Origin of the sequence: Pseudoalteromonas ostreae (assembly GCF_018069805.1) — a bacterium.
GTDB classification, from domain to species: Bacteria; Pseudomonadota; Gammaproteobacteria; order Enterobacterales; family Alteromonadaceae; genus Pseudoalteromonas; species Pseudoalteromonas ostreae.
Genome location: NZ_JAGPYN010000013.1, coordinates 1 through 115,343, shown reverse-complemented (window position 1 = coordinate 115,343; position 115,343 = coordinate 1). Strand labels below are relative to the sequence as shown.

Below are 115,343 nucleotides of genomic sequence, written 5' to 3'. Positions count from 1 at the left end.
ACCCACATAAATTACGCCATTCATTTGCATCACATATTTTAGAATCATCGGGTGACTTGCGAGCAGTACAAGAGTTATTGGGTCACAGCAGTTTATCGGCCACTCAAGTGTATACCCATTTAGATTTTCAACATTTAGCTAAAGTGTATGACAACACGCACCCTCGCGCTAAAAAACGCTCAAATACCGACTAGCAAGGAGCTTATATGATCCGCTTTAATCGCGCCATTTCACCTTTTTCCGTACTGAGTTTTGACTTAGACGACACCTTATACAATAACCATCCGATTATTGCAGCAGCCGTTCAAGCACAGATAAATTATCTCAATGCACTGCCAAACTGGCAAGCGCAAGGGAAAAACTATTGGCAACAATGCCGTGAGCAGGCGCTACTTGATAATCCCGAGTTAGTCGACAATGTTACCCAGTGGCGTAAAAGTACCTTGCGCGTGGCTCTAGCCAAATTGGGATATCAAAACGCAGAGCTCGAACACCATGCTAATAATGCTTATCAAGCATTTGCTGATGCCCGCAGCCAAATTGTGGTGGATGATAAAGTGCTCGATTTACTTTCACAACTTAGTAAACGCTATCGATTAATTGCTATTACCAATGGTAATGTAGAAATTGAACGTTTTAACTTAAATGGTGTATTTGAACTGGTTTTACAAGCAGGCATTCACGGTAAAGCTAAACCTCATACCACGATGTTTGAACAGGCCGCCGCCGCGCTTGGCGTACCAACCCAGCATATTTTGCACATCGGCGATAGTTTAGACACCGATGTACAAGGTGCGCATAATGCGGGTTGTCAGTCACTTTGGTTAAATAACCAAGCAGCTAAATATGCCTACAAAGGCTTAGCCGATATTGAAATAACTGATATTCAAGCACTTAAACACTTTTTAAGCCAGTCATAATATTCTAGGAGCGAGCAATGAAAGGGACTGCTGTTACTAAATTGATCACGCTGCTGCTACTGCTATCAGTGGCACTTAATGGCTATTTATTGTGGCCACAACAGCAAGCAACAGCCCCGCAAGCAGCCGTTAAATTGTCGCCATCAGTTATCGTTGAAAACAATCAGCAATCCCCCTATCAGCAAGCTCTACAGCAATTTAATCAGCAACAGTTTACGGCTGCCTTAGCCAGCTACCAAGCATTAACTACAAGCCAGCCATTACAAGCTGAACAACTTTACTTTTTATGGTTAGATAAACTCGATAACTGGTTAAAAAATAATGAGCTCATAGTTGCAGAGACTTTTTTGCAATTATTTTTAAATAGCTATCCATACGATATAAATATGTTGCAGCTTGATGCCGAACGTTTAGTGAAAAACCAACAGCTGCACCAAGCTATTGTTGCATTACTCTCATTGCAATCACTTACCAATGAAAGCCAGCAAGCAGCTATTAATATGCGTTTAATGCAATTGACAATCGCACAAATAAAAACACTTACAGAACAGCACGCGTGGCAAAAAACCATTAATCAAACCTTGGTGTGGCTTGATTATGATAACGAAAATTCTAATTATTTATTCGCACTCGCTAATGCGTATTACCATCTCGGTGACCTGCTAAGCGCGCAAGCAACATTAGAGCGCTTTCCTGTGGAGCATTCATTACAAGCACAGCTTGCTGAATTACAAACACGCATAGCACAAGCGCAAAGTGGTATTGATCTAGTACCATTACATCCATACGGCGCCCACTATTTATTAGATATGCAAATCAACGATGCGCTCAACACCCAACTAATGATAGATACAGGGGCAAGCTATACCGTATTACCAAATAACGTATTTCAAGCATTACAGCCAATACCCGACTATATTGATAGCTTAAACATAAATACCGCCAACGGCCAAGTAATCGCAAAACGCTACCAACTTGATTCAATTTTAATTGGCCAGCAATACATTGAAAACTTTGAAGTGTTAGTAATTGATAACCATAGTGGTTATGGATTACTCGGCATGAATTTTTTACAGTTGTTTAAATTTAATATTAATCAACAAACTAATCAGCTAGAGTTAGCTAAATAAGGATGACGATGACACTCAACGATTTTTTAAGCCGTCTGGCTAATGAGCCACACACCATTGCATTTGCCGATACGATGGCAGTGATTGAAGCAAACTATACTTTTACAGCCTGCGCATTCAATAACCACGGCTTAAAAAGTGCCGCTGGTGAAAATAATGGCTCATGTAAAATTTTTGCTTTTGCTAAACTTAACCAGCTAAGTAAACAAAACACCCTAGATTGCTTTGGCGCGTTTTATCGTGATGATGTACTTGGTCATCCTAATGAACACGATCACATGAACATTCGTACGTTTATGTTAGCACCGGAAGTAACCCCCTTCTTGGGCATTACTTTTGATGGCGAACCATTAACAACTAACTAAGTGATTTTTCCATAAAGTAGCGGGTGCCAGAGCGAGGATAATTATCGAGTTGATATTTAACTTCATAACCACGATGTTCATAAAATGGTTTAGCTTGAAAATCTAAAGTATCAAGCTGAACTTGCAGCGCACCTAACTGCTTACCCTTTAATTCGATCGCGCTAAGTAACTTACTGGCTAGGCCTTGACCGCGTGCTTTTTCATCACACCAAAGCCAATTTATTTGTAACCAGTTACCAAATAATTGAGCAGCTACAGCCGCCACCACTTGCTGATTTTTATCAACAAATTTGCACCCTAATGGCAGTCTTTGTGCATCAAAGTGAGCTTGATTATAAGCAACTATTTGCTCACGCAATAACTGTTCTAATACCTGTGAATCATCATTTTCAAACTGATACATGGTCGCTTTTTACCAAGTTAAAAGGTCAGTTAAAATGACTAACAAGTTAATATAAATAATTTTTACCGTAAGGCACCTCAAGCATATTACTGCCCACTTTTTCACTCTGGCCACACATTTCATCGTATGCACTGGTATGACGCAATACCATTTGCGCATAACTAAGGTGGTCGAGTCGTTTTTGAATATGCAATGGACTTAAGCCACGAATAAACTCCCCTTGCTCATCCGTTACATAATACTCAACATTGTTGATCATCACCGACACTTGGTATAAAGCCATTTCCAATGAGTGAACAATAACTTTTTGCAAAGGCTGGTAATTTTTAAGTTCTGATAATTTTATCGCCATGGTGAAACCCTTTTTTTTACAGTGGATTAAGTTATCTGTACGTTGCTTTGATATACTTTGATCAATTTGAACCGAAGCGACTTAATTTATGAGCGAGAAAACTCGTCTAGCTAAATACCTTGCCCATGCTGGTGTTTGTTCTCGTAAACAAGCCTCGCGGCTGATTGATGAAGGTGTGGTGAGCGTAAATAACCGCCCAGCCAATCATATTGATCACGTTAATGATAACGACGATATACGCGTCAATAACACACGTGTACAAGGTAAAGCAACGCGCGTTTATTATGCCTATCACAAACCAGTAGGAATTGATTGTAAACTCAATCAACATGACCCTAGCAGCTTAATTCACCATCTACCAACAGACACCCGCGTATACCCCATTGGCAGGCTAGATAAAGATTCTCGTGGTCTGTTAATACTGACTAATGATGGTGAATTTTGTAATCAGCTGATCCATCCTGACTTCCACCAGCCAAAACGTTATTTAGTCACTGTTGATAAACCGCTTAATGATGGCTTTAGCCAAAAAATGGCAAATGGTGTGCCTGTTGATAAACATATCACACTGCCATGCACCGTGGAGAAAGTAGCTGACTGCCAATTTAGTATTATTTTAAAGCAAGGGCTGAATCGCCAAATCCGAAAAATGGCCCATTACTGTGGCTATAAAGTGATTGATCTTTACCGAGAACAAATTGCCGAGCTTAATTTGGCTACCCTAAGCCTGCCAGAAAATACCTATCGTGAAATAAATAAATCTGACATTTTAAAAAACTAATTATTTTTATATAAAATAGTTGCAAAGTTTGATTACAGGTGTAATCTTAAGTTAAAGATTACACCTGTAGGCAATATATATGATTGAATTATCAAAAGCAGAATTTGAAGTGCTCGATGCACTTTGGCTGAACCACCCTGCTACAGCAAGCCAAATTATCGAGCGTTTAAGCGATGATAAACAATGGCACGAAAAAACCATTAAAACCTTACTCGGTCGGTTAGTAAAAAAAGGCGCACTCAGCTTTAAAAAAGATGGCCGCCAGTATATTTACACTCCTTGCATGGAACGCGCTGAATACACGCTAAAAGAAAGTCAAAATTTTATTGAGCGTTTTTTTAGTGGCCGTATCGCGCCGTTAGTCAGCGGTTTTGCTAAATCTGAGCAACTTTCTCAACAAGACATCAACGAACTTAAAAAGGTGATTGATGACTGGGAAAAACAGCAAAAGTAAGGGCTTAATATGTTAGAAAACACCTTTAACTGGCTTCTTGAGCAGCAACTATTAATCAGCTTACTGATACTCAGTTTGCTGGTTTTAGAACGCTGTTCACTAAAATGGCTCAATGCTAACTTTGTCTATAAGTTATGGCTAATGTTACCAATCACATTACTGCTAGCAAATATGCCAGAGCATTTTAAGCCGCTGCCAAACAACGTCATTAGCACTATGCTGATCAGCCCCAGGCAAGATTTTTCAACAACGATTAGTATTAGTTGGGTACTAGTTTATAGCACTATATTTAGCATACTGGCGTTAACTGCCATCGTGGTACATCTGCGGTTTATCAACCAATTACGATTAACCAATCTTGATGATAAAGTGCTGATTGAGGCACATCCCGACATGCAACTATTACAAAGTAGCGCCGTTAATACACCAATGGTTATAGGGCTATTCAGTAATCAGCTAGTTCTACCAACCGCCTATACACAACACATTGATAGCAATGCGTTAACGCTGATCATTGAACATGAAAAAGTACATATAAAACGCGCCGATAATTTATTTAATGCGCTGGCATTAATGGCCACACTACTGATTTGGTTTAATCCACTGGCTTGGCTTGGCTACATGAGCTTTAGGCGCTTGCAAGAGCTGTCGTGCGACGAAAAAGTACTGACCAATAAAACAACTCAACAACGCATTTTATACAGTAAAGCTCTGATCAACTGTGCAGCAAATAGCCGTGCAGGGTTAATAGCTTACTCACACTATGGAGATAAAAACACAATGTTACAACGACTCAATCAAATCAAACACACCGGCAATAGCTCAATGATTGCCAAAGGCGCTCTGCTTATTTTTGCCGTGGGCATGATCAGCAGCTTTGCTATCGCAAAACAACCAGAAGCAATAAGTAAGGTGCAAGCTATTTCACCCATCATGCGTATTGAGCCTCTTTACCCTATACAGGCAGCTGAACAAGGTATCAGCGGTTCAGTAGTATTAAAATACGATATTAGCCCAGCCGGAAAGACACAAAATGTGTCGGTTGTGAATGCTAAACCTGAAAAAACATTCGATAAAGAGGCAAAAAAAGCGTTAATGCAATGGCAATATAAGCCTTCAGATTCAGGCTTTAAAGATGTATTGGTACAGTTAGACTTTGCAATTGACAGTAATTACAAATCAGAACAACTTATTGAAAAGGTGACTGTTGCGACCAAGTAAATTTTAACAACCAAAGACCCTAAAGCAAGCGCCTTATTTAAGCCGCTTGCTTTAGCGTTTTAAAAAACAAAGCTTATACCAATCGACTTAAATATTTAACCATTCTAGCGAGCTAAATAAAGCGCTAACTGCGTTATAATTTTTTCAAGTATAACAACTACATGTCAAAATTTACGCCTTGTTATCACTCCATTTATCTGTCGCTATAAATGGTCAGTAACTTAACTCGATTGGTATTACAAGCACACAACAATCATAGCGACTGCAGCAGCTAAACCAACCAGCCATGATAAAGAACGCAGTGCGTCTAAATTTAGATAGTAAAAAGCACAATATAGAACGCGGGCAATGATTCAAAACAATTTTGATGTGCCGCCAGCGCCCTTGCGCCAAATCCGGTGAGCTTAGACTGTTGCTCTCTTGGGTGCTTATTATCGTAGCCATCGAGCTTGTTCATTGCAAATGCCACGGGGCCTTGGCAAAGTAAGGCATCAGTACAGCAAGTAGTGCGCAAATAAGTAATATCGTCATCTTTACTCCTAATCATAGTTTTCATTAACTTAGCGCAGCTAAGCTGATCGCGTAATTGACTTGAGTAATAAAAAAGCCGCAATGACTAATATGAATAAATACAGGGCATTGCGACTAACAATAACATCGCGATAACTATAGCCCAAAAAGTTGGATTTGCAGCTGTGGCATATTGTCGCAGCAAAGATATTTTCATTTTATGGAATCTTAGTTCGCTTTAGAGCCTTGGCACTGTTAACTTATCCGCCTCTGTGAATTGCTGTTTTTTCATTATGACTTGGATCTTTTTAACTATTTTAGCCGCTTTTATGCAGTCGTGGCGCAACGCTTTACAAAGTAAACTAAGTGCGCATGTGAGTGTTGCAGGCGTCACCTTAGCGCGCTTTATACTTGCAAGCCCACTTGCTTTGGCATACCTCATTGCATTATATCTCTATCAAGATGCTCCCTTGCCCACCTTCAACCTAGCTTTTATTAGCTACATTGTCGGCGCGAGCATAGTGCAAATTATTGCAACAGGATTAATGGTGACGTTATTTAAAATGAATAACTTTGCTGTTGGTGCTGGTCTTGCAAAAAGTGAAGCTCTCGTTGCGGCTATACTAGGAGTATTATTTTTTGGCGCAACGCTATCTTTATTAGGCTGGCTTGGCGTGTTTATTGGCTCAATTGCAGTATTACTATTAAGTGGAATTGCTAACATTAAGCACTTTAGCTTAAAAACAGCCTTACTAGGCTTGGCCTGTGGGACAGCATTTGCACTCTCCTCATCATGGATACGCGAAGCAAGCCTAAACTCAGGCCTGTCGTTTCCTTATTCCTCGGCATGGGTTTTACTGCTTATTATCAGCCTGCAAACTATCATGCTATGTGGTTATATTACAGTAAGGGAACGCTCAACATTTCGCGCTATGTGGAACCATAAAAAAACCACCAGTGCGGTGAGTTTTTTTAGCTGCATAGGCTCGATTGGTTGGTTTAGTGCGATAAGTTTACAGCATGTTGCCTATGTCAAAACCTTAGGGCAAGTAGAAGTATTTTTTACAATCCTGATCTCAGTTTTGTGGCTCAAGCAGCCTTTAAAACGCCAAGATACCGCAGGACTGGTGTTAATTGCTATGGCCGCAGTATTAGTCATGCTACCTTCGATATAAATAACAAAGGCGGCTCACTGCAACGTGGCCGCCTTTCGATTTTTTAATTCACTGAATTAATGGCTGATTTTCAATGTGATAACACCGCTAATAATCATTAATACACCGGCAATACGGCCGAATGTTGCTGCATCATTATAAAATAGTATTCCTACTAAAAATGTTCCTGCAGCGCCAATGCCTGTCCACACTGCGTAGGAAGTCCCCATCGAAATATCACGCTGTGCCAGCCATAACATAAAACCACTGGCGACCATAAACGCCACAGCAATGCCAATACCTAACCAGCGATTTTCACCCTCTTGCGACATTTTTAACCCAACTGGCCAGCCAATTTCCAGCAAGCCTGCAATAATTAAATAAATCCACGCCATTAATTTTCTCTCTTTTTCAATATTACATCGTACAGATCTGCACGACGATCTTTTAAGTTACGCACCGTACCTTCACTGTGCAGAACTTTTAATTTATCCATATCTAAATCACTAAATAACAGCATTTCAGTATTGGGGGTTGCTTCATTAAGCGTCGCATCATGAGGGAACGAAAAATCAGACGGTGTTAATACCGCTGATTGTGAATACTGCACATCAAGACTTTCAACTTCCGGTAAGTTACCTACCGAGCCGGCAATAACTACATAACACTCGTTTTCAATAGCCCGCGCTTGCGCACAGTGGCGTACTCGTAAATAACTATTTTTGGTGTCGGTCCAAAATGGCACAAACAGAATATCGAGACCTTGTTTTGCTAAAATACGTGACAATTCAGGAAATTCAACATCGTAACAAATTTGAATACCCACGCGTCCAGCATCAGTATCAAATACCGCAATTTTGTCACCACCTTGAATCACCCAATCATTTTGCTCATGAGGCGTGATATGAATTTTACGTTGTTCGTCAATTTTACCACTGCGATGGCATAAATAACTGACATTATAGATTTTATCTCCTTCAGCAAGCGGCATTGAGCCGGTGATAATATTGGCATTATACTCAATCGCCATACGCGACATCGCATCACGGAAAGTCTCCGTGTATTCAGCTAAATAACGAATAGCCTCGGTTTGATTTCTTTGCTCACTAAGCCCCATTAGTGGCGCATTAAAAAACTCCGGAAAAAGAATAAAATCACTTTTGTAATCAGACACTGTGTCTACAAAATATTCGACCTGCGTGAGCATTTCTTCAACCGACTCAACACTGCGCATTTGCCATTGCACTGCGCCCACTCGCACTATCGACTTCGTTGATTCTAGTACCGTATCAGTCGGTTCAAACATTATGTTATTCCACTCAAGTAGCGTGGCATAACCCACCGAATTTTGATCTTCCGGTAAATACTTTTTAAGTAAGCGTTTAACCTGGAAATCATTCGACAATTGAAAACTTAAAATTGGATCATACAGCTCTTTATGATCGACTTTGGCAATATATTCTGTTGGACTCATGTCACTGCTATGATTGTAATAACGCGGAATACGTCCGCCAGCCAAAATAGCCCGAAGATTATACTGACGACATAATTCTTTACGCGCATCATAAAGCCTGCGCCCTAAACGCATACCACGATGAGTAGGCGAAATAACCACATCTAACCCATACAGCGCATCACCATCGGGGTCACTAAATACACGGTCATGGCCGTCAACAATATCTTCATAGGTGTGCGGATTAGAAAAGCGCGTGTAATCAACTTGCACACTCAACGCAATCCCCACCAGCACGCCATCATCCACCATGCCCAACTGTCCTTCAGGGAATTGGTCAATCAGTCTAAATATAGTATGGCTTGGCCATGCACCACCTAAATCTGGATAAGCTTGATCCATCAAAGTTTTTACTTGTGGATACTGCTCTTTAGTTAAATTACAAATCTCAAGATGGGTTTTTTCTGCCGACATACACAACTCCTTTAGGCGTAGGATATTAAATTTGCAAGTTCAATACGCGCATAATACGTGATCAGCTCTGAACGCTTGCTTAGTGCAGCATACCTAGCGCTGGTTTATTTTAAGATAGCACCAACAACAGTGTTAAAGTAAGTGTAAGTAGGTATAAATTTTTAGTGTTACACCTCTTTGCTCAGCTAACATTAACGCTGGTTTAGCGGTTTTCGACCTAAAGATTAGGTTAACTGCACTTTATAAGAGTAAAAGTAATGGCCGAAATCAAACGGCCACTACCTCAAAACAAGCTGGCTTTACTCATTTAAAGCTCATTTGCAGGTAATATTGTGATCTCATGCATGAGTGTTTGCGGTAATAGCGGCGTTGGTTTTGCAGCTACATAGTCATCAAATCCTGCGCGATAAAATGGCGATAGTGGATGACCTGACTGGCCACCGGGAATGGCCATTATGGCGTTTTCTAAATGCCCAGGTTGAGCAATAAATCGCTGTGACGCACCAAAACTACGCCCCTGCACTGCTGGCATATAACTGTCGCCGAATCCTGGCGCTGTCGGCATATTTAATAATTTACTTAGTTGTGGTATTTGCTGTGCGAATGGATGCTCAATAACCAATTCATTAACTGTCCCCCACTGCCAACCTTTTAAGTTACTGCCAAACTCTTTACTTAAATTACTGACAACTTGACTAAATGAATCAGTTAATTGTGCATCCCAATCAGCAAATTGTGGATTTAACCAGCTATCTGGTTGCTGTTCAATAAGCTGCCATATTGCCGGCTCTAAATCACGTTTAACATACTTTAATGAACCGCCCTGAGCCTGTAAATTTGCTTGCATAGCCGTAAATACACTATTGATAACTTCATCACGATAACGCCTAACCAGTGTGTAACCTATTGACGTTGCACAGGCGCAACCTTGCCAGTTCTCTAATTCTTTTATGTACTGCTGATTAGCCGTACTATTTTTATTAAGCTGTTGCAGCAATAAGCTATGCCACGGTTGTAAAAAGCGCGCCTGATTATCATGCTGCAACTGGTTAAAATTAGCTTCATTAAAATGTTGCTTTTCATACAATCTATCACGAATTTGACTCGATCGTGCTCCCAAGGCATAACCACCATTACCAAAACGCTGGTCATCCAAAGCCGATACAACGCGAGAGTTCCCAGTCCATAAACGGCCATCGACAGGATTTTTAACTTCCGGCCTTTGCTGTTCATTATGCTGCCAAAGTGTTGAGTAGTCATTTTCCTGAACAGCTAGTTCACTGGGCTTAATACGCCCTGGAATGGCTCCCATATTTTTCCAACCCGCATTACCTTGGCTATCTACCACCATTAAGTTTTGTACTGGAATACCCACTTCACTGGCAATCAACAGCGCGTCATCGACTGTGGTTGCTTGTTCTAATTTCAATAAATTCATATCGACTGCATAAGGTTGATGGCCAACCCAGCTAAGCGCATAAGGCTTGCTATTTATTTCTCGCACTGGACCATACTCACTCAATGTCAGCTTATATTCTTCAATTGACCCATCGGGTAGTGCTATTTGCTCAACTTCTTGCCATGTTTTACTGTTATCAGTTAATGCTACCCAATCGGCAGTATCGAGGTAACCATTAGTAAACCCCCACGCAATATTGTTATTGGTCCCCACCACAATTGCTGGTGTGCCAGGCAAAGAAACTCCTGTCACTTGGCTCACTTTTTCTGACATTGCATAGTTAAGTTGCGCACGATACCAAATAACCGGCACTGCCATCGACAAGTGCATATCATCCGACAACATCCCAGCTCCTGTGGTAGTTAACTGCCCAGTCACCGCCCAGTTATTACTACCACGTTCTTGATTTGCATCAATCCTGAGTAAAGCTTGTAAGGTTTGCTTAGGAAATTCAGGAATAGTTAAATTATAAGGTGCGAGTGTGCTGCCATCTAAGGCCGCTTGATATTGACTGGGTTGAGTTAAAAAACTGACCATTTCTGGGCCATAAATATCGGCAATTTGAATTAACGCTTGATCACGTTCAAAGGTCGCCGTTTGTAAATCTAAGTACATACTGTAAATCACTAACAAACTGTCTTCACTGCGCCAAGGCTTTTGCTCAGCGCCTGTTAGTAAATATTCAAAACTGCTAAAACCTACCTGTGCTAAGCCTTCGTTAACGCCAGCGGCATAACTTGTTAATAATGCTTGATCTGCTTCAGGCAATTGCTCAACAATCGCAGCGCTGCGTTTTCGTAACTGGTGGAAGCGCATCTTTTTATCCAAACCTAATGCTGCTTTACCAAACAGTTCACTCAATTCACCTGCAGCATTACGGCGCAACAAATCCATTTGAAAAAATCGGTCTTGACCATGTGCGAAACCTAAACCATACGCAGCATCAAGGCGGTTCTCAGCTGAAATAACCGCTTGCCCCAGTTGGTCTCGGGAAATTTTTACCGTTTGGCTGACATGGGTACTACGGCCATTACCATCAAGCGCCGGTAAGCTAATTGACAGTACACCATAAATAACAGCCGTTGCGGCTAATCCTAAAATTACGATTGCTAACACCAACCACTTGATAATTTTAAACATGAACCAGTCCTTTCACTCTTAATTGCCTCTATCATAACCATAGTTTTATGAAAAATAATGTGCTTAGTTCATATTTAAATAAATCACAGTAGTCACAGCCGGCGCAACACCCGCTCATATGCAATTATTATTGATACTTTTCCCCGTATAACATGCGGTAATTTAAATGAAAAACAAATAGCTCAATTTATCAGACTATTTTTATTTCCGTGATAAATTGACTATAGTTTAACAGCCAAATATTAAATGCATAAGTCGCTAATGCCATTGTTACATACACATGATCACAAACAAGTCTTTAAATTTAAACTGACATTTTGGTGCTCGCTCGTTTTTATTTTATTAATCAGTTTAGTGCTTGATCAGATCAGTTATAAACGTGCCCAACAATCTCATCGACTACTCGTTTTATCTGAAGTGAGTAGCTACCGTACTCAACTTGAATCAACATTAGTATCAAATATTCAACTAGTGCGTGGTTTAGCTGTTGCCGTTGCTGCAGAGCCTAATTTAGATCAACAGCGTTTTGCCCAAATTGCCGCGCCATTATTCAATACCTCATCTGAATTACGCAATATCGGTGGTGCACCTAATATGATAATTCGCATGACTTACCCATTGGCTGGCAATGAAAAGGCCATAGGGCTAAACTTTTTAGAGAACAAAGCACAACGTGCAGATGCAATTCGTGCGCGTGATAACAATGAAATAGTCATGGCAGGTCCACTTACATTAGTCCAAGGTGGTGAGGCACTAATTGCCCGAGTCCCTGTTTACCTTCCTCCTGACAAGCATTTTTGGGGACTACTCTCAGTGGTACTCGACATTAACAAAATATATAAAAAAGCTGGCATCTTCAAGCTAGAAGAAGACTACGATGTCGCCATCCAAGGACGCAATGGCTTGGGTCTAAAAGGAGAATTTTTCCGCGGTAAAGCGGATATTTTAGAGCGTAACCCTCTGAGGTTTACTTTAACCTTTCAAGGGGGTGTGTGGGAAATTTTTGTTACTCCTAAAGTCGGTTGGGCACCACCAAACTCTGCGATTTGGCCGCTGAGATTAGCAATATTTACAATTTGCGGGCTATTAATTCTAGCTTTCTTGTTATTCTTAAAAATGCTTAATCGCCAGCTGAGAAACGAAAAAATGCTAGTGACAATGAGTAGTCTTGCAAAAATTGGCGCCTGGTCATTTAACCTTGAAACACAACAAGTGTATTGGTCAGATATGACCAAAAATATTTTCAAATACCCGCTAGATGAACAACCTGACTGGCCAACAAACTTTACTTATTTTAAAGCAGGCGAAAGCCGTGACACGATAAAAAAGCTCGTTGAGCGAGCGATTAAATATGGTGAAAGTTACGAAGTTGAGCTCGAAGTTATCGACTCCAATGGCAATGCTTTATGGGTGTTAGTGCATGGTGAAGCCGAGATCCGTAATGGTCGCTGTATTAAGATTTTTGGCTCTTTACAAGATATAAATGTGCGTAAATGCATTGAGTTAGAAAACAGTAAAACCGCTTTGCACAACGAGGCACTCGCCTCACTTACCGTTAATAACGCAGTGTTGACTGGTAATTTAAAACAAGCAAAAGATATAATTACACAATCAATTTGCGATGCATTTAATGTTGAACGTGCCAGTATATGGCTATTCAATGATGCAAGAGATCAACTGCAACCATTTGCCCATCACGCCAAACACGCCAAACACGCCAAACACGCTCAGGATAACGCCGCGTTACCAACATGGCAGCAAACAGAGTTAAATGACTTTTTTACAGCCATTGATAACCAAGCTGTGATCCGCGCTTCAAATGCACTGAGCAACAAATTTACGGCCCCTCTTACCGCGCACTATTTAGCTCCTTTCGATATAAAATCAATGCTTTGCGTATCTATTCCTACCGGAAGTGGGGCGATTGGTATTGTTTGTGCTGAGCATTGTCAGTATCCGCGGGCATGGTCGCGTAACGAAGAAAGTTTTTTAATTGCCGTTGCCGCTTTAATTGGCAGTTTATATTCTAGCGAGCAACGTATAGAAACCGAACGAAAATTAGTCACGGCAAAAGAGGCTGCAGAACAAGCTGTAACCGCTAAAGGGGAGTTTTTAGCGAGCATGAGTCACGAAATTCGCACCCCGATGAACGGTGTGCTCGGGATGCTTAATATTGTGCAACAAACTAAGCTAGATCCTCAGCAAGCGCATCATATTGAATTAGCACAATCATCAGCACAATCGCTGCTTAATATAATTAACGATATTCTGGATTTCTCAAAAATTGAAGCTGGTAAATTAGATATCGAAGAGATTGCCTTTAATTTACCGAAATTACTAGGTGAAGTGGTCGAATCATTTGCCCTTAAAGTAGAACAACATAATACTAAACTGATTTTAGATGCCACTAAAATTAATGTAAATAAAATTGTTAGCGACCCAAATAGGCTTCGCCAAATTATTAATAATTTACTCGGCAATGCCGTTAAATTTACTCATAATGGTGAAATTATTGTGAGCGCAAATTTAAAGCACACCACTAACGGGACTTTTTTAGATTGCTCAATTATGGATACAGGTATTGGTATTAAAGCTGATAAACAAGCTTCGCTATTTGATTCTTTCACTCAAGCCGATACCTCAACCACTCGCCAATATGGTGGCACAGGCTTAGGGCTGGCTATTGTTAAGCAGCTTTGTAATTTAATGAATGGGGAAATCAACGTCACAAGTGTTTATGGTCAAGGCAGCACCTTTACTTTTTCCATTAAAGTACAGCCACTACTGGGTAAAGAGCAAGACTTACCTAGTCATCTAATTAAAAACAAACATATTTTAATTATCGATACTTGTCCATTAAATAGCTCAATTGCGCAGAAACAACTGAATGTGTGGGGGGCGCATGTGCATCTTCTCCAAAATTACCCAACCTTGAGCCAGTATCTCAACTCTAGCGATGAATCGATTGATGCAGTGCTACTTGATTATAGCTTTTTTCAGCAGGCCGACGCTGCTGCAATTAATACATTGAAAATTTACCTAAGCGAGTATCAAGTAAAACTGATCCTTATGGCGCCAATGAGTTTCTCACCAGAAGCGCATGCAAATTTGCCAATCGACGCCGATTGCATGATTTTTAAACCACTGACGCCCTCAGACTTATTTGATTCTTTGGCAAATGAAAAATTTATCGAGCAACAACAAAATAACAACGCACTACCAGCAAGTATTGCAATCAGCAACGTACACTTTGAAAATCAAGACAAAATACTGCTGGTAGAAGACAATAAAGTGAATCAAGTCGTAGCCTCTGCATTACTAAAACAAGCAGGCATTAATTTTGATATCGCTGAAAATGGTCTGGAAGCTATCAAAAAACTAAAAAGCAAAACTACAGAACCATACAAGCTATTGTTAATGGACTGCCAGATGCCAGAAATGGATGGTTATCAAGCGACTAAGGCTATCCGCAATGGGGATGCGGGGGAGTACTACAAAAATGTAACTATCATTGCGTTAACCGCTAATGCCATGCAAGGCGATAGAGACAAATGCCTCAGTGCAGGTATGACTGATTACCTAACCAAACCGCTCGATTTTGATGCACTTAATCCGAAACTGCAACAATGGCTTGGTAAACAATAAAAGTGTAAGCTAAGGCATAACAAAAAGAAGGGTTTATTATGCAACTCACTGCTATTGAACAACGTGTGATTGGCTGTCTACTTGAAAAACAAAGCACCACACCAGAACATTACCCGCTGTCACTAAATGCATTGACCAATGCGTGTAATCAAAAGTCGAACCGAGAGCCCGTACTCACACTCAGCGAAACTGACGTACAAGAGGCGCTAGACTCGCTAGTTTCCCAGCGGTTAGTTACATTAGACGAAGGGCTATCTGGACGCGTAACTAAGTTCGCACATCGCTTTTGCAACACTGAATTTAGTAATTTACAGTTAACGGAGCAACAGCGCGCTATTATTTGTTTAATGCTGCTACGTGGCCCACAAACCCCTGGGGAGTTAAGAACCCGCAGTAATCGGCTCGCTGAGTTTAATAATGTTGCTGAAGTTGAGTCGGCATTAAATGCCTTGATCAACGCCGAATATGTGACTAAACACCCGCGAGAACCCGGCAAACGTGAAAGCCGTTACAGCCATTTATTTGCTGATCCACAAAGTGCCATCGCTGTCGCTGTAGAGCCTGTAGAATTACCCGCACTCACCGCCGCTGAGCTCAATGAGCTGCTGACAGAAATTGATGAACTCAAAGCCGAATTGCAAAAAATTAAACAACACCTAGGCCTTTAATTTAGCCTGAGGTAATAACATAATAATGACAACATTAACTATTAGGAGCCAGCATGCGTGCCGAAATCATGGCTGAAATGAAAGTTCAAGCAAAGATAGACGTTGATCAGGAAATTATCCGACGCGTTAACTTTATCAAAAACCGCCTTGTGGCAGCACATTCACGCTCTTTGGTGCTGGGGATCAGTGGTGGCGTAGATTCATCTACCTGTGGCCGTTTATGCCAACTCGCCGTTAACGAATTAAATACGCAGCAACAAACTGACAAGTATCAATTTATTGCGGTTCGCTTACCATATGGTGTGCAAGCTGATGAAGCTGAAGCGCAATTGGCTGTTGATTTTATTCAACCAAATAAACGCCTAACAGTGAATATTAAACCCGCAGCAGACGGCATGCATGAGCAAGCATTAGCGGCAGTGGTAGGTTGCGGTGATGCACTGCCGGAACAAGCACAAATTGATTTTATTAAAGGTAATGTGAAAGCCCGTCAACGCATGGTCGCGCAATATGAAATTGCAGGACTGTGCCAAGGCCTCGTTGTTGGTACTGATCATAGCGCCGAGAACATCACTGGCTTTTATACTAAATTTGGTGATGGCGCATGCGACTTAGCGCCATTATTTGGCTTATCAAAACGCCAAGTGCGCGCATTAGCCAAGCAGTTAGGTGCTCCCGATTTACTCGTTAATAAAGCGCCAACCGCCGACTTAGAGTGTGATCGCCCGGGCCTTACTGATGAAGAAGCCCTTGGTTTAAGTTATGAACAAATTGATGACTTTCTTGAAGGTAAAGAAGTCAGTGACGAGGTAACTGAAAAACTCATCGCAATTTATCTACGCACTCAACATAAACGCCAAGCTATTCCAACCATTTATGATGATCTTTAGGCTGTTATAAGCTCATCAACCATAAATGACACTCCTTGGGCAATTAACAGTAAAAAGAATTGCCCGCTTTTCAGTTTAACACAAACATAACCGCCTAACGGAGCTCTCACCAAATCACTGAAATAGCCGCTAATGGAATATGACTGAAGCAAATGCTCGCAACTGTTCGTTACGGCGTACAAGTAGATTGTTATTGAGTGCAATATCTTTGCAGTAAAGGTGAAATAGTTCTGTAATTTAGTTTATAGTTGTCAGTAAACTCATGGTAATCCAGCTCATCGCATTAAAAAACCTAAGGATTTGTATTTAGTTATGACATCGCCCATTTTAATTACAGGTGCCGGCCAACGTGTTGGTTTAGCACTGGCAAAACATTTTATAGCCCAAGGGCAAGCTATTATCGTTACTTACCGAACTCGCCATCCCGCTATTGATGAATTATCTGACCATGGTGCTGTATGTGTTTACGCAGACTTTAGCACTGACAACGGCATTAATGAGTTTATTAGTCAATTAAAGCTGCACACAAATAGCTTAAAGGCGGTGATCCACAATGCATCGAGTTGGGACTGCGAAGCGAGTAACCCAGATAGCAGTACGCTATTTGATAACATGATGCGGATCCATGCCAAAGCACCTTACTTAATTAACTTAGCACTTAGCGAGTTACTGCTAAATTTCCAGCAACAGCAGCAACAGCCTGCCGATATCATTCATTTAACTGATTATGTTGTGGAAAAAGGAAGTCCAAAGCATATTGCATATGCCGCAAGTAAAGCCGCCTTAGAAAATATAACCAAATCATTTGCAGCTAAGTTTGCCCCAAATATTAAAGTGAACGCTATCGCCCCTTCATTAATTATTTTTAATGATCTCGATAGCGATGAGTATCGAGAAAGCACTCTTAAAAAATCATTAATGGGTATTGAGCCCGGTTGTCGCGAAATTATAAACAGCGTCGATTTATTGCTTAGCAGCCATTACATCACGGGACGCTCTTTACCCGTAGATGGTGGCAGACATTTAAAATAACGGATTAATCGAGAAATTTATGCACGATCAATTAAAAAATAGTTACCATGAAATTATTACTGCTGTAGGTGAAGATCCACAACGTGAAGGCCTATTAGACACGCCAAAACGCGCCGCCAAAGCGATGGAATATTTGACCAAAGGCTATCGTCAAACATTAGAGGAAATTACCAATAATGCGGTATTTACTTCTGATGCAGATGACATGGTTTTAATTCAAGATATAGAGCTTTATTCGATGTGTGAACATCATTTATTACCATTTGTAGGGCGTTGTCATATTGCTTATATTCCTAACGGAAAAGTGCTGGGGTTATCTAAATTTGCGCGTATTGTTGATATGTTTGCACGCCGCTTTCAAATTCAAGAACAACTGACTCATCAAATCGCTAAAGCGGTTGAAGAAGTCACCGGTGCCAAAGGCGTAGGTGTGATAGTGGAAGCAAAACATATGTGCATGATGATGCGCGGGGTTGAAAAACAAAACTCAAGTATGCGTACATCGGTAATGCTAGGTAACTTCAGAGCCGATCCAAAAACCCGCAATGAGTTTTTACAACTTGTAAAAGGCTAATCCTATGGCCAATGCAATTATCCATGTAACTAACTTACGGCTGCGCACTTTTATTGGCTTTAATCCCGATGAACGTGAGAAGAAGCAGGATGTAGTGATCAATTTAGAAATTCACTATCCTGCTGAGCAAGCCTGTGAAACGGATCAAGTTGAACAAGCACTTAATTATAAAGTGATCACCAAAGAAGTGATTAGTATTGTTGAGCAAGGTCACTTTTTATTGCTTGAAAAACTAGTGGCAGAAATACTCAGTGTTTGCCATAGCCATAGCAGCGTGAATTATGCAAAAGTGCGAGTTGATAAACCTCACGCTTTGCGTTTTGCGGATTCAGTATCGCTAACACTCGATTGGAGTAAAGCTTAAAGCAACTGATCCAGCCCAACGGCAAAGGCTAGTACAAGCAAGTAACGTGCGCCTTTGCCAAGGGTAACCAGCCATAAAAATGTCCACCAGCGCACTTTAAAAATGCCTCCTACAACTGTTAGCGGATCACCAATAATTGGTAGCCATGCCAACAACAGGCTATAAACACCGTACTTTTCAAAGCGCTCTGCAGCCTTATCGATACTTTCCTGCGACACGGGAAACCACTTACGATCCTTAAAACGTATGACTTGCGTGCCTAACCAGTAATTAACGCAACTACCTAGTACGTTACCAACTGTGGCACTGAGCCATAACAACCAAAGTAAATATTCTCCTTTGGTCACCATTGCTGTGAGTACCACTTCTGATGAGCTTGGCAATAATGTTGCCGAAATAAACGCAGTAAAGAACAGAGTTAAATAAGCCATCTAAGCCTTTATTAATGCATATAAAAAACCCAGCATTTGCTGGGTTTGATAAAAATGAAGAGTAGTTTATTTTATCAATTGTAAGCTAAATGGGTAGTTAAACTCTTTACCGTCATTAGTTTTGATTGCGCCAATCACCACCATAATAAACGAGAAAATAGCGACTATAGGTAATAGAATTACCCCGATAACTGCAAACATCAAAATCAAACACACTATATATGCTATGAACATAGTGATTTGAAAGTTAAGCGATTTACGCCCATGTTCAGCCACTAATGGCATTTCGTCTTTTTTTATTAACCAGACAATCAGCGGACCGATGATACTACCCATAGGTATAATAAATCCGGCTAATGCGCTTAAATGACATAACATCGCCCACATACGCTCATCTTTACTCGTTATAGCTGGTTCAACTTGTTGATTATCTTCCATTACCATTTCCTTATTTTGTTAATACCTATATGCTGACCTTTTTCAGTCTTAATGTCTATATTTTAATCAGTGTCGTCGAAGCTGCTAAGTTAGAGCAAGTGAGCTGAACCACAACACTCAATTTAGATAAAAAGAAAGGCGTAACCTAAGTCACACCTTTTTTCGTATTGCTTAAAGCGCGCTTTATTTTTTAATACCTGCTAAATCTAAGATAAATGCATAATTTAGAGCTGTATCTTGAAGGCTTTTAAAACGCCCAGATGCGCCGCCATGGCCTGCTTCCATATCAATTTTAAACAGTAATTTATTATCATCGGTTTTAAACTCACGTAATTTTGCAACCCATTTTGCTGGTTCAAAATATTGCACTTGAGAATCATGCAGGCCCGTGGTGACCAGCATATTTGGATACGCTTGTTTACTCACTTGATCGTACGGTGAGTACGACAGCATATAGTCATAATATAGTTTGTCATTTGGGTTGCCCCACTCGCCATACTCGTTGGTTGTTAATGGTAAGCTCGCATCTAACATAGTGGTCACTACATCAACAAATGGCACAGCCGCAACCATCCCCTGATAAAGCTCTGGTGCTTGGTTTGCCACAGCGCCCATTAATAAGCCGCCCGCACTGCCGCCCATCGCGAATATTTTTTCTTGCGCGCCATACTGCTGGGTAACTAAGCCTTTGGTTACATCAACAAAGTCATTAAAAGTATTCTTTTTATTGAGTAGCTTGCCATCTTCATACCAAGGACGACCCAGCATTTGTGAACCGCGTATATGCGCTATCGCAAACACAAAACCACGATCTAGTAAGCTTAAACGACCGCTTGAGAAACTTGGATCCATGGTTGCCCCATACGACCCATAGCCATATTGTAACAATGGATTAGTGCCATCTTTTTTGAATTTATCTTTGCGATAAACTAAACTCACCGGTACTTTTACGCCATCTCGCGCAGTAATAAATAGTCGCTCCGATGCATAATTATCGGCATTAAACTCGCCAAGTATTTGTTGCTGTTTAAGTAATGTTTTACCACCTGTATTTAAGTCAATGTCATAGCTGCTAGCGGGTGTGGTCATACTCGTATAATAAACACGTAAGTTTTGATTATCGAGTTCATTATTACCGTATGTAGCAATCCTATAACTGCTGTCATTAAAGCTCAGCTGCTGTTCATCACCCGACTTTAAATTGCGTATCGTTAAACGAGATTGCCCCATTTCACGCTCTTTATACACTAAATGGTTAGTGAACAAATCGATGCCTTCAAGCTTAATATCATCACGCGCGGCGATCAGTGTTTGCCAATTCGCAGTGTCGTGCGCTTTATCTTTATCCACCGTCATTAACTGAAAGTTTACTGCGTTAAGGTTAGTGACTATGTAATAAGTATCACCGAGTTTAGCAATGTCATATTCTAGGTTTTCTTCACGTTCAATTAAGCGCTTTGGCTGTGCCTTGACGTCATTAGCATCAATTACCGATACACCAGCAGCCGTGGTACTGCCATGCCAAATATAAATTTCTTGTTTGTCTTTACTCTTACCAAGGCCAGTGAAATAACTTGTGTTAGTCTCTTCGTACACTAACTCATCTTGTGCTTGTGACGTACCTAACGTATGGCGATAAACCTGATAACCTAACAATGTCTGTAAGTCTTTTTTAATGTAATAAAAAGTTTTATTATCATTCGCCCAGACGATATCACCATCGGTCCCTTCGAGCTTATCTTCTAGTAATTTACCGGTCTTTAAATCTTTCACTAAAATAGAGTAGATACGTCGACTTACCGTGTCTTCACCATATGCTAATAAGTGACCATTTGGGCTGACAGATAAACCTGTTGCCGCGAAATAGTCATGGCCTTTTGCCAACTCATTTACATCTAATATAACGTGTTGATCAGTGCCTTTATCATCGCTACTGCGAACATACGTCGGGTATTCATTATCCCCTCGCGTTTGCGATGAATAATAATAATCGCCACTTTTAGTTGGCACGGAGTCATCATCTTTTTGAATGCGCCCTTTTAACTCTTCGAACAAAGTAGTTTGTAAAGCTTTAGTATGCTTTAGCATCGCATCAGTATAGGTATTTTCTGCATTAAGGTGTGCTATGACAGCTGCATCTTTTCGTTCATCGTCACGTATCCAATAGTAATTATCGGTACGCGTATCACCATGAATAGTCATTTCGAAGGGGATCTTATTGGCTATCGGTGCAGTTACATTAACCACTGCAGCTTCACTCTGTACAGCCTCGGATTTTATATTATTTTGTTCTGGGGCTTTATTACAGCCCACTAAAATAGCTAACGACAAAGCCGCTAACGCAAATGATTGACATGTTTTCATTGTATTCCCTAGAGTTATTATTTTTCCACTCCTAGCAATATATCTAACTAGCTGTTGATTACCTATATTAGTTTGTAAAGCAATGTAAAAAGGGAGCCTAAGCTCCCTTTGTTTGATTAACTTTGCTGGTTAGTCACTGATAATTAAAATGACTAACTAAACAATCAATTACTTTTGTTTACGGCGGCGCATAAATGCAAATGGTGCTGCAAGAAGCGTTAACCATGCTAGTGAACCAGAGTTATCATTGTCGTCATCATCGTTCGCACGTAGATTGTTAACACCAACAACAACACTCACTACTTTAGACACATAGCCTTTGCTATCTTCAGCTTGAACACTGAATACGATTTCACGGTCAAATTCGTAATCAATTTCGCTAGCTGTAACAATTGTTCCATCTGCATTTACTGAAACTAAATGACTACCCGATACAATAAAGCGTTCAACTGGTGATACATCAGAATCAGGGTCCGAGAATGCCAAAGTCCCTATTACTGTTCCTAATGCTACATTTTCGTCAATTCTGAAACGCTGATTCATCTCAATCATCGGTGCATGTGAATTAGGATCAATTTCCACGTTAAGCATTACAGTCACAGGTGCAGACTCTAAACCGCTATCATCAGTTAGCATAACTTCTAACTCAAGTGTAGGCATTGCATAATGATTTAGGTTACCAGTAACGACCAATTCACCCATTTCATTAATTGCAATTACGTCTGAACCTTTAACACTGCCTGAAACAATCATCGTTGCTGAACTTTCGAAAAGCTCCGCAGCTAGCTTACCAATAACCGTACCTTCCGCTGCAGATTCAATCACGTTGAATTTTTGACCTTCAGCAACAACTGGGAGTTCATCAGCTACGTTATTGATTGTTACAGTAAATGTTACTGGCGCAGACTCAGTACCAATAACGTCAACAGCTTTTACTGTAATTGTAATTTCTTTAAGACCAGCGTCTGAATCAATTAAATCAGTGTTATCAACAATGATATCACCAGTATCAGCATCAACAATAAGACCTGGTGCCGACATACTCATAGTTTCAAAATAAGCAATATCAAGTGCAGCTTCTGCATCTAGTTTGATTGTGCCAATGGTTAAACCTGTTAGCATTGTTTCGTCGATTGCAAAATCTTCAATTACTAGGTTAGGTACTTTAGGTGCACCAGAAATATCTCGTGGCGCAGATAAATAAACCTTCGTTGCTGCAGGTGATGTAAGAGCAAACGCACCTCTAGATTTTACAATGGCTTTTTGACCTGGTTCTAGTTTAGTGATTGCATTATCTACGCTATCAGTCGCATACATTGTTACTGCAGGGTTCGCTGTAAACACAGTAGAACCAGCTGCACTATCTGTTTCGAAAAATACACCAGCCTGATAACTTGGGTAACCAACAGAAGCTGCAATGTTAATTGTGCCTCCCAACATGTTCGCATCTAATCCTAACAGATTACTACATCCAGAGAAGGTCACTGTATCTTCGCCAGCAGCATGATACATCGGTGTACCCCACAGCCACACATCCTCACCCGCGGCATCAATTTCACCAATTAATGTACGGCTGCGCCCAGCTATTTCTGCTGTACGGCCAACATCATTAAGATTCATCATAAAGTGATCATAAACACCGTCATTATCAATATCGAGGTTCATACGAACACCGACTTGACGCATATGGGTAATTTCATCTCGTAATTGAATTGAAGAGGTAATAAACACTCCTGAATCACATGTTTTTGATGTATTAGCGGCAAATGTAGTGCTAAGAATATCAAAATCTATCCCTGTATTTTCAGGGCTAGTTGCAACGACCTGCTCAGAAGTTGGTTCTACAGCCAGTGCACCAACGTTCTCAACAACTAACTGCGTAGAACCATCAATATCTTCAAAAGAGAATTCTAACTCAGCGCCAGCCTTAGGTAATGCATGATAAACAATGTGTAAGTCGTGATCTGTATCGGCTGTTGAAGTATCATCAAATACCAATGCACCATCAAATTCAGCCATAGTCAGTGACGGACTACGAGCTGCTAAATCCTCTTGGTTAAATGGGTTTTCTAATGTCCATTCATGTAGTTTAGATGGATCAACTGTCATGGTTACTTCGAATGTTGTTACCGTATTTGCCGCAACAGTTACGCTCCCAGGAATATCAAAGCTAACAGCACCTGTATCTACATCATTCATATAACGCTCTTCAATACGAAGGTCATATGTTTTGTCTGCATCAGAGAAGTTTTTCAGCGTCACTGTTTTTGTAAAGCTGGTTGTTTCTGTCATGCGCTCTAAACCGAACGATAACGCAGCCTGTTTAGTTTCATACTTTTCATCTTCAACCCATGCAGCAACAGGTAAACTAACCGCTTTATCAACATTCACTAAGCCTGCACCAATGGAACTAATTGGTGCAAGTGGTGAATCTGGGTTAATACTAATAGGATCTACGGTTACGTTTAAATCAGCCGCATTCATGATGGTCGCTTTAATTTCAAGTGCAGTACGATCAGGATGCGCTTCACGAACTAATGCAACAGCACCAGCAGTAATCGGACCTGAGAACGAAGTACCTGTGGCTGGAGCTAACTGATCTTGTGTGCCCGTTGCCGCTACCATAATATCAGTACCTGGGGCTGTAATTTCAGGTTTTAATAAACCATCCATTGATGGACCACGAGATGAGAATGGTGCAACTGCACCCGCAGCAACTTTACGCTCAATAGTGATAGTATATGTTGGCATTTCATCTGCTGCTAAAGCCGCTTTCATTGCTGCCCCTGCAGCAAAGTTAATACCGACATTAGGAATTGTTACTGCGGCATTAAAGCCACCCATTAAAGCCGGCGTACCATCATCAACATTATTTGCTACAAATACAAACTTAGCACCATTAGCTTGAGCGTTTAATACTTTTTTAGTGAAATCACAGCTACCACGGTCGATAATTACCGCTTTGCCAGTAAAGTCAGTTTCAGCAGAGAATGCCACACAGCCATTTTGGTTTTCTTCAGGATAAACAACTTCAGCATCAGCATCTGTCATTACAAACGCAGTTTGTGGACCAAAATCTGACGGCTGAATTGTGGTCGCTGCGCCTTCAATTGTGCCTGACGCAATGCCAACATCATTTGCAGGGTGCGTCATCGCGCCAACAGATAATGCGTTTGGTGTTGTAGAAGGACCACCAATGCGGAATGGGTTATCACCATCATTACCGGCAGAAATAACAACGCTTACACCACTCTCAACCGCTTTTTGAATTAAAAACTGCACACCACCACCGATGTATGTGTCACCAAACTCTCCACCTAAAGACATATTGATGACATCAACTCGATCTTCTGAGTCACCATCACCATTTGGATCCATAGCGGCTTCTAATGCCGAAACCTGTGCTTTACTTGGACAACCGCCGCCACACACTGAATACACGTATAGCTCCACCGCTGGTGCAATACCAGTTACAGAGTGAGATACAGATGTACCATGGCTAGTTGGTGCATCTTCTTTTGTAGGAGTGACTGGATCATTTTCAATTGGGTCAGCATCATTACGTATGAAGTCATGACCACCCATAACTTGACCTTGTGGCCAACTCACTGCTGCTGGATCTGCTTGAGCTGCCTCATAAGCTTCAACGGTTCCTTCACCACCAAAAATCTTATGTGTATAATCAATGCCTGTATCTAGTACAGCAACAGTTTGCGTTGCACCTGTTACTGTACTATTTGTTACTAATGGTGACGCTTTGATGTAGTCAGCGGTTGCTGCAACATGAAGGTCGTAATCAAACATAGGTAAAACACGCTCTACGCGTGAGTCTTTTGCAATTCGATCTAGCGCACCTTGACTTGCTTGAACAATTAACGTCGGTGCCAAAATTTTAGTAGAACCAAGTACTTTTACATTACTATCAAGAGTAAATAACTTATCTTGAACTTGGCTTTGTAACGTTGCTACTTGGTCATAACTTTGACGAGCATCAGAAACATTATAGGCACCTTGCTCCATCATATCAGCTGCTGTTTTTGCCTTTAAAACAACAAGGTATGCTGATGGTTGATTTTTATTAACAATATCGGTCTGTGATACTGGTGTGTAGCTAGTATTCTTAAGTGCGCTGTTATTTATAGTATTTGCATTTACAGCACCTGCAACTAAGATACTTGTTACAGCGGTTGCAACCGCCGTTCTTTTGATTAGATTCTTAGACATGATTTCCCCTAGGATATGTTATGTATTATTGTATTTATTGATGATCATAAATTAAGTGCGAGACTAATATAGAACCTAAACACCAAAAATGACAACAACTTGATTACATGAAAACAACAAAAAACAAACAAAATTATCAACCACTTGTTTTTAAAATAAAAAATACAAGAATAGAATGTAAATATTTGTAAACAGAATATTTAAAACCCACCACTATACCCAAAAGGAAAACAATGAACTCTGATGTTATAAATATTTTAACAATGGCAAAAGTAATCCAAACAGCCGTTGCGCCGGTTTTTTTAATTACTGGTATTGCTGCTACGCTGGGGGTTTTATCTAATCGCTTAGCCCGAATTACCGACCGTGCTCGTCAACTTGAACGAAAATTAAAGGTAAGTACCGATGAAGAATTTAATTCATCGCTAACAACCGAGCTACGAGCACTGCTGAAACGCTCTCGCTGTATCCATATTGCCTTTAGTTTAAGTGTATTAAGTGCGGTACTTGTTTGCGCCGTGGTCATGCTGTTATTTTTGTCACATATTCAATCTATTAATTTGGGTGTTTCTATCGGCAGTTGTTTTGTTGGCGCAATGGCACTACTTATTTGTGCATTTATGTCATTACTAGGTGAAGTCTTCTTAGCAACGAGGAGCATGCGCAGAGGTATGATATTTGCTGATATTGATATAAACGACTAGCTAAAAAATAAAACCTCAGTTAAAGCTGTTCTAACTGAGGTTTTACATATTATTTGTAAATACTTATTGCGCGGTATAAATAGTTTCTAATACTTCTATTTTAGCCTCTTTAGCAACACCTGATACTTTTAATTGCTTTGCTGCAATTTGAATATCTTGGCCATTATTGACTGCTAAAACAACAAGCTTTGTACCAGGAAATACAGATACAACTTTCAACCCAGCGGCCGAAGCGGCATCGCTTGCGCTTACACCTTCTTTTAAAAGCACAGTAAGGTTGCCGGATAAAGCACTTAGATTGTCCGTTAAAATATTACGTACTAACGTCCCTTTCGTTACGACATCAGATGAGTTTGCAACAGTAACAACTGACATTTCACCTTTTTGCATAACTACATACTCTTCTGAAGCAAGACTTGAAGGCACTAGCCGTAAGCCTTTCTCTATCTTGTAAGAGCCAAAATCAGCCTTTTTAAACTTCAAGTTAGCGACTTGGCTTTTAGGTAATTGAAGCTTCTTGTCAAAGTCAGCATGTGCTGTTGCACCAAACGAAATACACGCAGTAGCACCTAATACGATTAATTGTTTTACTTTCATTTTTATCATCCTCACTCTTGACCTGCGTGACCGAATGCACGAATAGATGCACCCTCTAAAACACTCAAAGCTACGTTGTTAGTAATACCTGTTGCTTTTAGGTAATTACCGCCATTGTCACCAAGTACAAAGCTATCAGCGCTGGTATCTAACAAGCGAATAGTCCACGTTCCTTTAGTTGATTCACCATAAAATGCGTTAGACATCATTACAGCATCTTTTAAAATATAGCCAGAAATAAAGCTCAAGTCGCTGCTCAGCGCGGGCAAGAATAGCGCTTGTTTAGATGAAAGCAATACACTTCGCGTACCCGCTGGTGAAGTAACTTCGATAGCTAAATCGCTACCCGCAGAAGTTTGCGTCCCATCACTTAAACCAGAGCCCATTTCTGGATTGCTCACATCAAATTTAAATTGCATTGCCTCAATGTTTAACTCTTCTGTAACTACAATTTCTTGCGTTATACCTACTGCATTGTTGTCTGGGATTTCAAGGGCTAGTGCATCTTCCTCCGCGACTGAACCGACACCATTCCATGCAGTAATAACTTGCTCACCGAGCTTAATATCGTACTCTTTAGCCATTTTTACTGCTTTACCAGCATCAACACGCCCAAAGCCATATAAGTTATTAAAGCTATAACCAGCACCGTTTTTAACCCAACCATCATGTGCAACAAACTCACCATCCGCAATAGTTAATTTAACAGGGGTATTTTCAGCATCAATCAATGTACTCGTTGAGGCCAAAATGTGACGAACATCTCGCCATGTTAAGTCTGGGTTAGCTGAAAGAATTAGTGAGACTACTCCCGATGCATTTGGGGCAGCTGACGATGTACCATTAAACGTAGATGTATAGTTACAACTTGCGTTGTCCTCATTACCAGGGTAGTCAAAGGGGAACTGGCTTATAGCAAACTCTTCTCCATACGCTCTAGTAAAGACTGCAACAGCATCACTATTAAAGCCAGAGTAACCGTTGATACATGTCATCTGATCCGTTGTTACCATAGCTGGAGCCCAACGCCCTGCTTCACCAGCTGGCGCTGACACCATTAAGTTTGCACCTGCATTTGAGTAGCTAGTATGCTTACCATTAGCATTCACGGCTGCAACACTTAAGTAGTAAGGATGGCCTTGGCTAGGCTCAAATGCGCCATTATAACAAGTTAACCCTAAATCATGAGCACCGTTATCAGTACATAAAGATCCTTCCAATGCGTTATTGCCACCATCACCGAATGAGTTACCACTAGACTTAATATTTAATGCACCCTTACCATCACGAAGGTATAAATTTGGATAAGACTCAATAGCTTCATCTAATTCTGAATAAGCTATAAATGCAGGGACTGTAATACCATAACTACGGTTAAATACGGAAATACTCTCTACTGTGCTAATACCACTACCAGGAAAACCATGAGCAAGCAGCTCCTTTTGCGCGATTTTATCATCGCCAATATAATTCATACCAATCAAGCCAGTATCTGGTGCAACACCACGGCCACCTTTACCATTCCAGCCTTTTGCTGCAATTAAGCCCGCAACACTTGTACCATGATCACCACTATTTGCCGTACTCGTTGGATCTGTGTGATCAAGGGCACTAGCATTCAAATTTAAAGAACGATTTGGTAATACATTATCTATCAGATCTTCATGACGGATTTCCATACCTGAGTCAATTACAACTGCTGTTACACCAGCTCCAGTAACACCTTGCGCATAAGCAGATAAAACATTCATATCTTCACCAGCGACAAGCTCTTCCGCCTCTGCTACAGCAAAACTCTCATCATAACGAGCCTGTGCATCCTCTTCAGTAAAACCACGCTGATTTACATGTAAATCAATTAAGCCTTGTTTCATCTCATTGCTAAGAGAATATGCTTTTTGGCCTGTGTTATTCAGGTGCCATTGCTGATTTGCAAGAGGATCTCCAATAATGCCTGATATATTAATTTGTGCCGAAGCCGTTTTACCGTTGGCGCTTACAGTGTAATCAATCACTGTATCTTCAGTCGATACAGGAACATAAGTAAATGATGAACCATCAATAGTTAACATACCTTGACTAAAAGTAAAAACACCATTTTCGGAAAGAACCTCTTCTCCATTTTCAGCAAAGCTAAATGAAAGCGCATCACCATCTTGATCGCTCGCATTAAAGTCTGCCGTTACAGGCAGCCACTGTTTTAAATCAGTCACGACAACATCGCCAGCTTTAGGCGCTACATCAGTAACAACTGGAACTGTATTATCCTTATCATCGTTGCTACCACACCCTGATAGTGAAATTACTATCGCAGCAGATAGCACAGACACCTTAAAAATATTGTTTTTCATATATGCTCTTCATTAATTATTTTTATGTACCCATAACGTACACCCCTACGCCGTCAATAACAACACGGCATTTACAAACATTCACAATAAATCCATGAAATAACAATGTAAATTTCATGTATCATTAATCTGTACTCAAGCAATATCTATTTTTGCTTTGAACCAAAGCGCAAGCTAATATACAAAAAGCTAGTTAAGAACCCTTAAAGGAGTGTAGTAAAGTGAAATTGAAGCAAGTATTTATCGGGGCGTTATTATCAACATGTACACTTAGTGCAACTGCCAATACAGCATTTGAAGAGCCTAGCGACGCCATTGAGTACCGCCAAGCGGCATTTTCAATGATCCGCGTCCAAATTGGTGATATGGGTGATATGCTAAAGGGCAAAGTACCTTTTGATGCTGAGCGTTTTAAGCACCGCGCAAATAATGCCGCTGCATTATCAAAAATGCCATGGGAAGCGTTTGTTGCAGGCTCTGACAAAGGCGAAACATCTGCATTGCCTGTTATTTGGAGCGATAACGAAACCTTTATGAAAAAAGCGGTAGCATTTCAACAATATGCTGATGAACTAGCCGTTGCCGCGCAAACAGGTGATAAAAAAGTAATTGCTAAAGCATTTGGCCCATGGGCTAAAGGCTGTAAAGATTGTCACACATCATTTAAAGACTAATCTTTCATGCGATAAGCTTAAAACTAAAACGGCGCTAAATTAGCGCCGTTTTTGATCTGTTGAACCGTTTAACTAAACAAGTAGGCCACAGGTTCTGCGCCCCATGTCATCAATAATGCCGTAAATACAACGACAAAAATAATTATCGCAGTCCACGGTGATTTTGTTAGCTCTTCATCATTATCTTTATTTTTTTCAGCAGCATAGCCCGTAACCATTGCTTTGACTAAATTTTTGCCTTTAATACGATAAATTACAATTGCCAAAATATGGAGAATAATCGCGTACAACAATAAATCAAAGTTTTTATGATGCACCCAGCCGGCCCATTCAACTACATTACTTGATACATACTGCACTAATGGGCCGTCTGTCAGAATGTCATCGGTGGTCATTAAGCCACTTATCAATTGCGCCAACAATAAAGTAAAAAATGCCAACACCATGTAGCTGCCCGCTGCGCCATGACCCGGTTTATTATCTGTTTGTTTAAATGATTTTAGTACTGCGCTAGGTGGATGAAACAATGCACTTAACTTAGCTGTTTTGCTACCAATCAAGCCCCAAATAAGGCGTGTTACTAGTAACGCTAAGGTGAAAAAGCCAGCCACAAAGTGTAATTCCATCATGCCTTCTTCAGCACTAAAATACAGCGCTGCAATTGCAATAACTAACAACCAATGGAAACTGCGAATAAACCCATCCCATACTTTAATTTTGTGCATGCTTAACCTCTTTTACGTAAAAGCTTATTATTTCAAACTTTTGTTAATTTAGCATCTTTGCTGTTCAGGGTTAATTGTTCTATGGCAGACTAAGGGCATTAATTACCGTAGTGAAAATCATTAATGACACTTAGCACCAAACGCGCACTCCTAAAAGGCTTTTTAGATATGTTACCGCTGTGTTTAGCGGTGATCCCTTGGGGGATATTATGTGGCTCTTTAGCAATTCAAAATGGCTTTACTGCTGTTGAAACTCAAGCTATGTCGTTACTGGTATTTGCCGGCTCGGCGCAGCTTGTTGCCATTGAACTAATAGCTGGTAACACGTCATTACTGACCATTTTATTCACCACCTTTATTATTAGCTCACGGCACTTTTTATATGGTTTGGCTGTGCGTCACAAAGTGATTGATCAACCTATGCGTTGGCGCTTACCGGTAAGCTTTGTACTCACTGATGAACTGTTTGCATTTTCCCATCACCGCAAAGCTTATCGAACTAAAACTCGCTTGATCTACGCGCTCAGTGCCGGCTTTAGCTTTTATATTACTTGGAATTTGTGGACATTAATTGGCATCGTAGCGGGCAGTCTGCTTCCTGATCTCACTAATTTAGGCTTAGACTTTGCTATTGCTGCAACTTTTATTGCATTAGTAATTCCAGCTATTAAAAACCTCGCTACATTAGCAACGGTTGTCAGCTCTGGTGTTGTGGCTAGCGTTTTAAAAAGCCAAGGCTTTGAATTATGGTTAGTGGCTGCGGCATTAACGGCGATGACTACCGGTTATCTTATTAGCCGTATACGAGGTAAATTGGAGCATAACTGATGATGACCATTATTTTACTCATGGCGTGTATTACCTTTTGTACCCGTTACTTATTTTTACATCGTGACCTACCATTTAAAGTTGGCCCGAAAATGCAGCAGTTTCTAAGTTTTAGCGCACCGGCGGTACTTACCGCGATTTGGGTGCCGATTGTGTTTGTCACAGACAAGGGGATAAATTTAGATTGGCAAAATCCATACCTCAGTGCGGCAATAGCAGCCATTATTATCGCGTATAAAACGCACAATATTTATTACACAACACTGGTCGGTATGGGTTTATTTTTGATCTTAAATTAGCCTTTTTGGCTAATTTAAACGCTGGCTAATAAAATAGCGCGGCTTTTATCAAGCGTAACTTGCTGACGTTCACCCAATGCCGTCATCCCATGGCGCTCCAGTTGCTCAACAATTTTATTAGCAACTTCTTCGCCTAAATTATAATCACTTAAACGCGTTGGCATATTAACACTGTGAAAAAACGCTTCAGTTGCATTAATTGCTTGTTCAATTGCTGCATCTTCATCACTGGTATCTAATCCTAAAACGCGTTCTGCGTATTGTAAGATTTTACCGCGCTTAGTGTCTGTTTGCTCCGCCATCATGCGCGGTAGTACAATTGCCAAGGTTTGTGCGTGATCAAGACCATACACAGCCGTCATCTCATGGCCTAACATATGCGTTGACCAATCTTGCGGTACACCCGCTCCAATTAAGCCGTTTAATGCCATCGTTGCTGACCACATAATGTTAGCCCGTACTTGATAGTTATCAGGCTCACTGAACGCTTTAGGGCCCTCTTCGATTAAGGTCATTAAAATACCTTCAGCGAAACGGTCTTGAAGTTTTGCACCTACGTCATAGGTCAAGTATTGTTCCATGGTATGTACAAACGCATCAACAATACCGTTTGCCACTTGACGTTTTGGTAATGAGTAAGTCACCGCCGGGTCGAGTACTGCAAATTGTGGCTGTACTAATGGACTCGCAAACGGCAGTTTATCGTGGCTATCAAGGTTTGAAACCACACTAAAAGAATTTGATTCAGAACCCGTTGCTGGCAAAGTCAATACAACACCTAATGCTATTGCTGATTTTACCTCACCGCCTTTAGCTAGAATATCCCATGGCTCGCCGTCATAATTAGCTGCTGCGGCAATAAATTTACTACCATCAATTACCGAACCACCGCCTACAGCAAGAATATAATCAACTTGCTTTTCTTTAACCAACGCAACGGCTTTCATACATGTTTGGTAACTTGGGTTAGGTTCAATACCGGCAAATTCAAACCAAGTGTGTTCGCTTAACGCCGCAGACACCTGATCATAAATACCATTGCTTTTAATACTGCCACCGCCATAAGTAACAAGTACCTTTGCGTCTGCCGGGATCTCATTTTTGATTAAGGCAATTTGCTGTTCGCCAAAATGAATCTTGGTTGGGTTTGCAAAACTGAAATTTAACATGCTTGCTCCATTGCTTTGAGGTGCTCATTATTTAGTGTGAGCTAAAATTTGCTGACCACCTAATTGTAGGGATTTAAGCATTAATTTAAAGACTAAGCTCAGAGAATCACTTTTGCACAGTTGCAACAATAGATGATATAAACTGTAATTACTTAATATTTTGAGAACTAAATTATGTGGCATGGCCTTGATGAATTTTTACATGTGGTTGAACATGGCAGCTTTACCAAAGCAGCCAAAGTCATGGAAGTATCAACTTCACATATTAGCCGCCAAGTACAGCAACTTGAAAACCGCTTAGGCTCATTGCTATTTCAACGCACCACCCGAAAAATAAGCCTCACCGATGTCGGCCGCGAATATGCCGTAAAGCTCAAAGCAATTAAACAAGAGCTAATTGATGCCAATAACCAACTACAAGGTGAGCAACGTAAACCCAAAGGGATCATTAGAATTTCTGGTGCTGGTGAATTTGTTGCTTGTCATGTAGCACCTAAAATTGTTGAGTTTGTAAAGCGCTACCCTGAGGTTGAGGTAGATATGGACTTCAACAATCGTAATGTCGACTTAGTTGAAGAAGGCTTTGATTTAGCGATCCGTTTTGGCCGCATGCAAGACTCCAACTTAATTGCACGACCACTTAGCCCGCGAATCATGACCCTCGTTGCTAGTCCAGAATATTTAGCACATCACCCGACGCCAACTACACCCCAACAATTAACAGCACATAATTGCTTAATTGCCATGGGAAAACGTTGGCGCTTTAATTTTACCGGCGATATAAAAGAAATAAAAGTTGCCGGCAACTGGCGCAGTAACCATCCGCGCGCACTATTATCTGCCACATTGGCAGGCTTAGGCATTGCCCATTTAGCCGCTGATATTGTTGATGAGTATATTGAAAACGGGCAACTAATTACCTTACTTGATGAGTTTCAGGTAACAGACAATGCCTCTTGGTTAGTGTATCCACGTAAAGATTTAATGCCGTACAGAGTGCGATTATTAATTGAGCATTTACTCACAAGCTTTAAACATATAAATTAAAATTAAATTGCCTATGTAATGTGATGATAATTGAAGCTGTATGTCTATCACAACTCAGGATAGAATTTAACAAACAACAATAACAAGAGAGTAACATGAACGACTTCTATCAACTTTCAGCCAGCAATCTGCAAGGCCAACGCATTGATTTCTCAGATTTCGCAGGCAAAGTTGTGTTAATTGTCAACACTGCCAGTCAATGTGGCTTCACCCCACAGTACGAAGGTTTACAACAATTACATGCAACATACGCGGATCAAGGGTTAGTAATTATTGGTTTTCCGTGCAATCAATTCGGCAAGCAAGAGCCTGGCGGCGCAAAAGAAATAGCGCAAGGTTGTTTAATTAACTACGGTGTTGATTTTGTGATGATGAACAAAATTGATGTTAATGGCAAAAACGCCCACCCCGTATTCAGACATTTAAAATCAGCATTACCTGGATTTTTAACCCGCAAAATAAAGTGGAATTTCACTAAGTTTTTAGTTGGCCGCGACGGTGAGGCAATCAAACGCTTTGCACCATTTACCAAGCCGCAAAAAATCGAAGGTGCTATTATCAAAGCCCTTAAAAGCAGTAATACCTAAACTCTAAAAGCAATAAAGAGGCAAATTGCCTCTTTATTTAAATTATCTCTTAGTCGTTCAAATACTCATCTAAGTCATCATCGCCCAAGTTTTTACGCAAGCGTTTTTGCTCAAGGTAGTCTTCCAACTTTTTCTTAACCTTTTGCTTATTCTTGTCGTGTTGATTACGCCCGACCATTTCGTACTCGTCTTCAACAAAATCGTCATCTAGCGCATCGTAACTAAATGTCTTACCCACAACCCACTCCATAAAGTGTTTGAGACCAATTAAGGATTTTTTATCACTATCATTGGTAAATTAAAAATGTTCAGCACTATTTCACCGTATGAAAAAGCACCAAAATAAAGCCATAACGCGATTCTAAAATAGTGTTATGTCGATATTGTGAATAAATAGCGCTAAATTTGATTTCTGGAAAGTGAGAGTTTTTTATCGAAACGATAAGCATCTTTTATGCATTAGAGTGAATTAGTCAAAATGACTAAAAAATCGCTTTTTTATAATCTTTAAATACAACCAAAAAAGAACAAAAATTTATTAACCCATTGTTTTTAATTATTAATAATAGTTGGCACTAAGCTTGATATATATTAAATAGGTTAAATGTGTACTAGTCATAATCAACAAATTAGCAGGAAATAAAAATGAAAAAATTACTATTAATAAGTGCTTTATTCATTGCCACAGGAGCAATGGCACATAATGATAATGAGACGAATATTTCTTTTAGCGGCGACACATGTGCCGTTGAATTTAAAAATGATGTGCGCATTAAGCCAAATGAATTAGAAATTTATACAGCTGATAACCACACCATGACTTTTATAAATAATGGCGAGTTAATGATTGATGGCCAAACTTTGGTACTAAACAGTCAACAACACCAAGCGCTCAGTAATTATTCAGACAGCCTGCGTAGCCAATTACCAGAGGTTGCGAATATTGCTCTTGAAGGTGTTAAAATTGCCGGGGTTGCCATTGAAGAAGTCGCCAATGCATTTAATATTGATGGCCTAGATAGCATCAATGAATTAATGGCTGATATTCAGGTAGAAGTACAAAACACCTTTTACCAACAAGGTGCTTTTGTACTGGGTCAACAAAGCTTTAACCAGTTTGGCGAAAACTTTGAAAGCCAATTTGATGAGCAAATAGAAAGCGCCGTACAAGCTGCGATGATGCAATCGATGGGTAGTATTTTAATGGCTGTAGGCTCAGAACTAATGGGCTCTGGTGGCGATATGCAAACCTTTGAACAGCGCATGGTAAACATGGGGGCTGAAATTGAAGCCAAAGTTGAGCAACAAGCTAACGAGCTTGAAAAACGCGCCGATGTACTGTGCGGTAATTTTTCAACCATTGCAGATCAAGAGCAACAATTAGTTAAACTAGTTCCAGAATTGAAAGACTACCAATTATTTAGTTATAAACAAAATAACTAACCTGAACTCAGGTTCTAAACGCTAAAAGTTTGATATCCCTTTAGCAGCAGTCTTTTTTAAAAGATGCTGCTTTTTTATGCCATGCTATTTCTTCGCTAAATGTACTAACTCACCTAGCTTTATAATCGCTTGCTCAATTTTTTCACCCCATGGCAAACCATAACTTAGTCGAATACAACTGCGGTATTTATTGGTGGCTGAAAAAATATAGCCCGGAGTAATGCTAATGCCACTTTCTAATGCCAGTTGAAATAGTTTGACACTATCGTAAGCCGCACCTAAATCAATCCAGATCACACATCCGCCTTGCGGATCGCTGATCCTAGCAGTACTCGGAAAGGCTTGTTGTAAACACCAGATCATTCGTTCTTTATTAGAACGTAGGCGCTGTCGCAGTAGCTTTATATTGCGATCATAATCACCACTTGCTATAAATTCATATAACGTCCACTGGTTGATCAGTGACGTAGAGCAACTCAATGCACGCTTATAACGGCGCGCTTTGCCAGCGAACTTTCCGGCAATCAACCAGCCAACACGATAACTCGGCGCCGCAGTTTTAGAAAACGATGCACAGGTTAATACCAACCCTTTTGTTGAGTATGCTTGAGCGGGTGTGCCACGCTGTGGGGTAAAATATAAATCACCATACACATCATCTTCAATTAGCACCACATTTCGAGATTCCAATAACTCTACCAATTGTTTACGCTTATGATCAGGCATAAAACTACCGACAGGATTATTGATCGAAGTAGAAAACACACAGGCTTTAATATCGTGATCATGTACAGCCTGGCTTAGATCATCAAGCCAGATCCCATCATCAGGACACAATGGGATCTCAAGTGCCTTTAGGCCCAAGCTTTCGATCAGTTCAATGATACCAAAATAACAAGGTGACTCGATCGCCACTACATCACCTACTTTAGTGACACATTTTAGCGCGATCGCCAGTGCTTCCTGTGCACCGTTGGTGATCACAAGCTCTTGCGAGTCAACACCAATGCCAAAATCTAAATAACGATGAATTAACTGCTTTTTCAATGGTGCAAAACCATCCATCGCACCATAATTAATGGCGCGACTGCCGGCAATCGACATAACACGGCGCATCGTACGGCTTAGCATTTTATCGGTTGGAGCAGCAGCTACAGGATTAGCAATGCCAAACGGTACGACATCGGCTTGATGGATTGCATCATATACTTGCTCAATTAATGCCTGCATGTTAACCGCAACTGCCTCACGATTAAGTTTAACTCGCCTTGGTCGCGCTAACTGACTGTGTACCGCTTTTAAAAAATAGCCTGATTTTTCTCGTGCTTCAACCAAACCTTGTGCTTCAAGTGATTGATAAGCCAATTTCACTGTCGGAATACTAACATTGAGCTTAGTGGCCATTTTACGTAATGAAGGCAGTTTTTCGCCTGGTAATAGCATTCCTTGCTCACTAAGTTCACGCACCAGCTGCATCACTTGCTGATATAAAAAATCATGATTGGTTTTGCTGATCACCTGCGACATAGTCGACACCTTAAAGTCGTACAATCTGTATAGGTTGCATTTGTAGTTTTCTGTGTATGTTAAGTATACAGAAGTAGCTTAAAATAAACACTTAATCGACATACTGGATCAAGGCAATGAAAAGTATCGTACTTTATGTACTCACCGTTTTAATTTGGGGCTCTACCTGGCTCGCAATCAAATTTCAACTTGGCGATATCGCGGTTGAAGTTTCACTCTTTTATCGCTTTAGTTTGGCTGCAATCCTAATGTGGATATGGGTGAGTATTAAAAAATTACCGATGAATTATAGCCGTCGCGATCATGGCTTCTTCGTATTACTAGCACTGTGTAACTTTGGACTTAATTATTTAGTACTTTACTGGGCACAACATTATTTAACGTCAGCCATGGCATCAATCGCCTTTTCAATGCTGCTATTGATGAACATTGTAAATACTCGATTATTTTTTGGTAAACCCATCGCTAAACGTATTTATATGGGTGCATTAATTGGCGTAGTGGGTATCGTAAGTTTATTCTGGCCACAACTACAGCAGTTCGACTTAAGTAATGGGGAATTGGTCGGTTTACTACTTGCCTTAGCCGGCACCTTTGTGGCTTCATTAGGGAATATGGTCAGCGTACGTAACTCCCAGCAACAAATTGGTGTTATGCAAGGCAATGCATGGGGCATGTTATACAGTGCAATTGGGCTGCTATTTTATGTATTCATGACTGATGCTAGCTTGAGCTTCTCTGCACCTACTAGTTACTGGTATTCATTAGTTTATCTAGCTGTTTTTGGCACTGTAATAGCATTTGCATGTTACTTTGCACTACTAAAAAATATCGGCCCAGAACGTGCCAGCTATGTGATTGTGCTATTTCCATTAGTTGCAGTTACGTTAAGCACATTATTTGAAGGCTTTATTTGGCAGAGCAATACATTTATCGGTTTTAGTTTAGTACTAATAGGTAACGCTATCGTACTGACCCCAACCAAAAGAATTAAAGCGTTTTTTGCAACGCGATCATTGCAGCAAAAAAGCTCCATCCCCAGTTAGAATGCGTGTATACGCAACTAACGCCAAAAGCGCCTACTTGTTAGGCGCTTTTTTATTACTAACATATTACTCGTCATTTAGCATTGCGGCATACAAAAACGCAACGCGAGCGGATGAATAGTCACCACCGCTGGGGTAACGCCTACCAGCTCACCATCTGCTTCGATTGGTAAATCAGGCGTATTTATATAAGCAATGGTTAAGCGCTGGTAGTTGAGCCCTTTCATACCGTGGTGATTACGTAGTAATAAGCGCACAAAACTATAGAGGTTACCTAACAAGCCACGCGCAGGCATGCGATAACACTCTAAATAGCCGCTATTCAATTGTGCTTTTGGCGCTATCATCAACCCACCACCAAAATAATGATGATTTGCAAATACAGTAATAAAATTACCATATTCGCATTGCTGCCCTGCAAAACTCCCAGCCAAGCGCGTAGCCTGATAAACGAATAAACACTTAAAGCCAGCTAAACTATAACTTAAAGCGGATAATGCAGGCTTGGTTTGCAATGCCTGTACTACATGCGCATCAAAACCAACCCCCGCAATATTAATAAAGTAACGGCTATTTATTTGGCCAATATCGATTTTTACTTGATGATCACTAAAAATAGCATTACGCCAAGCTGAGTTTGTACAGCCAAAGCCGCGTGCAAAATCATTACCCGTCCCTTGAGGCAATAACGCCAACGAGCAACTCAATCCCATCAATGCGTTTACAGCCAAATGCAAGCTGCCATCACCACCGAGCACAACAACGCGCTTTTGTGACTGAGCCAAAACCGTTATTTTTTGGCAATCATTGGTAAAATGTCCTGTGGTGTAAAAAACAGTGTAACTAATTTGACGTTTTTGACACTGCTCTAATAACCACGTGCAATTTTTTTTATGTTTTTTTTGCGTACATAGTTTAATAATTATTAGCATCTGGATACCAGCCTATTCAAAAGTAGAGAAATAGACACTTTCAAAAAATAAATTAATCTGAATAATTAGTCACTTTATTTATTATCTAATGCATTAAAATATCAGAGCTAGTGTAATATTGCTTTTAAACAAGTGATTTAGGTAAATTTAAATTTCATAAGCATGCATAAAACTCAGTACGCACTATCTGAATAATACCTTAATAAAAACAATTCGGATTAGTTATTTCTATCTGACAACCCTAATTTTTATCGTTTTATTTTTGTGCAAAAAAAGCTCAAAATAGCCGTGTTGTCAAAACAGACATAACCCGGAGCAAAGTAATGAACCCAGTAAATACATTAAACGAAAATGCAGCTACCCATATTGCAGTAAAACCGACCAACCGCAAAGCAAAAATGCTTGCCAGACTTAACCGTTTCGGCAAAAAACTAGCTCTTGGCGGCGCAGTTCAATACAAGTAATCACCCAACCATGATTACTTTAGCGGTGCAGCAAACACCCAACCACTAAATGAAACTACTTATTTAGCTCCCTCGTTTGCTGCAACCCCTTCTTTAAACTCCCTAAAAACACCTTTTTTATAAAAAAACCTCTTTTTTAGAACAAAAAAACAGCAAACGATCTTTTTCCTATTTACACACCCCAATCACCTGCGTATTATTCTTTCCCAACGGAGAGATGGCAGAGTGGTCGAATGCACCGGTCTTGAAAACCGGCAGGGGTTTATAGCCCCTCTAGGGTTCAAATCCCTATCTCTCCACCATTATTACGTTTTGGTGGTTCACTCGATTATCAAAATGACAATTTATGCGCCGGAGAGGTGGCCGAGTGGCCGAAGGCGCTCCCCTGCTAAGGGAGTATAGGGTTTGTAGCTCTATCGAGGGTTCGAATCCCTCCTTCTCCGCCATTTAATAACGAAAAAAGCCCCGCAATTTATTGTGGGGCTTTTTTTGTTGTTAAAAATGGCAGAAGGCGGGTGAGAACCCTCGACCAGGGTTCGACAAAATGTCTGGAACATTTTGGGCCGCTGCAAGCGCCTCCCGCGATTGATTACATGGACGTAAGCAAGCCCATCCTTCCTTCTCCGCCATTTAATAACAAAGAAAGCCCCACTATTTACAATGAGCAATTTAAGGGGTATTTTTCTATATAAAAAGGCTTGGCATTGATTTTACAGTTAATTTACTCAAACTGCACCATATTGAAAGATGGCAAAAAAGGAAAGATAGATGAAAGGAATATATTGTGGGTACTATGATGAAGAAATGGAACAAGATGTACCATTACAACCAAGCTTAACTGAAGCAGTATCATTTTTTAAAAGTTTCATTTGGGAAAATAAAAGTGAAGAATCATCAATGAAAGTGATAATACTGCAAATTCCAGATATGGATGATGCCTCTTTACAGATTTCTACCCTAGAAGAAAACAAATGGTGCATATCTGCTCACGTCTCAAACCGCAGACGTTTTTTAGGCCCATTTTTTAAACGAAATACCTTTAAAATCTTTATAGATAAAAATGAGCTTGAGACAATAGAGATAATCACTTCATTTTATCAAAACACATTAGAGGAATTCACCGCATTGCTGAAGAGTAGCAAATGATACGACTGGACAGTCCTTTGTAGTTCCGCAAGTTAACCTACTAGTTAATTCGACGCTAACAGTTTTACTTAAACGGACTAACCTCATGAGTTCAACAATGACTAAACTTGAAAAAATGCTTGCAGGTTTACCTTATCTAACCTCAGAGCCTGAGTGCATTATTGAAATTTAAAGGTAAAGCGTATCTTGAGTCAATGTTTTATTGTGACTATGGCTTTAATATTGAGCAGGGTGACAATTTTTATCCAAACCACAACCTCACTATTTTAGGTGTCTGCAAGGTAACGATTGGCTTGGCTTGGTGGCAATGTACCGGTATTACCAGAGGTGAATATTGATAATAACTCTGTGATTGGCGCCAGCAGTGTTGTGACAAAAGATATTCCTGCCAGCTCGGTAGCGTGGGTAGCTTGTGTAAAGTGATCAGCAGTATTGAGGCTAAATAGCCTCTCAGGTTTTTAACGCGGGTTAATCCTGCAAACTAAACCCATCAGCATCTAAATGCGCTGGGAAACTTTGCTTAAAGAGCTCAAGCGGCTGTTTGTCCAAAGTGATAATAACAACATCAGCTTTGTTATCAGTAGCGGCTGCTAACGTATCACCTTTAAAGTCATACACTGCCGTGCCGCCATTGTGCGCGACGCCATTAGCGTCATCACCAATACGATTAACGCCAATCACATAACACTGGTTTTCCATCGCCCGCGCCATTAGTAAGGTGTCCCATACTTTGCGCCTTGTAGCAGGCCAGTTTGCGACATTAACCATCACATCGTAGTCATTGCGATTGCGTTGAAAGACCGGAAAACGTAAGTCATAACAAACTTGCGGTAGAATTCTAAAGTCATTAAGGGTGAACACTTCACGTTGCTGCCCTGCGGTTACAAAATCGCCCTCTTTGCCCAAGCAAAATAAATGCCGTTTGTCGTAATATTTCACTTCGCCATTGGGCCATGCCCAATAAAAGCGATTAGCTTTTTTATTTCCTTGCGTTACCAATACCGATCCTGCAATTACCGCATTGCTTGATTTTGCCGACGCGATCATCCAATCAAGCACTTTGCCTTGCTTTAACTGATGATCCGGCTCTGCGCAATCAAGGTTAATAGCAAAGCCGGTGGCAAAGGTTTCTGGCAATAAAATAAGCTCTACTGATTTATCTATATCAGCTATTTTATTGCTAATGTGTGCCAAGTTGGCGTCTTTATCTAACCAATTAAGCGATGTTTGTATCAGTGCGAGGGTTAAAGTTGACATAAAATCTCCGCGGCTTGTAATAGCGTGGCGTCATTTTTGGCAAAACATAAGCGAATAACTTTATCGTTGCTTGGTCGCTGATAAAACACGCTTAGTGGAATGGCTGCAACGCCTGCTTGTTCTACTAACCACTGGCAAAATTCTACGTCATTTAAATCCGATACATCGCTGTAATCAAGCAGTAAAAAGTAGGTGCCTTCACTTGGTAAAATGGTAAAGCGGCTATCTTTTAGTGCATTACTAAGTACATCACGCTTTTGTTGATAAAACTCACTGAGCTCATCCACATGCTCACCTTGCTGTTCTAACATATCGGCTAATGCATGTTGTGCCGGCGTAAAGCTTGAAAAAGTCACATATTGGTGAATTTTACGAAACTCGACCGCAAGAGCAGCGGGTGCGATGCAGTAACCCATTTTCCAGCCTGTGCTATGAAAAGTCTTGCCAAAGCTTGAGATCACAAAGCTGCGAGCAAACAATTCGTTATCACGCAGCACACTTAAATGTGGTTGCTGATCAAAAGTAATATGCTCGTATACTTCATCACTTATCAGGTATAAGTCATGCTTAATTACCAAGGCTTTTAGAGCATTAATATCGTGCTGTTTTAACGTTTTACCACTTGGGTTATGCGGAGTATTAATAATAATAGCCCGCGTTTTGCTATTGATAGCCGCAGTCACCGTTTGCCAGTCAATTGCATAACTTGGAGCCTGTAAAGCAATATGAACTGACTTACCGCCAGCCAGTTCTATCGCAGGTTGATATGAGTCATAGGCAGGGTCAAACACAATGACTTCATCACCTTCGCGCACCAGCGCTTGAATGGCAACAAACAAGGCTTCAGTTGCACCAGAGGTCACGGTTACTTGCTGCGCCGCATCTATCTCCGCTGCATATTTTCGTTTTGCTAACTGGGCAATTTGTTGCTGCAGGCGCGGTACACCAGATGAAGGTGAATATTGATTAACTCCTTCAAGCACATAATGATTAAGCTGTTTTTTAAGTAGCTCAGGCGCATCAAACTCAGGAAAACCCTGCGATAAATTAATCGCTTCGAATTGATTTGCTAAAGCAGTCATTTGACTAAAAATACTGGTGCCTAAATTTGGCAATTTACTTTCAAACACTGGTTACCCTTAATGATGGTTTTGCGCCCAAAGCGATGCTATCATTGCTGTTAACAGAAGTATAGCCGTCTAAATTAGCTAGAGGAATGTATGCATAACAATACCGCTATTTCAGAACTTATAGAAGCAGGAAAGTGGATCAGTCAACGTGGTTGGGTGCCAGCTACAGGTGGTAATTTTTCAGCGCGAACCAATACCGGCTTTGTAGTAACTGCCAGTGGTTTTGACAAAGGTCAATTAGGGTCGCATACCTTTATTGAACTCGATCATATAGGTAATCGTAGCGCTAGCGCCGCCAAACCCTCAGCTGAAACCGAATTGCATTTGTGCATGTATAAACTTATTCCTGCTGCTAATTATGTATTACACACTCATTCCATCGCCGCAACAGTATTATCTCGGGTTATTAAAGGTCACTGCCTAGACTTACACGGCTACGAAATGCAAAAGTCACTAACCGGCATTACTTCACATTTAGACACCTTGAGTATTCCAATCTTTGATAACGACCAAGATATTGATCGCTTGAGTTTATTAGTGAGCGATCACCACTTACACACGCCTATTGAGCACAGCGTGCTTATTCGCGGCCACGGTTTGTATGTAGTGGGTCGTACTATTGGTGAAGTACGCCGTCAATTAGAAGGCCTTGAATTTTTATTAGCATGTGAGATAGAACGCTTAAAATTAGTAGGATTAGAATCATGATCAAAGCACTGCTGACCGATATTGAAGGCACTATTACCCGTATTTCGTTTGTTAAAGAGGTGCTGTTTCCGTATGCCGCCGAACAACTTCCTGAATTTGTAAAAACTCAGCAAACACAAAGCACGGTAGCAGAGCAAATTACTGCCGTAAAAGCGATTATTGAACAGCCAGATGCCAGTATTGATGTCGTAATTAACACTTTACTTGAATGGATCCGTGACGATAAAAAAATCACCCCATTAAAACAGTTACAAGGTCTGATTTGGCAAACTGGCTATGAAAATGGCGATTTTACCGGCCATTTATACCCAGATGCCTACCAGTTTTTAGTTGCACAGCAACAAGCCGGCCAGCAGCTGTATGTGTATTCATCAGGGTCAGTAAAAGCACAGCATTTAATTTTTAACCACTCTGACTTTGGTGATATTCGCTCCTTATTTACTGATTATTTTGATACTCAAGTCGGCGCTAAACAAGAGCAACGTTCATATCACAATATTATTGAGCAACTACCTTTTGCCGCTAATGAAGTGTTATTTTTAAGTGATGTGGCAGCCGAGCTTGATGCCGCCAAAGGCGCAGGTTTAAAAACCTTGCACCTGATCCGTGATGGTCAAGCAAGCTCGCCTGCGCATAACTATATTAACGATTTTAGCCAATTCACTGTGGAGCATTTAGCATGAGCCAGCTGACTATTTTTGCTGATTGTAACGGCAATAATGCTTTATTAAACACTCAAGATACAGCACAAATTGCCACCGAGCTTAATAAAGTAAATGTACGATTTGAGCAGTGGCAAGCAACAAAAACGATTACTGCTGATACTAGCCATGAAGCTATTATTTCCGCCTATAACGCTGATATTGAACGCTTAAAGCAACAAGGTGGTTATCAAACTGTTGATGTAATTTCATTGGCTAAAGGTAACCCCTCAGCGGCGGATTTACGTGCTAAGTTTTTATTTGAGCACACCCATAGTGAAGACGAAGTACGCTTTTTTGTAAAAGGCCAAGGATTATTTTGCCTGCATATTAACGACAAGGTTTACCAAGTACTTTGCAAGCAGGGTGATTTAATTTCAGTACCAGAGCTTACTCCCCATTGGTTTGATATGGGCAGCGATCCTGAATTTACTGCGATCCGTTTGTTCAATAATACCGAAGGCTGGGTGGCACAAAGCACCGAATCTGAGATTGCTAAGCAGTTTCCTTTATTGGACTAGATATCTGTTAATAATGGAGTTTAAATGGAAAAGTTGTTTTCATACGGCACACTGCAATTAGAGCAAGTACAGCTTGATACCTTTGCCCGCTTACTCGAAGGCCAAGCCGATACACTACAAGGTTACGTAGTAGGCGAAGTTGAGATCACCGACGCCGCAGTGCTGAAAAGCAGCGGCCAGCGTTTTCACCCGGCATTAATTAAAACAGGCCAGCCAACAGATACAGTAACTGGCACTATATTTACTATCACCTTAGAGGAACTTGCTAACGCAGATAGCTACGAAGTTGATGACTACATCCGTATTGAAGAGTCATTTAGCAGCGGCATTAATGCCTGGGTGTATATGGCAAAAGGCTGTTAAACCAGCCTTTTTAATTCACCAGCTAACACTTGTTGTTGGTCATAAACGCCAGTATCGAGTACCCAGCCAGTAATAAGCTTAGCGGGGGTTACATCAAATGCGGGATTATATACGTTAGCATTTGTAGGTGCCCATAGCGCTTCACCAAAACTGCCGCTTACACCGCGCACCTCTGCTCCATTACGCTGCTCTATTTCAATGTCTGCACTGCATGCTGTGTTTACATCGAGGGTTGTTAGCGGCGCTACTACATAAAATGGGATGTTATGAAAATGCGCCAGTACTGCTAAGTTATAAGTACCCACTTTATTAGCAAAATCACCATTTGCAGCAATACGATCTGCACCGACAAAAATTTTATCAACCTTGCCTGCAGCCATTAAACTCGCTGCCATATTATCGCAAATTAAGGTGTAAGGGACTTGCCAGCGCTCTAATTCAAATGCAGTCAACCGCCCACCTTGCAACAATGGCCTAGTTTCATCTACCCACACATGAATGTCACCATGGCGCTGCTGCGCTTTATAAATCACCCCAAGCGCAGTGCCTATTCCTGCAGTAGCTAACGCCCCCGTATTACAATGAGTCAGAATATTATCGCCACTGTTAACGAGTTTTGCTCCGTGAGTTGCCATTTTCTCGCACAGAGCAATGTCTTCGTTGAACAGCTTTACTGCTGTGTTTATAACTTCAGCTACATAATCTTGCTGCTGTAATGCCACCCTTAGTTTCGCCATGCAATGCATTAAATTAACAGCGGTGGGACGCGTAGCTTCAAGGTCATCAATGGCTTGCGCTAAAACAGCTTTGGTTGTGTCTTGTTCAGCCAAATAAGCAATTAATAAACTAGCACCTAAACCAATCAATGGAGCACCACGAATTTTTAAACTCAAAATTAGCTCTCTCATGGTTTTTACATCACGGCATTCATGCCACACCTGTTGATGGGGCAATAAATACTGATCCAATACCATTAAGGTATTATTTTGGAATTTTAAGCTGCTAGCGATTAAATCTTGCATATGAGTTGGACCTACCAATATAAAATCTGCTGCTATTTTACATCAGTTTTAAAAACCCACAAGTCGGGAAGTATAGACTTCCAAACGGTTAAAGGTATAGAATGCTATTATTCCTGAATTAATAAGAGAAGCCCGATGGCCAAATACTTTGCGTTTAATGCCCAGCATGCGATTGATTATATTAAAAATCTTGTAAAAGAAGAGGGATATGATTTTTTTCAGCCAGATCAAACTTTAACTGCGTATGAGTTTGGTGATGGTAATTTAAACTTAGTATTTAGAATCAGTAATGAGCAAAATAACAGCGTTATATTAAAACAAGCACTGCCTTATGCTCGCTGCGTAGGAGAATCATGGCCATTAACACTTGATAGAGCACGAATTGAAGCTGAAGTGTTAGTTAATCATGGCGCTATTTGCCCTGAACACACAGCCAATGTACTGCATTATAACCCCGCATCAGCGTTAACTATTTTAGAAGATCTGGGTCATTTACAAATTTTACGCACCGCACAGATTAACGCAGAACACTTTCCATTGCTTGGCCAGCATGTAGCCCGCTATTTAAGTTATACGGGATTTTATAATTCAGATTTTTACTTAGCCGCTCAGGATAAAAAAGCGAAGGTCACTCAGTTTACCAACCCTGAACTTTGCCAAATTACTGAAGACTTATTTTTTAACGATATTCTGCGTGAGCATGAGCGCAATAACTACCCAAGCGAACTACAAAGCACAGTCAGTAAATTGCAAAATAATGCCGCACTTCATTTAGCAATTGCAAAACTTAAAGCAAAATTTTTATCGTGCCCGCAAACATTGCTACATGGCGATATGCATAGCGGTAGCATTTTTGTGGATCAAAACACTACCAAGATGATCGACCCTGAGTTTGGTTTTTTTGGCCCTGTAGGTTTTGATATTGGCTCATTTATCGGCAATTTATTATTAAACTATTGTGCCCAAAACGCCCGTATTAGTAAATTTATGAGCCGTCGTAACTACCACTCTCATTTATTAACCTGTGTACAAGAAAGCTACACTTTATTTGAACAACAGTGGCTGACATTTATTGCAGAGCAAACCACAGATAACAATTTAAAAGCTGCCGGATACGGTGAATATTTTATGCAACAAGTTCTACAAGATGCGATTGGTTATTGTGGGACAGAACTGATACGCCGCACTATCGGCTTAGCACACGTTGCTGACATTGATGGCATTGAAGATGCGCAGGCGCGTTTAGACGTACAGCGCCACATTTTAGCACTCGGTGAGCAGCTAGTACTCAACGCCCATACCTGCAATAACAAGGAAGAATTTTTCTCTTTATTAATCAGTCAATTGAATTAATCTTAAAGATTCAGTAAAAGGCGCTTAAAGCGCCTTACTTACTATTTAATTACTGATAATTCTCATACATTTTATCAAGCGGCTCTGACAGGCCGTTTTCTTGCACAACACGTACATGTTGTCGGCCGAGTTCACGGGCACTAAATACCCCGCATGAGTGGGCAATTAAACCCGCACCATAATGAATATACTTGTTATAGTTGGCGACACGCTGCGCTTTATCGGCGACATCTAAGCCACGTTGCAACCGCTCGTTGTGTGTGGTTATCCCTGTTGGGCAAGTGTCTTTATTACATTGCAGCGCCTGAATACAACCCAACGCAAACATATGACCACGTGCCGATACAACAAAGTCAGCGCCCAGCGCTAATGCCCAAGCAACTTTTGACGGCACAATCAGTTTACCTGATGCAATAACTTTAATACGCTCTCGCAGACCATGCTTTTCCAACATATTGACGACTAACGGTAAACTTTCTCTTAGCGGTAATCCTACTGAATCCATCAGCGGTTGAGGTGCAGCACCGGTGCCGCCATCAGCACTATCGATGGTAATAAAATCAGGTGCGGATTCAATACCCCGATGATTAATTTCGGCAAATAGCGTTTCCAGCCAGGCATAAGCACCAATCACCGCTTTAAAACCAGTCGGTTTTCCTGTGGTTTCTCGAACGGAAGCAATCATATCAAGCAAGTCGGCAGGGGTTTTAACTTCTGGGTGGCCATTTGGGCTAATTGAATCATGACCTTCGGGAATACCACGGATCGCAGCAATTTCAGCAGTCACTTTTTTGCCTGGTAGCATACCGCCTTTACCTGGTTTCGCTCCTTGGCTCATTTTAATTTCAAACATTTTTACTTGTTCATGGGCGGCTATTTTTTTGAGCTTTTCATGGCTTAATTTACCTTGCTCATCGCGCACACCATATTTAGCGGTGCCAATTTGAAATACGATATCGGCACCTCCTTCTAAGTGATAAGGGCTTAAACCACCTTCACCAGTGTTCATCCAACAGCCAGCCAGCTTGGCACCTTTTGATAACGCGCGCACCGCAGGTTTAGATAAAGCCCCAAAACTCATACCTGAAATATTGAATAGCGATTTAGTAATATAAGGATTTGGACAATGCGGCCCTAACGTAACGGCACTAGGCTCTAACGCCTCTTCATCTAAGGTAGGAAACGCGCAGTTCATAAACATCACTGTGCCGGTAACTTCTAAACTTTGGGTTGAGCCAAACGCGGTAGTGCGGTCAACATTCTTGGCCGCTTTATAAACCCAACTCCGATCGGCGCGGTTAAATGGCATTTCTTCGCGATCCATAGCAAAAAAATACTGGCGGAAAAACTCACCTTGGCGTTCAAAAAAATAGCGAAACCGACCTATCACTGGGTAATTACGTCTAATTGCATGTTTTGATTGAGTAACATCACTAATATAAAAATAAATAACCAGTAAAACTAAACAGCCAAATACTACAATAAATAAACTGGCAAACACATCAATACTAAAAACTATAAAATTGCTCATGCAACACCCCTTGCTGATTATTATTACAATAGAGAGCATATAAGTAGATTAAATTTCAAGCAAAAGGTTTTAATGGATCACTGCACTTATCACTGTGATCCATAGGTGTAAAAGCTAACTTTTTTGTTTAGCCAACTCAGTTTGAATATATTGATGAATTTGATCTTCTAACACAGACATCGGTACAGAGCCGTGACGAAGTATCTGATGATGAAACTCTCGCACATCAAAATCTTGCCCTAATGCTTGCTCTGTTTCTTTGCGCAATCGCTTAATGGTCAGCTCACCAATTTTATAAGACAGCGCTTGCGCAGGCCACGAAATGTAGCGATCAGTTTCAGTTTTTACGTTATGTAATGAAAGCGCGGTATTTTCGCTCATAAATTTCATCGCACGATCTCGGCTCCAGCCATACATGTGCATGCCTGTATCAACCACTAAACGGGCTGCACGCCACATTTCATAAGTTAGGCGACCAAAGTTACTATATGGATCTTGATAAAAACCCGCTTCAATGCCTAAGTACTCAGAATATAACCCCCAACCTTCACCAAATGCAGATAAATAAGCATTTTGGCGGTAACTGGGTAGGTTTTCTAATTCAGCATTAAGAGAGATCTGTAAATGATGCCCAGGTACAGCTTCATGAAAAGTGAGCGCTTCTAAAACATATAAAGGGCGCTTATCAAGTGCATAAGTGTTTACCCAGTAATAACCCGCTTGATCATCACGGCTCGAACCAGAGTAACGGCCAGTCGTGTACTTAGGCGCTATGCTTGCTGGCACAGGTACAACACCATAAGGCATCCGTGGTAAGGTATGAAATAGCTTAGGTAATTGTGCATCCATTTTTTTAGCTATGTACGATGCTTCTTTTAATAACTCTTCCGGTGTTTTAGCGTAAAATTGCGGATAAGTACGTAAAAAGTGCACAAATTCAGCAAACGTGCCTTTAAAACCAACTTGCTCAATAATCTTATCCATTTCAGCACGAATACGTGCTACTTCTTTTAACCCCAGTTCATGGATTTCTTTCGGGGTCATATCTGTGGTGGTGTAATACTTGGCACGATTGGCATAAAACGCAGCACCATTTGGTGTAGCAGAGATACCAATGTCTGTACGCGCCCCTGGCTGATACTCTTCATTAAAAAACGTTAAATAATTTTGATAAGCAGTAATCACCTGCTCTTTAATGATTTTTTTAGCTTGTTGCTGTAAAGCAAAAAACTCACTATCACTCAAACCAGCGGTATTATTTAAAAATGGTTTATAGAATTCAGACTCAGTAACGTCATCAACAATATAGGCACTGATAGAATCTTGATAGCCAATTAATACAGCCTTAGGTTGAGTTAAGCCAACTTCCAGCCCTTTACGCATCCAATCGATATTTTGCGCAAAAAACCGAGGCACTTGCTGCAAACGCTGTAAATAAAGCTGGTAATCAGCTAGTTTTTTATAATCTGAACTCGACACCATAAACGATAAACTAGAGTGAAAGCCATATTCAGAAGTCAGCGGCATATAATGGCTGTTAAATACATACTCATCGATGCTATTTTGTACTTGGCCGCGAATTATAGTGAGATTAATTTGATTTTCTTCACTGAGTTTGTCTTTATCTATTGCGTCTAACTGCGCTAATAATTCAGTGTTATGTTGGTATTTCTTTTCAAGAAACTCCGCAGATAAATTAGTTAACAAATAGCCACCAACACCTTGGGGATGACTGTACGGGCTGATACTTTCTCGATAATCAACGATAGATTGCGCCACTTGTGTGAATTGTTGATCGCTATTTACCGTGGTCATTTGGCAGGCTGTTAATGTACATGCCAAGGTGATACTTAACAGAGAATGTCGCACAACTAATGATGCCGATTTTTTCATAATATAAAGAGTCTGCTACATAAAACGTGATATTTAATTTAACCTAACCTAGCTAACTAAAATAACCAAAAAAATGCGACCAAGGGCAATAAATGCAAGGTTAAATTAACGACTGTTATTGTCTAGTAGTTAATCAGCCTTTAAATGACTGAGCGAGATTGTCGAGAAAACCAGCGGTTGAACGAGAAAAATAGAATTTTCGGCCCCAAATCACATCTTTTTACTTTTAAATATTCCCGATACAGATTAATGTAAGCTAATATCTAGCGCTAGGAATGCGTACGCATCTCATGGAGGGAGTTCTTTAATTTCACTGTTACGTATATTTAATTGGTGTATACAATGATGTTCCATGATTCCATGGCTGTTGCTCAAGAAAAAATGACCAGGGTATGTATCTTTTTAGAGCATCATGAATTACCACCGACCCCTCTGAATTATCACGTTATCTATACCTATATCAGCCAAATAAATTCTGATTTAAACACCACCATTGAGCGCGCAATTGCTCAAGGCCAAGAAATTGACTCTGTTTATATAGAGCAACTGTATTTCGATTATATGGATCAAGCTCACAAAACAGAAACTAGTATGGTTCGCAATGTGGACGGTATTATAAATTCATTATCACGAAGTGCGCACTCAACCGAAAAAGATATTATCCGTTTTGCCAGCCAAGTTAGTGATTGTGTACATTCTTTAGATGAAAATAATATTTCTCAAAGTCGCCAAGCGCTTGAGGCATTAAATAAACAAACCGCTCATTTACTCACGCAACATAAACAATTTAAACAAGAGCTGATCAAAGCAAAGCGATTACAAGAAAAAACCCAACAGCAACTCGTTCAATTACGCAAACAACATATTACCGATCAGCAAACCGGCTTATTTAAACGCCATTATTTGAATCAACAAACCCAACTCTGGCTGGACCAAAATAAATCGGTGTGTGCCATTGCCATCCAAATCGATAATTTAGATCATTTTATTGATAACTATGGTGATGTAATAGGTGAAGTGATTTTAAGTAAAGTCGCAAAGCAAATTCAAAAATATGTATTTGAAAGCGGCCTACCAGGGCGTACCAGCAAAGATGCTTTTACTATATTATTGGCTGATATTGACTCTGAAACAGCGAATGTGATTGCCGAGAAAGTCCGTAATGGCGTAGAGAAACTCCGCTTCGTTAGTTCTAAAAATGGCATTAAGCTGCCAGCAATCAACCTGTCATTAGGGATTGCCAAACACCAAGATGAAAAAGATTTTAATAACCTTGCCCGCAAAGCGTCCAATGCTGCATACAAAGCAAGATCACTTGGTCAAAGTAGCTTTATTGCTGGTCAATAATCGTTAATCAATTTGATCCACAAGCAATTTAACTAGATTCAAATTGCACCTCACAGGCACAATCAAGTACACTAGTCTTTATTACCACGATAGAGATTAATCATGAACGAGAATCCTAAAAAGACCACGCATTTTGGTTATAAAACCGTTGCCGAAACCGAAAAAGCTTCCATGGTTGCCGATGTGTTCCACTCTGTTGCAACTAAATATGATGTAATGAATGATCTCATGTCGTTTGGTATTCATCGCTTATGGAAACGCCAAACCATTGCCAGCTCAGGTGTGCGTAAAGGCCACCATGTGCTGGATCTAGCCGGTGGCACTGGCGACTTAACGGCAAAGTTTAGTCAACTTGTTGGTGATGCAGGCCAAGTTGTCTTAGGTGATATCAATTCATCAATGCTTAAAGTAGGCCGTGAAAAACTGCATAACCTAGGTCTTGTCGGTAATATTGACTACGTACAAATGAATGCTGAAGCACTGCCTTTTCCTGATAACAGTTTTGATTTAATTACCATTGCCTTTGGCCTACGTAATGTTACTGATCAGAATAAAGCACTTCGCTCGATGTACCGAATCTTAAAGCCTGGCGGCCGTTTACTGGTATTAGAGTTCTCTAAACCAGAACATGAGGTACTCAGTAAAGCCTATGATTTTTACTCATTCAACTTATTACCAAAAATGGGGGAGCTCGTTGCAAATGATGGTGAATCATACAAATATTTAGCTGAATCAATTCGTATGCACCCAGATCAAGAAACACTAAAAGCAATGATGAACGAAGCTGGGTTTGAGCAAACCACCTATCAAAATCTCACCGGTGGTATTGTAGCATTACATCGAGGCTTTAAATATTAAGCCTCACACCAGCTAGTAACGTTTATTGCTAAGGTATTGATATGTTAAATAATTTCATAGTCGCTATAATTGAACGTATTTTAAATACGGCAATTAAGCTTGACCCCGCCCTTAGCGACAGACTGTCGTCAATTGCCCAACAACGCTTATTAATTGATATACGCGATTGGCAACAACAATTTCTAGTGGTATTCACAGGTCAGCAACTGCATCTTTATAACACCACTGAGCAGCAATTTGATTGCATGATCAGTGCTGATATTCAAACATTAATGGTACTTAAAAACCCAGCAATGCTGACTCAATTAATCCGTCAAGATAAACTCGATTTACAAGGTGATCTAAACATTGCACAAGGGTTTAGCAATGCTTTCGCTGCACTTAATATAGATTGGCCTGAACACTTATCTGGATACTTTGGTGATGCGCCAGCCCAGCAATTATGGCAATTACTTAAGCAAGCGCAGCAACAAGGCAGAAAAATCAACAAGCAGCTCTCTTCAGCGCTTACGACTTTATGCCAAGACGAGCTCAAAGTGACTATTCACCCTTTAGAGCTTGAACAATTTAAGCAACACACGCGTCAACTGAAAAGTCATACTGCGCAACTGGAGTTGCGAATTAACCAATTACTTCAAAGCTAAATAAATCGGTAAGGATTATTTGTGTCAGCTGCTCGGCTTTATAACATCACTAAGACCCTTCTTAACTATGGTTTGGATGAACTGATCCCATCACAAAAAATACCTTGGTATGGCAAAGTTGGCCGTGCATGTCTATTTTGGCTAACCAATAAACACCCAGAAAAATCCCCGGGGTTAAGACTGCGCCTAGCATTACAACAATTGGGACCAGTGTGGATCAAATTTGGTCAGATGTTATCTACTCGACGCGATTTATTACCACTAGAGATCGCTTTAGAGCTGGCCTTACTACAAGATCAAGTACAGCCGTTTGATGGCGTGTTAGCACAACAGCTGATTGAAAATGCACTTGAAATAGATAATATCAGCGAATACTTTAGTGACTTTGAACAAACCCCTTTAGCTTCAGCATCCATTGCCCAAGTACATACCGCCACTTTAGTGGATGAACATAATCAACCACAAAAGGTGGTTATCAAAGTCATTCGCCCTGATATCAGAGAACAAATTGACGCTGATTTAGCATTAATGGAACAGTTTGCCAAAGTAGTGGCGAAGTTAATCAATGAAGCGAAAAGATTGCGCCCTGTTGAAGTAGTCAAAGAATATAAAAAAACCCTGCTTGATGAACTTGACCTGATGCGTGAAGGTGCAAACGCCATTCAATTAAAGCGCAATTTTGAAGGCTCTGATTCGCTTTATATTCCCTATGTTTACAGTGACTATAGTCGCGTAAATGTACTAGTCATGGAGCGAATCTACGGTATTCCAGTGTCTGATACTGAGGCATTAGTTGCGCAAAACACTAACATGAAACTACTAGCTGAACGCGGTGTAGAAGTTTTTTTCACCCAAGTGTTCCGTGATAGTTTTTTTCATGCTGATATGCACCCTGGTAACGTATTTGTATCTTATGAGAGCCCCGAAAACCCTAAATTCATTGGTATTGACTGTGGTATTGTTGGCACTTTAAACAAAGAAGACAAACGTTACTTAGCCGAAAACTTTATTGCCTTTTTTAATCGCGATTATCGTCAAGTTGCACAATTACACGTCGATTCGGGCTGGGTCCCTAAAGACACCAGCGTAGAAGAATTTGAGTTTGCAATTCGCACTGTCTGCGAGCCGATTTTTAATAAGCCATTAGCAGAAATTTCATTTGGCCATGTCTTAGTTAACCTATTTAATACCGCTCGTCGCTTTAATATGCAAGTTCAACCGCAATTAGTTCTGCTACAAAAAACCTTGCTGTATGTTGAAGGCCTTGGGCGTCAGCTATATCCGCAACTAGACTTATGGAAAACAGCTAAACCCTTTTTAGAAGACTGGGTAAAACAACAGGTTGGCCCTTGGTCGGTATTTAAACAGGTATATGCAAACTTGCCATTTTGGGCAGAAAAAATGCCCGAGTTACCTGATTTGATTTACCACAACCTAAAACAACAGCGCAACAGTCCTGCACCATTGCCACAGCCATCACACAAACCATTATTACTTGGTCTTTTTGCTGGCTCAGCAATGATAGTCTCAGGGTTATGTTATTTGCAGCATGACCTTGTCGCTACAAGTATTGCTGCGATATGCTCTTTAAGCGGCTTTATACTTGCTTGGCGCAGCACTGCATAAACTAAGTGCTATTTAGTGCTCGGTGAGTATAATCAGTACAATGTATTTAATTAAGTGGAGAACATCATGGGTTTTGGCGGCATTAGTATTTGGCAATTGTTAATTGTTTTAGCAATCATAGTGTTACTCTTTGGCACAAAAAAATTGCGTGGCATTGGTGGTGATTTAGGTAACGCTATAAAGGGGTTTAAAAAAGCAGTCTCTGAAGATGAGCAAAATAAACCAGCAGAACCAATTGAACAAGCAAATAACCCAATACAAAATAAAGAGTCTGTTGATAAAAGTAAAGAAGACCATAAGGCTTAATTAGCATGGGTATGTGGGAACTTGTTGTGGTATTAATCGTCGGCTTAGTAGTACTTGGGCCTGAGCGTTTACCGGTTGCTATTCGTACAGTTAGCCGTTGGGTAAAAACTATAAAATCGTTGGCTAATTCGGTTAAGGCTGAAGTCAACGAAGAATTAAGAGTGCATGAGTTACACCAAAATTTAAAAAAAGCTGAACAACAAGGCATGCAGGACTTAAGCCCAGCAATAAAAGACTCGATCAGCGAATTGCAAAAGGCAGCGGATTCGGTTACCCACAGTTATAAAAAAAAACCTTCTGAGCAAACAGAAAAAGTGAATGTTGATGAACAAAAATGAAATTATTTTTGTTAGCTATGGTCTATATATCGGTAACGAGTTAAATTATGACTGAACAAGTTAAATCAGGCTTTGTAAGTCATTTAATTGAATTGCGAAATCGGCTTATGAAAGCCTTATTAGCTATATTGGTATTTTTTATTGCGCTGGTTTACTTTGCGAACGATATTTACGGTTTTGTAGCGGCCCCATTAGTTGCGCACTTACCAAGTACAGCAACCATGATCGCTACTGATGTAACAGCACCGTTTTTTGCGCCGTTTAAGTTAACCTTATTTGTCGCTTTATTTGCAGCGTTTCCATTAATATTACACCAAATATGGGGCTTTATTGCGCCAGGGTTATACCAACATGAAAAACGCATGCTAATGCCTGTTTTAGCATCTAGCATTATACTTTTTTATAGCGGTATCGCATTTTGTTACTTTGTAGTACTACCCATCATTCTTGGCTTTTTTACTAGCGTTGGCCCTGAGATGATGACGTTGGCACCAGATATTAGTAGCTACTTAAGTTTTGCGTTGAAGCTATTTTTTGCTTTTGGGGTCGCTTTTGAAATTCCTGTAGCGATCATGCTGCTGTGTTTCAGTGGCGCTACCACAACACAAAGTTTAAAAGAAAAACGCCCTTATATTGTGGTTGGTGTGTTTGTTGTAGCAATGTTTTTAACGCCACCGGATGTACTATCACAAACATTATTAGCATTTCCCATGCTACTGTTATTTGAATTGGGTTTAATTTTAGCATCATTTTATAGCGCTAAACCCCAGCAAAATGAGTCAGAGGAATAAATGAAAAAACAACTACTCTCTATACTTGCCTTATTAAGCATTCCCACTGTTCATGCCAATGAAGTTAACTTACAAGCTTTACAAGCATGTACATTTGTAGAAAATGACTTCAATCGTCTGCTTTGTTATGACAACACTATGGCGGGTAAATCATTAAGTAAGCCAGCAACAACAAAAACCTTAACCCCACCTACCAACTCAGCAGCCCCTAACGTTGGCGCACCAACAGCTGTAGCCAATGAGCAAATAGTTAAGACTAAAAATGACGATTTTGGTTTAGAACACAAAGAAGTAGCAAAAGAAAACGACAATGAAATATCAGCCGTCGTTAGCAACGTCAAAGAAGCGCCTTACGGTGAATTAATTATTAATTTAGACAACGGTCAACAATGGCGCCAAATTGGCTCAGATAACTTGCGTATCAACCAAAATGATACCGTAATTATAAAGCGAGGTATGTTCAATTCCTTTTTATTAAAAAAAGCAGGTCAGAATCATTCGATCCGCGTTAAGCGCACTAATTAATGAGCACTCATCTAATTGATGCTGGCGTAAACCTCACCAATCATCAATTTAATGATCAACACCTAGCTATCATTACTCGTGCAAAAACGCAGAATGTTAGCCAAATGCTGTTAATTGGTTGCAATATAAACTCCAGCCAACAAGCCTTTGAGTTAGCACAACAGTACAAGCTACTTGCTACCGCAGGTGTGCATCCCCATGATGCAAAATCGGCTGATAAAAAATTAGAAACACAATTGCGCACTCTCGCCGTAAACTCAGAGGTTGTAGCGATTGGTGAATGCGGATTAGATTACAACCGCGACTTTTCTCCCCGCGAGATTCAACGCTCCGTGTTACACCGACAACTCGCTTTAGCGGTAGAGCTAAACCTTCCGGTATATTTACATGAGCGCGACGCGAGCGAAGATATGTTGGCAATACTGCAACAGTATTCGGTGCGTGGAGTACTACATTGCTTTACTGGTGATCATCACACCTTGGAACAATACTTATCGCTAGGTTTATATATTGGTATTACTGGTTGGGTCTGTGACGAACGTCGCGGTAAATCACTGCAACAACTGATTCCTACGCTGCCATTAGAGCGCCTATTAATTGAAACGGATGCACCATTTTTGATCCCTCGCTCGTTAACACCAAAACCCAAATCTCATCGAAATGAACCAAGCTATTTACCACATATATGCCAAACTATTGCGTCCTTAAAAGGCTTAGAGTTTGCAACTGTTGCAAAGCAAACTACACTTAACTTCCAACAGTTATTCAACCAGAAGGGCTGATAATGAAGCGTGTTTGGTTGCTGCTTTATAGCTTTGTACTCATTTCATTTTCGGCCAACGCAACGCAGCTCACCTTAGATAAGCACTTTAAACAGCTTTTAAATATTCCTTTCGAATATTCCCTACAACCTTTCACCGCAGAGCAAGCGAGGCTGGCCCCAAGTCAGCAATGGCAACAGCTTTCAGAGCAATCTCTTAATTTAGGACTCACAAATCAAACCGTTTGGCTGCGCCTGCAACTAGTTAACACTGATAGTTCAGAGCTACCAATTTTATTGTCCATTGATAACCCGTTATTAGATAAGGTCGCTGTATATCATTACTTTAAAAAAAACACATTGTTGTTTAAAGAGATTGGTGATGTATTACCGCTCAATAACCGACAAATTAAAACAGAATCATTATTAGTAAAGCTAACACTACCACCGAAGAGTAATTCAACATTATTACTTCGTGTTAAAAGTTTAGATGGTGTCAGGGTGCCACTTAGTCTTTGGCAGCAGGATGAATATTTAAAAGATAAAAGTAACTTTAATTTAATGTACGGCCTGCTAGTTGGGTTTATTTTATCTTTAGCAATCACTTGCTTAGTCATGTTTGGTGTTTCACGCAAGCGCTACTTTGCAGTCTGTGGCAGTATTTTAATCACTTTATGGTTATTACTAATCTACTTATATGGCTTTGGTTATCGCTATTTTCACCCGACTTTACCTAGCCTGCAGCAGCTAGCTGTACCTAGTATACTGATATTAACAACTTGCTTATTCAAACTACTATTTGAACAATTACGCCGGTCCACAAAAACAGCGCTGCAGCCCTTACATAGATTAAGCAACTGGTTACTTTTTATCAGCTTATTTTTTATTTGGTTACTCCCAACAGATATCATGCTGCATTACAGTCTACTTATGCCAGTGCTGATTATGCTGTTGCACATCGCTGCGCTAGGGATCGATATTAAGCAACAGCGAACGCAGCCTCTATGTGCACTATTATGTGGCGCGTTAATGTTTTTTTCCGCACAGCTTTACATGATTATTGTTGTATTTGACTTCTATGATTTTAATGCCCGTGGTTTACCGTTTGTATTTTTTAGCTTTTTAACCTGTTCTCTCAGCTTAAGCTTTGCCACCATTAAGCATTTTTTAATCGAACGCGATGCCCAAGTTACTGCCCAGCAAAGTAAAATTGCCCAAAGTGAAGCACAAGATGCCTTATTGCAAGAACGTTTAACACTGCAAGAACAAGCCAGGTTAGATTTAGAAATAAATATAGAAGAGCGCACGTTTGAACTTCAAGTTACACTGCGTGAGCTTGAAGAAAAGAATCGTGCACTCGAACAAATCAATATGGAAGATCCATTAACACAAATAAAAAACCGTCGCTATTTTGATAAAAAGCTAGTGATGGATTTGCGTCGTTCTCGTCGAGAGCAAACACCTTTAAGCGTGATAATGCTCGACATTGACCACTTTAAGAGCATTAATGACACATATGGACACTTAATTGGCGACCAAACGATTCGTGCAGTAGCTAACATTATAAAAAGCCATTTAAAACGCCCACTCGACGAAGTAGCCCGTTATGGTGGCGAAGAGTTTGTGGTTTTACTCCCCAGCACCGTCCTCGACGGTGCAGTAGAAATAGCAGAGCAAATCCGACAAACAATCATGGATGCCACAATCACAGTTGCAAACAATGAGATAAAATTTACTATTAGTGCAGGGGTGTATAGCGCCATCGCTGAAGACATTCATAATCCGGGATTATTCACCGACTACGCTGACAAAGCACTTTATCATGCTAAGCAAAGTGGGCGTAATCGTGTAGTTAGTTTTCCAATTTTAGACTAGGAGCAAATAATGGCCCAATCAGGTCTCGATCTTTTCCCTTATACTCGCATGCGCAGAATGCGCCGCAATGATTTCTCTCGCCGCTTGATGGCTGAAAATCAACTCAGTGTAAATGACTTAATTTACCCAGTATTTGTACTTGAAGGTAATAACCGCCGAGAAGCAATTGAATCCATGCCAGGTATAGAGCGCTTATCAATTGATTTATTACTTGAAGAAGCCCAAGAATTAGTTGAGCTTGGTGTACCAGCGGTAGCTATTTTTCCTGTTACCCCAGCAGATAAAAAATCACTAATGGCTGAAGAAGCTTACAACAGTGATGGTTTAGTACAGCGTACTGTACGCGCATTAAAAGAAGCCCTCCCTGAGTTGGGAGTAATAACTGATGGTGCTCTTGATCCGTTTACTACGCACGGGCAAGACGGCATCATTGATGATCAAGGCTATGTAATAAACGACATTACAACCGAGATTTTAGTCAAACAGGCGCTATCTCATGCAGAGGCCGGTGCTGATGTTGTTGCTCCATCAGATATGATGGATGGCCGCATTGGTGCAATTCGCGAAGCCCTTGAAGCAGATGGATTTATCCATACACGTATTATGGCTTACTCTGCCAAATATGCGTCAAGCTACTATGGCCCATTCAGAGATGCAATTGGCTCCGCTAGTAACTTAAAAGGTGCCGACAAGAAAACCTACCAAATGGACCCTGCTAATTCTGATGAAGCCATTCGTGAAGTAGCGCTGGATTTACAAGAAGGTGCGGACATGGTAATGGTAAAGCCGGGCATGCCGTATTTAGATGTTGTACGCCGGGTTAAAGATGAATTTGGTGTGCCTACCTTTGCTTACCAAGTCAGTGGCGAATACGCGATGCATAAAGCGGCGATTGATAATGGCTGGCTTGCTGAGGAAGCAACGATTATGGAGTCATTACTTGCATTTAAACGTGCTGGCGCTGACGGTATTCTTACCTATTTTGCAAAACAAGCCGCACTACTGCTTAAAAAATAAGCCTCATAGATGGATAAGCTTGGAAAGGGCTATTTATCGCCCTTTTCATTTTCATATCATTAACATTTTGTATTTTCTTTGTCATAAATTTTCCTTAAACTGTTCGTCCCATTCGGGCCACAATACACGGGAAAAATAATAATGTTCAAAACAAAAATAACACCATTGGCGCTTGTCATTGCAAGCCTCAGTGCGCCAGTTTCCGCTAATTTAATTATTTCTGAATATGTTGAAGGCGGTGCTAACAATAAAGCAATTGAGCTTTTTAATACCTCTGGCGAAACACTATCTCTTGATGGCTATAACATTTCACTTTACGCCAATGGCAATGGCGACCTAACAAATCCAAATAATACACTGGATCTATCAGGTAACTTAGCTGCCGATGGCACCTTTGTAATCGTTAATGCAGGCTCTGTAGGTGAACTTAAAGCGAAAGCTGATATGGAAGCTACCGTTACTTATTTTAACGGTGACGACGCCTTAGTCCTAACTAAAGATGGTGTTATTGTAGATAGCTTTGGTCAATTAAGTGTTGACCCTGGTAGCGAATGGTCAGTAGGAGGGGTTAGCACCAAAGACAAAAGCTTACGCCGTAAATCTGAAATAACATCTGGCCGTACAGATGCAACTGCCGTATTTGATCCAAGCGAGCAATGGCTACAATTTGATAAAGATGACTTTTCTGGTATAGGCTTCCATGGTGAAAACAACCAACCAGATCCCGAGCCAGAACCGGATCCGTTAGTACCATTAGAATGCGGCGCAACTAAAACCTTGATCAGCGCTGTACAAGGTGAAGGCGGTGATAGCCCTCTATTAAACACAGAAATTGAGCTGGAAGGCGTTGTAACTGCTGATTTTCAAGGTAGTGAGCAATTAAGTGGCTTCTTTATTACATCGCTTGATGCCGATATTGATACAAACCCACTTACTTCTGAAGGCGTATTTGTTTATTTTGCAGATACCGATGTCAATATTGGTGACCACGTGCGCGTTAAAGGCAGTGTCGCTGAATACTTTAATGCCACCCAAATTGCTAATGTTAGTCAAGTGGAAGTATGTTCTACAGGCTTAATGCCAACAGCAACAAGCATCACTCTCCCTGTTAATGATGTAGCCGATTTAGAAGCCTATGAAGGCATGCTGGTTTTATTAGAACAACCACTGGTTGTTAGCAATAACTATGGTTTAGGCCGTTATGGTGAAGTAGGCCTTGCCACAGAACGCTTATATCAAGGTACACAAATAGCCCTTCCTGGTGATGCAGCTAACACTGTTGAGGCCGAAAACATCAAGAAACAAATCCTACTTGATGATGGTTCAACGAAACAAAATCTTGACCCAGTTTCTTACCCTAGTACTGGCTTAGACGCTTATAGCACATTACGTTTAGGTGATTCAGTTAACGCAATCACCGGTGTTATGGGTTACAGCTTTGATCGCTATCGCATTCACCCAACAGTACAACCAACTTTTGTGGCAACTAACCCACGTATCAATGCACCAGAACTACACGCCGATGCGGATCTTCGTATTGCAAGCTTTAACGTGCTTAATTACTTCAATGGTGACGGTCAAGGCGGTGGGTTCCCAACTAGCCGTGGGGCTGACAGCGAAGCTGAGTTTATCCGCCAACAAGCGAAAATTGTCAGTGCACTTGTTGCTATAGAAGCTGATGTTATCGGCTTAATGGAAATCGAAAACGATGGTTTCGGTGCAAATAGCGCTATTGCTAGCCTTGTTAATGCGTTAAACGATGAAGATAGCAATAATGAATACGCCTTTGTTAATTTTAACGTAGATAAAATTGGTACTGATGAAATTACTACCGCGCTTATTTACCGTGCAAATAAAGTAGTACAAGTAGGTGCTGCGGCTATCACAACCCAATATCCATTTGACTATAGTAACCGCCCACCTATCGCACAAAGCTTCAAATCACTTCAGTCAGAAGAAGTATTCACTGTTGCTGTAGCGCATTTAAAATCCAAAGGTAGCTGTGGTAGTGCCGATGGCAATAATGCCGATTTAGGCGATGGCCAAGCATGTTGGAATGAGATCCGCGTTGCGGGTGCCAATGCTTATGCTGACTGGCTTGATAGCAAGCCAACCGGTGTAGACGATGAAGATATCATTTTAGTCGGCGATATGAATGCCTATGCGATGGAAGATCCAATACGTGCATTTGCAGATAAAGGATTTAAAAATGTCGTTGCAGAATTAGATGGTAACACTCTTGGTTATTCGTATAGCTTTTCTGGCCGTATGGGCAGCCTAGATCATGCTGTTGCTAGTCCAAGTTTACTTGCTAAAGTTGTTGCAGCGGCAGATTGGCATATCAATGCTGATGAGCCGATCAGTCTGGATTATAACGTAGAGTTCAAATCTGATTCTCAAGTTGCTAGCTTGTATTCAGAGAGTGCTTATCGTGCCTCTGATCATGATCCTGTAATTATTGATATTCAATCTACACCTGCTGTAGAGCCAACGCCTGAGCCACAAGCACCAGTGCTAGAGCCTGAGCAGAGTTTTAACATCACTGAAAATAGCCCTATTGGCACTGTCATTGGTCAATTGAGTTTTAGTGATGCCGATGCACAGTACACACCAGTTATTGGCTTCATTGTATCTGGCCACGATGCAGTAACTATAAATGAGCAAGGGCAACTAATCGTTGCTGGTGATTTAGACTATGAGTTTGAAAGAAAAATCACATTAATGGTACAAGCAAAAGACAGTGCTGGTAATTTATCAAATGCGCAGCTTGTTTACATTAATATCGCTAATGATGAGACTGATGACGAAGACGATGACTCAGGTTCATTATTTTGGTTAACGTTACTTGCGTTCCCGTTAACGCTCCTACGCCGTAAAAAACGTAATACAAACTAAACTCTGTTTGCAATAAATTTATTATCCAGAGTTCAGATTAACAAAAAACCCGCAACAAGTGCGGGTTTTTTCAAAGAGTGAAAGGCTAATTACTTAGCAGCTTTTTTCTCTTTTTCTGCAGCGATTACAGTTTCAGCTACGTTTTGTGGACATGGTGCATAGTGTGAGAACTCCATAGAGAACTGACCACGACCAGATGTCATTGTACGTAATGAACCGATGTAACCGAACATTTCTGATAACGGAACGTCAGCTTTAATACGAACGCCTGTTAAACCAGCTTCTTGGTCTTTCATCATACCACGACGACGGTTAAGGTCACCGATTACATCACCAACGTGATCTTCTGGCGTGAACACGTCAACTTTCATGATTGGCTCAAGAAGTTGTGCGCCCGCTTTAGGGATCGATTGACGGAAAGCGCCTTTAGCAGCGATTTCGAATGCGATTGCAGATGAATCCACGGCATGGAAGCCACCGTCGAAAAGTTCAACTTCAACGTCAAGCACTGGGAAGCCAGCTAGCACACCTTCGCTCATCATTGACTTGAAGCCTTTCTCAACTGCAGGCCAGAATTCTTTAGGTACGTTACCACCAACAACTGATGATTTAAACGTGAAGCCTGAAGCAACTTCGCCTGGCTTGATACGGTAGTCGATTTTACCGAACTGACCAGAACCACCAGATTGTTTCTTATGCGTGTAGCTATCTTCGATTTCACGAGTGATAGTTTCACGGTAAGCAACCTGTGGTTGACCAACGATAAGGTCTACGCCGTAAGTACGCTTAAGGATATCAACTTTGATATCTAAGTGAAGCTCACCCATACCTTTAAGGATAGTTTCGCCTGAATCTTCATCAGTCTCAACTTGGAAAGATGGATCTTCTGCAACCATTTTACCGATAGCAACACCCATTTTCTCATTACCGCCTTTATCTTTAGGCTGTACAGCAATCGAGATTACTGGAGTTGGGAATACCATTGGCTCAAGTGTTACTGGGTGCTTAGGATCACAAAGAGTGTGACCAGTTTGCACGTTTTTCATACCTACGATTGCAATGATGTCACCAGCTTGTGCGCTAGTTAATTCGTTACGGTCGTCTGCTTGCATCTCAACCATACGGCCAACACGCTCAGTTTTACCAGTAAACGCGTTAAGGATAGTGTCACCCTTATTAAGTTTACCTGAGTAAATACGTACGAAAGTTAATGCACCAAAACGGTCATCCATGATCTTAAACGCTAACGCTTTGAATGGTTCATCTACAGATACAACTGCAAACTCGCCGTTTTCGTTACCTTCTTCATCCATAAGCGGTTGAGGATCAACTTCTGTAGGAGATGGTAAGTAGTCAACAACAGCGTCAAGTACTAATTGCATACCTTTGTTCTTGAAAGCAGAACCACAGTATGTAGGGAAGAAAGCAAGGTCACGAGTACCTTTACGGATACAACGCTTGATATCTTCTAAAGAAGGTACTTCACCTTCCATGTATGCTTCCATTAGGTCATCGTCTTGCTCTACAGCAGTTTCGATTAGCATTTCATGGTATTCATCAACTTTGTCTACCATGTCTGCTGGAACGTCTTCGATCGTGTAGTTCTCTGGAAGACCAGTTTCGTCCCAGATGTATGCTTTTTTAGTTAAAACATCAACAACACCACAGAACTCATCTTCGATACCGATTGGTAACGTCATGATTAGTGGGTTTGCGCCAAGTACTTTACGTACTTGCTCTGTTACACGGTAAAAATCAGCACCCATACGGTCTAATTTATTTACGAAAATAACACGTGCAACTTCTGATTCGTTAGCATAACGCCAGTTAGTTTCTGATTGTGGCTCAACACCACCAGAACCACAGAATACACCGATGCCGCCATCAAGTACTTTTAATGAACGGTATACTTCAACTGTGAAGTCAACGTGTCCAGGAGTATCGATAACGTTAAAACGGTGATCTTTCCAGAAACAGCTTACAGCCGCAGACTGGATAGTAATACCGCGCTCAGCTTCTTGTTCCATGAAGTCAGTTGTTGATTCACCATCATGAACCTCACCAGTTTTATGGATTTGACCAGTAAGCTTTAGGATACGCTCAGTAGTCGTGGTTTTACCCGCATCAACGTGCGCGAAAATACCAATGTTTCTGTACTTCGATAAATCTGCCATTATTTTACTCTTAATAAAGTCGAAAAATTATTCGGCGGGAGTATAGCATTACTTATAGCGAACATCACCATACATGTCGCTTAAAATGCAATCAATTTTATAAAATATTTCAAACCGTAGTCATACAGTTTCGGTTTCAAGCTAATAGCTGCTATTAAAATAAAGTCTTTTGTTATAACATTCAGTAAGCTATGATTTTCTAAGCCATTTTATAGCAGCGTTCTGGCCGACCTATACTGCCATAGCTTTGGTCGGCACTGACTTGCTCTGCCTCCAGTAAATACTCTAGGTAACGTCGCGCAGTTGAGCGACTTACTCCTACAAGATCGCCCATTTGCTGTGCTGTAAAAGGCGTTTTTTTGTGCTCTTTAAATGCATCAATAATCTTTTTTAAAGTAAGCTGATCCACCCCTTTAGGCAGTCTAACCGGTGCTTTACTTTGTTCATTTGAGCCAAATAACGTATCAACCATAGATTGTGTTACTTCATTGGCATCCGATAAACACTGCTGACGAGACTCAAAACGTGCTAATGCTTGGTCAAGACGATTAAGCATCAAAGGTTTAACCAAAAAATCACAGGCCCCTAACTGCATCGCTTTTTCAAGGGTTTCAACTTCTTTGGCGGCAGTCAGTAGCATCACTTCACTTTTAATTGAGCGCCTGCGTAAGTCAGTTAATAATTCCAGACCGTTACCATCAGGCAGGTGAATATCAAGCAAGATCAAATCCGGCTCTATCGCCTGCAATAGCGCGGTAGCAGTACTGAGGTTTGCTGCAATACCAACTACTTGATACTGACCTTGACGCAAGCTTTGTCGCGCAGTTTGGTTCCCCGCAACCCCATTCGGTAAAAGCAGGTATTGAGCAATAAGTTGTGCAACTTCGAGCTCATCTTCTATGATAACTACTGAATATGTCATTTTTTATTACTCATTTTAGCGTTGCAATGTTAGCCCATTTACTTTTATTGTTGTTTGCTTCGCCACTGTTTATTAGCCTAAATTACCCTAGGGTTATTTAGGAATATAGACGCTTAATCGCGCGCCTTTTAAATCTGACTCACCAATTTCTAAACTACCACCACACGAATCTAAATTAGTTTTCACTAAATATAAACCAATGCCATGCTCTGCCCCTGCTTTTGAACTGTATTGTGGGGTAAATATTACTTCATGGTCGTTACCCAAGCCAAAACCACTGTCTTCAACATCAAACAATAATGTCTTACTCGTTTCATCAACCGTGACTCGTACATGAGGTTCTCGATCTTTACTGGCTCTGATCGCCGCATCAATGGCGTTATCAATTAAGTTGCCCAAGATTGATACTACTCGTTCTAACATTTCAGTACGTGCGATGGCACCGAGTAAACTTTCTGGGTTTAATTCCAATACCACGTTTAACTCGCGGGCTTTATGGTATTTACCCACCAGCAAACCGGCTAACACAGGATCTTGAATACGTTCTAATAAATGGTGGATCTGTGCTTGTGAACCTTGGCTTTCTTGGCCGATCAATTCGATTGCTTGCTCATTTTTACCCATTTGAATAAGCGCCCCAATTAGATTTAGCTTATTCGAATAGTCATGGGTTTGCACCCTTAACAACTCGGCAAATGCTTGTACTTTAGTCAGTTGCTGGCTCAAGTATTCAAGCTCATCAGCTGGGCGCAGAGTGAGTAAAATACCATCCGCCTGCCCTTGCACTTGCAATGAAAAACGCGACAACACCAAACGTTTATCCGCAGCAAACAACTCAAAGCCAAGCATTTTACGACGCTGATTTCGTAATAAAAACTCAGCATGCTCTGGCAGTAAATCTTTCAGAGTTAATGACTGATTAATACAGGCAACTGGTTTATCTAAAATTTCGCAGGCACGCTGGGTCAGTTTGCGTACTCGGCCATCGGGATCAAGTGCAATAACACCGCTACGCATGGTATTTAAAATAGCGTCCTGCTCTGAAAACAACCTCGCTATTTCATCTGGTTGCAAACCAAAGATGGCATTTCTTACTCGCTGACCAATAAAGATAGCGGCAATAATACTCAAAGCAACTAACAACAAACCCCAAATCATAATTTCAACAATCCGCTCACGGATCAAGGGCTCAACCGATTGCACTAAAAAGCCCACCGAGACTAAACCAATTATGTTTTGTTGGTCATCGTATACCGGCACTTTACCGCGAATAGATTCACCTAAGCTGCCCTGCGCCACTGAAATATAACGCTCGCCGTGTAACGCGTCTTGGCTATCGCCGCCAACCATTTTTTTACCGAGTTTATTGCTATCTGGATGGACGATTCGATGCGCATTTTTATCACCAATAACAATAAAATCTGCGCCAGTTAGCTGGCGCAGATTTTCTATTGCTTGGTTGATTGCCACCAAGTTACTAGGATTCTTTAAAGCTTTAACAACATCATCGCTTGATGCAATACTCGTCGCCACAGCGAGTGCTTTGTCACCAATGTGATCATGCAAACTTTGTGCGGTAATTCGATACACCAAACCGCTAAATAGCACCGCTTGTAATACACACAGCCCTGTCACCCAAATTATTAACCGCGTTTCTAAACGCTTAGGCTTTTTAACTATGTTTTGCAGCGGATTTTGCGTCTTGGTGTAGCTCATTTTTCACCTCAATTATGCATGCTCTTGCTTCACTTTGAGCGCCGCTTTATCTGCCCTGCGTTGGGTTATAAAGTCTTTTAATGGAAATAACAACACTAATATTGAGATAACAAAAATGCTCAATGTTAGTGGGCGTTCCCACAAGAAGCTTAATGAACCATCCGAGATCATCATTGAACGACGGAAATTACGTTCAATCATGTCACCTAAAATAAAGCCTAATAGTAATGGTGCCATTGGGAAAGCCAGTAGTCGCAACACCAACGCCACCACAGCAAAGCCAACCATCATAAATAAATCAAAGGTATTAAAGGAAACTAAATACACGCCAATTAAGCTGAAGAACAAAATCATTATCGTTAATACTGATTTTGGCATCGCTAATACTTTTGCAAAATATGGGATCAAAGGAAGATTCAGAATCAGCAATACAATGTTACCAAAGTACATGCTAACGATGACCGCCCAAAATACACTTGGGTTTTCTTGCATCAGCATTGGACCTGGCTGAATACCGTAAGCAATTAAGGCACCTAACATAATAGCAGTCGTACCCGAGCCTGGAATACCTAATGTCAATAATGGTACAAATGAACCGGTACACGCAGCATTGTTCGCTGACTCTGGCGCTGCTAAACCCCGCAATGACCCTTTACCAAACTTTTCTTTTAAGCCTTTAGGCGCTAAGTTTCGCTCAGTTGCATAAGCCATAAAGCTGGCAATCGTTGCACCTGCGCCCGGTAATACACCTACAATAAAACCAAGAATTGACGAGCGACCAATAACTGGTGCAATGTCTTTGATCTCTTCTTTGGTCAATTTAGTTGAACCGATTTGCGGTGTGTCTGAATCATTAATACTTTTAGTTTCTTTTTTCTCTGGACGCACTACATTAATAAGCGCCTCAGCCAGTGCAAAAGTAGCCATTGCCACTAATAAAAAGCTAATGCCATCAAGTAAGTCGGCTTGGCCTAACGTAAAACGCTCAGTACCAGATGATGGATCAATCCCCACAGTCGCGAGCATTAAGCCAAATACTGTCATCATCATGGCTTTTAAAAATTGCCCTTTATTAGAAAACGCCGCGATCGCTGTTAAACCTAAAAACATCAGTACAACGTAATCAGGAGATTGAAAACTCAGCGATACTTTTGCCAACAAGGGAGCTGCAACCATCAATAAAATTGCGCCTATGGTTCCGCCGATAAAGGAGGAATAAGCGGCTATCGCCAATGCTTTGCCAGCATGACCTTGTTTAGCCAGCGGATAGCCATCAAAGGAGGACGCAACTGTACCCGCCACCCCTGGGGCATTAATTAAAATAGATGATGTTGAACCGCCAAAAATTGCACCGTAATACACCCCCGCCATCAGAATCATCCCTGAATCGGCACCGATGCTATAAGTAATTGGGATCATTAACGCAATAGCAGTAATTGGCCCAAGCCCCGGAAGCATGCCGATAAAAGTACCAACAAAACAACCCACTATGACATACAATAAATTGTTCCAGTCGAGTACGGTCGACAAACCCAGCATAATTCCATCAAACATAACTTAACTCCACAGGTTGCCAGGAACCAAATAAATACCAAGCACTTGGGTCATTAAAAACCAAAACACTACAGCAACAGGGATAGAGGCCAATAATAGAATAGCCTTGCGGCGCTCACCCATAACAAAAAAGCCAACTAATAAAAACGCACTGGTTGAGATTAAAAAGCCAATAGGCTCAAGCGCTGCGCTATATATCACCATCAATATAAGCAACCCGATTGTTCGCAATACATGTGACTTTTCGAGCGCATTATCTTCATCAACGGCTGCGGTTGGTTTAAGTAAAGTAGCTCCGATAGAAAGCAGGCAAACGATAATCCCAAATGCCGCATATACTTTAGGTAAGGTGGCAGAAGTAACTGTTTCATACTCTTCAAAAGGAAGAAGTGGAATTTGCCATGCAACAATGGCGTATAAGGTAAATAGCGCCAAGAATAAACTTGGCCCTATTAATTCACGGTTTAACATCATTAACCCCGATTAACGTAATGTACGAATAAAGCCGAGTTCTTCCATGACTACTTTAAGCTGTGCTTCTTGCTGCTCAAGTGACTTTATAAATTGATCTTTTTCTTGGAATAGGTTTAACCAACCGTTACGTGCACGGACTACTTCCCACTCTGGAGTGGTTTGTAATTTACGTAACTTCTCGGTGTATTCTGCAAGTTTTCCAGCCGGTAAATTAGGTGCCGCAAAGAAACCACGCCAATTAACAAACTCCATATCATAACCAAGTGATTTTAAGGTTGGAATTTGTGGATAATCTGGTAGTGCCTCACCAGAGGTCACAGCTAGAATGCGCGCTTGACCGCCATTAGCGACTTCTAACGCTTCGCTAAGTCCGGTAGAAAGTAAGTTAACCTCGCCAGATAACAACCCTGCTTTGGCTTTACCACCCGCGTCATAAGGGATATAACGCAAACGACGTCCGTCAAGGCCTGCCGCTTTAACTGCTTGCGCTGCAACTAAGTGATCCATGCTGCCACGTGCAGAGCCGCCAGCTACTTTTACAGAGCCTGAATCTTCTTTTATTGCTGCGATCACATCCTGCCAGGTTTTAAATGGCGAATCGTTACGTACTACAAATGCACCGTAGTCGGCAATCATACTGGCAACGGGAGTTAAATCACGGTAGCTGTAAGGAATTTTACCGGTTAGTGCCCGCAACACGATAGGTGTTGAGTTAACCATTAAGATATCGCCTTTTTTAGTACCAGACTCAATCAGATAAGCGATTGCCCGACCACCGCCGCCGCCCGACATATTTTGGAAAGACGCATTATCTTCAATACCCGCTTTCACTAAACCTTCACCCACACCACGTGCAGTGGTATCCCAGCCGCCACCAGGGCCGCCCGGTACTAAAAAGTGAATGTCAGCCATAGCAAACGGACTGCTTAGTACCAATGATGCCGCAAGTACTGTAGTTTTAAATGATTTAAATGATTTTTTAAGTAAGCTCATATCAATTTACTCCTAAAATAAATACTGCATGCGCGCACTAAAGCCCATACCTGAGTCTTCATCACCCACTAACGCAGTTGCGCCTGGGCCCTCTACATCGCTGTAGATCAAGTTGCCCATAAATTTGATATCGCTGCTGATATAATAGGATGTGCCTAGGGTATAAGTAGTTACTTCAGTACCTTGTGTGCTACTTGTTGCATCCATTTGTGATACTCGGGCAACAAGCTCCCACGCATCTTTAATGCCTTTAGGTTGTACAAATAATGCTGAACCGGCTTTGTACCTGCGTTGCTCACCACCTAAGAAGTAGCTTGCTGATACATGAAACCCATCATAACGCTCGCCATCAAGCGGGTCAGCGCCATTAACAGCATCGAGTGTGCGGCTTGCGTATTCAGCTTCTAGCGTTAATGCATCAGCTTGATACGCAAACTCAAGACCACTTTGCGACAAACTATCCAATGCCACGACATTGCCACCCACCGCATAATCAACAAGACGTACATTGGCTTCACGTATTTCGCCACGGGCAAAGCGCGCACCTAACTCGTTACCACCCATATCACGGTATGAATGCCACGCACCTAAATGAATCACATCGCCAGGGGCTGCGCTTGACCAAGTAACACGTCCCGTTGCAGCGAGTGTTAGTTGATCATCTTCGTCATGACCCGTCGCACCAAAGGCATCATTTTTATAAATACCAACGGCATAACGAAAACCACTGTCTTTAAAGTATTGAGACGCTGATGCTCCCCAACGGAAGAACGGCGAAAAAGTATTGGCTAGCGTACTGCGCTCTATAGTATTGGTATGCTTAGAGCTCGTTAAGCCATTTAAGGTGATGTCTTCACGAATTTTACCCGCTTTAATTTTTAGACCATTATCGAAATTATAACGAACTCGCGCCATCACGATTTCTGCTGTACCTTCGGCAAACTCAAGCAGTAACTTGTGATCCCAGTTACCATGCTCACTTTCAACATAAGTACGGATACGACGCGCGAAAAAATCACCGCCCGCATCACCGTCATTATTCGCGTTATATGCACCATCAAAATAGTTGTAATCAAGTTGCACTCGACCACCAAATTCTAAATTAAAGCCGCTAGACTTCTTCAGCGCAGCAACCTCTTTTTGTAGTTCGTCTAGTTGCTGCTGTAATTTTTCAGTGTCATTGGCAGCGAATGCTGAGGTACTTGCTAACGCTGCTGCAATGGCTAAAGCCAATTGTGTGTTACTTGCTTTCATTGGTTGTTCTCTCCACACCTGTTGATGATTTTGTTGTCGTTAGATGAGCGACTGCACACTGCTATCTGTCTTCGAGCATAGTGTTAACGTCAGATTAACGAAATGTTTAGAAGTTAAGCTGCATTGATCTGCTTAAAATGCATTTAGCGCATAAAAATCATGCACAATATGAACAAAACCACAATTTTATAACTCGTTGATGGTAAATGATTATTCATTGGTGTTTAGCTAAAAGAGGCATCTTAAGGGGTGATAAATAATTCACCCCCTTGATAATACTTATACTTTAAAGTTGCTTACTAGGTTGTCTAACTGTTGACATTGCTGTGCCAATGCTTGGCATGCACGCTCAGCTTGATCCACTTTGTCTAGCATATTGCCACTTGATGTAGCGATACGTTGCACATTGATATTCACATCTTCACTCACTTGGCTTTGCTGCGTGGCAGCGGTGGCAATTTGCATGTTCATATCGTTAATAATGGTAACTGCGTCATTAATACGCTGCACCGATTGCGCGGCACCGCGAGAGTGCTCAATCGTTTGTTGACCGCTTTTGGTACTGGCTTGCATTGCACCAACCGCTTGATTGGTACCTTGTTGGAGCTTTTCAATCATGGCGTTGATCTCTCCGGTACTATCTTGCGTGCGACTCGCTAATGAACGCACCTCGTCAGCAACGACCGCAAAGCCTCGCCCCTGCTCACCCGCGCGCGCAGCTTCAATGGCCGCATTTAACGCTAACAAGTTTGTTTGATCAGCAATACCACGGATAACATCAAGCACAGTGGCGATATTCATTACATCTTGCTCTAAGGTGTTTATTACGTCGCTCGATGCCGAAATGTCGGTCACCAGTTGATTAATTAACGAAATGGTTTCTTCAATTGTGGCTTTTGCTACATTGGCATCATTATTAGCAGTACTTGTGGCACTGGCCGCATCATTAGCGTTTTGGCTTACGTTATCACTGGTCGTGCTCATTTCATTTACCGCAGCTGCCACTTGCTCACTTTCTATTTGCTGATTACTGGCTTCACTTAATACACTTGCAGTAATAATGCGCAAACTTTCAGTTTCATTGCGCACCTGTTCAGCCGAGCCGACAACCGCCAATACTGTGTTATGAATTTTACTGATAAAGGTATTAAACGAACGCGCAAGCGCACCCATTTCATCGTTTGACTCACTGTTTAACCGTTGCGTGAGATCGCCTTGGCCACTAGCTATGTTTTCTAATGCTAACTGCATTTTCTTTAACGGCGCCAAAATAACGGTAGACAGCAGCCAAGTTGCAGCTATTGATAAAACAAAGCTCAATACAATACCAAACTGCAAAGCAAAGCTAGCAGACTCTTGATTAGCGGTTACTTCAATTAAAGAATTTGTAAGTTTGGTATCTATTTCATCACGCATGCTAGTAACATTTTTGCGAATACGCGCTAACACTGCTTCCATATCTTGTTTATGCTCAGCTAAGTAACTAGCCGCAAGCTGGTGATCACTAAAAAGTGCTTGGTAGTAACGAGACCAAATAGCGACATCGGCTTTGATATTCGTAACCCGCTGTGCATTGATCGCATCAATGTAGCCAGACTTCACCAGCTTTAATGGGCTAGAAAGGCGCGCGTCGATACGGACTATATTATCTCGGTACTCTGCAAGCTGTACTATATAGTTTTGTTTGTCGCCTTGTCCTAGCACCATGCTCAAACCTGCCGTTTTCACCTGAAAGAGATCACGATAGCCGTCTTCAAGATCGTCCAGCACCGTTCGCACCTCTAAGCTTATAAAACTGTTAAGTCGAGCTTGCTCTTTAAACGTATACAACACGTAACCCGACAACACCGAAAAAATAACTAAGGCGACGACGACAGGAATAGCAAATTTAACTCGAAAGCTAAGGTTATTTATAAATTGGCTCATTTTTATCACTTATCAGTTTGCGGGCAATGGGAGGGTGTGTTTAAAAGAAAAATAGCGCTATGTACCTGAGAAAACAAATAAACTAAATGAACAAAAAGAATTAAAAAACCTAATAGCCACGACCATTCCAAGTATATTTATTAAGCCCTATAAGCCACACTCCCACTTTTAATTTGAAATTCCCATAAATGGGAATTTCCCAAGTCCGAAAAAACACAAAACACATAAATTTCAATACCTTACACTTTGGCATACTCCTCGCTTTAGTGCTCACATCAAAAACTATCTAAGCAAAAAATAGATACAAATGAACACTAAGGACAACATCGTGTACACAGCTTGCAAAAAATTAGCAAAAAAATTAATCCTACCAGCCATAACCCTTCTATCGGCCGCTTTCTGCGCCTTTTCAGCACATGCAGATGAGCTCGACCAATGGGTTGTTGAGTTAATGCAAAAAAGAAATATTCCGGGGTTACAACTCGCTGTTGTTCGAAATAACAAAATAATTAAAGTTGCCAGCTACGGAGTTGCAAATATTGAAGATAATATTGCCGTTGATGCCAATACTCTATTTGCAATTAATTCTGCAACAAAAGCCTTTGTTGGTGTAGCTCTAATGCAGCTTGTTGAGCAAAAGAAATTAGATCTCGATGCGCCTATTGCTAATTACCTACCAGAGCTGCCAACTCAGTGGCACGCTATAACAACAAGAGAGTTAATGAGCCATACCTCAGGCTTACCTGACATAATAAAAGATGAAATTGCTAATTTAATCTCAGATCAAGGACCCGATGATGCGTGGCAACAAGTACAAATTAAGCCATTAGAATTCGAAACCGGCACTCGCTTTAAATATAACCAAACAAACTACGCCATTATTGGTCAGTTAATTAACAAGCTAGCGGGGATCCCATTTCAGCAATTCATAGCGAAAAATCAGTTACAGAAAACTGAAATGAGCCGAACACTTGAAGCTGGCTTTAGTAATCTCAACAATGTTGTAAAGCACTCGGCTAGACGGTACGAAAGCCAAGCTAATGAACTTATAAATTCCAGAGAAGCCATTTTCTCTGAACTGTTACAAACCGCCGCAGGCATGGCCTCAACAGCAACAGAATTAGCAAATTGGCTAGTGGCATTACAAACAAATCAGTTTATTAGTGCACAAAGTATTCAGCAAATGTGGTCCCCGACCCGCCTAAAAAACGGTCATACTCAAGGCTTTAATCAGCGTTTAAATGGCTATAGTCTTGGCTGGCCAGTTATGGGCCGAGAAGAGCATCCTGCATTAGCTGCGGTAGGTGGTAACAGAGCGGGTATCTTTGTTTACCCTAAAGATAATATGTCGATTGTCATCCTAACTAACTTAATTGGCGCACTGCCGTCGCAATTTGTAGATGAAATTGCCGGATTTTATATCCCGCAAATGAAACAAGAGAATGGCTTTGGTTTACCCAAAAATATTAAACGCTTATGGCAAGTTCTTGAAGTACAAGGCTATGGAAATGCAATTACAGCTGCCGCTCAATTAAGTAAAGATGAGCAGATTCAATTTACCGAAAACAATATTAACTTATGGGGTTATTCGCTTATTAACCAAGACAAACTCAATGAAGCGTTAGCGGTTTTTAAGCTTAACACGCACCTTTATCCACATAGTTACAATACCTTTGATAGCTTAGCAGAAGCGTACTGGTATCTCGGTGACCACCAACAAGCAATCGCCAATTATAACCATGTACTTAAACTCCAGCCTGATAATACTCATGCAAAAAAGCAGCTGACTAAATTAGCAAAAATTAATCAGTAAACTCGCTTTTAAATTATCCCACTTTTGATTTATACATCCCAGAAGTGGGAAAAACTGCATTAACAAAAAACATAAAAACAATTAGAATCAATAATTTAAATTTTGGCATACTCCTCGCTACCGTGTTTATTAGTTATAAACATAAAGAAATATAACCTATGGATATAGATAGCACCTTAAAACGCAGCACCAAACCGAGTCAGCGTAAAAAACTCATATTTGGTACCTTACTTATTAGCATAGCGCTTATTATTTGGCTGATTTACTCATGGCTAGCACCTACCACATTGGCGGCTAATCAACTGCAAATAGCCACCGTAACTCAAGCTGATTTTGTAATAAAAATACGTGGCTTTGGCCGTTTAAAATCAAAGTATCAGCGTTATTTAACCAATACCGATAGCGCCATGGTCGAAGCTATTCATGTATACCCCGGCACCCGCGTCAATAAAGACACCGTTATTTTAACCCTGGTAAATCCACTACAAGCGCAGCGTTTATCAGTCGCACGGCTCGAATTGGCAAGACAAAAAGTCAGCGCTAACGAACAAATAATCAATCAAAAAAGTCAGCTATTAGAGCGCCAAGCAAGCCTGACTATTTTAAAAAGCGAGCTTGAAAGTGCCCAGCTGCGTGCACAGGCCGAAAGTAAATTAATCGAGCAAGGCATTGTTTCAAGCCTTGATTACAAGCGCAGTTTATTAACCGTGAAGCAGCTAGAGCAACGTGTTGATATTGAAAAGCAACGCTTAATCCAATTAGCCGATATGCACCATCAGCGCAGTAAAATTCAACAAGAGCTATTAAGCCAATTTGAATTGAACTATCAAGTACAACAGCAAGCCTTTGATGACTTACAGGTCACCGCTGGCATTGACGGCATGCTGCAAGAGCTTAATGTTGAGCTTGGTCAAAATCTTACACCAGGTACACGGCTCGCCATAGTAGGCTCAGATACCGCTCTCAAGGCTGAGCTTAGTGTGCAACAAAGCGATGCAGAAAAAATAGCTTTAAATATGCCAGCAAGAGTAAACACGTTTAGCACGGGTAATAGTGGCGAAGTAATCGCAACTGTCACCCGTATTGACCCTATCGTCAGTGATGGCCGCGTGATGATTGAACTTGATTTAACAGGTTCGTTGCCAGCTAACGCACGCCCAGATTTAAGTATTGAAGGGTATGTAATAAGCCACGTCATACCCAATGCACTCACCGTTAACTTACCCACCAAAGTGCAAGCCGATACTGACGCTACGCTTTTTAAACTTAACCCGACTACCCATTTAGCACACCCCACGCATATTGAATTTGGTACACTCAGTGATAACAAAATTCAACTGCTAAGCGGCGCTAACGTGGGTGAACAGCTGATCATTTCAGATCTCTCTAAATGGCAGCATTTGGCAACTATAAAAATAGAACAGGAAAGTTTATGAACACTAATACACTTATCTCATTAAAAAATATCGCCAAGGTTTATCGCAGCCAAAATGTTGAAACCTACGCCCTCAAAAATATCGACCTTGAAATAAATCAAGGCGATTATATTTGCATTAGTGGCCCATCAGGCTGTGGTAAATCAACGCTGTTATCTTTACTTGGCTTGCTCGACAGCCCCACCGAGGGACAATATTTTATTAAAAACGTTGATACCAAAACCCTCGACATGGACCAACAGGCAGAGCTACGTAATTTACATATTGGCTTTATTTTTCAGTCATTTAATTTAATAGATGAGCTGTCAGTTTTTGATAACGTAGCATTGCCGCTGACCTATCGTGAGCCTGCTATGAGCCAAGCTGATATTCAGAGCGCAGTAAAGCATGCTCTTGATGAGGTTGAAATGGGGCACCGCGCCCAACATAAACCTAATCAGCTCTCTGGTGGGCAACAACAACGTATTGCTATTGCCCGCGCCCTTGCCGGTAAACCCAGTATTTTATTGGTTGATGAGCCAACCGGTAACCTTGACTCTAAAAATGGTGATGCAGTGATGGACTTGCTCGACGCACTGAATCAAAAAGGCACTACCATTTGTATGGTAACCCATGATTTACGTTACGCAGGACGCGCAAAAACTCAGCTAAAACTACTCGATGGCGAAATTATCTCGTATTCGCAAGCACGCCAAGATACGCACACTGAAAATACCAGCGCTGTATCCGCTGATACTGCCGAGGTGATTTAACATGAGCCGTTTAACTAAAACACGTAGTCAACTGCGCTTGGCGTGGGCATCACTGATGAACGCACCGGGGTTTGTTACCGCCGTTGTAGCCACCTTGGCGCTCACTCTCGCGACGTTATTTGTAGTGCTAAGCTTGGTAAATAGTTACTTTTTAAAACCCCTTGATGTATTTGACGAAACCCGCATGGTGGTGGTTGAGCAAAGCCTAACCTATGACGATTACGATGCGGTTGGCTTTCAAAGCTATCAGTCGATGGTGCACTGGCTTAAAAACAATCAAAGCTTTGAGCGCACCTTTATGATAAATGCCGCTGAACATGTTTTTTCAAACTTAGACGGACAACCTAAAGAGGATGTGCTGTATGTAGGCGGTGAATATTTTGAGCTCCTACATACTCCCTTTCTACTCGGACATGGCTTTAAAAAGGGTGGAACTTTAGAGGAAGCTGATAATAGCGTAGTCATTTCAGAGAAGTTCTGGAAAGAACACTTTAATAATGACCCTGATATAATTGGTAAATCCTTAAAAACAGCCAGCGAAGATGAAGGTAATGGGCATATAATAATAGGTGTTGTAGCGGCTAATTTCAGCCCCCCATATATGATTAAAGCAGGCTCTGTTGAAGTTTGGTATCCAACCAGTTCTGACCGTCGATTTTTCCATAATGATGACTGGCAAAGCCCGTGGACCAACACGTTTAGAAACTTAAAACTGATTGCAGTATTAAAGCCTGGCGTCACTAACGAGCAAGTAAAAACCGACTTAAAAGCCCAAATTGATACGATTAAATCCCAGTGGCTCAATAATGGCGGCATTACTGATGTAAAGCCCGTTGTAACACCGTATCGTGAAGTTGAGCTTGGCAATAACGATCAACTTAGTTTAATGATGCTTGCAGGCGCGGTGGGGCTATTGGTCATCGCTGTACTAAACGTCAGCACCTTGTTTTTTTCACGCGCGTTAGCACAGCATAAAACCTTAGCGCTGCAAGCTGTACTGGGCGCAAAACGTAAAACTTTATTTAGCAGCATTTTACTGCAATCACTCATTTTAATGAGTATATCGGTCAGCATTGCACTGTTTTTATCTATTTGGGGCATTCGGTTATTCAAAGTACTTGCAGAAGGACGCTTGCCACTGGTGAACAGCTTGGCTGTTGACCTTAATTTGGTGCTGATAGCGGTAGTTATGTGTATTGCTTTAGCGTACATATTCTCAGTGATCACTGCACGTTTAGTTAACTACAAAACCTTAAATAGCCAAATGCAAAACAGTGGCAAAGGCGGCGTGTCGCAAGTGTCTGGGCGTACTGTGCGTATATTGATTGGCACACAAATGTTTGTGGCCGCTTTATTAGTTAGCTTTTCAATTATGATTGTTAGCAAAGCGCTCGATACCATTAATCGCCCACTGGGTAGCGACACTGAAAACCTGTACTTTGCACAGTTATTTCAAACTAATAATGATGCAACATTAGCTGAGCGCTATGAACAAGTTAAGCAGTATCAAAAAGTATTACAAAATAGCGAAGGCATTAAAGATGTTGCACTTGGCCATAGCCCTGTGACACCAAGGCAAAATGCCACTAGCTTGACCAATGTTGAAGGTAAAAGCTCCATCTTCTTCCCAAGCCAGTGGGTCGGGCCTGATTACTTTGCTTTAGTCGGCACAAAAATACTCGCAGGTCGTACTTTTAGTGAACAAGCTATACGTGGTGAAACTAACGAGCTGTTGGTCTCTGTCAGTGTCGCTAAATGGCTATTACCCGATCAGGAATACACTAATATTATCGGTAAAAGCTACAGAGGCCTTGAAGATAAAATGTTTGAAATCGTCGGCATAACGGAGGATTTTAACCACCCTAAATACTATGACGAATCATTTGGCCGGCACATTTGGTGGCCTGCACAACCTCGCAGCTATATGTTTGTTATTAAAACAGAGCAAGGTGTTGCGCTTACCAGCAAGCACGTTTTAAGTTTATTAAGAAAAGCCAATAGTCACCTAACCTTATGGCAATTTAGAGACTTACAACAAGAGTACGATGATTTATTGTATATGAGCCACCTAACTGTTGCACTGTGTAGTACCTTGGCATTATTTACTCTATTATTAGCAGCAATAGGTATCTTTGGCGTGCTGAGCTATAACCTAGGTCTGCGCCGTTATGAGTTTGGTATTCGCATGGCGCTCGGCGCTAAAAAGATACGCTTATTTAAATTAATGAGCAAAGAGGCGGTGATCCCTGTGCTGATTGGCTTTGCCCTTGCAATAATAACCGTGTTAGCTGGTTATTTTATACTTCAAGAACAGCTAATATCATGGCTAATCATGGATGTCCGGCTGCAATTAATGGCATGGGCAATTACCTTAATTATTGCCATGTTCGCGTGTTTTAGGCCATTATTACTGTTAATTAAAGCAAAACCTATGGCTGCGCTTCGTAACGACTAAGCAATATGATGTGATAACCAAGCAAAAGTAAAGCAATTTGCTTTTGCTTGAAACAAGAAGAACAAAATGGACACAATTTTAGTTATCGACGACCAAGCCGATGTACGCATGGCGGCCATCGTGGCATTAAATCAAATTGGCTATCAATGCATTGAAGCACAAGGCCCAGAGCAGGCGCTGGAAATAATCAGCAGCACAGCTATAAGCCTTATTTTGCTTGATATGAACTTTAAACTCGACACCACATCCGGCGCTGAAGGACTGCGATTTTTACAGCAACTGCAGACCCTGAGCGCTAATATCCCAGTGGTAGTCATGACCGCATGGGCAAGCGTTGATGTTGCTGTAAAAGCCATGCAGTTGGGTGCGGTCGATTTTGTTGAAAAGCCATGGAACAACCTACGCTTAACGGCGGTGGTACAACAGCAGCTCAAACAACAAAAAACCAACCACGACAATGCTTGTTTAAAAGCATTGCATAGCACCAGCGATGCTAATTACATTGCCCTGTCAGCCACTATGCAACAGTTATTAGCCCGAGCTAAACGCGCAGCCCAAACCAATGCCAGCATTTTAATTACTGGCGAAAATGGCACTGGCAAGAGCCTCTTAGCACATTACATACACCAACATTCAAACCGCAGTGAGCAACGCTTCGTTAGCGTAAACATTGGTGCTATTGCCCCTTCATTATTTGAAAGTGAATTATTTGGTCATAAAAAAGGCGCTTTTACTGATGCCAAAGAAGACCGCTTAGGCCGCTTTGAAATAGCCAATAGCGGTACCTTATTTTTAGATGAAATAGCCACTTTGCCGCTGGAGTTACAAAGTAAAATGCTGCGCGTACTCGAAAGCCAAGAATTTGAAGTGCTCGGCTCCAGTCAAACCAAAATTGCCGATGTTCGTATTATTGCTGCAACCAATGCAGAGCTTGCCAAAGCCATTGAAGAAGGCGAATTTCGCCGCGATTTGCTGTTTCGACTCAACACCATTGAACTACACATTCCGCCCCTGCGCGAACGCCCGGAAGATATTGTTGAGCTGGCTAATCACTTGTTGGCAACACACAGTAAAAAATATCAGCGCGAAGGCTTGTCACTTTCTGCCGCCGCGACCGCTGCGCTTACGCAATACAGTTGGCCGGGCAATGTACGCGAACTGAGCCACTGCATTGAACGCGCAGTGATCATGAGCGATAACGACAATATTGACGCCAATGATTTGATTCTTGCACAACCCAGTAGTGAAGTAAGCACCAGCCATAGCGCAGCAGCCAATCAATCACTCCCGCTATTACCGCTGGAGGAGCTAGAAAAACAAATGATCCAAAAAGCACTGGCTGAATTTAATGGCAATGTTATTGCTGCTGGGGAATTTTTAGGATTAAGTAAATCAGCTATTTACAGGCGCATCGATAAGCATCAGCTTGATTTAAAAGAAGTAGACAGTTAAATGCCAACCAACCAGTCACTTGAGCTGCACCTTAAACGCTACCTTTATTTGATGGTTTTTATCCTGCTGACGTTATCTATTTTGCTTACGATCAGCTGGGATTTAGATTGGTTTGCCAGCATCAGTATATTATTGCCGTTGATCACTCTAACGGTACTTGCGGCGCTAAAAAGTTATCGGCTAGTTACCGATATACTCGATCGATTTGGCTTACAACTTGATGCCCTTGCGAATAACGAAAGCAATAGCTGGCACTTAGCCAAATACCAAGGTGGGCGCATTACAAGCTTAAAAGCCGACTTTAATAAACTCAGTAATAAAATTGCTAAAAATAAACGTCATTACATACAAACCGAAGAGTTTGTATTTGAGTTTGTTGGCATGCTTGATTTACCCATTGTTATTTTAGACCCGCACGGATTAGTCTATTTCACTAATCAAGCATTCTTAAATAGTTTAACCACTCCTGACGTTGCAGGTTTAACAGCAAATAATCTCGGCCTCATATATAACCAAGGCATGTGGCAACAACATGATGATTCATGTTTTGAGCAGCGTTTTCATATCTCATCACAAACATTTTGGCGTGCAGGGCGAAGCTACGAATTACTGACATTATTTTCGATTGAGCAACAACTACGTAGCAACGAGCAACAAGTATGGCAGCGATTAATACGCGTACTTAATCATGAAGTCAGAAACTCCCTCACACCGATTTACTCAATGAGTCAGTCTCTTCAGATCATGAAGCAGCAAGGACAGATCAGTAATGCACCTGATTTAGCCAGCGACATGCTACAAGTGATTGAAAAACGCGCCCAGCATTTACTCGACTTTGTAGCCAGTTACAGTGCCTTTTCACAGCTGCCTGCCGCTAATAAGCAAGCCGTAACCACAGAACAAATCAATCTGAGATTACATGCCTTATTTCCACAGTTAGTTATTCAAGCAACTGAACCTCAGCACATCAATGTAGATTTAGGCCAGTTAGAACAAGCACTAATCAATCTAATTAAAAATGCCTTTGAAGCCGGAGGTAGTAGTGCACCTACATTTAGCTGGCAACAACATAAAGATAAAGTTGTTATTGAGCTGCTCGATAGCGGCACTGGAATTACAAATCCTGATAACCTATTTGTGCCTTTTTATTCAACTAAGGAACAAGGAGCTGGCATAGGCTTAGTTATAAGCCGCGAACTCATTCGTAATCAAGGTGGTCAGTTACAATTATTAGCCAATCCAAATGGCCAAGGTACACAAGTCACGATTACCTTACCATTGTAAATTAATAGCTTTCATTTTCTACCAATAATTATTATCCGTTCAATACTTAACAAACAATTAAATTGAACCATACATAATTATTTTGTTTGGAATATAAACCTAATAAATTAAATGAGAATTATTTGCAAGTGAGTGTTGACAGATTAAACAATCTAACTGATAATCAATATCAACAAGACGATAGAGCACCACGACTTGTACAGAATAAACTGAATTTGTTTCTCGACCCTGAAACACGTGTGGCGCACGTAAACAGCTAAGGTTACCTGTTACTAACCGCAACGCCCCTTGATGTTGGTGACAGGTAACCGCCCTACTATTTTACTTGCTACATTGCTCATATCGGTGACGGTAGATATGACACTAAAAAGCCCTTACGGGCTTTTTTTATGTCTAAAATTCATGTTAGACATTTGCTTTCTCTATAGCCGCCTAAATAGAATAAAGAAAAACAACAAATAAAACTTAATGAGAATTATTTCCAAATAGATATTGACACTTTGCCAGATCTAACTGATAATCAATATCAACAAGGCGATAAAGCATCACGACTTGTACGGAATAAACTGAATTTGTTTCTCTACCCTGAAACACGTGTGGCGCACGTAAACAGCTAAGGTTACCTGTTACTAACCGCAACGCCCCTTGATGTTGGTGACAGGTAACCGCCCTACTATTTTACTTGCTACATTGCTCATATCGGTGACGGTAGATATGAAACTAAAAAAGCCCTTACGGGCTTTTTTTATGTCAGTAATTTAGTGAACTAGGCTTTAACCTACGCTTTTAAAAATTAACGGCGGTTTTTACGTGCTCGTGCTCGACGTTGTTTTTTCTCTTCTTCTTTAGCGGCTTTTTTAGCCTCAGCCGCAGCACGAAGCCCTGCAACCATCACTTCTTCTTCTTCACGCATGGCAGGTGTTTCCATGGTAATGCGACCAATAATACCATCACGTAATTCATTAATTAGAATTTCAGACATTTTATAAGTATCAATTTGGTTACCACCACGAATACAACCACGCTTTTTACCCGCCATTTCAACAAACTCCCAATCATTTTCAGGTAATTCATCAATTTTATAACGCGCTTTTAAAAGTTCAGGATACGCCCGCAATAGATATTCAGCGGTGTAACTTGCCACTTCTTCATATTCAAGTGCGGTATCACGTATCGCACCTGTAGCACCTAAACGGTAGCCTGAGTTTTCATTTTCTACTTTTGGCCATAACATACCCGGTGTGTCGTAAAGCATGATGCCGTCTTCAAGCTTAATACGTTGCTGCGCTTTAGTAACCGCCGGTTCGTTGCCTGTTTTCGCAACAATACGACCCGCTAACACATTAATTAACGTAGATTTACCCACGTTAGGAATACCCATGATCATGGCTTTAATCTGCTTATCGGCACCAACTTTGTGTGGTACTAATTTTTTACACAGTTCATTAATACGATGAACTTCAGCCGCTTTATCATTACCAAACGCAATCGCTTTAACGCCATTTTCTTGCTCAAAGTAATCCTTCCACGTTTGCGTCATTTTAGGATCGGCTAAATCAGCTTTATTCAAAATTTTGATGACCGGCTTACCTTCACGCAACGTCGCCACCATCGGGTTTTCACTACTGTAAGGAATGCGCGCATCAAGCACTTCAATGATCACATCCATTTGTGGCATTATTTCTTTAATTTCATTACGGGCTTTATTCATATGCCCAGGGAACCACTGTATTCCTGCTCTACTCATTTGATTTATATGACCTTTAATTAAAGGCCGCAGCCTATGGGTACTAATGTGGGTACTAATGTGGGTACTAAAAGTAAAACTATGCTTTTGTACTTTTCGTTTATGGAGGGAGTTTACTACAAAATAGCATTCTAATTCTTCTTAAAATAAACTCATCAAACAAGATCTAAAGTATCGAAAATGCGATTCATTATATTTATGAATAAGAAAAGTGCAGCAAAAAGGGAAGCATATAGCTTCCCTTTAAAGTAATTTTAAGCAATTTGTGCTTTTAAATTTAACCAGTCTTCTTGTTTTAGCTTGTTCCAAGCAGCAAGAATGCGGGCAGGTTTCATTACCGATTTTCGAGCATTCCAACTATGTACTGAGTTAATAAGTAGATCATCAGTAATGTCGTTACCTTCTAACTCATTAGTGGCAACCCAATGCACTGTTGAAAGTAGCTCCATACCGTTTTGCGACTCAAAGCCTTCTATTAGCCTCGCTACTTTATCAAATCGTTGTTTTGTCTCTGGACATTCTTGCAAATAGTTAAGCGCCTCAATAGCAGCATCATCTTTTAACTCTATAGGCGTATCAGGCTTATTTATACCGTCTGCATAACCAGTAATAAAGTGACCTTCCATTTTATCTAACACATGGCGCAGCACATCAGCATAAGGGCCATAATGATGTTTTTGGAATATCACTTTGTTTAAAGGCTCACCCGCTGCAGTTAAAAAATACACAAGCTTTTGTACTTCTAGTAGCGATAAACGATAACCAAACCCTGTAGAGGTATAACGTTCTATCAAGCCCAGCACTGCGGCTCTGCCTAGCGTCATTTCAGGTCTTTTAGTTTTATTAGGCATAGCCTGGGCACTTGGTGCATTTTGTGGCGGGTATACACGCCATTCAACGTCTGGTAATTCATTTAAAGAACGTTGTATGAGTGAATCAACAGCATGCCAATCTAAGCCCCCTAAGCCACTTCCCAGTGCTGGTAAGGCGACTGATTTAAGCCTTAACCGCTTTACTTCAGCTTTTAGGCTGTTCAGCCCTCGCTCTATATACTCAAGTTTAGAACTACCTTTCCAGTGTGCTTTAGTAGGAAAGTTAATAATATAAAATGGTGCATTAATAGAATTAAGCTCAACGGTTAACACTTCACCTGTTACCAGCTTTTTATCATCACAGGCTTTTTTGTATATCTTAAAATTATCAGGAAAGGCCTTTTTAAATTGCAAAGCAAGCCCCTTACCCATTACCCCTACAGTATTAAGTGTGTTGATAATAGCATCTGCTTGATCATGTAAAATATTGCCAGTTTGATAAGTAATCATCTTAACCTCAGTAATACCACTGCGGTCTAACTACGACCTCAGGTTTATGCTGCACGGTTTGTATATATTTACGCCCCTAAACCTGCCCACCCACACCTTTAAACTTCTCAACAAAAGCGGCGATTTTCTGAAACACCGTTTGCTTCTGAGTTCGGTACTGTGGGTTCAATGGGCTAAGTTTGGGCAGCGCCTCATTAAGTGCAGTGCCATTTTCAGACGCGTACTCACGTTTGAGTGATGACGCAATATAGCGTTTGGCAGCATCGATATTGAGCTTTTCAGAGGCAATAATGGCATCGGCTTCGCGCTTCTGCTCCGCTTGGGCGAATTTGAAGAAAGCGTCGATAATGCTGGCTTTGTCATTGATCTCATCTAGGTTTGTCTGGTTAATAAAATCAACCACTAAGCTCTCTTTCGCTCTATTGCCAAGGCTACCGCGGATCATGCGACGAACTTCTTCAATCAAGCCTTCTTTACTCTTGTTCTTCTTATTGTGATCAAAAATCAGTTCAAGAATGTAATCAAGGTTAATTTCTTGAGATTTAAGCAAATCAACTTCAAAGACCACATCGTCCCAGTCTACCGTTGATTTATCTTTGTTCTGACCTTCTTTATCGCGTCGCAACCAGTCACGGGTATCATTGTAAGTAGAGCGATAATCTTGAATAGCACGTTCGCTCGGCATATCGATGGTTTGCATTGCCTCGATGTCTGCATCGTCCAGATAGTACTTTGACTTGAACTCTTTAACAGCTTGTTCATCACTGATATTTAAGCTTTGCAGTGCTTTTAATCCAGCAAACTCATCGTAGTTTTGTAAAATATTTTCTGCTTTGAGGTATTCACCAAACAGCTTGGCAAACTCTTTTTTATCTTGTTCTTTTTCAATATTTTCTGGGTTTGGAAAACGTTCTTGCAGCTCTTTTACAATATCAACAAAACCTCGACGCGCTTGTTTGTTAACAATATCGTAGAAGCCTTCCATGTATTCTTTGTAGCTCTTCTCCAACACCACATTTTTGGTGTTTTTGTCACCAAACAGGGTTATGGCATCAATTGTCGCCTGTTCCAAGTCACGGAAGGTAACAATATTGCCAAAGGTCTTAGTCGCATCATAAATGCGGTTAGTGCGAGAAAACGCCTGCATCAAACCGTGATAACGCAAATTCTTATCAACAAACAAGGTGTTAAGCGTGGGCGCATCAAAGCCCGTTAAAAACATACCCACCACGATGAGCAAGTCTATTTCTTGATTCTTAACTCGCTGGGCAAGGTCACGGTAGTAGTTCTGAAAGCCATTACTATCCACGCCGTAGTTAGATTTAAACATGGCGTTATAATCAGTGATCGCGGCGCTCAAAAACTCTTTCGCGCTACTATTCATGGCATTGACTTCAAAGCTCTCATCTAAAATATCACCAATGGCGTCCTGCTCTTCATTGGCAGCAAATGAGAAGATAGTCGCAATGCGCAAAGGTTTACTTCTAGGACCATGTTCAGTCTCGGCCTGCAATGTTTTGAAGTTTTCATAGTAAGCTTTCGCCGCATCAACACTACTTACCGCAAACATGGCGTTAAACCCTTTCGCGCCAGAATAAGCTCGATGCGTTTTCTGGTTAAAATGGCTCAGAATATACTGCGAGATTTCACTAATCCGCATCGGATGTAAAAACGCTTTCTTATTCTCGGCAGCACTGAGTTTTTTATCGTCTTGTTCAGTCTCAATGCTCTTAAATTGCGGGCGAACATCATTATAGTCCACTTTGAACTTGAGTACTTTCTCATCACGAATAGCATCAGTGATCACATATGTGTGCAACTGCTGGCCAAACACGTCCCCCGTGGTTTCTGCACCCAAAGCGTTTTCAGGGAAAATTGGTGTACCCGTAAAGCCAAACTGGTAGTACTTTTTAAATTTATTCTTCAGGTTTTTCTGTGCTTCACCGAATTGGCTTCGATGACACTCATCAAAAATAAAAACGACTTGCTTGTTGTAGATAGCTAAATCGCTTTCGCTTTTTATTAAGTTATTGAGCTTTTGAATTGTGGTAACAACAATCTTGTTATCGTCTTTATCCAGGTTGCTTTTTAGCCCTGCGGTACTGTCTGAACCGTTCACACTATCAGGCGAAAATCGCTGATATTCTTTCATAGTTTGAAAATCGAGATCTTTTCTGTCCACCACAAAAAAGACTTTATCTATACAGTCTAAATCGGTAGCCAAACGAGCAGCCTTAAAGCTGGTGAGTGTTTTACCTGATCCGGTGGTGTGCCATATATAACCGCCACTTTCTGGCTTAGCCCAATCTCTGCTGTTAAATGCACTTTTTATTTTCCATAAAATGCGCTCGGTGGCGGCAATCTGGTAGGGGCGCATTACCAGCAAAGTATTGCTGACATCAAACACCGAGTAACGCAAGATCACTTCAAGCAACGTCTCTTTCTGGAAAAAAGTGGCGGTAAAGTCTTTTAAATCCTTAATAAGCGTATTGTCAGATTTTGCCCAGTTCATCGTAAAGTCGAAGCTGTTTTTGTCACGTTTCGTGGTATTGGCAAAATAGCGCGTGTCGGTGCCATTAGAGATCACAAACAGCTGCAAGAACTTGTACAAAGAGTTATCGGCATTAAAACTCTCTTTGCTGTACCTATGAATTTGGTTAAATGCCTCTCGAATAGCCACACCACGCTTTTTCAGTTCGATTTGCACCAAAGGCAAACCATTAACCAAAATCGTCACATCATAACGGTTAGCATGGCTTCCCGTTTGTTCAAACTGCTTAATCACCTGTACTTTGTTGCGAGCAATAACTTTCTTGTCGAACAGGTAGATGTTTTCTATATGGCCATCATCAAAAACAAAATCGAAGATATAGTCACTATGCACCTTGCGGGTTTTGTCGAGAATATTGTCGCTGGGTGTATTCAGGTATTGCTCACAAAAGCGAGCCCATTCGGCGTCACGAAACTCGACCTTATTAAGGGCTTGTAGCTGTTTGCGCACATTCGCCAGCATGGCATCTGGCGTGGTTAGCGCGGGTAAATACTCATAGCCCTGGTTGCTTAGGTCCTGAATCAGCTCACGCTCTAAATCACCTTCGCTCTGAAAGTTTTCATTAACTTGCCAGTCTTTAGTGTATTTATCTAAAACAATAAAATTATTGGATTCTGCCACAGTTTTATAAGTCGTCATTCGTTTACATCCTTTTTCTTACTTCCATACCTAAGTAGCTTTTTAACTTCGCGGTCAAAGTCAGATTCTATTTTTTGTTGTTTGTTAAATTGCTCATAAGCTTCATGGGCTTTTTGCTCAGCCGCCTTGCGGGTTACATTGCCATAGCCTTCTAACACTTGGTACTCATTAAAGGCTAAAAACTTATTCACACTTTCAGCGAAGGCTTCCATGGTAAAAGCATTACGGCGTTCAATAATACCTTCTATGTAATCAAAAAATGCTGACACAGCGCGTTCGAGCTTTTTAATTTCATCTTCTGCTAAGTAGTTTTTCGCGATGGTCGTATCTGATTTAAGTATCCGCCCCTCAGGTGCATTTTTATAAGTTGACATACCCATTAATGGCTGACTGGCATCGGCTTTAAGTGCAATAATTTCAGCCGCAGTATGGCCGGTAATCGCAAAGTGAAACTTGTCTTGCACGTGGGCGTAAAATAAACGCGTAGTTTCTGATTTTGCATCGTAATCAATACTGCATTCAGCAAAAATATCGGTGATTTGCTGATAAATACGTCGCTCACTGGTGCGAATAGAGCGCACTCGTTCCAGCAACTCTTTAAAATAATCTTTACCAAAAAAACGGCCATTTTTAAGGCGTTCATCATCCATGGCAAAGCCTTTGATGATGTAGTCTTTAATCAACTGTGTTGCCCAAATCCTAAACTGGGTGGCTTGCGCTGAATTAACCCGATAACCAACTGAAATCACCGCATCTAGGTTGTAGTATTTCACCGCTTTGGTTTGGGTTTTGTCAGCTATCGCGCCATGTGCAGTGGTATGTTCCAAAATGGAACATACCAGTTGCTCTTGTAATTCACCGCTTTCAAAAATATTTTTTAAATGTTTGGTAATCGCCGGTCGCTGCACGCCAAACAGCTCTGCAATACGTTCTTGCGTCAGCCAAATGGTTTCACCACTAAGTAGCACTTCCACTTTAATGTCACCATTAGGCGCAGTGTAAAGTAAAAATTCAGAGGTTTGATCTTGTAGGCTAAGATTTGGCATTGGCTTTTCCTTGCAGTTTAAAACCATAGTTATTTAAAAGATGATCAAGTAAAAACTTCACAATTTGTTTCTCTGGTCCAGTTGGCTCGGCAACTTCTTCACTTGATAATGAACGATGACTATAAAAATGCATGACACGCTTTGCATATAAAGTTTTATCTTCAGGCAATAAATCTGTCCAATTTTGATAGCCCAAAAAAGACGCTGCTTTCTCATATAAATTACGTAATAAATTAAAATGAAAGCGTTGAACTTCGTTATCTTTTATCGCCTGCTCAATTAACTGTTTTAAATACAAATGATAGGAAAAACTAGAATTAGCACCGCCTTTTTTGTCTTTAAGCTCAAAATTGCCATCTTCAAATTTTTCCAGTAAATAACAAGAGTTGGCATTGAGTTCATTGTACAAAACATTAAAGAACAGCGGATTATGAGTAGAAACAATAAACTTTACGGTATGTTCTGGTGTACGTTTAATTAATTGTGCTAAATCGACAGCAAGCTCAATTAAATGATTTTCGTCTAATGAGCTTACAGGGTCGTCAATATAGATATATTCCAATTGGTTAAATTGGTCGGTTTCTCGATTCTCTAACTCAGGTACAGCGAGCACATCAATAACCTGATTAATTAAGGTATAAAAAATACTCCAAATAAAGTTGCTTTCTTCGCCTTTAGATATTTTTAGCGGTGGCAAATTTTCATCATCTCCGCGTTTAAAGGAAAAAGTGATCTCGGAAAATGCTGGAACTACATTTTCTCCGTTTTTATATTTTGGGTTAAATTGGGGCGTGAGCTTGTCGTTGGTATAACGCTGAAAGTTATCAATAATATTTTGGTCTTGCCCCTGATCTTTAACTTCTTTAAGAATCCAATCGGTAAACGTATTGGGTTGGATTTTTAGCTTCGGCTGGGCATCAGCATCTAAATCGTTATCCCAGTAAAATAAGTCTTCGGTAAACGCGTTGTAATATAAAATCTTGTGGCGCGAGAGTGGCGTTGACTCTACACCGTCAATCGCATCTTGCCCATCGCCTTTCGGCGCTATGATCTTTTTAAACTCACGCGACAAACGCGTTTTACCCGTGCCATTAAAGGCATAGATCAACTGCACTTTTTTATCAGTATTCTTTAATTTATGGGCAATCCCTGCAAGTGATTTTAAATACTCCCCATAAAATTCAGAAATATCACATTTCTTAACGGCCCAATGCCCCCGGTGAAATTCAAAATCATCGATATCTAATTTTTGTTGTTTCTCCTTTAGAAGGCCTCTGGTTAAAGGGTAGTAGTCTTTGTCAAATCTATACTTGATGCGTAAATTATTAGAATTAACTTTAATATCGGTGATTTCCCCAATTCTTGAATCAGCGACTTCATCCTCGACCGCAAACATGGTTGGCAGATTCTTGAGCTTATTTATTGCACCCTGATCTAATGATTGAAATTGCCCTTTGATAGAGGCTTCCGTGTATTCAAGAAACCTGTCTTTCGGAATCGTGAATTCCCCTTGATCGCCCGAGTAAAAGCTAGGCACGCTTGCCATGATCAGGTTGTACATTTGACCGCTCATTTACGCTGTTTCCTCCATAGGTTTGGGGAAGTTCAACAGTAAGTCGCGGTAGTATTCGTATTGCTTTTGACGTAACTCGATTTCGCGGGGGAGACCTTCTTGGATCGAAGTGGTTAAGGTGTCGAACTTATCCAAAATAGAAACTATTCGAGCCTGCTCAATAAGTGATTTTTTTGGGTCATTTGGAAAAGGAATTGGAACTGTGAGCTTTTTGACCATTGGAACTGTAAGTTGCGGGATCCCAGCCTCAGTACCACCAATGGGAGTCATATCTAAAACATAGTTTAAATATCTTGTACTGATTATATCTTTGTTGGCTATTAAAACAATTAGACGAATAATTGGTGTGAACTTAGCTTCGCGAACAGTGTGATATCCGACTTTAGCGCCTCGCGCAGAGATGGTTACTGCTTCGCTGTCAATTTTATAGTCATCAGTGAAACCATATAATCCTTTTTCGCCTGTAGCGTTTGCATAAATTGGATATGGGTATTCGTCGGTAGGCTCAGTCTGACCTTTAGAACTTTTTTTAGGTACATCTCCGCCAGCAGATATAGAGGTACAAATATGCTCTAATGTTTTCCATTCTACTCCTTCATTTTCAGCACTTAACAACTGGTCGCGGTAGTAGTTGTATTGTTTTTTCCGCATGTTAAGCTCGGCGGTCAGCTCGGCGGTCAGCTCGGCGGTCATAGCGGTAAATGCGTCCAGAATACGCACTATTTTAGCTTGTATTGCCAGCGATTTTTCTTGGTTATCTGGGCATGGGATGGGGATTTTTTTAGCACAGTAATTACTAATCCATTGCCGTTTATGATCACCTTCAATCAAGTCACTCGGTAGCGTATTCATCCAATAATATACGTACTTCAGCATGAACTTCGACTCATCACTGGATTTAATCATTTTCATTGCTGAGGATTTAGCTTTAAAGTCGAAATCAACCCATTTATTAGCAGTAGTGAAGTCATCAAAAATGATTACAGGATTTTCTGAAGCTCGATTTATCCCGTCTATTTCGTCCGTATAACCTAAAATAAAAGTCTTGCCCGCAGTTAATACAGGGACCTCAAACGAATCATCATAGTTTTTCGTTTTTACGAGATATTTTGTCGGCTGTTCGTATTGTGTTACATCCCCTAAAGCTAATTCTTTAAGCTCAACACCACCCAAGAGTTTCTCTAAATAGCTCAAATGACTCATGCCTCAAGCTCCTCACCTTCAATTTCCGCCACAATGGCGTCAATATCACAGCGAAGCGCATCAATTTTAGCAACGGTGGTTTTAAGTTCGGCATTAAGCTCTGTAATGTCCACTAGCTCACGGTTGTCTTTCGCTTCTACATAACTGCTTACCGAAAGGTTATAGCTATTGGCTGCAATGACATCTAAATCAACGGATTTGGCAAAGTGACCCACGTCCTCTTTGCTGGCAAACACTTTCATGATGTCTTCGATGTGCTGATTGGTGATAACGTTGGTATTGGTTTCCTTTTTAAAGTAAGCCTCGCCACTGGCATCTATAAACTGGGTGGTAGTGTCGGTTTTGTGTTTAGACAGCACTAAGATATTTACCGCAATGGTGGTGCCAAAGAACAGATTTGGTGCCAATGAAATCACGGTTTCAACATAGTTGTTATCAACCAAGTATTGGCGAATTTTTTGCTCAGCACCGCCGCGGTAAAAAATACCGGGAAAGCAAACAATCGCAGCACGACCTTTGCTTGATAGGTAACTCAGCGCATGCAATACAAAAGCAAAGTCGGCTTTTGATTTAGGCGCTAATACGCCAGCGGGCGCAAAGCGGTCATCGTTAATTAAGGTTGGGTCGTCGCTACCAATCCATTTCACTGAATAAGGTGGATTAGAGACAATCGCATCAAACGGCTTGTCGTCTAAAAAGTGCGGTTCGGTTAAGGTATCACCCAATTGAATATTGAACTTGTCGTAGTTAATGTTATGTAAAAACATGTTCATACGCGCCAAGTTGTAGGTGGTGTGGTTGAGCTCTTGACCAAAAAAACCATCTTCAATGATATGCGCATCAAAATGCTTTTTGGCTTGTAGCAGCAACGAACCAGAACCCGCCGCAGGATCATAGATTTTATTCACACTGGTTTGGCCATGCATGGCGAGCTGCGCGATCAGTTTTGAAACGTGCTGAGGCGTAAAAAATTCGCCACCTGATTTACCCGCATTGGCAGCATAGTTTGAAATAAGGAACTCGTAAGCATCACCAAACAGATCGTTTTCGTTGTCTTCAAATTGAGTGATATTTAAGCCAGCCACGCCTTTTAACACAGCTGCTAGGCGTTTGTTTTTTGCTTCTACCGTATTACCTAAGCGATTACTGGTGGTATCAAAATCCGCAAACAAGCCTTTTATGTCTTTTTCTGAATCATAGCCATTGGCTGAGTTTTCGATTGCAGCAAAAATAGCCGCCAAATCCGTATTTAAATTTTCGTTCTTATGCGCATTAGCCGCCACATTGCTAAACAACTGGCTTGGAAGGATAAAATATCCTTTCGTACGGACTGCATCATCTTTTGCAGCTAGAATGTTTTCATCATCATCGTCCATGGCAGCATAATTAACACTTTCATCACCGCCTGTGATGTAACCAACAAAGTTCTCACTGATAAAACGATAGAACAAAGTACCCAACACGTACTGCTTGAAGTCCCAACCATCTACTGAACCTCGCACATCATTAGCAATAGCCCATATTTGTCGTTTAAGCTCAGCACGTTGTTGATTACTTGTCATTTCTTTATTCCCGTAAAGTACGTTATTTGATATTAAGCCGCATATTTTAGTAAGTCAGATAAAGCCAATACGAGCTTTATCTGACTTACTTTTCATCCAAATAATACTACCACAAATTCTATATAATCAATCTGCTGCTTCAGTTTATAAATAGTTTTATTTTCTTTACACTTCCCTTTCACCAATTCTTTCCATTATCCAATCATCAACTTCTGACTCAAGCCAAGCTACCGATTTGGCACCTAACGATACTTGCTTTGGAAATGAGCCTTTAGTTATAAACTCATAAATTGTTGAACGACCAAGTGATGTTTTTTGTATAACTTCTTTTAATTTGATTAAACGCATGGAATTTCTCCGGTTGGTTATTAGTTCATAACCTTACAGAGTATGTAATTTTTAACTGGCTCAGGATATACTCATACCACCTTAAGGTCTGAGTTTCAGTTGGAATTAAAATTGATTTAGGCAAGGCATTGATTGCAAGTAATAGTGGTTCTATTGTTAAAATCAATAACGCAGTATCAATCGCTTTTAAACCAATCCTTAGGACGTTTCACAGCAACTTGCTCTCTGCGTTATGGCTACTTAACAGTGACTACTCTTTTGCAAAGTTACGCCTTGGTATTAACCCCCAGTGAAACGCTGGGCTCTGTATCTTGAGGTGGTTTGGGTATTAATGCGCTATACTGGCGAAAATTTTTTTAAATAAACTGTTATGGCTCTTAAATCGACGATTATTAAAGCGCAGTTATCGCTAAGCGATATGGACCGCAACGTATACCAAGACTTTAATTTAACCTTGGCACAACACCCTTCAGAAACCGAGCAACGCTTGATGATCCGCTTGCTTGCCTATGCACTTAATGCGTGTGATGGTTTAGAATTTACCAAGGGGCTATCGGCTGATGATGAACCAGAGCTGTGGCATAAAAGCTATAGCGATGAGATCGAGCTGTGGGTTGAGCTTGGTTTACCTGATGAAAAGCGTGTTAAAAAAGCCTGTAATAAAGCTAAAAAAGTGGTGCTATACACTTATGGTGAAAACAACCAAGCAATTTGGTGGCAAAAGCATCAACCTAAATTGTATGAGTTTAAAAATTTAAGCATTTTTAGTTTAGATTTTGCTGCAACTCAAGCACTGGCAGCGCTGGTTGATCGCAATATATCGCTGACGATTACCATTCAAGATGGTGATGTATGGGTGAGCTCTGATTCAGTTAACATTGAAATAAAACCTGTACAATTAATGTAATTGTAGGTTCAATAGATTTTGAGGGTGTATGACGACTAAACGCGTTGTGGTATTACACGGATTGTATATGTCTGGCTTTGTAATGCGCCCTTTATGCTCGCAGCTCGAAAAATCTGGGCTGGATATTCTCAACCTCTCTTATAATACATTGTCTCCCGATCGCGCCGCTATTTTTAAACAAATTGATAATTTTATTGATAATAAAAGTACAGCACTCGTGTGTCACTCAATGGGCGGACTGGTGGCGCGAGCCTATTTAGCAGCAAATTCAGAGCAAAGCCAAAACGTTGAAAAAGTCATCACCTTAGGCACACCGCATAAAGGCAGCCATATAGCCCGCAGAATGCAGCAAAAAGGCTTTGATGTTTTTTTAAAAAACAGTGTGGAATTTTTACTGACCGTAAATGGTGATTGGCCATTTAATGCCAAGCTTTATAGTATTGCTGGCGACTTACCGATCGGCCTCATGCCGCTAATTGCCAAAGGCAGTCAATCAGATGGTACTGTATTACTTGACGAAACCAAGCTCAATGGCATGGCAGAACATAAAGTGTTTCATTTAAGTCACACCAGTATGATCTACTCACGCCAAGTGATGAATTATATTGTTGAGTTGCTGGTTTAATCTTCTGCACTAGCAGCCACTTTATAGGCAACAAATGCAATGATTGCTAAGATCAGTGGTGTTGGCGCTGCGATATAACCAAAGGTATCAAAGTTAGCAAAGCTTGCTCCTGCTAAATGGCCGACTAAGCCAACTACAAATGCAATCAACGCTATGCCAATAACAACTAATTCCATTTTACTTTCTTTTTGTGTTTTAGCCTGCATGTTATCTCTCCATGTAATTAATCTAGGTTGATTATGCGCCGACTAAAAATGCAAATTTTGACCTAAATCAAATAACCACTCGCCATGTAATAGCTTGCTATAAAAGCTTGTTTTAGATCATCTTATTGTATTTTTATTAAACGATTTGCGGTTATTTTGATTTTTGGGGTGGTTTTTTAAAGATTGGAGCCCATCTCTATTGTGCGAACAAGTTGATTACTACAGCAGGTTGGCTAATAGGTAAAATCTATTGAGGTTATCAATTTTAACCATTTTACAGTTCATTAATTATGGCTAATACTTGCTCTCAGTCATTCAAAAATATCTTATCAGTTTATTAAGGAGAAGTTATGTCACAGGTAAACGCAATCGGCCTTAACAGCGCTAAAAGTGAAGATATCGTCAAGTCACTCAATACCCTGCTAAGTAGTTATCAAATTCAATATATGAATGCCCGTGGTTTTCATTGGAATATTAAAGGTCGCAACTTTTTTGAACTACACGTTAAATTTGAAGAAATTTATAATCTACTGCTATTAAAAGTAGATGAAATAGCTGAGCGTATTTTAACGCTTGATGGCGCACCACTGCATGCATTTTCTGACTACTTAGAGATCAGCAAAATTAAAGAAGCAAAAAATATCAGTGATGGTGAAGCTGCCGTAGAAAACTTGCTCGCAGGTTACAGTACCTTAATTAAAATGCAGCGCGATATTTTAGAGCAAGCAAGTGATGCACAAGATGAAGGTACGGCTTCATTGATGAGTGATTATATAACTGAGCAAGAGAAGCTCGTGTGGATGCTTAAAGCATATTTAAATTAAGACTCCGATAACAAAAACGCCACTGTTAAAAGTGGCATTTTTATTGTTTAAAATCAAAGCGATGAACTTACTAATCGCTTCAACAATAGCTACCTTAGCAACTAAACTCGATTACATAAAACAGTAAACTTAATCAGCCAAACTGATAAAAAAGGCCATCTCTAATGCTTTTTCTTCCAAGCTTTTAAAACGCCCTGATGCACCGCCGTGACCAGCATCCATATCGGTTTTAAACACCAAAATATTATCGTCAGTTTTATATTCACGCATTTTAGCCACCCATTTCATCGGCTCCCAATATTGCACTTGCGAGTCATACAGCCCCGTAGTAACTAATATATTCGGATACGCCTGAGCAGCAATATTGTCATACGGTGAATACTTTGCAATCACATCATAATAAGCTGGGTCATTTGGATTGCCCCATTCATCGTATTCATTGGTGGTGAGCGGAATTGATTCATCCAGCATAGTGGTTAGCACATCTAAAAATGGCACATGGCAGCCCACACCTAAATAAAGCTCAGGAGCTTGATTGACAATCGCCCCCATTAGTAAGCCACCAGCACTACCGCCTGAAGCAAACACTTTATCTTTCGCACCATAACCTTGTTCAACTAATGCTTTGGTTACATCAATAAAGTCGTTAAAGCTATTTTGTTTATACTGCTTTTTACCTTGTTCATACCAATCACGTCCCAGCATTTCACTACCACGAACATGCGCTATCGCATACACAAAACCACGGTCGAGTAAGCTTAGTGAAGTGCTCGAAAAACTCGGATCGATGGTTATGCCGTAGGCTCCATAACCGTATTGAAATAACGGGTTAGTACCATCTTTTTTAAATAACTCTTTACGATAAACCAGTGACACAGGTACTTTCACACCATCTTGGGCGGTGATCATTAATCGTTCTGAGACATAATTTTCAGCATCAAATCTACCCAGCACTTGCTGTTGTTTAAGTAGTGTTTTATCGCCAGAACTTAAGTTAACCTCATAAAGTGACCCTGGTGTGGTCAAGCTTGAATAATAGATGCGAGCCGATTGAGAGTTTGGTTCAGGATTCATAGCCACTGATGCATAAAAGCAAGGATCATCAAACGCTAAGGTCATACGCTGCTGTTGCTTATTGATCACTACAAAGCGGGTTTGTCCCTGCTCTCGCTCAGTTAACACTAAAAAATCGTTAAATAATTCAACGCCTTCAAACAACACCTCTTCTCTGTGAGGCGTATGTTCAAACCACTGATTTCTATCTGCAATAGTTGCCGCTGTTGCAGTCATTAAACGAAAGTTTTTGGCTTGCCAATTGGTTACGATATAATACATGTCGCCGAGTTTATCAACATCAAACTCGTGGCCTTCCTCGCGTGGCATTAATTGGGTAAATTCACCGAGTGGCTGATCAGCATCTAACACCCAAGTATCGTTCGTTTCTGTAGTGGCTAAATCAATAATAATTAGGCTTTCATCACGGCTTTTACCTAAGCCCATAAAAAAACTACGATCTTGCTCTTCATAAACCAGTACATCGTGCGCTTGGCTAGTACCTAAAACATGGCGATAAACTTGGTAACCGAGTAAGGTTTTTAGATCTTTCTTAACATAAAATACGGTTTTATTGTCGTTTGCCCAAACGATTTGGCCTTCGGTGTTTTCTAATACATCGTCAAGTAAACCATCGTTATCAATGATCTTAAACTTTACGGTATAGATACGGCGACCATCAATATCTTCAGAGTAAGCCAACAATTGTTCATTAGGACTAATTGCCACTTCGCCCAACTCATAAAATTCATAGCCTGATGCCAGCATATTTACATCTAACAATAGTTGCTTATCTACCGCATCTATTTGACGACTACGGTAATGACGAGAATACTCATCATCACCACGAACTTCAGAGTGATACCAGTACTGACCATCTTTAACGGGAAAAGTATTGTCATCTTTAACTATACGCTCTTTTAGCTCGTCAAATAATGCGGTTTTCAGTGGCTTAATTGGCGCTAACTGCTGCTCACAATAATCATTTTCAGCAGCTAAATGTGCCAGCATCGCTGGCTCTGTACGTTCGTCATCACGCATCCAATAATAATCATCAATGCGTATTTTTTGGTGTGTTGTTAACGTGTGCGGCTGTTTACGTGCAACAGGAGCATTTAAAAGTGAAGACAACGATAAGTTTGATAGAGCCACAGAAAAACCAATAAAAAATTTCGATGGCTGGAGTTTAACATAATTTTCAAAAGTACATAAAAAAGCCCACTCAAAGTGTGGGCCGAAAAATGCTAACTAGCATTAAGGGGAAACTTGCTGCCAGGCCAGATGCCAACTTTGTCCCACGCCAGGCTCATATAATGGGTTTTTTTCTTCTTTTACATTGCAAAACTGACTAAAAGGCCAAGGCTTGCATTTATAAATTAAGCCTGTTTTTGGCTGTAATACCTTTACTCCTGCATTATAAACACCACACTTTTCAGGGTAGATGTAATCATATTCAGGCTTAACAGCTTGGTAATCATCACATTTAGCTATACATTGAAACGTTAATTCCGCACGAATAATCCCGCAACCTTCAAGTGCATAGATCTGATTGGAACGATAAGCAACAACCAAGCCTTGCTCAGTCATTCTTCCAGCTTCAACTAGTGGTATATGGGTATTAATATACTCAGCCACATAACGTGGCCAATTATGTGGCTCACCTTGTTCTTCGGTGATAATTTCATATTTAAATGATAAATCGACTAGCTCTCCTTGCGTGTCATAAAAAGTCACTGTCACCATATCACCTACAAATAATTGGGTATGATGATTTAGACAACCTATTGGCATCCAATTTCCACAGGCTAATGACGTATGCATAAACAAAGCACCACCTTAAGAATATCTAATAGATACTATCCAATATTAATTAGATAAAAGAAATACTTTTTAACTATATAGTAGGGCTGATGACACACAGTGAGGCTAATATTACCCAGTGCAACGGCCCCACTATCTTAGTTTTATTACTAAAACCTTAGACCGAAAACTTTGCGTCCTAACCTTTCGATTAGTTTGCCAAAACAGCGGGAGTATAATGTGCCATAGCTCAAAGATCAAACTAAAGAATGTAACTGCCAATAAAAACCAATACTTAGGTATATAAAAACAAAAAGCCAATACATCATATATTGGCTTTGAAAGTGTATAGTAACGAATTAAACTAGCTATCTAATTGCTGTACTTTTCTACGTTTAAATAAGCGTCCAATCATAGTGAGTAAAGCTTTAAACACCTTACCTATATCGCTCATTATGATGTACAAACACGGTACTAATATTAACGTGATTAAGGTTGCAAACATTACTGCAAACCCAAGCGCTACAGCCATAGGTATTACAAATTTTGCCTGTAAGCTGGTTTCAAACATAATCGGCAATACGCCCGCAAAGGTCGTGATTGATGTCAGCAATATTGGTCTAAAGCGGGCACAACCTGCCTCTATCACCGCATCTTTAATCGCGATACCTTCTCGGCGAGCTTGGTTAACAAAGTCGGTCATCACCAGCGAATCATTAATAACCACGCCCGCTGCGGCAATGATACCAAAGCCCGACATTAAGGTTAGATCTAAGCCAAACCAATAATGCCCCCATACTGCCCCCGTCAAACTAAATGGGATCACCGACATCACAATCAAAGGTTGTGCGTAACTTTTCAGTGGTACAGCTAATAAGATATACACTAGGATCATGCCACCAACAAAGAACATTTTTTGCTGGTTGGCTTGTGCTTGTTGCTCTTCAATAGCGCCACCAAGCTCAGATTTAACACTTGGGAACTCTTCTTTGAGTTGTGGCAATAATTTATCTTTAACTTGATTAATGACTTCGTTTGGCTCAATCACTTCTTCGTCAATATTGCCATAAACATACACGGTACGATAACCACCTTCGCGGCGAATATAGCTAATACCCGGTTTTTCAGTCAGCTCAACCACATCGCCTAGTAATACTTCTTTACCTTGCGGTGTGGTGATAACCGCATGCTTGAGCGATGAAAACGCTTCACGGGTTAATTTCGGGTAACGCACCATCACCCGCACTTCTTCACCACGGCGAATTACACGCTGCGCTTCACCACCGTAAAAACTGGCGCCAACTTGGTTTGCTATTGATGCTAAGTCTAAGCCTAAATCATACGCGACTGGTTTTAAGCTCATTTGCACTTCTTTACTTGCTGGGTCGATGGTGGAGCTAATATCAAATAAGCCTTCTTGCTGCTGCAATAATTGAATAAATCGACGTCCGGCATCATTTAATGTGTCGATATCTGAGCCATAAAGCAAGTAACCAAACTCACCATCACCACCATCTGGACTATTTACATCATCATAAATCGTTAACGACTTAACGCCAGCAATCACAGGCATCTGTTCACGCCAACGACGAGAAAGCTCAAATGCATTATAAGGGCGTAAATCTTCTTCAACCAATGGCGCTAGTAATTGTGCTTCTGTGCGGCCTTGATTAAAAACTAAAACATCTCTAATTAGTTTTTGACCATATTCGCGCTCAGTGTCTTTATCAACGGCAATTACCATTGCCTCAATTTCACGAATTGCTTCAATAGTTTGCATATCTGAAACATTGTCGTTCATCTCTAGGTTAATTTGCGGATAATCATGCGGGATCTTCGGCATAAAGCCAGTACGCACTTGATTTGATGCAATTAAGGAAAAAGTAATAATTAGCAACGCAACAAACGAGAAAAATACCGCCCAACGCCATTCAACACAGCGTACAATAAAGCGCCTATATGGCCCATTTACAAAGCCAAAAAAGCGTTTGTTAAAACGCGCACGCCAGCTATCTGGTTTAATTGGCGGGAAGTTAGTATGGGCAATATGCGCCGGTAAAATCAGTTTTGATTCGATTAAGCTAAATATTAAACACAACATAACCACAACGGCAATCCCAAAAAAGAATGCACTTTCAGGGCCTGTCGATAACGTAAATGGCGCAAATACCGCTACTGTGGTTAACACCCCAAAGGTTGCTGGGGTTGCGACTTTTTTAGCACCGTTGACAACATTAACAACTCCGCCGCCTTTTTTCTCTATTTCGGTGTAGGCGCTTTCTCCGATGACAATGGCGTCATCCACCACAATCCCTAACACCATAATAAAGGCAAATAATGACAAGATATTAATGGTTACACCAAACAGCGGCATCATCATCATGGCGCCTAAAAAGCACACCGGCAAGCCAATCATTACCCATACCGCAAGCTTAAAACGTAAAAACAAAGAAAGCATAATAGCGACTAAAATTGCACCTTGGATCAGGTTGGTTACCATCATATCTAAGCGAGCATTTAAGTAATAGGTCATATCCATTAATGGCTCTAAGCGTACACCCGGCGGTAAGTCTTTATTTTTTTGATCAATAAACGCTTTAACTGAATCCGCAACCGGAATAATACTTTGATCTTCCGTCGCTTTTACCGATAAATAAACCGCATTCTCACCATTAAACTTAAAGTAACGCTCTCCTTCGGTGAACTGATCTTTAATAATCGCAATATCTTGCAGTAAAACTTTTGCGCCGTTATTACCAATTTTTACCGGTATTTGGCGAAACTCCTCACCTGAATACAGTTGATTTTCAACTCGTACAGAAATAACCCCAGCATCGGTTTTTAATTGTCCTGCTGAAAAGTTGGCTGAATAACGACGCACAGCATCAGCGACTTCGCTTAAGGTTAAGTTGTAACGACGTAATGTGTCTGGTTCAATCTCAATGGCAATTTCATCCAGTGGTACATCATTGACCACCAGTGATACATTTGATAGCTGTAATAGCTCATCTTCAATGCGGTTAGCTATCGGTTTGAGCTCATTCAGTGGTAGGTCGGCAACTAATGTCATGCCTATTACATCTTGGCGAAACTCTATTTGACTTATGGTGACCGGCTCCATGCCTGCGGGGAAAGTCGCAATCCCATCGACCCGCAGTTTAATCTTATCCAGCACATCGGTGAGCTCTGCATCAGTATTGATTTCTAGCTGGGCGCTGCCGCCGTTACGAAATGCGCGATATACACCTTTTTTAATTTCGGTAATATCTTTTAAAGACTCTTCAATCTTAACGAGGATACTTTCCTCCATCTCTTGCGGTGACGCGCCAGGGTAATTCGCATCAATTGTAATGTAATTAATTTCAATGTTCGGGAACATTTGTCGTTGAATGGTTAAAAAACTAATGATCCCCATTACTATAATGAAAACCATCATTAAATTAGCCGCTACAGAGTTATTAGCAAAGTAGGCAATAATACCAGTCTGCTTTTCAACCGTTGAGTCTGGCGTATTTGGTAGTTCAGTGTTACTCATAACGCAGTCTACCCTTTATAGTTTTTCAGTAGCTGCACTATCGAGTGCATCAACTTTTTTAACATCCTGCACACCAGCGATTTTCACTGCCATGCCTTTTTGCGGATACTCTGGTAAGGTAATAACCAATTTATCATCAGCTTCTAAGCCATCGCTAATATAAAAGAACTCTCCCTCTTCGCGGATCACTTTCACTTTACGTGGCTCAAGTTGCTGATCATCATTAACAATCCATACCATTTGGTTATTCACCAGCTCTTGCGGTAAACGGTAGATATTATTAAGCATAGTGCCAGCAAAATTGACTTGTACATAACTGCCATATTTAATTGCCTGCTGCTTATTAACCAATCCATATGGGTCATCTATACGAACAACTAAGTTACTCATACGAGTTGCGCTATCAATAATACCTAAATCACGATCCACCACAGCTTCACGGGTAAATCCGTGTAAACCAGTTTTAATTACCGTTGCTCTAATACCTTTAACTCGATCAGGTAAAAATACACTATCAAAACCCGCGATAGGAATAATCACTTCGGCTGTTTCAATGTTATTTAACTCGCCGATTTGTGTGCCCATATTAATATACTGGCCTACACCAATATCGCGGCTCACAATCAGTGCATCATAAGGAGCTGTTACTTCGCAATTATCTAAATCACGTTGCGCACGCTTTAATCGTGCTTGTGCTGATTTAACAGATGCTTGTGCGCTCAGGACTTGCGGTTCGCGTAAAAACAAGGCTGTGCGCTCTTTACCTGGGAAGCGTTTTACTTCATCTGCTGCAACTTGCGCTTGCGCTTGCTCTTCGATGAGTTGCGCTTGAGCTTGTGCAAGTTCAGCTTCAGCTTGTAATAAAGCGGCTTGATAGTTATCTTTTTCAATAGTGAATAATGTTGCGCCACGAGCAACAACCCCACCAGCCACAAAATTAGGATGCCAACTAACCACTTCACCCGACACTTGTGCTGATAAATACGTGCTCTCCAATGGCCTAACCTCACCATAGCTATTAATGATAACCTGATGGTTATTAGCAGCCACAGGCTCAACCTTAACAACCGGCCGTGTATCAACAACTTCTTTTTTTTCTGGTTCTTGGGCAATTGCATTTATCCCAACAAAACCTGCAATTCCTACGCTAAGAGCGACAAAAGGAAGCGTCCATTTCAAAATACGTGTTCGCATAATCAATACCCTTAAATTTCTACTAGGGCCATAATAACAGAGCTATATGAAACATTAACGTGACATTTGTAAGGAACTGTTACAAAAAATTCAAACCTTCACACAAGAGTGCTTAACTCTTATTTCAAAATCACTTGTCATATTTTGATACAAAAAAATAGTAACTATAAATCAATATGTTAATGGTTATTCTTGGAGTTTTATCTTAGATTTGTTTTATCCAAAGCCGATTTGGGTACACTGAATACGATTTTTAACAAGTAAAACAAAGAGCATAAAATGAAGTTAACAACCCTTACGCTAGCATTAAGTTTAGCTTTAGCGACCAACGGCCACGCTTTGGCCGCAGATAAAAAAGACGATAAAAAAGAAAAAAACATTGCTGAATTAATCAAGGATAAAACCGAATTTGCCGGTATATTTAGCCTCTACCAAGATGAAAAAACCGGCGAACACCTCATGGTAATTGATGAGTCACAACTTGATACCCCGTTTGTGTACTTTGCCCACACAGTTGATGGCGTTACCGACGCGGGGCACTTTCGCGGTGCATACCGTGAAACTAAACTCATCGAATTCAGAAAATACTTTGATCGTATTGATATCGTCAGTAAAACGCCTCGTTATCAATTTGATGAGAATAGCGCTATCGCCAAAGCAGCTGATGCAAACATTAGTGAAGCAGTACTTGCCAGCATAAAAATTGAAAAACAAGAACAAGGCAAAATAGCCTTTAATGTAAATAAGCTATTTTTAAGTGAAGCATTGCATAAAGTATCTCCTTCGCCAAACCCTGACGATAAAAATGCCAAAAAGCGCTTTAAAGTTGGCAAATTGAGCGATAAGAAATCGCGCATTATCAAACAGCGTCCTTACCCTAACAACTTAGACGTTGTTGTAGATTACGTATTCGAGAACGCCAACCCAAGTGTTCGCGGCTCTAGTGCAGTCAGCGATCCTCGCAATGTGTCAGTAAAAATACAGCATTCATTTGTAGCATTACCAAAAAATAGTTACCAGCCGCGTATTGATGATGCACGAATTGGTTACTTTACTAATCAGTTTGACCAAATGACCTCTGCTGATTGGGCACCTTATAAAGATGTAATCAAACGTTGGGATTTACAAAAGAAAGATCCAAGTGCCGAATTATCTGAGCCTGTAAAACCAATTACTTGGTGGATCGAAAATACCACCCCTATTGAGTGGCGCGACACTATTGCAAAAGCGACCCTAGCATGGAATAGCTCATTTGAAAAAGCGGGTTTTAAAAATGCTATTGAAGTAAAGATCCAGCCTGACGATGCCGATTGGGACGCAGGCGACATCAACTACAACGTGCTACGTTGGACTTCATCACCAAAGCCACCATTTGGCGGCTACGGTCCAGCCCTAGCAAACCCATTAACCGGTGAAATTTTAGGCTCAGACATCATGCTTGAGTTTGTATTTATGAAAAATCGCTGGATTTACGATACGCTATTTACACAAGGCACTATGAGCCACAGCAATGGTGCTGCTAATACCGATGAACTAAACTGCTCGCTAGGACATGAAATACAACAAAATATGATGCTAGCAAACAGCCTTTCAACCGGTGCAAGCATTGAAGAAAAAGAAATATTACGTCAAGGTTTAACCCAACTAGTGTTACATGAAGTTGGCCACACACTAGGTTTAAACCACAATATGAAATCATCCATTTTGTGGAATGAAAAAGACGTTCACGACAAAAATAAAACACAAGGGATCGTAACAGGGTCAGTGATGGATTATGCCCCTGCTAATATTGCTCCTATTGGTATGGCTCAGGGTGATATTTTCCAAACCAAGCCTGGTCCTTATGATGATTGGGCAATAAACTACGGCTACAGCGCAGCACTTAAAGATGAAGCAGCAGAACAAGCTCGTCTTGATAAAATACTTGCTCGCTCAAGCGAACATGCGCTTGCCTTTGGTAATGATGCCGACGACATGCGTGCTCCAGGGCGCCATATAGACCCTCGCGTGATGATAGGTGACTTGTCGTCTAACCCTGCAGCTTATGGTGCAGATAGAATGGCACTGATCAATACGCTCTTTTCAGAACTTAAAGATAAAGCTACAGTAAAAGGCGAGTCTTACCAACAGCTTGTTACTTCTGCTAACAGCCTATTTGGCCAATACCGTGCACAAGCAGGCGTGGTATCTCGTCAAATTGGTGGGGTTTATGTAGAGCGTGCCGTCGTGGGCGATGAAAATGCAGCTAAGCCTTTTACACCGGTGCCACTTGAGCGCCAAACCCAAGCCATGCAAATTTTAGCGAAAAATGTATTTGCCCCAGATGTACTTACCAGCATGCAGCCTCTATATAACTACATGCAACAACAACGTCGCGGCTTTAATCATTACGGCAAAAATGAAGATCCAAAACCACATAAAATGATTTTGGGGATGCAAAAATCAGTATTAGCCCAATTACTCCACCCCGCTGTTATGCAACGCATCTCAGACACGGCACTATACGGTAATGAATATAGCTTAAGTCAGTTTATGAACGATTTAACGGCGAGTATTTTTATTGATAGTAAAGCGGCTAATTCAATCAGTCATAACTTGCAAATTGAATATGTCAATCAGCTAATTGCTATCGCGGGACTAGGTAAGCCAAGCAAGCACGATAACTTAGCAAAAACCGCAGCGCTTTATCAATTAACTCAAATTGCAGACAGCAGCACGCCATGGGGTGCAGATACAGCGACAAAAGCACATAAAAAGTATCTCGATCGCCTAATCAATAAAGCGCTCGAAGCATAACTAACCACGCAATAATAAGGCCGCCCCTTCAAGTGTGGCCTTTTTATTTTTAAAACCGAACACCTACGTGTTCGATATCGAACAATTATAATGAAAAAAATAATGAGTTAGATCTTGTTGTTGTGCAATTACAGTGTGCAAAACATAATTACCAACCGCAGCTAGCTAACACTGAGCATGGGCTGTTGCTACCACATCATTAAGCAACGCAGAGTCTGTTTTAAGGTTTAAAACATCTTGCTCATTATTGTAAATAGCAAAGTAAGCTTGTTTGTTTTTCAACACCTTAACGGGTTGTATAGACAAGCCAGATAATGGTTCACTGGGTACTTCTGGCAAGTCTCAGGGGCTTGCTTTGGGGAGGTCATAGCAAAACTGCCATCAGCTTGACGGCAGGTAAACGCAGTTTCGGAGACATTATTTTCTGTGCCAATGTTTAACATCAGCTCGTTAGTGAAAGCGTCTATTTGATAGATTGTGAGTTACATTTTGCTCAATTTATCAGGCTAAGTTTCTAATAACTTGTCACAAATTGAGCTAAAAGAGCATTAGATTTATCTAATGTTAAGCTGCGACAGGGCGCATTTTATAATACTGAATACAACCAAGTTGCGCGGCATTAGTCAGTAAGATCATCACAAACGTTAAAAGATGCGAAATACTTGGTGCTGCCATCGCTAATTCTGCAAATAACCCACACACACCTGCGATAAACTGCAAACTAAAATAACGAGCACTTAGGTTGCTAATGTCACCACTGCGTAAAGTTTTATAGGTTTGTGGCATGACTCGTACCGAACTCATGACCAAGCCAACAAAAGTAAGCCAAGTAAGTACGTTAGCAGTCTCTAGCTGTGGGTTTACTAACAATAAAAACGGCAACAGTGAAAAACCTAGCATCGCAGCTAACTGAGTTCGCTCTCTAGTTTTGGCGTTATATCGAGCAAAATAATACAAGATTAAGCCACTTAAACACCCGGTCACCACAAATGGTAGCACCATGTAGTAACGTTCAAAAAAGAGATTAAATGCAATAAAGTAAATACTTTGCGCCACCCCAAAGGTCATCATTAATAATGACAAACCCGATACACTGCGGTTTTTTCTGACTTTATTGAGTAGCGGTAAAAAACTAAACACTAAAATAAATGATGATAAAATAGGCAGGTAATGCGCCAAAGTAGACCTCGCTCGTTAGTAATTGATTAATAAGTTAGCAGCTTATAAACAAAACAATAAATCAATGTAAACCACTGTTTTTATATGCTTTATGTAAGGCGCGGCATTGTAAAGGTCCTATAAAAACAAGCAACCATTTGTACAAAATAAACTCACTGTTACTGCGGCAAGTTAAGCTTACAGTTTCCATTTTTAGACTGACACTTTACCGTTAGCAAGAAAGCACCTTATCGCATAGAATTGAAATAACATTGATAAATTAATAGCGGTTGCTGAGCATGAATTTCCTAGCTATGTAGTAGGTCGTTGGGAAATATTTAATGACGATACTGCTGATCGGGTTTATTTAATCGAACGCGATGCCGACACTTGGTATAAATTTCATATCAATCAATATTTTGGTAACGTTTATTTTCAGTACGCTTCAAGGCGACGCTGCAAATTATACTAAGCGATATTCATAAAATGACAGGGGTACTTGGCTCACCCATTATTCTAATTTTGGCGATCACTGGCGGCTACTTTAATTGGGCTGTGTGGTATCACGAAGTAGTCGAACACGCAGAAGAACAGCATTTTATACTCACTAAAAACTTACATAGCAATACCATTAACTTTCAAGCCATTCTAGATGACTGCAAAAAACAAATCCCAACATTTAATACTTAACGTAGACAAAGCGATAATAGAGGCTCCTTGAAGCCTCTATTAATTTACAATGAGTAATAAAACCCGAGCCAGCCTCTCAGCTCATCATCAAAGCTGTCACCTTCGACTCTAACTAAACCAAGATCAAAGTTCAGGTCATTTAAACCGGCAGGACCTAAGCCGAATGTGAACGACCCTTGCCATTTCATACCATAGCTTTGCCCGTATACCTGTTGGTCAATCTGATGCTGTTGATAGTAAAACCATGGCATGCCTTCTGCCCAGCTAATACCTCCACCATAACCTTGATAGCGTTTGCCAATAGCGCTGTAAAAGGGCAGTTCAGGTGCAAAAACAAAGTCACTGCGAATATTTTTTGATAACAACGAAGAGCTAAAACCACCTAATCGCAACTCACTATCATCTCTATATTGCTGGCTATAATTAGCATACATAGGGATTGCCAGCGCTTTACCAAATAGCTGCGCAGCAAAATCATAGCCCTGCCAATTCTGCGTGTCGCTATCGCCACTATACCAACGCACATCAATCGCTTGGCCAATGGCATAATCTTGTCTGTCATAGCTCCAAGATTGCTTCAAGCCGACTCCCAGCCACTGTGAGCTATGCTCTTGGTTGCTATTTGCATCATCAATGTCTGAGTAGTTATAGGCCAGCTCTGGTTGAATTCTAAACTCCCCAAAGCGTAGTGGTAAACTTGCAGCAAGGTAGCCACCTTGTACTGACTGTTCATTTAACAAGCTACGCTGATATTGCTTGCTAGCATTCAAATCATAAGAAAATAACTGGCTGTCAAACTTGATTGCAAGCGCACTGTAGCGTGCTTGGGCATAAATGCCTTGCAGTGCAGTGTCATGTAAATCAATGCTGTAACCTAACTGCCAATCAAGCTGTTTAAGTAAATCACTGCCTTTGATGCTCGCGCTCAGCAAAGCAGCTGAAGCAGAGTGATACTGTTCACCTAGTGCAAACGTGGCTTTTTGTTGCCATATATCATAGCTCGTTTGCTCCCCTATAGGCTGTTGATACACTTTTGCTTGCGGTAAAGTGTGCTGATTAACTAGCAATAATGGCGCAATACTGTTAGTTGCAAAATCGGTTATTTCTTCTTCGTTATTATTTACCTGTAGCTGCATAATGTCAGGGCCATCACTACTGATTGAAAAATACAGTAATTCGCCTGTTTTGAATGGCAGAGGGTTCGCTACCACTTGCTGACCTTGAGTTAGTTTATAAAGACGTTGCGTAGTTAAATCATAACGATAGATGTCAGTTGCCCCCGTAAGGCCCGCAACAAAATAAAGCTGCTTGCCATCCGCACTCCAACTTGGTTGTGATAAGTATTGATATCCCTTAGGCATTGGGGCGGCAATTAATTTTTGGCTATCCAGATCTTGTATATACAATTGCCAATTATGATTAAACTCAGTTTTAAGAAAGGCGAGTTGCTGCTGATCAGGGCTAATTACTGGATAGTCATAAACCGTTGCTAAGCTTTTTTCGAATAATGGTTGAGCATGGCCGGTTTGTAAATCAACTCGCACTAACTCTGAGTAACCCCCTTTAACCTGTTCTCCATAAAGTGTTCGTCCATTATCTGCAATACTAAAGCGCCGCAGGCCAGCTAAATCAGTTAGTTTGGTAACTTCACCGGTTTGCGTATCCCAGCTAAATATATCTGATATACGCTGATGATCGATGTGATCAACTCTGCTATAAGCTGAAAAATACAACACGTTGTCATTTAGCCATTGTGGGTTTTGAATACCCGCACGGTTGATTTGATTCAAGACTTGCTTTTGCTTACGCTTAAACACCTTAGGTGGTTTATCAGCAACATCTTTAGGATCATCAGCGAGTAGCTCTTGTTGCTCTTGGTTAAACTCTTCTGCAGCTTTGAGATTATCCTCAGTACTGTAGAGTTTTAACTGCGTTTTACCGTCTTGATCACGCTCCACCACCGCAAGTTGCTCGCTATTTGGTGATAAAGTGGGACCACTAGCATAATGATCTAATGCCAACCAAAGCTCACTAGTAAGTGACTGTTCACTTCTCTCTTTACTCATTGCTTGATAGGTATACTCAGCAATAAAACGTCGATACAGCTTACTCGCAGAGCCACCAAATACCCCTTCGAATGCGGCATCAAATTCGCGTTGCTTAACCCCTTGCATGCGCGTCCAAACTGCATCAAGGGTTTGCTCTGAATAGTTTTTTTCTAACCAAGCTAAAAACCGAGCGCCCATTAAATACGCCATAGAACCGGCCAAATAGCCACCATCGCTGCTGTTTAACTGGCCATAGCTGGGTAATGCGCCTTGTTGAGCAAACTCAGTTAGAATTGCTTCGCTGTAATTATCAAATAATCGCCCGCGGCCAGTCATTTTTGATTCAAGTAATGTTGCGTAACCCTCTGCCACCCAGCGAGGCATCTCGCTGTGTGTTATATCGTATAAATCCCAGATATTCCTGAGCTCTTGACGCCATTTACTGCGGGTAGGTTGTGCTAAATGCACTAGATGAATATATTCGTGCAGTACCAGTAATTGCTGCCAACCACTATTATTTGAGATCACTGTATCTGACTGCGGTGGTGTAGTCAAAAGCGCCATCAATGGCTTATTTGAAACCGGTAATGCAAAACCATTAGCGGCATTGAGTGGATCAAACACCACCACATCAACCGCTTCATCTAAAGCACGGTTTTGTTGCTCAAGCACTTTGCTGCGCACTATTTCAAGCTCATTGGCCGCAGAGCGTGCCCAATCAGCGTTATCTTGACTGTAATGAACATTAAAGTGTTCTGTATAAATAGTTTGCCACTGAACCGTAGCCTGTGCATGCGTGGCGAATAATAGTGACGTTGCTAGTAAAGTTCTTTTCATCATGGTCCCTGATCATTTCTTCTATAAT

General features: G+C 40.8%; 96 protein-coding genes, 2 tRNA genes, 3 pseudogenes and 1 riboswitch (1 of these 102 running past the window's edge). Of the genes and pseudogenes, 55 read left to right on the top strand and 46 right to left on the bottom strand.

Annotated elements, in window-relative coordinates; all coding sequences use genetic code 11:
- The 4 genes in view from J7338_RS12225 to J7338_RS12210 are tightly spaced (at most 17 nt apart) and all read left to right on the top strand, a layout consistent with a single transcriptional unit that may run on beyond the window.
- A protein-coding gene (locus tag J7338_RS12225) for a tyrosine recombinase XerC (RefSeq protein ID WP_210797310.1) crosses the window boundary here: on the top strand, positions 1-194 show its 3' portion. Its footprint begins 772 nt before the window's first position; 194 of the gene's 966 nt are visible here — the last part of the coding sequence; the start codon falls outside the window, past its left edge; it ends in the stop codon at positions 192-194.
- 12 nt (positions 195-206) lie between these two features.
- On the top strand, positions 207-920 hold the full coding sequence (locus J7338_RS12220; protein ID WP_210797309.1) for an HAD-IA family hydrolase: 714 nt from the start codon (positions 207-209) through the stop codon (positions 918-920).
- Positions 921-937: 17 nt separating this feature from the next.
- The gene (locus J7338_RS12215) at positions 938-2,050 is read left to right on the top strand and encodes a retropepsin-like aspartic protease family protein (RefSeq protein WP_210797308.1); all 1,113 of its coding nucleotides are present in this window, start codon (positions 938-940) and stop codon (positions 2,048-2,050) included.
- Between the two features lie 8 nt (positions 2,051-2,058).
- Positions 2,059-2,415, top strand: a complete 357-nt coding sequence (locus tag J7338_RS12210; RefSeq protein WP_210797307.1) for a HopJ type III effector protein — start codon at positions 2,059-2,061, stop codon at positions 2,413-2,415.
- Here the strand turns inward: J7338_RS12210 and J7338_RS12205 are convergent.
- Complete coding sequence (locus J7338_RS12205) at positions 2,408-2,818, bottom strand: GNAT family N-acetyltransferase (RefSeq protein WP_210797306.1); 411 nt, start codon at positions 2,816-2,818, stop codon at positions 2,408-2,410. The genes J7338_RS12210 and J7338_RS12205 overlap by 8 nt on opposite strands.
- Positions 2,819-2,864: 46 nt before the next feature.
- Positions 2,865-3,170 (bottom strand): DUF6482 family protein, encoded by a 306-nt coding sequence (locus J7338_RS12200; RefSeq protein ID WP_210797305.1) that lies wholly within the window; start codon positions 3,168-3,170, stop codon positions 2,865-2,867.
- An 88-nt stretch (positions 3,171-3,258) separates the two neighbouring features.
- On the opposite strand from J7338_RS12200, the gene J7338_RS12195 reads away from it, so the two are divergent.
- The 3 genes from J7338_RS12195 to J7338_RS12185 all read left to right on the top strand — a co-directional run bounded on the left by J7338_RS12195 (position 3,259) and on the right by J7338_RS12185 (position 5,626).
- A complete protein-coding gene (locus tag J7338_RS12195; protein WP_210797304.1) occupies positions 3,259-3,951 on the top strand; it encodes a pseudouridine synthase in 693 nt (230 codons plus the stop codon).
- A 79-nt stretch (positions 3,952-4,030) separates the two neighbouring features.
- Positions 4,031-4,405 carry a BlaI/MecI/CopY family transcriptional regulator gene (locus tag J7338_RS12190; RefSeq protein ID WP_210797303.1) on the top strand — a complete coding sequence of 125 codons (375 nt, stop codon included), beginning with the start codon at positions 4,031-4,033 and terminating at the stop codon, positions 4,403-4,405.
- A gap of 9 nt (positions 4,406-4,414) precedes the next feature.
- Entirely contained in the window at positions 4,415-5,626 is a 1,212-nt protein-coding gene (locus J7338_RS12185) for a M56 family metallopeptidase (protein WP_210797302.1), read from the top strand.
- 236 nt (positions 5,627-5,862) lie between these two features.
- Here the strand turns inward: J7338_RS12185 and J7338_RS12180 are convergent.
- Positions 5,863-6,157 (bottom strand): annotated as a pseudogene (locus J7338_RS12180) (MAPEG family protein).
- A gap of 272 nt (positions 6,158-6,429) precedes the next feature.
- Here J7338_RS12180 and J7338_RS12175 point away from each other — a divergent pair.
- Entirely contained in the window at positions 6,430-7,311 is an 882-nt protein-coding gene (locus J7338_RS12175) for a DMT family transporter (RefSeq protein WP_210797301.1), read from the top strand.
- Between the two features lie 56 nt (positions 7,312-7,367).
- Here the strand turns inward: J7338_RS12175 and J7338_RS12170 are convergent, their stop codons facing one another.
- The 3 genes from J7338_RS12170 to J7338_RS12160 all read right to left on the bottom strand — a co-directional run bounded on the left by J7338_RS12170 (position 7,368) and on the right by J7338_RS12160 (position 11,816).
- Positions 7,368-7,685 (bottom strand): DMT family transporter, encoded by a 318-nt coding sequence (locus tag J7338_RS12170; protein WP_087531228.1) that lies wholly within the window; start codon positions 7,683-7,685, stop codon positions 7,368-7,370.
- The gene (locus J7338_RS12165; RefSeq protein ID WP_210797300.1) at positions 7,685-9,217 is read right to left on the bottom strand and encodes a bifunctional GNAT family N-acetyltransferase/carbon-nitrogen hydrolase family protein; all 1,533 of its coding nucleotides are present in this window, start codon (positions 9,215-9,217) and stop codon (positions 7,685-7,687) included. Before J7338_RS12165 ends, J7338_RS12170 begins: the two co-directional genes overlap by 1 nt.
- Positions 9,218-9,524: 307 nt before the next feature.
- The gene (locus tag J7338_RS12160) at positions 9,525-11,816 is read right to left on the bottom strand and encodes a penicillin acylase family protein (RefSeq protein WP_210797299.1); all 2,292 of its coding nucleotides are present in this window, start codon (positions 11,814-11,816) and stop codon (positions 9,525-9,527) included.
- A gap of 261 nt (positions 11,817-12,077) precedes the next feature.
- On the opposite strand from J7338_RS12160, the gene J7338_RS12155 reads away from it, so the two are divergent.
- From J7338_RS12155 to folX, 6 genes are all read left to right on the top strand, one after another.
- On the top strand, positions 12,078-15,461 hold the full coding sequence (locus J7338_RS12155; protein WP_210797352.1) for a response regulator: 3,384 nt from the start codon (positions 12,078-12,080) through the stop codon (positions 15,459-15,461).
- Positions 15,462-15,499: 38 nt separating this feature from the next.
- Entirely contained in the window at positions 15,500-16,129 is a 630-nt protein-coding gene (locus J7338_RS12150; protein ID WP_210797298.1) for a YceH family protein, read from the top strand.
- Between the two features lie 53 nt (positions 16,130-16,182).
- Positions 16,183-17,019 (top strand): ammonia-dependent NAD(+) synthetase, encoded by an 837-nt coding sequence (gene nadE, locus J7338_RS12145; protein ID WP_210797297.1) that lies wholly within the window; start codon positions 16,183-16,185, stop codon positions 17,017-17,019.
- Between the two features lie 312 nt (positions 17,020-17,331).
- Positions 17,332-18,051, top strand: a complete 720-nt coding sequence (folM, locus tag J7338_RS12140) for a dihydromonapterin reductase (RefSeq protein WP_210797296.1) — start codon at positions 17,332-17,334, stop codon at positions 18,049-18,051.
- Positions 18,052-18,070: 19 nt separating this feature from the next.
- Entirely contained in the window at positions 18,071-18,625 is a 555-nt protein-coding gene (gene folE / locus J7338_RS12135) for a GTP cyclohydrolase I FolE (RefSeq protein WP_145239988.1), read from the top strand.
- 4 nt (positions 18,626-18,629) lie between these two features.
- On the top strand, positions 18,630-18,989 hold the full coding sequence (gene folX, locus J7338_RS12130; protein WP_145239990.1) for a dihydroneopterin triphosphate 2'-epimerase: 360 nt from the start codon (positions 18,630-18,632) through the stop codon (positions 18,987-18,989).
- Here the strand turns inward: folX and J7338_RS12125 are convergent.
- The 4 genes from J7338_RS12125 to J7338_RS12110 all read right to left on the bottom strand — a co-directional run bounded on the left by J7338_RS12125 (position 18,986) and on the right by J7338_RS12110 (position 26,446).
- Positions 18,986-19,420: a YqaA family protein gene (locus tag J7338_RS12125; RefSeq protein ID WP_210797295.1), complete on the bottom strand. Its 435-nt coding sequence runs from the start codon at positions 19,418-19,420 to the stop codon at positions 18,986-18,988. The two genes, folX and J7338_RS12125, sit on opposite strands and share 4 nt — an antisense overlap.
- A 66-nt stretch (positions 19,421-19,486) precedes the next feature.
- The gene (locus tag J7338_RS12120) at positions 19,487-19,858 is read right to left on the bottom strand and encodes a DUF4870 domain-containing protein (RefSeq protein ID WP_210797294.1); all 372 of its coding nucleotides are present in this window, start codon (positions 19,856-19,858) and stop codon (positions 19,487-19,489) included.
- Positions 19,859-20,041: 183 nt separating this feature from the next.
- Positions 20,042-22,222, bottom strand: coding sequence for a S9 family peptidase (locus J7338_RS12115; RefSeq protein ID WP_210797293.1), 2,181 nt, complete (start codon positions 22,220-22,222; stop codon positions 20,042-20,044).
- A 168-nt stretch (positions 22,223-22,390) separates the two neighbouring features.
- Complete coding sequence (locus J7338_RS12110; RefSeq protein WP_210797292.1) at positions 22,391-26,446, bottom strand: S8 family serine peptidase; 4,056 nt, start codon at positions 26,444-26,446, stop codon at positions 22,391-22,393.
- A 233-nt stretch (positions 26,447-26,679) separates the two neighbouring features.
- Between J7338_RS12110 and J7338_RS12105 the strand changes: the two genes are divergently transcribed.
- Complete coding sequence (locus J7338_RS12105) at positions 26,680-27,150, top strand: DUF2721 domain-containing protein (protein ID WP_169019725.1); 471 nt, start codon at positions 26,680-26,682, stop codon at positions 27,148-27,150.
- Positions 27,151-27,213: 63 nt separating this feature from the next.
- Here the strand turns inward: J7338_RS12105 and J7338_RS12100 are convergent, their stop codons facing one another.
- Both J7338_RS12100 and J7338_RS12095 read right to left on the bottom strand, forming a co-directional pair.
- The gene (locus tag J7338_RS12100) at positions 27,214-27,747 is read right to left on the bottom strand and encodes a S8 family serine peptidase (protein WP_210797291.1); all 534 of its coding nucleotides are present in this window, start codon (positions 27,745-27,747) and stop codon (positions 27,214-27,216) included.
- Between the two features lie 11 nt (positions 27,748-27,758).
- Positions 27,759-30,098 (bottom strand): S8 family serine peptidase, encoded by a 2,340-nt coding sequence (locus J7338_RS12095; protein ID WP_210797290.1) that lies wholly within the window; start codon positions 30,096-30,098, stop codon positions 27,759-27,761.
- 221 nt (positions 30,099-30,319) lie between these two features.
- Here J7338_RS12095 and J7338_RS12090 point away from each other — a divergent pair, with 221 nt between their 5' ends.
- Positions 30,320-30,772: a c-type cytochrome gene (locus J7338_RS12090; protein WP_210797289.1), complete on the top strand. Its 453-nt coding sequence runs from the start codon at positions 30,320-30,322 to the stop codon at positions 30,770-30,772.
- A 68-nt stretch (positions 30,773-30,840) separates the two neighbouring features.
- Here the strand turns inward: J7338_RS12090 and J7338_RS12085 are convergent, their stop codons facing one another.
- Entirely contained in the window at positions 30,841-31,497 is a 657-nt protein-coding gene (locus J7338_RS12085) for a cytochrome b/b6 domain-containing protein (RefSeq protein ID WP_210797288.1), read from the bottom strand.
- 123 nt (positions 31,498-31,620) lie between these two features.
- Between J7338_RS12085 and J7338_RS12080 the strand changes: the two genes are divergently transcribed.
- Together J7338_RS12080 and J7338_RS12075 are read left to right on the top strand one after the other, a co-directional pair.
- A complete protein-coding gene (locus J7338_RS12080) occupies positions 31,621-32,325 on the top strand; it encodes an AzlC family ABC transporter permease (RefSeq protein ID WP_210797287.1) in 705 nt (234 codons plus the stop codon).
- Complete coding sequence (locus J7338_RS12075; RefSeq protein ID WP_210797286.1) at positions 32,325-32,624, top strand: AzlD domain-containing protein; 300 nt, start codon at positions 32,325-32,327, stop codon at positions 32,622-32,624. The genes J7338_RS12080 and J7338_RS12075 overlap by 1 nt, the downstream gene beginning before the upstream one ends.
- Positions 32,625-32,638: 14 nt before the next feature.
- On the opposite strand, the gene J7338_RS12070 is transcribed toward J7338_RS12075, so the two are convergent.
- Entirely contained in the window at positions 32,639-33,793 is a 1,155-nt protein-coding gene (locus J7338_RS12070; RefSeq protein ID WP_210797285.1) for an iron-containing alcohol dehydrogenase, read from the bottom strand.
- A 174-nt stretch (positions 33,794-33,967) separates the two neighbouring features.
- Between J7338_RS12070 and J7338_RS12065 the strand changes: the two genes are divergently transcribed.
- Together J7338_RS12065 and J7338_RS12060 are read left to right on the top strand one after the other, a co-directional pair.
- Positions 33,968-34,840 carry a LysR family transcriptional regulator gene (locus tag J7338_RS12065; protein ID WP_210797284.1) on the top strand — a complete coding sequence of 291 codons (873 nt, stop codon included), beginning with the start codon at positions 33,968-33,970 and terminating at the stop codon, positions 34,838-34,840.
- A 95-nt stretch (positions 34,841-34,935) separates the two neighbouring features.
- Entirely contained in the window at positions 34,936-35,427 is a 492-nt protein-coding gene (locus J7338_RS12060; RefSeq protein ID WP_210797283.1) for a glutathione peroxidase, read from the top strand.
- Between the two features lie 49 nt (positions 35,428-35,476).
- Here the strand turns inward: J7338_RS12060 and J7338_RS12055 are convergent, their stop codons facing one another.
- Positions 35,477-35,665: a PA3496 family putative envelope integrity protein gene (locus tag J7338_RS12055; protein ID WP_145240019.1), complete on the bottom strand. Its 189-nt coding sequence runs from the start codon at positions 35,663-35,665 to the stop codon at positions 35,477-35,479.
- A 407-nt stretch (positions 35,666-36,072) separates the two neighbouring features.
- On the opposite strand from J7338_RS12055, the gene J7338_RS12050 reads away from it, so the two are divergent.
- On the top strand, positions 36,073-36,870 hold the full coding sequence (locus J7338_RS12050; protein WP_210797282.1) for a YggN family protein: 798 nt from the start codon (positions 36,073-36,075) through the stop codon (positions 36,868-36,870).
- A gap of 84 nt (positions 36,871-36,954) precedes the next feature.
- Here the strand turns inward: J7338_RS12050 and J7338_RS12045 are convergent, their stop codons facing one another.
- Positions 36,955-38,397, bottom strand: coding sequence for an aminotransferase-like domain-containing protein (locus tag J7338_RS12045; RefSeq protein ID WP_210797281.1), 1,443 nt, complete (start codon positions 38,395-38,397; stop codon positions 36,955-36,957).
- Between the two features lie 116 nt (positions 38,398-38,513).
- On the opposite strand from J7338_RS12045, the gene J7338_RS12040 reads away from it, so the two are divergent.
- A complete protein-coding gene (locus J7338_RS12040; protein WP_210797280.1) occupies positions 38,514-39,443 on the top strand; it encodes a DMT family transporter in 930 nt (309 codons plus the stop codon).
- 77 nt (positions 39,444-39,520) lie between these two features.
- Here the strand turns inward: J7338_RS12040 and J7338_RS12035 are convergent, their stop codons facing one another.
- Positions 39,521-40,375, bottom strand: coding sequence for a diacylglycerol/lipid kinase family protein (locus tag J7338_RS12035; RefSeq protein WP_215909068.1), 855 nt, complete (start codon positions 40,373-40,375; stop codon positions 39,521-39,523).
- Between the two features lie 323 nt (positions 40,376-40,698).
- Between J7338_RS12035 and J7338_RS12030 the strand changes: the two genes are divergently transcribed.
- The 5 genes from J7338_RS12030 (at position 40,699) to J7338_RS21130 (ending at position 42,408) form a co-directional block, all read left to right on the top strand.
- Complete coding sequence (locus J7338_RS12030; protein WP_210797279.1) at positions 40,699-40,839, top strand: hypothetical protein; 141 nt, start codon at positions 40,699-40,701, stop codon at positions 40,837-40,839.
- A gap of 211 nt (positions 40,840-41,050) precedes the next feature.
- Positions 41,051-41,141: transfer RNA gene (locus tag J7338_RS12025), tRNA-Ser, on the top strand.
- Between the two features lie 51 nt (positions 41,142-41,192).
- A tRNA-Ser gene (locus tag J7338_RS12020) sits at positions 41,193-41,285 on the top strand.
- Positions 41,286-41,607: 322 nt separating this feature from the next.
- Positions 41,608-41,985: a hypothetical protein gene (locus J7338_RS12015; RefSeq protein WP_210797278.1), complete on the top strand. Its 378-nt coding sequence runs from the start codon at positions 41,608-41,610 to the stop codon at positions 41,983-41,985.
- 288 nt (positions 41,986-42,273) lie between these two features.
- Positions 42,274-42,408 carry an LbetaH domain-containing protein gene (locus tag J7338_RS21130; protein ID WP_415837803.1) on the top strand — a complete coding sequence of 45 codons (135 nt, stop codon included), beginning with the start codon at positions 42,274-42,276 and terminating at the stop codon, positions 42,406-42,408.
- Between the two features lie 45 nt (positions 42,409-42,453).
- On the opposite strand, the gene J7338_RS12005 is transcribed toward J7338_RS21130, so the two are convergent.
- Positions 42,454-43,242, bottom strand: a complete 789-nt coding sequence (locus tag J7338_RS12005; protein ID WP_210797277.1) for an amidohydrolase — start codon at positions 43,240-43,242, stop codon at positions 42,454-42,456.
- Entirely contained in the window at positions 43,230-44,372 is a 1,143-nt protein-coding gene (locus J7338_RS12000; protein WP_210797276.1) for a methionine aminotransferase, read from the bottom strand. Before J7338_RS12000 ends, J7338_RS12005 begins: the two co-directional genes overlap by 13 nt.
- A 90-nt stretch (positions 44,373-44,462) precedes the next feature.
- Between J7338_RS12000 and J7338_RS11995 the strand changes: the two genes are divergently transcribed.
- From J7338_RS11995 to J7338_RS11980, 4 genes are read left to right on the top strand one after another with little or no spacing between them, the layout of a single operon-like run.
- Positions 44,463-45,080 (top strand): methylthioribulose 1-phosphate dehydratase, encoded by a 618-nt coding sequence (locus tag J7338_RS11995; RefSeq protein WP_210797275.1) that lies wholly within the window; start codon positions 44,463-44,465, stop codon positions 45,078-45,080.
- Positions 45,077-45,763 (top strand): acireductone synthase, encoded by a 687-nt coding sequence (mtnC, locus tag J7338_RS11990; RefSeq protein WP_210797274.1) that lies wholly within the window; start codon positions 45,077-45,079, stop codon positions 45,761-45,763. Before J7338_RS11995 ends, mtnC begins: the two co-directional genes overlap by 4 nt.
- Positions 45,760-46,302, top strand: a complete 543-nt coding sequence (locus J7338_RS11985) for a 1,2-dihydroxy-3-keto-5-methylthiopentene dioxygenase (RefSeq protein ID WP_210797273.1) — start codon at positions 45,760-45,762, stop codon at positions 46,300-46,302. Before mtnC ends, J7338_RS11985 begins: the two co-directional genes overlap by 4 nt.
- Positions 46,303-46,326: 24 nt before the next feature.
- Positions 46,327-46,665, top strand: coding sequence for a gamma-glutamylcyclotransferase family protein (locus J7338_RS11980; RefSeq protein ID WP_210797272.1), 339 nt, complete (start codon positions 46,327-46,329; stop codon positions 46,663-46,665).
- On the opposite strand, the gene mtnA is transcribed toward J7338_RS11980, so the two are convergent.
- On the bottom strand, positions 46,662-47,687 hold the full coding sequence (gene mtnA, locus J7338_RS11975) for an S-methyl-5-thioribose-1-phosphate isomerase (protein ID WP_210797271.1): 1,026 nt from the start codon (positions 47,685-47,687) through the stop codon (positions 46,662-46,664). The two genes, J7338_RS11980 and mtnA, sit on opposite strands and share 4 nt — an antisense overlap.
- A 135-nt stretch (positions 47,688-47,822) precedes the next feature.
- Between mtnA and mtnK the strand changes: the two genes are divergently transcribed.
- Positions 47,823-49,040, top strand: coding sequence for an S-methyl-5-thioribose kinase (gene mtnK, locus J7338_RS11970; protein ID WP_210797270.1), 1,218 nt, complete (start codon positions 47,823-47,825; stop codon positions 49,038-49,040).
- A 49-nt stretch (positions 49,041-49,089) separates the two neighbouring features.
- Here mtnK and J7338_RS11965 read toward each other — a convergent pair whose 3' ends face one another.
- Together J7338_RS11965 and J7338_RS11960 are read right to left on the bottom strand one after the other, a co-directional pair.
- A complete protein-coding gene (locus J7338_RS11965) occupies positions 49,090-50,571 on the bottom strand; it encodes an FMN-binding glutamate synthase family protein (protein ID WP_210797269.1) in 1,482 nt (493 codons plus the stop codon).
- A 114-nt stretch (positions 50,572-50,685) separates the two neighbouring features.
- The gene (locus J7338_RS11960) at positions 50,686-52,464 is read right to left on the bottom strand and encodes a DUF885 domain-containing protein (protein ID WP_210797268.1); all 1,779 of its coding nucleotides are present in this window, start codon (positions 52,462-52,464) and stop codon (positions 50,686-50,688) included.
- Between the two features lie 360 nt (positions 52,465-52,824).
- On the opposite strand from J7338_RS11960, the gene J7338_RS11955 reads away from it, so the two are divergent.
- From J7338_RS11955 to J7338_RS11900, 12 genes are all read left to right on the top strand, one after another.
- Entirely contained in the window at positions 52,825-53,811 is a 987-nt protein-coding gene (locus J7338_RS11955; protein ID WP_210797349.1) for a GGDEF domain-containing protein, read from the top strand.
- A gap of 102 nt (positions 53,812-53,913) precedes the next feature.
- Positions 53,914-54,669, top strand: a complete 756-nt coding sequence (ubiE, locus tag J7338_RS11950) for a bifunctional demethylmenaquinone methyltransferase/2-methoxy-6-polyprenyl-1,4-benzoquinol methylase UbiE (protein WP_210797267.1) — start codon at positions 53,914-53,916, stop codon at positions 54,667-54,669.
- A 41-nt stretch (positions 54,670-54,710) separates the two neighbouring features.
- A complete protein-coding gene (locus tag J7338_RS11945; RefSeq protein WP_210797266.1) occupies positions 54,711-55,313 on the top strand; it encodes a ubiquinone biosynthesis accessory factor UbiJ in 603 nt (200 codons plus the stop codon).
- A gap of 21 nt (positions 55,314-55,334) precedes the next feature.
- Positions 55,335-56,939: a ubiquinone biosynthesis regulatory protein kinase UbiB gene (gene ubiB / locus J7338_RS11940; RefSeq protein ID WP_210797265.1), complete on the top strand. Its 1,605-nt coding sequence runs from the start codon at positions 55,335-55,337 to the stop codon at positions 56,937-56,939.
- 66 nt (positions 56,940-57,005) lie between these two features.
- Positions 57,006-57,245 (top strand): twin-arginine translocase TatA/TatE family subunit, encoded by a 240-nt coding sequence (gene tatA / locus J7338_RS11935; protein WP_210797264.1) that lies wholly within the window; start codon positions 57,006-57,008, stop codon positions 57,243-57,245.
- Positions 57,246-57,250: 5 nt separating this feature from the next.
- Positions 57,251-57,583, top strand: a complete 333-nt coding sequence (gene tatB, locus J7338_RS11930; protein ID WP_210797263.1) for a Sec-independent protein translocase protein TatB — start codon at positions 57,251-57,253, stop codon at positions 57,581-57,583.
- A gap of 47 nt (positions 57,584-57,630) precedes the next feature.
- Positions 57,631-58,374, top strand: coding sequence for a twin-arginine translocase subunit TatC (gene tatC / locus J7338_RS11925; RefSeq protein ID WP_149982219.1), 744 nt, complete (start codon positions 57,631-57,633; stop codon positions 58,372-58,374).
- On the top strand, positions 58,375-58,899 hold the full coding sequence (locus J7338_RS11920; protein ID WP_210797262.1) for a hypothetical protein: 525 nt from the start codon (positions 58,375-58,377) through the stop codon (positions 58,897-58,899).
- Positions 58,899-59,681 carry a TatD family hydrolase gene (locus J7338_RS11915; protein ID WP_210797261.1) on the top strand — a complete coding sequence of 261 codons (783 nt, stop codon included), beginning with the start codon at positions 58,899-58,901 and terminating at the stop codon, positions 59,679-59,681. Before J7338_RS11920 ends, J7338_RS11915 begins: the two co-directional genes overlap by 1 nt.
- A 2-nt stretch (positions 59,682-59,683) precedes the next feature.
- Positions 59,684-61,534 carry a sensor domain-containing diguanylate cyclase gene (locus J7338_RS11910; protein WP_210797260.1) on the top strand — a complete coding sequence of 617 codons (1,851 nt, stop codon included), beginning with the start codon at positions 59,684-59,686 and terminating at the stop codon, positions 61,532-61,534.
- 9 nt (positions 61,535-61,543) lie between these two features.
- On the top strand, positions 61,544-62,551 hold the full coding sequence (hemB, locus tag J7338_RS11905; protein WP_210797259.1) for a porphobilinogen synthase: 1,008 nt from the start codon (positions 61,544-61,546) through the stop codon (positions 62,549-62,551).
- Positions 62,552-62,692: 141 nt separating this feature from the next.
- The gene (locus J7338_RS11900; RefSeq protein WP_210797258.1) at positions 62,693-65,446 is read left to right on the top strand and encodes an ExeM/NucH family extracellular endonuclease; all 2,754 of its coding nucleotides are present in this window, start codon (positions 62,693-62,695) and stop codon (positions 65,444-65,446) included.
- Between the two features lie 89 nt (positions 65,447-65,535).
- Here J7338_RS11900 and fusA read toward each other — a convergent pair whose 3' ends face one another.
- From fusA to J7338_RS11860, 8 genes are all read right to left on the bottom strand, one after another.
- Positions 65,536-67,620 (bottom strand): elongation factor G, encoded by a 2,085-nt coding sequence (fusA, locus tag J7338_RS11895; RefSeq protein WP_182717504.1) that lies wholly within the window; start codon positions 67,618-67,620, stop codon positions 65,536-65,538.
- Between the two features lie 199 nt (positions 67,621-67,819).
- A complete protein-coding gene (locus tag J7338_RS11890; RefSeq protein WP_210797257.1) occupies positions 67,820-68,542 on the bottom strand; it encodes a response regulator in 723 nt (240 codons plus the stop codon).
- A gap of 93 nt (positions 68,543-68,635) precedes the next feature.
- Complete coding sequence (locus J7338_RS11885; RefSeq protein ID WP_210797256.1) at positions 68,636-70,258, bottom strand: ATP-binding protein; 1,623 nt, start codon at positions 70,256-70,258, stop codon at positions 68,636-68,638.
- A gap of 12 nt (positions 70,259-70,270) precedes the next feature.
- Complete coding sequence (locus J7338_RS11880; RefSeq protein ID WP_182757888.1) at positions 70,271-71,812, bottom strand: tripartite tricarboxylate transporter permease; 1,542 nt, start codon at positions 71,810-71,812, stop codon at positions 70,271-70,273.
- Positions 71,813-71,815: 3 nt separating this feature from the next.
- Positions 71,816-72,283 (bottom strand): tripartite tricarboxylate transporter TctB family protein, encoded by a 468-nt coding sequence (locus J7338_RS11875; RefSeq protein WP_210797348.1) that lies wholly within the window; start codon positions 72,281-72,283, stop codon positions 71,816-71,818.
- 12 nt (positions 72,284-72,295) lie between these two features.
- Positions 72,296-73,279, bottom strand: coding sequence for a Bug family tripartite tricarboxylate transporter substrate binding protein (locus tag J7338_RS11870; protein WP_210797255.1), 984 nt, complete (start codon positions 73,277-73,279; stop codon positions 72,296-72,298).
- Positions 73,280-73,291: 12 nt separating this feature from the next.
- Positions 73,292-74,533, bottom strand: a complete 1,242-nt coding sequence (locus J7338_RS11865) for an OprO/OprP family phosphate-selective porin (protein ID WP_210797254.1) — start codon at positions 74,531-74,533, stop codon at positions 73,292-73,294.
- 279 nt (positions 74,534-74,812) lie between these two features.
- Positions 74,813-76,459: a methyl-accepting chemotaxis protein gene (locus J7338_RS11860; protein ID WP_210797253.1), complete on the bottom strand. Its 1,647-nt coding sequence runs from the start codon at positions 76,457-76,459 to the stop codon at positions 74,813-74,815.
- Between the two features lie 328 nt (positions 76,460-76,787).
- On the opposite strand from J7338_RS11860, the gene J7338_RS11855 reads away from it, so the two are divergent.
- The 6 genes from J7338_RS11855 to J7338_RS11830 all read left to right on the top strand — a co-directional run bounded on the left by J7338_RS11855 (position 76,788) and on the right by J7338_RS11830 (position 85,651).
- A complete protein-coding gene (locus J7338_RS11855) occupies positions 76,788-78,272 on the top strand; it encodes a serine hydrolase domain-containing protein (RefSeq protein ID WP_210797252.1) in 1,485 nt (494 codons plus the stop codon).
- Positions 78,273-78,430: 158 nt separating this feature from the next.
- Positions 78,431-79,708 carry an HlyD family secretion protein gene (locus J7338_RS11850; protein WP_210797251.1) on the top strand — a complete coding sequence of 426 codons (1,278 nt, stop codon included), beginning with the start codon at positions 78,431-78,433 and terminating at the stop codon, positions 79,706-79,708.
- A complete protein-coding gene (locus J7338_RS11845) occupies positions 79,705-80,460 on the top strand; it encodes an ABC transporter ATP-binding protein (RefSeq protein ID WP_182717512.1) in 756 nt (251 codons plus the stop codon). Before J7338_RS11850 ends, J7338_RS11845 begins: the two co-directional genes overlap by 4 nt.
- 1 nt (position 80,461) lies before the next feature.
- Positions 80,462-82,915, top strand: a complete 2,454-nt coding sequence (locus J7338_RS11840) for an ABC transporter permease (RefSeq protein ID WP_210797250.1) — start codon at positions 80,462-80,464, stop codon at positions 82,913-82,915.
- Positions 82,916-82,981: 66 nt separating this feature from the next.
- Positions 82,982-84,367, top strand: coding sequence for a sigma-54-dependent transcriptional regulator (locus J7338_RS11835; protein WP_210797249.1), 1,386 nt, complete (start codon positions 82,982-82,984; stop codon positions 84,365-84,367).
- Entirely contained in the window at positions 84,368-85,651 is a 1,284-nt protein-coding gene (locus J7338_RS11830; RefSeq protein ID WP_210797248.1) for a sensor histidine kinase, read from the top strand.
- Positions 85,652-86,444: 793 nt separating this feature from the next.
- Here the strand turns inward: J7338_RS11830 and ylqF are convergent.
- The 8 genes from ylqF to J7338_RS11790 all read right to left on the bottom strand — a co-directional run bounded on the left by ylqF (position 86,445) and on the right by J7338_RS11790 (position 97,642).
- Entirely contained in the window at positions 86,445-87,398 is a 954-nt protein-coding gene (gene ylqF / locus J7338_RS11825; protein ID WP_145240293.1) for a ribosome biogenesis GTPase YlqF, read from the bottom strand.
- A 254-nt stretch (positions 87,399-87,652) separates the two neighbouring features.
- Entirely contained in the window at positions 87,653-88,720 is a 1,068-nt protein-coding gene (darG, locus tag J7338_RS11820; RefSeq protein WP_210797247.1) for a type II toxin-antitoxin system antitoxin DNA ADP-ribosyl glycohydrolase DarG, read from the bottom strand.
- A gap of 76 nt (positions 88,721-88,796) precedes the next feature.
- Positions 88,797-91,910: an HsdR family type I site-specific deoxyribonuclease gene (locus J7338_RS11815; RefSeq protein WP_210797246.1), complete on the bottom strand. Its 3,114-nt coding sequence runs from the start codon at positions 91,908-91,910 to the stop codon at positions 88,797-88,799.
- Positions 91,907-92,956, bottom strand: coding sequence for a virulence RhuM family protein (locus J7338_RS11810; RefSeq protein WP_210797245.1), 1,050 nt, complete (start codon positions 92,954-92,956; stop codon positions 91,907-91,909). The genes J7338_RS11815 and J7338_RS11810 overlap by 4 nt, the downstream gene beginning before the upstream one ends.
- A complete protein-coding gene (locus J7338_RS11805; RefSeq protein WP_228732976.1) occupies positions 92,943-94,529 on the bottom strand; it encodes an AAA family ATPase in 1,587 nt (528 codons plus the stop codon). Before J7338_RS11805 ends, J7338_RS11810 begins: the two co-directional genes overlap by 14 nt.
- Positions 94,530-95,732: a restriction endonuclease subunit S gene (locus tag J7338_RS11800; protein WP_210797244.1), complete on the bottom strand. Its 1,203-nt coding sequence runs from the start codon at positions 95,730-95,732 to the stop codon at positions 94,530-94,532. It lies immediately after the preceding gene.
- A complete protein-coding gene (locus tag J7338_RS11795) occupies positions 95,729-97,294 on the bottom strand; it encodes a type I restriction-modification system subunit M (protein ID WP_210797243.1) in 1,566 nt (521 codons plus the stop codon). Before J7338_RS11795 ends, J7338_RS11800 begins: the two co-directional genes overlap by 4 nt.
- A 165-nt stretch (positions 97,295-97,459) precedes the next feature.
- Positions 97,460-97,642: an AlpA family transcriptional regulator gene (locus tag J7338_RS11790; RefSeq protein WP_210797242.1), complete on the bottom strand. Its 183-nt coding sequence runs from the start codon at positions 97,640-97,642 to the stop codon at positions 97,460-97,462.
- A gap of 370 nt (positions 97,643-98,012) precedes the next feature.
- Here J7338_RS11790 and J7338_RS11785 point away from each other — a divergent pair, with 370 nt between their 5' ends.
- Together J7338_RS11785 and J7338_RS11780 are read left to right on the top strand one after the other, a co-directional pair.
- Positions 98,013-98,549: a YaeQ family protein gene (locus J7338_RS11785; protein WP_210797241.1), complete on the top strand. Its 537-nt coding sequence runs from the start codon at positions 98,013-98,015 to the stop codon at positions 98,547-98,549.
- 28 nt (positions 98,550-98,577) lie between these two features.
- Positions 98,578-99,174, top strand: a complete 597-nt coding sequence (locus tag J7338_RS11780; protein ID WP_210797240.1) for a lipase family alpha/beta hydrolase — start codon at positions 98,578-98,580, stop codon at positions 99,172-99,174.
- Here J7338_RS11780 and J7338_RS11775 read toward each other — a convergent pair.
- The gene (locus J7338_RS11775) at positions 99,171-99,380 is read right to left on the bottom strand and encodes a hypothetical protein (RefSeq protein ID WP_149982248.1); all 210 of its coding nucleotides are present in this window, start codon (positions 99,378-99,380) and stop codon (positions 99,171-99,173) included. The genes J7338_RS11780 and J7338_RS11775 overlap by 4 nt on opposite strands.
- Before the next feature lie 350 nt (positions 99,381-99,730).
- Here J7338_RS11775 and J7338_RS11770 point away from each other — a divergent pair, with 350 nt between their 5' ends.
- A complete protein-coding gene (locus J7338_RS11770) occupies positions 99,731-100,204 on the top strand; it encodes a Dps family protein (protein WP_210797239.1) in 474 nt (157 codons plus the stop codon).
- A gap of 129 nt (positions 100,205-100,333) precedes the next feature.
- Here the strand turns inward: J7338_RS11770 and J7338_RS11765 are convergent, their stop codons facing one another.
- The 4 genes from J7338_RS11765 to J7338_RS11750 all read right to left on the bottom strand — a co-directional run bounded on the left by J7338_RS11765 (position 100,334) and on the right by J7338_RS11750 (position 107,786).
- Entirely contained in the window at positions 100,334-102,409 is a 2,076-nt protein-coding gene (locus J7338_RS11765) for a S9 family peptidase (RefSeq protein WP_210797238.1), read from the bottom strand.
- 102 nt (positions 102,410-102,511) lie between these two features.
- Positions 102,512-103,078 carry a chitin-binding protein gene (locus J7338_RS11760; RefSeq protein WP_210797237.1) on the bottom strand — a complete coding sequence of 189 codons (567 nt, stop codon included), beginning with the start codon at positions 103,076-103,078 and terminating at the stop codon, positions 102,512-102,514.
- Positions 103,079-103,197: 119 nt separating this feature from the next.
- Positions 103,198-103,288, bottom strand: a riboswitch (cyclic di-GMP riboswitch).
- Positions 103,289-103,421: 133 nt separating this feature from the next.
- Positions 103,422-106,592 carry an efflux RND transporter permease subunit gene (locus J7338_RS11755; protein ID WP_210797236.1) on the bottom strand — a complete coding sequence of 1,057 codons (3,171 nt, stop codon included), beginning with the start codon at positions 106,590-106,592 and terminating at the stop codon, positions 103,422-103,424.
- A gap of 15 nt (positions 106,593-106,607) precedes the next feature.
- A complete protein-coding gene (locus J7338_RS11750) occupies positions 106,608-107,786 on the bottom strand; it encodes an efflux RND transporter periplasmic adaptor subunit (RefSeq protein WP_210797235.1) in 1,179 nt (392 codons plus the stop codon).
- 279 nt (positions 107,787-108,065) lie between these two features.
- Here J7338_RS11750 and J7338_RS11745 point away from each other — a divergent pair, with 279 nt between their 5' ends.
- The gene (locus J7338_RS11745; RefSeq protein ID WP_210797234.1) at positions 108,066-110,582 is read left to right on the top strand and encodes a zinc-dependent metalloprotease; all 2,517 of its coding nucleotides are present in this window, start codon (positions 108,066-108,068) and stop codon (positions 110,580-110,582) included.
- A 180-nt stretch (positions 110,583-110,762) separates the two neighbouring features.
- On the opposite strand, the pseudogene J7338_RS11740 reads toward J7338_RS11745, so the two are convergent.
- Together J7338_RS11740 and J7338_RS11735 are read right to left on the bottom strand one after the other, a co-directional pair.
- Positions 110,763-111,025: pseudogene (locus J7338_RS11740) on the bottom strand (phenazine biosynthesis protein PhzF); the annotation flags it as partial.
- A gap of 121 nt (positions 111,026-111,146) precedes the next feature.
- Complete coding sequence (locus tag J7338_RS11735) at positions 111,147-111,761, bottom strand: PQ-loop repeat-containing protein (protein WP_210797233.1); 615 nt, start codon at positions 111,759-111,761, stop codon at positions 111,147-111,149.
- A 250-nt stretch (positions 111,762-112,011) separates the two neighbouring features.
- Here J7338_RS11735 and J7338_RS11730 point away from each other — a divergent pair.
- Positions 112,012-112,427, top strand: a pseudogene (locus tag J7338_RS11730) (PepSY domain-containing protein); the annotation flags it as partial.
- A 47-nt stretch (positions 112,428-112,474) separates the two neighbouring features.
- Here J7338_RS11730 and J7338_RS11725 read toward each other — a convergent pair.
- Entirely contained in the window at positions 112,475-115,315 is a 2,841-nt protein-coding gene (locus tag J7338_RS11725; protein ID WP_210797345.1) for a TolB family protein, read from the bottom strand.
- Positions 115,316-115,343 lie beyond the last annotated feature (28 nt).

Excerpts from the sequence above, each read along its gene's own strand:
- J7338_RS12220 (WP_210797309.1), top strand. The coding sequence starts at position 207 with ATGATCCGCTTTAATCGCGCCATTTCACCTTTTTCCGTACTGAGTTTT.
- J7338_RS12215 (WP_210797308.1), top strand. The coding sequence starts at position 938 with ATGAAAGGGACTGCTGTTACTAAATTGATCACGCTGCTGCTACTGCTA.
- J7338_RS12210 (WP_210797307.1), top strand. The coding sequence starts at position 2,059 with ATGACACTCAACGATTTTTTAAGCCGTCTGGCTAATGAGCCACACACC.
- J7338_RS12205 (WP_210797306.1), bottom strand. The coding sequence starts at position 2,818 with ATGTATCAGTTTGAAAATGATGATTCACAGGTATTAGAACAGTTATTG.
- J7338_RS12200 (WP_210797305.1), bottom strand. The coding sequence starts at position 3,170 with ATGGCGATAAAATTATCAGAACTTAAAAATTACCAGCCTTTGCAAAAA.
- J7338_RS12195 (WP_210797304.1), top strand. The coding sequence starts at position 3,259 with ATGAGCGAGAAAACTCGTCTAGCTAAATACCTTGCCCATGCTGGTGTT.
- J7338_RS12190 (WP_210797303.1), top strand. The coding sequence starts at position 4,031 with ATGATTGAATTATCAAAAGCAGAATTTGAAGTGCTCGATGCACTTTGG.
- J7338_RS12185 (WP_210797302.1), top strand. The coding sequence starts at position 4,415 with ATGTTAGAAAACACCTTTAACTGGCTTCTTGAGCAGCAACTATTAATC.
- J7338_RS12175 (WP_210797301.1), top strand. The coding sequence starts at position 6,430 with ATGACTTGGATCTTTTTAACTATTTTAGCCGCTTTTATGCAGTCGTGG.
- J7338_RS12170 (WP_087531228.1), bottom strand. The coding sequence starts at position 7,685 with ATGGCGTGGATTTATTTAATTATTGCAGGCTTGCTGGAAATTGGCTGG.
- J7338_RS12165 (WP_210797300.1), bottom strand. The coding sequence starts at position 9,217 with ATGTCGGCAGAAAAAACCCATCTTGAGATTTGTAATTTAACTAAAGAG.
- J7338_RS12160 (WP_210797299.1), bottom strand. The coding sequence starts at position 11,816 with ATGTTTAAAATTATCAAGTGGTTGGTGTTAGCAATCGTAATTTTAGGA.
- J7338_RS12155 (WP_210797352.1), top strand. The coding sequence starts at position 12,078 with ATGCCATTGTTACATACACATGATCACAAACAAGTCTTTAAATTTAAA.
- J7338_RS12150 (WP_210797298.1), top strand. The coding sequence starts at position 15,500 with ATGCAACTCACTGCTATTGAACAACGTGTGATTGGCTGTCTACTTGAA.
- nadE (WP_210797297.1), top strand. The coding sequence starts at position 16,183 with ATGCGTGCCGAAATCATGGCTGAAATGAAAGTTCAAGCAAAGATAGAC.
- folM (WP_210797296.1), top strand. The coding sequence starts at position 17,332 with ATGACATCGCCCATTTTAATTACAGGTGCCGGCCAACGTGTTGGTTTA.
- folE (WP_145239988.1), top strand. The coding sequence starts at position 18,071 with ATGCACGATCAATTAAAAAATAGTTACCATGAAATTATTACTGCTGTA.
- folX (WP_145239990.1), top strand. The coding sequence starts at position 18,630 with ATGGCCAATGCAATTATCCATGTAACTAACTTACGGCTGCGCACTTTT.
- J7338_RS12125 (WP_210797295.1), bottom strand. The coding sequence starts at position 19,420 with ATGGCTTATTTAACTCTGTTCTTTACTGCGTTTATTTCGGCAACATTA.
- J7338_RS12120 (WP_210797294.1), bottom strand. The coding sequence starts at position 19,858 with ATGGAAGATAATCAACAAGTTGAACCAGCTATAACGAGTAAAGATGAG.
- J7338_RS12115 (WP_210797293.1), bottom strand. The coding sequence starts at position 22,222 with ATGAAAACATGTCAATCATTTGCGTTAGCGGCTTTGTCGTTAGCTATT.
- J7338_RS12110 (WP_210797292.1), bottom strand. The coding sequence starts at position 26,446 with ATGTCTAAGAATCTAATCAAAAGAACGGCGGTTGCAACCGCTGTAACA.
- J7338_RS12105 (WP_169019725.1), top strand. The coding sequence starts at position 26,680 with ATGAACTCTGATGTTATAAATATTTTAACAATGGCAAAAGTAATCCAA.
- J7338_RS12100 (WP_210797291.1), bottom strand. The coding sequence starts at position 27,747 with ATGAAAGTAAAACAATTAATCGTATTAGGTGCTACTGCGTGTATTTCG.
- J7338_RS12095 (WP_210797290.1), bottom strand. The coding sequence starts at position 30,098 with ATGAAAAACAATATTTTTAAGGTGTCTGTGCTATCTGCTGCGATAGTA.
- J7338_RS12085 (WP_210797288.1), bottom strand. The coding sequence starts at position 31,497 with ATGCACAAAATTAAAGTATGGGATGGGTTTATTCGCAGTTTCCATTGG.
- J7338_RS12080 (WP_210797287.1), top strand. The coding sequence starts at position 31,621 with ATGACACTTAGCACCAAACGCGCACTCCTAAAAGGCTTTTTAGATATG.
- J7338_RS12075 (WP_210797286.1), top strand. The coding sequence starts at position 32,325 with ATGATGACCATTATTTTACTCATGGCGTGTATTACCTTTTGTACCCGT.
- J7338_RS12070 (WP_210797285.1), bottom strand. The coding sequence starts at position 33,793 with ATGTTAAATTTCAGTTTTGCAAACCCAACCAAGATTCATTTTGGCGAA.
- J7338_RS12065 (WP_210797284.1), top strand. The coding sequence starts at position 33,968 with ATGTGGCATGGCCTTGATGAATTTTTACATGTGGTTGAACATGGCAGC.
- J7338_RS12060 (WP_210797283.1), top strand. The coding sequence starts at position 34,936 with ATGAACGACTTCTATCAACTTTCAGCCAGCAATCTGCAAGGCCAACGC.
- J7338_RS12050 (WP_210797282.1), top strand. The coding sequence starts at position 36,073 with ATGAAAAAATTACTATTAATAAGTGCTTTATTCATTGCCACAGGAGCA.
- J7338_RS12045 (WP_210797281.1), bottom strand. The coding sequence starts at position 38,397 with ATGTCGCAGGTGATCAGCAAAACCAATCATGATTTTTTATATCAGCAA.
- J7338_RS12040 (WP_210797280.1), top strand. The coding sequence starts at position 38,514 with ATGAAAAGTATCGTACTTTATGTACTCACCGTTTTAATTTGGGGCTCT.
- J7338_RS12035 (WP_215909068.1), bottom strand. The coding sequence starts at position 40,375 with ATGCTAATAATTATTAAACTATGTACGCAAAAAAAACATAAAAAAAAT.
- J7338_RS12030 (WP_210797279.1), top strand. The coding sequence starts at position 40,699 with ATGAACCCAGTAAATACATTAAACGAAAATGCAGCTACCCATATTGCA.
- J7338_RS12015 (WP_210797278.1), top strand. The coding sequence starts at position 41,608 with ATGAAAGGAATATATTGTGGGTACTATGATGAAGAAATGGAACAAGAT.
- J7338_RS12005 (WP_210797277.1), bottom strand. The coding sequence starts at position 43,242 with ATGTCAACTTTAACCCTCGCACTGATACAAACATCGCTTAATTGGTTA.
- J7338_RS11995 (WP_210797275.1), top strand. The coding sequence starts at position 44,463 with ATGCATAACAATACCGCTATTTCAGAACTTATAGAAGCAGGAAAGTGG.
- mtnC (WP_210797274.1), top strand. The coding sequence starts at position 45,077 with ATGATCAAAGCACTGCTGACCGATATTGAAGGCACTATTACCCGTATT.
- J7338_RS11985 (WP_210797273.1), top strand. The coding sequence starts at position 45,760 with ATGAGCCAGCTGACTATTTTTGCTGATTGTAACGGCAATAATGCTTTA.
- J7338_RS11980 (WP_210797272.1), top strand. The coding sequence starts at position 46,327 with ATGGAAAAGTTGTTTTCATACGGCACACTGCAATTAGAGCAAGTACAG.
- mtnA (WP_210797271.1), bottom strand. The coding sequence starts at position 47,687 with ATGCAAGATTTAATCGCTAGCAGCTTAAAATTCCAAAATAATACCTTA.
- mtnK (WP_210797270.1), top strand. The coding sequence starts at position 47,823 with ATGGCCAAATACTTTGCGTTTAATGCCCAGCATGCGATTGATTATATT.
- J7338_RS11965 (WP_210797269.1), bottom strand. The coding sequence starts at position 50,571 with ATGAGCAATTTTATAGTTTTTAGTATTGATGTGTTTGCCAGTTTATTT.
- J7338_RS11960 (WP_210797268.1), bottom strand. The coding sequence starts at position 52,464 with ATGAAAAAATCGGCATCATTAGTTGTGCGACATTCTCTGTTAAGTATC.
- J7338_RS11955 (WP_210797349.1), top strand. The coding sequence starts at position 52,825 with ATGGCTGTTGCTCAAGAAAAAATGACCAGGGTATGTATCTTTTTAGAG.
- ubiE (WP_210797267.1), top strand. The coding sequence starts at position 53,914 with ATGAACGAGAATCCTAAAAAGACCACGCATTTTGGTTATAAAACCGTT.
- J7338_RS11945 (WP_210797266.1), top strand. The coding sequence starts at position 54,711 with ATGTTAAATAATTTCATAGTCGCTATAATTGAACGTATTTTAAATACG.
- tatA (WP_210797264.1), top strand. The coding sequence starts at position 57,006 with ATGGGTTTTGGCGGCATTAGTATTTGGCAATTGTTAATTGTTTTAGCA.
- tatB (WP_210797263.1), top strand. The coding sequence starts at position 57,251 with ATGGGTATGTGGGAACTTGTTGTGGTATTAATCGTCGGCTTAGTAGTA.
- tatC (WP_149982219.1), top strand. The coding sequence starts at position 57,631 with ATGACTGAACAAGTTAAATCAGGCTTTGTAAGTCATTTAATTGAATTG.
- J7338_RS11920 (WP_210797262.1), top strand. The coding sequence starts at position 58,375 with ATGAAAAAACAACTACTCTCTATACTTGCCTTATTAAGCATTCCCACT.
- J7338_RS11915 (WP_210797261.1), top strand. The coding sequence starts at position 58,899 with ATGAGCACTCATCTAATTGATGCTGGCGTAAACCTCACCAATCATCAA.
- J7338_RS11910 (WP_210797260.1), top strand. The coding sequence starts at position 59,684 with ATGAAGCGTGTTTGGTTGCTGCTTTATAGCTTTGTACTCATTTCATTT.
- hemB (WP_210797259.1), top strand. The coding sequence starts at position 61,544 with ATGGCCCAATCAGGTCTCGATCTTTTCCCTTATACTCGCATGCGCAGA.
- J7338_RS11900 (WP_210797258.1), top strand. The coding sequence starts at position 62,693 with ATGTTCAAAACAAAAATAACACCATTGGCGCTTGTCATTGCAAGCCTC.
- fusA (WP_182717504.1), bottom strand. The coding sequence starts at position 67,620 with ATGGCAGATTTATCGAAGTACAGAAACATTGGTATTTTCGCGCACGTT.
- J7338_RS11890 (WP_210797257.1), bottom strand. The coding sequence starts at position 68,542 with ATGACATATTCAGTAGTTATCATAGAAGATGAGCTCGAAGTTGCACAA.
- J7338_RS11885 (WP_210797256.1), bottom strand. The coding sequence starts at position 70,258 with ATGAGCTACACCAAGACGCAAAATCCGCTGCAAAACATAGTTAAAAAG.
- J7338_RS11880 (WP_182757888.1), bottom strand. The coding sequence starts at position 71,812 with ATGTTTGATGGAATTATGCTGGGTTTGTCGACCGTACTCGACTGGAAC.
- J7338_RS11875 (WP_210797348.1), bottom strand. The coding sequence starts at position 72,283 with ATGTTAAACCGTGAATTAATAGGGCCAAGTTTATTCTTGGCGCTATTT.
- J7338_RS11870 (WP_210797255.1), bottom strand. The coding sequence starts at position 73,279 with ATGAGCTTACTTAAAAAATCATTTAAATCATTTAAAACTACAGTACTT.
- J7338_RS11865 (WP_210797254.1), bottom strand. The coding sequence starts at position 74,533 with ATGAAAGCAAGTAACACACAATTGGCTTTAGCCATTGCAGCAGCGTTA.
- J7338_RS11860 (WP_210797253.1), bottom strand. The coding sequence starts at position 76,459 with ATGAGCCAATTTATAAATAACCTTAGCTTTCGAGTTAAATTTGCTATT.
- J7338_RS11850 (WP_210797251.1), top strand. The coding sequence starts at position 78,431 with ATGGATATAGATAGCACCTTAAAACGCAGCACCAAACCGAGTCAGCGT.
- J7338_RS11845 (WP_182717512.1), top strand. The coding sequence starts at position 79,705 with ATGAACACTAATACACTTATCTCATTAAAAAATATCGCCAAGGTTTAT.
- J7338_RS11840 (WP_210797250.1), top strand. The coding sequence starts at position 80,462 with ATGAGCCGTTTAACTAAAACACGTAGTCAACTGCGCTTGGCGTGGGCA.
- J7338_RS11835 (WP_210797249.1), top strand. The coding sequence starts at position 82,982 with ATGGACACAATTTTAGTTATCGACGACCAAGCCGATGTACGCATGGCG.
- J7338_RS11830 (WP_210797248.1), top strand. The coding sequence starts at position 84,368 with ATGCCAACCAACCAGTCACTTGAGCTGCACCTTAAACGCTACCTTTAT.
- ylqF (WP_145240293.1), bottom strand. The coding sequence starts at position 87,398 with ATGAGTAGAGCAGGAATACAGTGGTTCCCTGGGCATATGAATAAAGCC.
- darG (WP_210797247.1), bottom strand. The coding sequence starts at position 88,720 with ATGATTACTTATCAAACTGGCAATATTTTACATGATCAAGCAGATGCT.
- J7338_RS11815 (WP_210797246.1), bottom strand. The coding sequence starts at position 91,910 with ATGACGACTTATAAAACTGTGGCAGAATCCAATAATTTTATTGTTTTA.
- J7338_RS11810 (WP_210797245.1), bottom strand. The coding sequence starts at position 92,956 with ATGCCAAATCTTAGCCTACAAGATCAAACCTCTGAATTTTTACTTTAC.
- J7338_RS11805 (WP_228732976.1), bottom strand. The coding sequence starts at position 94,529 with ATGAGCGGTCAAATGTACAACCTGATCATGGCAAGCGTGCCTAGCTTT.
- J7338_RS11800 (WP_210797244.1), bottom strand. The coding sequence starts at position 95,732 with ATGAGTCATTTGAGCTATTTAGAGAAACTCTTGGGTGGTGTTGAGCTT.
- J7338_RS11795 (WP_210797243.1), bottom strand. The coding sequence starts at position 97,294 with ATGACAAGTAATCAACAACGTGCTGAGCTTAAACGACAAATATGGGCT.
- J7338_RS11790 (WP_210797242.1), bottom strand. The coding sequence starts at position 97,642 with ATGCGTTTAATCAAATTAAAAGAAGTTATACAAAAAACATCACTTGGT.
- J7338_RS11785 (WP_210797241.1), top strand. The coding sequence starts at position 98,013 with ATGGCTCTTAAATCGACGATTATTAAAGCGCAGTTATCGCTAAGCGAT.
- J7338_RS11780 (WP_210797240.1), top strand. The coding sequence starts at position 98,578 with ATGACGACTAAACGCGTTGTGGTATTACACGGATTGTATATGTCTGGC.
- J7338_RS11775 (WP_149982248.1), bottom strand. The coding sequence starts at position 99,380 with ATGCAGGCTAAAACACAAAAAGAAAGTAAAATGGAATTAGTTGTTATT.
- J7338_RS11770 (WP_210797239.1), top strand. The coding sequence starts at position 99,731 with ATGTCACAGGTAAACGCAATCGGCCTTAACAGCGCTAAAAGTGAAGAT.
- J7338_RS11760 (WP_210797237.1), bottom strand. The coding sequence starts at position 103,078 with ATGCATACGTCATTAGCCTGTGGAAATTGGATGCCAATAGGTTGTCTA.
- J7338_RS11755 (WP_210797236.1), bottom strand. The coding sequence starts at position 106,592 with ATGAGTAACACTGAACTACCAAATACGCCAGACTCAACGGTTGAAAAG.
- J7338_RS11750 (WP_210797235.1), bottom strand. The coding sequence starts at position 107,786 with ATGCGAACACGTATTTTGAAATGGACGCTTCCTTTTGTCGCTCTTAGC.
- J7338_RS11745 (WP_210797234.1), top strand. The coding sequence starts at position 108,066 with ATGAAGTTAACAACCCTTACGCTAGCATTAAGTTTAGCTTTAGCGACC.
- J7338_RS11725 (WP_210797345.1), bottom strand. The coding sequence starts at position 115,315 with ATGAAAAGAACTTTACTAGCAACGTCACTATTATTCGCCACGCATGCA.